Genomic DNA, 115,343 nt, shown 5'->3' with positions numbered 1-115,343 from the left:
ATAAAATACTTATCGTTTTCCTTTTTCATAAGGAGTTCCTAATGCTTTCGGAGCTTCAGAACGACCTACAAAACCAACAAGCGCTAATATTGTGAATACATATGGTAATATCGTTAATAAAACACTTGGAATTTGATCTAATACAGGAATTGTTCCGCCCGTTACACTAAGAGATTGCGCAAAACCAAAGAATAGAGCTGCACCTAGTGCGCCTAGTGGATTCCACTTTCCAAAAATCATAGCAGCTAAAGCTAAGAAACCTTGTCCTGTAATAGTTGCCCCTGAGAAGTTATTAGAAATTGACATTGCAAAAATCGCTCCACCAATTCCAGCAAACACTCCTGAAATACAGACTCCAATATAGCGCATTTTATATACGTTAATCCCCATCGTATCCGCTGCCATTGGGTGTTCACCAACAGCACGTAGACGAAGACCGAACGGTGTTTTATAAATAACATACCAAACAACAAATGCTAAAATAATGGCAATATACGACGTTATTGGTACGTTCGAGAAAAATATTTTCCCTAAAACCGGAATATCCGAAAGGCCTGGAATATCAATCTTTTCAATACGATACTGAATAAAGTCAGTCTGCCCTTTATCAAAAATCTTCTTAATTGCAAATACCGTTAAACCAAGAGATAAGAAGTTAATTGCTACACCACTTACAACTTGATCTGCTCGGAATGTAATAGAAGCTACCGCATGAAGTAATGCAAATAATCCACTACCAATTGCCGCAAATAATAACGCAATCCACGGGGTCATCGTTCCCCAAGTATCACCCATTAATAAGTTTGTAACAACTCCAATAAATGCACCAAATAGCATTAATCCTTCTAATCCGATATTTACAACACCCGATCGTTCACTAAATACTCCACCTAGTGCTGTGAAAATGATAGGTGCCGATGTATATAACGTACCCGTCACAAGAATGGCTAATATATCTAAAAAGCTCATTTATTTCCCCTCCTTGCTCATGCGTGTAAGCGCCCATCTTAACACATAACTACATGCAACAAAGAAGATGATACATGCAATAATTACATTAATAAGCTCTGATGGTACATCTGCCTCAAAGTTCATTTGAGGGGAAGCACTTTTCAAACCACCAAATAATAAAGCTGAAAGGATTATCCCAAACGGATTATTCCCTCCAAGTAATGCTACGGCAATCCCATCAAATCCTACTCCTGTAAACGAAGACATCGCTGTCATACTCTGGAATGTTCCTAATCCTTCCATCGCTCCACCAATCCCCGCAAATGCACCAGCAATTGTCATGGAGAATACTACATTACGAGAAACTTTCATACCTGCATATTGAGAAGCATGCTGATTAAATCCTACCGACTTTAATTCGTAACCTAAAGTTGTTCTATCTAATAAGAACCACATTAAAATAGCGATTAAAATTGCTACAATAATTCCCCAGTGAAGACGCGAACCATCAGTAATGCTAGCAAGCCAGTCTGAAGATAGTGACGCACTCTCTTTAATATCATACGTTTTGTCATTACCCGCATGTAAGAAACGCTTAATAATGTCATATGTTACATACAACGCGATATAGTTCATCATAATGGTTACAATAACTTCATTCACTTGAAACTTCCCTTTTAAATATCCCGGAATGAAGCCCCAAATTCCGCCCACCAATGCTGCAAATAAAATAGATAATGGAATATGAAGGAAAGCTGGTAGTGAAACTGCATAACCGAACCAAACCGCTGCAAGCCAACCAACTAGCAATTGACCCTCTACCCCGATATTAAATAAACCTGTACGAAATGCAAACGCCACTGATAAACCAGCAAGAATAAGCGGTATCATTGTACGAAGCGTTTCACCAATCGCACTTGCGCTGCCGAACATCCCTGTCCAAAGTGCACTATAACCTACAATTGGATCATAACCACTAACTAACATTACAATCGCTCCGACAAGTAAGCCAAAAATAACGGATAGTACTGGGACTAAAATATTTATCGTTCGTTCTGTTAAAAGTTTTTTAGCCATTTGTACCCACCTGCTCCTTCTTTGTTCCTCCAGCCATTAACAATCCAAGCTGTTGTTCATTCGTTTCTTTCGCATCAACTATTGCTACAATTTTCCCTTCATAAATAACAGCAATTCGATCGCTAACATTTAAGATTTCATCTAACTCTAGTGATAAAAGTAATACACCTTTCCCTTTATCCCTTTGCTCTATTAATCTCTTATGAATAAATTCAATTGCTCCTACATCTAAACCACGTGTTGGCTGTGCTGCGATTAATAAATCTGGATCACGGTCTACTTCACGTGCAATAATTGCTTTTTGTTGATTTCCCCCAGATAGAGCGCGTGCTAAAGTTTGCTCACTAGGTGTACGTACATCAAACTGTTCAATAAGAGCCTTTGCTTTTTCTGTAATTTTGCTGAAATTTAAAATCCCTTTCTTTGAAAACGGATTCTTATAGTACGTTTGCAGAACTATATTATCTCTAACAGAAAAATCAAGGACGAGTCCGTGTTTATGACGATCTTCTGGAATATGACCAATTCCTTCTTCTGTTATTCTTCTAACAGGCCAATTTGTTATTTCTTTCCCTTTAATTGCAATAGAACCTGACTCAACTTTTCGTAAACCAGTAATTGCTTCTATTAATTCACTTTGTCCATTTCCATCAATCCCTGCAATCCCAACAATTTCCCCCGCACGAACAGTTAAGTCAAGGCCTTTTACAGCAGGTAGTTGACGTGCATCGTGAACAACAAGATTTGCAATTGAAAGTACCTCTTCTTTTGGTTTCGCGTCTATTTTTTCTGTTTTAAAATTCACTTGACGTCCGACCATTAATTCTGCAAGTTTATTTTCATCCGTATTTGCAACGTCAACCGTTCCAATTCCTTTTCCTTTACGAATAATCGTACAACGATCGCAAACTTCCATAATTTCTTTCAACTTATGTGTAATAAGAACAATAGATTTTCCTTCTTGCACAAGCTTTTTCATAATTTGAATTAGCTCATGAATTTCTTGTGGTGTTAACACAGCTGTCGGTTCATCAAATATTAAAATTTCTGCACCGCGGTAAAGAGTTTTCAAAATCTCAACACGCTGTTGCATACCCACTGAAATATCCTGTATTTTCGCATATGGATCTACAGCTAAACCGTATTGTTCAGACAATTTTTGAATTTCTTTAGCAGCTTCCTCAACAGCAATTTTCCCTTTTTTCCTCGGTTCATTTCCGAGAATAATATTCTCTGTAACTGTAAAATTATGAACAAGCATAAAGTGCTGATGAACCATTCCAATACCAAGGTCATTTGCCACATTCGGATTGGTAATATTTACAGACTTCCCTTTAATTTTAATTTCACCTTGTTCTGGTTGGTACAAACCAAATAGTACATTCATCAATGTGGATTTCCCTGCACCATTTTCTCCAAGTAAAGCATGTATCTCACCCTGCTTTACTTGCAGCGTAATATCATCATTCGCTACAATGCCTGGGAATACTTTCGTAATATTATTCATCTCAATTACGTATTCCATTGTGTTCCTCCTTTTAACAGGGAACATTCCCTATTACACTATTAACTTATTAAGCATTTTGGAAGTTTTATACATACAAAGGTTAGTTCTATGAACTAACCTTTGCTATTTCTCTATTTATTTTTTTAGAGAAGCTTCGTATTCTTTATACTCTTTATCTGTAGCTGGCACTTTAATTTCACCGGCTGTAATTTTCTTTTCAAGCTCTTCTACTTTTGTTAAAATTTCAGGGTTAACTTTTTTCACGTTATCAGTTGTTTTTGAAATACCAATGCCGTCATCTTTTAAGCCAAACTCTTCTACTTTACCGCCTTTTAACTTACCGTCTTTCGCTTCTTGCGCTACTTTTTCAACAGCGATATCTACACGTTTTACCATTGAAGTTAATGTGACGTTTTCAGGCATACCTTCTTGGTTTTGATCACGGTCAACACCGATTACCCAAACATTTTCACCTTTTTTCTTACGGTTTTTCGCTTCAGTGAATACACCGTTACCTGTACCACCAGCAGCATGATAAATTACGTCTACGCCTTGACCATACATTGCTGATGCAAGAACTGTACCTTTTTCAGGTTTATCGAATGCTTCTGCATATTCAGATACGATTTCAATGTTTGGATTTACTGCTTTTGCACCCGCTTTAAATCCATTTTCGAATTTACTAATTAAATCACTCTTCATCCCACCAACAAATCCTACTTTATTCGATTTTGTTGACATAGCTGCTACCGCACCTACAAGGAATGATCCTTCATGATCTTTAAATGTAATGCTCGTTACGTTTGGTGCATCTACTACAGTATCAACGATTGCAAATTGTTGTTTTGGAGATTCTTTTGCTACTTCTTTAATTGCACCTTCTAATTTATAACCAATTCCAAAAGATAAATCATACTTATCTTTTGAAAATTTCTTTAAGTTTGGAATATAATCCGCTTCTTTTTCAGACTGTAGGTAACGATAATTTGTCTTTTCCTTTAATCCGTTATCTTTACCAAACTTTTTTAGTCCTTCCCAAGACGATTGGTTGAACGATTTGTCATCAACGCCCCCAACATCCGTTACCATACCGACCTTGAAGTCTTTCGTGTCTTTCTTGTCACTGCTTGCCTTATCCGAGTTACCACATGCACCTAAAACTGTACTTGCTGCTAATGTTAATGATAATAAAAGACCTGCTTTTTTCTTCATACTAGAAACCCCTCCAAAAATGATATATATTTTTTTATTCTTTCGCTGCTGTCCCTTACTTCTTGCTGTCACCTCCCTAAAAAGGAACTTACCTACATACGCTTTCTTAATACGTGGAAGCTAAACTTATCAGCTCTAAAGTAATTGATAGAATATAAGATTGGCTCATCATTTTGATCATAGTGCATTTGTTTTAATACAAGCAGTGCTGTTTCAGGCTCACATTCTAAAATCGGTGAGATTTTAGGGTGATAGCCAATTGGCTCAATGTGAGCAACCGCATATGTTATGCGCTTATGCGTGTTATTATGTATCACCGTTAATAATGACTCCTCATTGTAACCCGATAAATCTGGCAATATTTCTTTTGCAAGTTTATCGATACAATATACAACAGGTTCCCCATCTGCTGTACGCACGCGTTCAATCATTACTGCATTGAAACCATCTTCACTATTAAACTTCTCTTTTTCCTCTTCTGTTAAAGTTGTAGTAGATGATGATAAAAAGATCGTTCCTGGTGTTTTCCCCACACTAGAAATCATATCTGTAATACTAGAAAGTTGTTCTATTCCAGAAGAAAATAATGGCTTTGCATTTACAAATGTCCCTACACCATGTCTACGAATGACAACATTTTCTTCTTCTAAAATACGTAACGCTTCCCTTAAAGTCGCTCTACTTACGCCAAGTTCTTTCGCTAAATCAAACTCTGATGGTAACTTTTGTCGTTCTTTATAAGCCCCATCTTTAATTTTTTCTTTGATGTGATCAATCACCCGTAAATATAGGTGACGACTATCGGATTTTACTGACATAAGACTCCCCCGCATTTCAATTATTCGACCTCTGATGTAAGACTTCTTTTCTCTTTTTTCAACTTACAACATAGTACAAATGACTAACCACTAAAAATAAGCGCAATTGTCGAATAAATAATAATAATTTTTTAAAATGAAATTTTCACTCTTTACTGTATAAAAAAAACTTTGCACCATAAACATTCCTCATTTCGAGAAAAAGTTCGGCACAAAGATCCTTTACATCCTTTGTTACACACTTTTCCCCTCATAGTCTAGCAATTCATGGTTGCCAGGTAGAAACTTATGGACCTTATCTCCAAGATTATATGAGGCAGTGATTCTTTTCGAAGTAATCTTACCACTTGCTCTCATACGTGTCAACAAAATCCAACATTTTTCTGCATTAAATATCGAACATTTACATAAAACATACTCAAAGTATTCGTATTCTAAAGAGACCTTATAAATGTAAGCCCTTTCTTTATTGCTGAGTATAGTATATAACAAAAACACTATATAAAAAAGCCTAATTGTAAAAACAATTAGGCTTTTTTTAAGAACTTTTTTCTTGTACATCATTAATGAGTACTTCTCTCGGTTTACTACCTTCATATGGACCTACTACACCATTCATTTCCATTGCATCAATTAGACGAGCAGCTCGCGTATAACCTACTCTAAACCTACGTTGTAGCATAGAAACAGATGCTGTTTGCATTTCCACTACAAGTTGAACCGCTTCATCATATAATTCATCTTCTACTTCCTGCTTCGTATCAGGAACATCTTGCGGAATCATATCTTCTTGATATTGTGCTTTTTGCTGTCCAATAACATATTCTACAACTCTCTCAACTTCATCATCTGATAAAAATGCGCCTTGTACACGTACAGGTTTCGATGCACCAATTGGTATAAACAGCATGTCGCCACGACCTAGTAGCTTCTCTGCACCACCACCGTCAAGAATTGTACGAGAATCTGTTTGAGAAGATACAGCGAATGCAATACGTGATGGAATATTTGCTTTAATAACACCCGTAATAACGTCAACTGACGGACGTTGCGTTGCAATAATTAAATGAATACCAGCAGCACGAGCCATTTGCGCTAGACGCATAATCGCATCCTCTACATCAGACGAAGCAACCATCATTAAATCTGCTAACTCGTCCACAATTACTACAATATACGGTAATTCGGGTTGTTTCGCTTCTGATTCACTATTATGCTCTTTTATATAATCATTGTATCCTTCAATGTTACGTGTACCACTATGAGCAAACAATTCATAACGACGTTCCATCTCACTCACAACTTTTTTCAATGCTTGCGATGCTTTTTTCGGATCAGTTACAACTGGCGTTAACAAATGAGGCACACCGTTATATACATTTAACTCTACCATTTTCGGGTCAATCATCATTAATTTTACTTCATGTGGTTTTGCACGCATTAAAATACTAACAATAATACCGTTAATACATACACTTTTCCCGCTCCCTGTCGCACCAGCTACGAGTAAATGGGGCATTTTATTTAAACGGGCTAATACAGCTTCACCTGTAATATCTCGGCCAAGACCAATTAACAACTTCTCTTCCGGATGATTATTAGCCTTAGAATCAAGAACTTCCCTCAGCGTTACCATCGAAACTTCTGAGTTCGGAACTTCGATCCCTACAGCTGATTTCCCGGGAATTGGCGCCTCAATACGAATGTCCTTTGCAGCTAATGCAAGGGCTAAATCATCACTTAAACTGACAATTTTGCTTACCTTTACCCCCATATCAGGATACACTTCATATTTTGTAACTGCGGGACCTCTATGCACTTTTGTTACTTTCGCTTTCACTCCGAAACTTTGGAATGTACGTTCTAATTTACGAGCATTCTCATAAATTTCCGCATTTTCATTTGTAACTTGCTTATTCTTTGGAAATTTTAATATATCAAGTGAAGGAAGCTTGTAATCTTTATTTTCTACATTTGAAAATTGCATAGGAGGTGCTTGCGCTTCACTCTCTAACGATTCAACGATTTTTTCTCCACGCTTTTTCTTTGATTCTTCAATTGGTGGAGTCTCTTCAATAAACGGTGAAGTGATCAAATCTTCTTGCTCTACTTCAATTCGTTTATCCTCTTCTTCATTTACAGGATAATTCTCAGTGAAATTTGAAATAATTGGCGGATCAATTTGGATTTCTTCCATCGGCTCAATAACTTCTTCTTGTTCTGCAGCACGTTTGCTTCTTGTACTTCTTGTTGTTTTTTTCTTTTCTGTTTGTTCAGCCGTTCTTTTGGATCTCCAATCTTTATAATCCCCTTGCATCACTTGAAATTGACTTCTAAGAATTCTACCAACTGGAGCTAACACTTCTCCAATATGTTTATTTGTTATACAGAGTACCCCGAGAATAACTAAAATAATTCCAATGATATAGGCTCCTACTTCGTCGAATAGGAAGTAACATGTCGCGAACATAAGCGCACCAAACATACCACCGCCTAAATGAACGCTATCTGGCCCTTTTTTCATTTCAAGAAAGAAGTTATCTTTCGTACTCACAATAACAGAAGTATTTTGCACTGCTCCATCTTTTGTAAGAAGGTTAAATAATGTAATATGACTAAACATTAATATTGCCAATACAATTAAATAAAATCCAATTAATCGTTTATTTAAAAGGTTCGGCCATCCGCGTTTTATAACAAAGGAAACCGATAAAGCTATTACACCTAACACACCAATTATGTACCACTCACCAAAGAAGAAGCGAAAAAATAACACAAACGATTTCCCTACAACGCCTAGCTGTAAAATCGTAATGATTGAAAGTGCAAAAAGAGTTAAACCGACGATTTCATAATACAAAGTTGGCTTTATCGTACGTCTTGCCTTTGCCTTCGTCCCTCTTTGCTTTTGTTTTGCCATTTCTTCACCTCGTGTTCTACATATAAGTAAAGCTCCCCTAAAAATGCTCTATTTATATGTCTGTTTTCTCTATTTTTCAGGTCTTTATATCTTCTATTTTTACACTTCTTGTAAAATGCTAAATAAACAGAAGAAAGCAGCCTACTCATGGCTGCTCAACCGTCTTGTTTTTTATATTATACCATAGCTTCTAAACAAAATCCTTCTTTTTGCTAAAAGGTTATTTTCTGACCGGGCTCAAACTCTAAATAGTGAAGTGGGTCCGTACTTAGCACACGTACAATAGAATAACACCCATGTTCCTCTTCAGAAACCATTAATTCCACACCATTTATATTTACAACTTTTTGACTTTCACACTGTGAATAATCGGCCGGATACACAAGTTGCTCTGGCATAATTGTATATAAAATCATTGTAACATTGTCCCTTCTGCACTACCTTCCGCGCGAACATCTATTAATTCGTTTAATTTTCGAATCGCATTTCCAATACCACCAACATCATCTATAAGACCGTACTTTACTGCATCTCCACCAATTACATTCGTCCCAATATCTCGCGTTAAATTTCCTTTCGCAAACATAAGCTCTTTAAAACGATCTTCTGTTACTTTCGAGTGCTTCGTCACAAAACGAATGACTCTTTCTTGCATCTTATCCAAATACTCAAATGTTTGTGGCACACCTATGACAAGACCTGTTAAACGAATTGGATGAATTGTCATCGTCGCAGTTTCCGCAATAAACGAATAGTCAGTAGAAACAGCAATCGGTACACCGATGGAATGTCCCCCACCTAAAACTAGAGATACTGTTGGTTTTGAAAGTGAAGCTACCATTTCTGAAATTGCTAGTCCAGCTTCAACGTCACCTCCAACCGTATTTAATATTAAAAGCAAACCTTCAATTTTCGGATTTTGTTCAATCGCAACAATTTGCGGAATGATATGCTCGTATTTTGTTGTTTTATTTTGCGGCGGTAATTGAACATGACCTTCCACTTGTCCGATAATCGTTAAACAATGAATACGTGATTCATTCATCTGTGGTACATTTGTCTGTCCAAGCTGTTGAATTTTTTCTACTATTGAAGCCTCTTTTCCAGCTTCTTTTGGCTCAGTTTCTTTTTCTTCATTTGTATATCGATCACGTTCTGTCATTTCGCATCCCCTTTCACTCGTATATAACTATTATTTCTTAAGTTATAAATTTCATTCGATAGGGTTAAAAAGAAAAAAAGATCACCCATAAGGGTGATCTTTTTTATACTTCCATAATAATCGGTAAAATCATAGGTTTTCTCTTTGTCTCTTCGTACAAGAACTGTCCTAATAATTCACGAATATTTTGTTTTAACATTGACCATTCAATCGAATATTCTTTAATTGACTGCTCAACAATCATACGTACAATCTCTGTAGATCGTTCAATTAACGCTTCTGACTCACGAACATATACGAAACCACGTGAAATGATTTCTGGACCAGAGATAATTTTCTTTTCATCTTTACCAAGCGTTACAACAACTACTAATATTCCATCTTGAGATAACATCTTTCTATCTCGAAGAACAATATTACCAACGTCACCTACACCTAATCCATCAATTAAAACATTACCAGCTTGTACTTTACCGACTAAGTTCGCTTCATCGTCACCAAAAGCAATTACATCGCCTTTTTCTACGATAAAGATATTTTCTCTTGTAATACCTACATCTTCAGCTAAATACGCATGTGCTTTTTGCATACGGAACTCACCATGTACGGGTACAAAGTACTTCGGTTTCATTAAATTTAACATTAATTTTAATTCTTCTTGGCTACCGTGACCTGAAACATGAACTTTTCTTTCGCCGTAATAAATAACTTCAGCTCCAGCTCTAAATAACAAATCAATAATTTTTGATACAGATATTTCATTACCCGGAATTGGCGAAGCAGCAATGATAACAGTATCACCTTTACGAATTGAAATTTGTTTATGTGCTTGTTTTGCCATTCTAGATAGAGCAGCCATCGGTTCACCTTGACTACCTGTCGTTAAAATAGCTACCTTTTTCTCTGGGAAGTTGTCTACTTCTTGTAATGAAATAACCATACCTTCTGGAACATCTAAATAACCAAGACGTCTTGCAATGTCTACTACTTTCACCATACTACGTCCTACTACCGCTACTTTTCGCCCTGTTTCGGCAGCTGCATCAAATACTTGTTGAATACGATGTACATTCGATGCAAATGAAGCAACGATAATACGACCTTCTGCGCCGTAGAACACTTTAGAAATTTCTACACCAACTTCTTTTTCAGAACCTGTATAACCTGGGCGCTCTGCGTTTGTACTATCAGATAATAAGCAAAGTACGCCTTCATTTCCGATTTGAGCCATTTTCCCAAGGTCTGCTCCACTATTTCCAATTGGAGTTTGATCGAATTTAAAGTCTCCTGTATATACGATTGCACCTTTTGATGTATGGAAACAAACACCAACAGAATCTGGAATACTATGTGTCGTTCCGAAGAATGACACCGTTGTAGTATTAAACTCTACTGTTGAATTTGAATCGATTGTTTTTAAGTCTACACGACCTAACATACCCGCTTCGCCAAGTTTTTCTTGTATAAGTCCTACTGTTAATTTCGTTGCATACACTGGAATAGATAATTTACGAAGTACGTAAACAATACCACCAATATGATCTTCATGACCGTGAGTAATAAATAAACCCTTTACTCGCTCTTGGTTTTCCACTAAATATGTAATATCAGGAATAACGATATCAATTCCAAACATTTCATCTCCCGGGAACATTAACCCTGCATCCACAATAAAGATTTCAGAATCAATTTCAACACAGTACATGTTTTTCCCGATTTCACCTACTCCACCAAGAGCAAATACTTTAACAGACTCATTCTCTTTTCTCTTCATGTTGTTGCCTGGTTTAAAAATCTTGCAAACACTGATTTCACTAAAATTGCAGAGACACCAGGGGAAACTCTACAACCACCATATATTCACCGTCCAAGACGAATGTCCTTACCGTTATGCGATATCATGTCCTTGTTTATTTTTTAAACCAGGTTTCACCTCTCTTTCATTATATAAATCAAATATCTTATTCGATATGATATGAAAATTTAATTAAATTATAATTTTTCCCAATTTTGCTAAGCATACCCGTACTAAGCTACTTAGCCATATTATACCTGATAGAAGAAATAGAACACAAGTTAAATCGTGCGAAAGAAAAAGTAAAAGAAAGGAACAGCACTAAAAGTATATGGCTTATTTCCGCTGCTTTTATACTCCATGTTATTTGAGAAAAAATCCCCTAAACACTTTAAATTACTTTCATTTGATGGATTTCCTAGATTTTTTTCTTGAATTGCACAAAAACATTTATAAAATGAAGCTTTTTTATAGATTACGTCATATTTGAGGCAATTCCTCTAAAAACATAACCGAAAGTATTTCCTGTACTAGAAACTACTTCTCAACAAAATTAAAAGTGTAAGATCCTTTTCTTATAAACATTGTATTACATGACAAAAAGCTATGAATTACAAAATCTAATATAGATTTAATAAGGTTAAATTTTTAGGGGGATTTGACAGTCACTATCGAGAACAAGAGGTTGGAACCAAATTAATGAAAGAACAATATCATACTTTAACAAGTAGAGAACGCGTAGCGTAATATACTCGTTTTCAATATTATAGGGTCATATATAAATGAGAAAGGCAAGTCTAAAATCATTTTACAACAGATTTACTTTAAAACAGATTCAAACATTTTCATATCAATAAAAAATGACCTAGTTTCACACTAGGTCATTTTTTTAACGAGGAATAGATTGCATTACAGATTGTAACGTTACTCTTTCTTCTTCTGTTAATGGAAGAAGTGGTAAACGTACAGAACCTACATCTAATCCAACCATTTGTAACGCTGTTTTTACTGGAGTTGGACTTGGCGCCATAAATAATGAATCAGTTACTCTTACAAGTAATTGATGTAATTTTTGTGCCTTTTTAAACTCTCCTGTTTGAAATGCTGTAATCATTTCTTGCATTTCGTTTCCGATAACATGAGATGCTACCGAAACGATACCTTTCGCTCCAACTGCCATAGCCGGTAACGTTAAACCGTCATCACCGCTGTATACCGCAAAGTCGTCCGCTGTTTTTTCAATGATTTCTGTCATTGTCAACACATCGCCGCCGGCATCTTTAATAGCAACAATGTTTTCTATTTCTGATAAACGAACAACTGTATCAACGGAGATTTGTACAATAGATCGTCCTGGAACGTTATATAGCATAACCGGAAGCGGCGTGCTTTCAGCAATTGCTTTAAAATGCTGATACATTCCTTCTTGACTCGGTTTGTTATAATACGGTGCTACTAGCATTACTGCATCCACACCAACTTCTGTTGCCTTTTTAGTTAAGTCAATAGAAGCATGCGTATTATTGCTACCTGTTCCAGCGATTACGGGCACTCTTTTATCGACAACAGATACGACATGGCGATATAACGCTACTTTCTCTTCTGAAGTTAATGTAGGAGATTCTCCCGTCGTTCCTCCTACCACGATTGCTGTTGTACCGTTATCAATTAAATAATTTACCAATTTCGTTGTCTTTGCAAAATCGATATTCCCGTTTATATCAAACGGTGTTACCATCGCGGTTGCAATTGTCCCAAAATCTATCATGGTCTCACTCCTTATTGTTCCAGTTGCTTTTCTTTTGAAAGCTCAAACGCACTATGTAATGCATTTACAGCCTCCACTAAATCAGTTTCTTTTACAAGAACCCAAATTGTTGTATGACTATCTGCCGATTGCAGGATTTGAATACCTTTTTCCGCTAAAGCTGTAACGATTTTCGCAGTAACCCCTGGGTATCCTGCCATTCCAGCTCCAACGATAGATACTTTCGCACAATGCTCTGTCACAATTGGCTCATATCCAAGGTTCTTTAATAATTTAACTGCATGACTTGATACATTATCACTCACCGTATATGCTACACCAGTAGGTGAAATATTAATTAAATCAACACTTATTCCTTCGTTCGCCATCTCTTTAAACACATGTTGTTGCAAATCATATGCCGTTTCTTTTGCAAGCACTTTAATTTGCGTTACGTTTGATACGTGGGCGATACCTGTAACAGGACGTTCTTCTACATCACGACCTCTTGTAGCACCGTCATATGCTGAAATAAGCGTACCTTCACTATCAGAATACGTAGAACGTACACGAAGTGGAACTTTTGCATGCATCGCAATTTCAACTGCACGTGGATGAACGACTTTCGCACCTTGATAAGCCATGTTACAAATTTCGTTATACGTTACAGTTTGAAGATGACGTGCATCTTTTACAATACGAGGATCCGCAGTCATAACACCTTCTACATCAGTGAATATATCGATGTATTCAGCATGAAGTGCAACACCTAATGCTGAAGCTGAAGTATCACTACCTCCGCGTCCAAGTGTTGTCGTATCACCTTTTTTCGTTTGTCCTTGGAATCCTGTAACGACGATTACATCTAGATTTTCTAGCTCTTCATGTATACGATCGCAGTTCATTTCAATAATCTTAGCATTCGTAAAATCCTCATTTGTTACAAAACCAGCTTGTGCACCATTTAATGCCGCTGCTTTTATACCATTCTCATTTAACATGTTAGAGAAGACGATTGCTGAGATTAATTCTCCGCACGATAATAATAAATCTTGCTCACGTTTAGAAATAGTAGATTCCTCTTGATTTACAAGACTTAATAACGTATCCGTTGCATATGGTTCACCTTTACGGCCCATAGCAGATACGACAGTAACCACTTTATAACCAGCAGCTAATGATTTTTTTATATGATGAAGCGCATGCTTACGTCCATTGTCATCACGTACTGATGTGCCACCAAATTTTTGAACAATTATTTTCATATTTTGCACCTTCTCTTAGCCGTCTACACTAATTGTAATTTTACTAAGCGCTCTGCAATTTGAACAGAATTCCATGCAGCGCCTTTTAATAAGTTATCAGATACGACCCAAAGATGGAATCCTTTATCATTATTTAAATCTTTACGGATTCTTCCAACGAATACTTCGTTTTTACCTACTGCAGTAGCTGGCATTGGATATAACTGCTCTTCTGGATTATCTTGCAGAACAATACCTTCCGCATTTGCAAGTAAGCTCTTTAATTCTGCTACTGTTACGCCTTCTTTTTCTACTTCGATGTAAACAGACTCAGAGTGTCCTGATACAACTGGTAAACGTACACATGTTGCCGCTACTTCTAATTCAGGCATATGCATAATTTTTTTCGTTTCGTTAATCATTTTCATTTCTTCAAATGTAAATCCATTATCTTGGAACTTATCAATCTGTGGAATCGCATTAAAAGCAATTGGGAAATGCTTCTTATCACCTGATACAGGAAGAACATTTGCCTTAACTTCTTCGCCATTTAAGATTGCTTGTGATTGTTCATGAAGTTCTTCAATAGCTGCCGCACCAGCACCTGATACAGCTTGATATGTGGAAACGATTACTCGTTTTAAACCATATTGCTGACGAACTGGCTCAAGAGCTACTACCATTTGAATTGTAGAACAGTTTGGATTTGCAATAATACCATTATGTTCTTTTAAGTCGTTTTCATTTACTTCAGGTACAACAAGTGGCACGTTTTCTGTCATACGGAATGCACTTGTATTATCAACAACAATCGCACCGCGTTTTGCTGCTTCTGGCGCTAATTGTTTCGATACAGATCCACCAGCACTAAATAGTGCGATATCTACTCCTTCAAAGCTTTCAGGAGTTGCCTCTTGAACTGTAAATTCTTCGCCTTTAAATACAAGTTTCTTACCTGCAGATCGTTTAGATGAAAGTAACGTTAATTTCCCGATTGGAAATTCTCGTTTCTCTAAAGTGTTTAACATTTGTTCACCAACTGCGCCGGTTGCTCCAACTACAGCGACATGAAAAGTTTTTTGCTTTTCCATCACTATGCCCCTTTCTAGATACCAATCCTTCTATAACTTAGAATCAGAAGGAGTATACAATACCCCTTCTAATCTTAATAACGTTAATTTTATCATATTCTACAGTAAGAATGATGGTTTCATCAAAAATTGTCCGTTTTTTTTCGTTTTTTAATTCATATATCTGAATTTTTCTACGACCACCGGTTGCAATTGCTTTCCTTGCAGCGCTTCTAATACTGTATCTTCCAGTAACTCCATACGAGCTACCATTGAGTTCGGTTTTTTCTCTGGTGCATCTTGACCGAATGGAACGAAGTAGATGTTTTTTGTTGCCATTAGGCGCATGAGATTTACCCCATTTAATCCTAAAGCATCATTCGTCGAAACCGCCAATACGACAGGCTTGCCATTTCTTAACGTCGCTTTTGCTGCCATTAGTACTGGAGAGTCTGTCATTGCATTTGCAAATTTACTCATAGAATTTCCTGTTAAAGGAGCGATTACCATGCAGTCTAATGGAATTTTAGGTCCAAGTGGCTCTGCTCCAACAATTGAATTAATTGCTTTAAAACCTGTTATTTCTTCAATCTTCTTAATCCATTCTGCACCTTCTCCAAATCTAGTATTTGTTGATTGAACAGTGTATGAAACAACGGGACGTACTTCTGCCCCTTCAGCAATTAATTTTTCTAAGTGCGGCATAACTTCCTCATACGTACAATGTGAACCCGTAAATCCGAAACCAATTCGTTTCCCCTTCAAACTCATTTCTTTTCCTCCTCCTTTGCAATTGCATCTGCTGCTAATAACTGAGAAAGAACATTTGCTAAAATTTGCCCAGCCGTTTTTGGAGCAACAATACCTGGTAATCCAGGTGCTAGCAACGCTTTGACTCCTCTTTTTTCCGCATATCTAAAGTCAGTACCGCCTGGTTTAGAAGCTAAATCAATCACTAACGTATGAGCTGGCATTTTTGCAATAACATTCGCTGTTACAACGAGGTGCGGAATTGTATTGATTACAATATCGATATTTCCTACTTCTTTCTCTATGTCTTGCATATGAAAAGGAGAAAACATCATTTCTGTAATACGTGCAATATGTTCAGATCGTCTTGCTCCAACTTTGACATGGGCTCCTAATGATTGAAATGCTCTCGCAACACTCATTCCTGTTCTACCAAATCCTAGAACCATTACATTGGACCCATGAATTGTATAGTCGGTATGTTGAATTACCATCATTAAAGTACCTTCTACAGTTGGAATAGAATTGTATATTGCTACATCATCACGATCAAATAATTTAACAAGTTTTCGGTTCGTAGTAGATACGAGATTTTCCAAGTAAGGTGTACCAATACCTGAATATATAGTAAAGTGTTCTGGTGTATTTTCAATTTGTTCTTTCGTTATTGAAACTTTTTCATTTGAAAAAATAGTATCTACTTCTCCTTTGGCATTTGTACCTGCAACCGGCAAAATAATTGCGTCTACAGAAGTGAAATCTAAATTTTGTATACTTTCTTTTGCTGCCCCTGTGAAACCATGATCTAACTGATCAAACCCTATCAAAGAAAGTTTCGCATCCAATTCAACTAGCTTACGAATTACTTCTAGCTGCCTTGCATCTCCTCCTATGACAGCAATATGCATCTCAGTCAACATTCCCTAATTCACCTTCTTTTTCCGTCATTTATAAGAAAAGTGCCTACTTTTTCTTTTTCCTCCACATCATATGTAATGTACGAGTTTATGGTGATTGAAAATCCAAATGCACATATGATTTATCAGGTTTCTATGTAGATACAAAAAAAGATGACCAAAATGGCCATCCTTCACTCCGAATTTGAACGATCTATACTATCACAAAGAAGCATATCATGTCCGACTTTCTTTATTTGACTCCATGCCACCCTTACTTCTTGTGGTTCCTTTTTAAAACCTCCCCACTTCCCTACAGGTATTATAAGTGTTTGTATTTGTCCGTCTTTCTCATTAATCTCTAAATCCATATAACCTAAGACTCCCATTTTTTCCGCTTTTTCTATATCTACAACCTCTTTACCACTTAATTCACTTAATCGCATACATACTCCACTCCCTCTACTGAATTTTTCATTTGCATTGTCTATAATTAGTACCTATTCTATATGTATAAAAAAAATAACCTTCTCTCATTTAAAAAGAGAGAAGGTTATTATCAGATGCATTATAAAAATCGATTATAGTTTTATTCCTTTTGGAAGTTTTCCGTCTGGACTAATAAGTGCCGCAGAGAATTCATCAGTAAACATGTTGCGAATTAATCCGTCCACATTTTCTTTTGTTACAGTGTTTACACTTTCAATAATCTCATCAAGTGAACGATGCTTACGAAGAAGCAATTCATTTTTACCGTTACGGCTCATACGGCTATTTGTACTTTCTAAACTTAACATTAAGTTTCCTTTTAATTGCTCTTTACTATTCATAAGCTCTTTTTCTGTAATACCTGTATTTTTCAATGTCTCTAATGTTTCTTGCATTGTGTCATACAGTGTATCTAATTGTTGGCTACCAGTTCCGCCATACAGTGTTAACATGCCTGTATCTTCATAAGAAGAGTGGTAAGAAAATACTGAGTAAGCTAACCCTCGTTGCTCACGTACTTCTTGGAATAAACGGCTACTCATACTACCGCCTAAAACGTTATTTAATACAATTAAGTTATAAATATCTTCGTGTCCCATTTGTAAGCCTTTATATCCTAAACATAAATGAGCTTGTTCTGTTTCCTTTTTACGTGCTACCTTATTAAAATGGAAAATTGGGCTATGTACTTGTTCACGGTTTGTTGTTCCTTCATAACTACCGAAATATTGCTCTACCGTTTGTAAGAAGGCTTCATCAATATTTCCTGCAACTGAAACAACGACATTTTCAGGTGTGTAATGATCCTTAATATATTGACGTAGCGTATCACCTGTAAACGTATCAAGCGTTTCTTCTGTTCCTAAAATAGGATATCCAAGCGGATGCGTTTCATATGTTGCTTTCGTTAACATATCATGCACAATATCATCTGGAGCATCTTCGTACATTTTAATTTCTTCACATACGACATTCTTCTCTTTTTTCAGTTCTTCCTCATCAAATGTTGAATTAAAGAACATATCTGCTAATACATCTAAAGCATATTTAGCATGCTCATCTAGCACTTTTGCATAGTAACATGTATATTCTTTTGAAGTAAATGCATTCACTTGACCACCAATGCTATCAAATGATTCTGCAATCTCTCGTGCACTACGTGTCTCTGTCCCTTTAAAGAACATATGCTCTAAAAAGTGAGAAATCCCATTATTTTTTTCATTTTCATTTCTTGATCCCGCATGGATCCAAATACCAATTGCAACCGATCTTACAGTTGGTATATTCTCCATAACTATTCTTACACCATTTTTACAAGTATATTTTTTAATCAAAAACTTTCCTCCTACTGCCAGTTTCTCTAAATAAAACGCTATTATTTAATGATAACAAGTTTAAGGATGAATGTCATGCAAATGTATTTAATCCACACGTTTTTCATCCAGTAATTCAGTTATATTCCCCACTTTATATCCTTGTTCCTTCAATTTTGTAATCATTATATCTAAAGCCTCTGCTGTAGACGAAGTAGGATGCATTAATATGATAGCACCTGGATGTATTTTTCTCATTACTCTCTGCAATAGTACATCTGGCTCAGGTCGCTGCCAATCAATCGTATCTACAGTCCACATAATCGTTCCCATTTGAAAATCATCTGCAATCTTTACGACTTCATCTCGAAAGCTTCCACTCGGCGGGGCAAACCACCTTACTTTTTGATTCGTTGCTACTTCTATCATTCGATTTGTTTTTTGTAACTGATCTCGTATTTCATCTGAGGATAACGTTTTCATATTAGGGTGTGTGTATGAGTGATTTCCAACTTCTTGTTTTGCATCGACAATCATTTTTGCAAACCGCAAATTTTCTTTCACCCAACGTCCTTCTAAAAAGAAAGTGGCCTTCACATCATGCTTTTTCAATATCTCTAATATACGTGGCAAATACTCATTTCCCCATGCCACATTTATTGTTAATCCTACCATCTTTTTATTTGGATGCCCTCTATAAATTGGAGCTGGTGATAAATCTTCCAAATGAACACTCGGTGAGACTTCTTTGAATTCAAGATATTTTTGATCAAATTCCTTTAGCTTCTTCATATTATTATACGATGCTTCAATATCCACTTGTCTTCCATTATATCCAGGTGTTGCCTTCCATATTTTATCAATCATCGCATTTTGAGGTGCAATCTCATACTGTTTTGCATGCTTTTGAATTTCTTCATGCAAGTTATCTTGTGCAAAAACAGAATAAGAGCCTAAACTGACATATAAAGAAAATATACATATGTATGCCAATATACGAACTTTCATATAAACCCTCCCAAATTAACTATATAAAAACATTTTCTTCTTATCTTTGTTAATTTGAGCGTTATAATGAAAACTATACCTATACCGACATAAAAATATATGAACATCATGTTTTTTACATAACAAAAAAAGCCAGTTTAACTGGCTTTTACTTATTGCTGCTCTTGTTTGTCTTCTTCTTTAGCAGCTTCTTTTTCTTGCTCTTCTTTTAGCAATACTTTTCTAGATAGATTTACGCGACCTTGCTTGTCAATCTCGATAACTTTAACTGTAATTACATCACCGATTTTCACAACGTCTTCTACTTTACCTACACGTTCAAGTGCAAGTTCAGAAATATGAACTAATCCATCTTTACCGCTGAATAATTCAACGAAAGCACCGAATTTCTCAACACGTTTCACTTTTCCTTCGTAGATCTCACCTACTTGTACTTCGCGAACGATATCTTCGATAATCTTCTTAGCTTTGTCGTTCATTTCTTGATTTATTGATGAAATGAATACTGTACCATCTTGCTCGATGTCAATTTTAACGCCAGTTTCTTCAATAATTTTATTGATTTGTTTACCGCTTGGTCCAATAACGTCACGGATTTTATCTGGGTTAATTGTCATTGTAATAATCTTTGGAGCGTAAGCTGATAATTCAGTACGTGGCTCTGCAATAACAGATAGCATATGATTTAAAATGTGCACACGACCAATTTTCGCTTGTTGTAATGCCTCTTCTAAAATCTCACGTGATAAACCATCGATTTTAATGTCCATTTGCAGTGCAGTTACACCTTGTGCTGTACCCGCTACTTTAAAGTCCATGTCACCTAAATGATCTTCCATACCTTGAATATCAGATAAAATTGTGTAATGCTCACCAGATTTAACCAGACCCATTGCAATACCTGCAACTGGAGCTTTAAGTGGAACACCCGCATCCATCATTGCTAAAGTACTACCACAAATACTTGCTTGTGAAGTAGAACCATTTGATTCTAACACTTCAGATACAAGACGTACTGTGTATGGGAAATCTTTTTCAGATGGAATTACAGGCTCAAGAGCACGTTCTCCTAGTGCACCGTGACCAATTTCACGACGACCTGGTCCACGCATCGGTCTTGTTTCACCAACACTAAATGATGGGAAATTGTAATGGTGCATAAAGCGTTTTGATTCTTCTACACCAAGACCATCTAAAATTTGCACATCGCCTAATGCACCTAATGTACAAATGCTTAATGCTTGTGTTTGTCCACGTGTGAATAAACCAGAACCGTGTGTACGAGATAAAATACCAACCTCTGATGCTAAAGGACGGATTTCGTCACCTTTACGGCCATCTGGTCGAATTTTTTCAACTGTAATAAGACGACGTACTTCTTCTTTTACAATTTTATATAAAATCTCATTTACTTGTCCTAATGTGTCAGCATCAGCTTCCTCAGCTTCGTAATGCTCAATAACACGCTTTTTCACTTCGTTAATTGCATCTTCACGTGCATGTTTCTCATGTACTTGAATTGCTGAATGCATATCTTCTTCAGCCATTTCACGTACAGCTTGATTAAGATCAGCGTTAACTTCATAAAGTTTCACTTCTGATTTCTCTTTACCTACAGCTTGTACAATCTCTTCTTGGAATGCAATTAAACGTTTAATTTCGTCATGACCAAACATAATTGCTTCTAACATTGTTTCTTCAGGCACTTGATCTGCTCCTGCTTCAACCATGTTAATCGCATCTTTCGTACCAGCTACAACTAAGTGGATATCACTTTGTTCTTGCTGTTCTACTGTTGGATTAATAACGAATTCGCCATTAATACGACCAACTGTCGCACCAGCGATTGGACCTTCAAATGGAATATCTGAAATCGATAACGCTAATGAAGAACCAAGCATAGCTGCCATTTCAGAAGAACAATCTTGATCAACACTCATTACAATGCTGACAACTTGTACTTCGTTACGGAAACCATCTGCGAATAGCGGACGAATTGGACGGTCGATTAAACGACTTGCCAAAATTGCTTTTTCACTTGGACGACCTTCACGCTTAATAAAACCGCCAGGAATTTTTCCGACTGCATATAAACGCTCTTCATAGTTTACTGTAAGTGGGAAAAAATCTACATTTTTAGCTTCTTTTGATGCAGTTGCTGTAGATAGAACCGCTGTATCGCCATATCTTACTAATACTGCTCCGTTCGCTTGTTTTGCAAGCTGACCAGTTTCAACTGTTAGCTGGCGACCAGCTAAATCTATCGAGAAGACTTGCTTTTCTTGACTCATTTAAGTACCCCTCTCAATTTAAAGTATTCAATTCTTCTATGTAAATGGATAGTATATCACAATATTCTACCTCTAGTATTGCCTAAAATTAAGTAAGCTATAAAGCGTAGAAGATATATTTTTACCTAACAAAAAAGCGGGAATATTCCCGCTTCTTTGACTATCGACGTAAGCCAAGCTTTGTGATTAATTCACGGTAACGTGTGATATCGCTATTACGAAGGTAAGTTAGTAAGTTACGACGTTTACCAACCATCTTTAATAGACCACGACGTGAATGATGATCTTTCTTGTGAGTACGTAAGTGCTCGTTTAGAGTGTTAATTTGCTCCGTTAGGACAGCAATTTGAACCTCTGGAGAACCAGTATCAGTCTCATGAGTTCTAAATTGTGCAATGATTTCATTTTTACGCTCTTGTGTTAAAGCCATCCTATTTCACCTCCTATTAATTAAACCCCCAATTACCTAGCAAGCGTCGGTGAGTCGCAATGCCAAGCAATGGTTGTCATAAAGTACATAACATAGAATACTACTTTTCATTTGAAAAAGCAAGTATATTCTTTTCGCTCGCAAAATATTCTTGTGCTGTTTTCTTATCTTTTGCGATTTGTTCAACTAACTCATCAATGCCATTAAATTTTTTCTCTTCTCTTATACGCATATGCCACTCTACTGTAACATTTTGATCGTATATATCTTTGTTAAATTCAAATAAGTGCACTTCAATTGATAATTGACGCTCATCTTCTTTAAAAGTCGGTTTATATCCAATATTACATACACCATCGTACCATTCATCGTGAACTTTTAATCTCACTGCATAAACACCTACAGGTGGCAATAAATACTCATCACTTAAACCTACATTAGCTGTTGGAAAACCAACTTGACGCCCACGTTTGTCGCCGTGTATAACTGTTCCCGCTACAGTATAGGCTCTACCTAAAATAGATGGAATTTGCTCCATTTCGCCATTTCGTATTAACTTTCGTAATGCTGTAGAACTTACTTTCTCTTCTTGAAATTCAACTTTTTCAATCACAGTCTGTGTAAACTCCCCTCTTGCATGAAATGGTAAAGTCTCCATCTTTCCTTTTCCTAAACGTCCATATGAATAATCAAACCCTGCTACTACATGCTTTACATTTAAACCAATAATATAATCATCTACAAATTGTTGCGGTAATAACCCTGCAAATGATTCATCAAATTTAATCACATATAATATATCGATTCCCAAGCTTTCGACTATTTTTTCTTTATCGCGCATTGGTGTAATATACTCCACATGCGCATCCTTTTTCCCTAAAACAACAGATGGATGAGGATGAAATGTCATAACTGCACTTTTATATCCTCGGTCGTCCGCTATTTTTTTCGCAGTTCGAATTACACATTGATGCCCTAAATGAATGCCATCAAAAAATCCTAATGCCATTACAGTAGGTGGTAATTCTAATTTATTTTGTTCATGTGGATGAGTTAAATGAATAAGTTTCACGCTTGAATTCACCTTTTTCTGTAATAATCCTTCCAATAATTCATTATAGCTTTAGTTCTTGATTATTCACAAGTACTTTCATCGGCTTTAACATGCCAGGATGTTTCGGATGATGTTCATAAATTGCTAAGCAACGATCATTTTTATCAAACACTGTAATAAATGGTGCTGTTATTTCTAATTCATTCTTTAAGAACATACCATTTTTAATTTTCTCTGCTTGCTTTTCATCTACAACCATTTTTGGAAACTTACTTAATGCTTCATCAATTGAAATGAAGATAGACTCTACTGTTCCATTTTGCACGTTTTCTTCAATTTCTTCAAATGATATGCAATCTTCTAATAAAAATTCACCAGATGCCGTTCTTATAAGATGAGACATATGTGATGGGAAACCAAGTTTCTCCCCGATCATTACCGCTAACGTTCTTACATATGTTCCTTTACTACACGTTACACGGAAACGGAATGAAATATTTTCTCCTTCAAAAACTTCACGATCATCAAGTAATACGAACTCATGAATCGTAATTGTACGAACTGGACGTTCCACCTCTTGTCCTGCTCTTGCATATTCGTATAATTTTTTCCCGTTTACTTTTACAGCCGAGAACATTGGTGGCATTTGTTCAATCGTGCCTGTTAATTCAGCAAGAACTTTTTCTACTTCCTTACGAGTAATAGCACGATCTACATTTTTCGTTTCAACAACCTCACCAGAAGCATCTTCAGTTGTCGTTGAAAATCCTAATGTTACTTCACCTTCATATGTTTTCGTTTCACTTGTTAAAAATTGTGCAATTTTTGTTGCTCTTCCGACGCAAATTGGTAATACTCCTGTTACATCTGGGTCTAATGTTCCCGTATGGCCAATTCTCTTTTCTCGCAATACCTTTCTTAATTTAAATACACAATCATGTGATGTCATGCCTTTTGGCTTATGTAATAATACTACACCTTCCATATATGTTCACCTCATCATAATTCTTTCGTAGTAAATATCCAAAACTTATTTTGCATTGAAAAAATGGATAGACAAATGTCTATCCATTATTCTTCACGTTTACCGTCTTTATTAATTTCATGTAAAAGTGTATCAATTCGATGACCATATCCGATAGACTCATCAAACTCAAAGGTAATTTCCGGTGTTTTACGAAGACGAATACGTTGGCCAATTTCTGAACGAATAAAGCCTTTTGCCTTCGCTAAACCTTTTAACGTATTTTCTTTCTGTTCTTCGTCACCTAAAACAGAAATATATACTTTGGCAATTTGTAAATCACCACTCACTTGTACATCTGTTACTGTAACAAATCCAATACGTGGGTCTTTAATTTTACGACTAATGATGTCGCCTAATTCTTTTTTCATTTGCTCGCCTACACGGTTTGCACGTAATTTCATAACTCTTCACCTCATTCAATACCATTCCAATTGTGTTATCGTACGTTCAATTTCAGGAAATGAATCAATGTACTCCAGTACACGATTCATTTCTTTTTCACAGATAACACGATTTGAGGATACGGAAACAATCGCAATTTCTGTACGTTGCCATACATCTTGATGCCCAACTTCAGAAACAGCTACATTATAGCGCTGTTTCACACGAGTTAGCACTCGTTGCAAAATTGCCCGTTTCTCTTTTAAAGAATGTACATCGTAAATCATACACTCGAATGAGAGTGAAGCGACAATCATCGCTTCACTTCTTCCATAACATATGCTTCAATGATGTCCCCTTCTTTAAGGTCATTATATCTCTCAATTGTAATACCACACTCATAGTTTTGTGCAACTTCTTTTACGTCGTCTTTGAAACGTTTTAACGTATCAAGTTGTCCTTCAAAAATTACTATACCATCGCGGATAATACGAACGCCACTATCGCGTGTAATTTTACCGTCAATTACGTAACAACCTGCAATTGTTCCAACTTTTGTTACCTTGAATGTTTGACGAACTTCCGCTTGACCGATTACTTTTTCTTCGAATTCTGGATCAAGCATACCTTGCATTGCTAATTCAATTTCTTCGATTACTTTGTAGATAATGCGGTGTAAGCGAACATCAACGTTCTCTAATTCAGCTGTACGCTTCGCGTTCACATCCGGACGTACGTTAAATCCAATTACAATTGCATTAGATGCAGAAGCTAAAATAATATCAGATTCTGTAATCGCACCTACACCAGTGTGAATGATTTTAACTTTTACGCCTTCAACATCAATTTTACGAAGTGATGCTGCCATCGCTTCAACAGAACCTTGTACGTCTGCTTTTACGATTAAGTTGATTTCTTTTACATCGCTCTCTTGGATTTGTTGGAATAAATCTTCAAGGCTTAATTTAGATTTCTCACCACGTTGTGCAACTAACGCTTCTTGTGCACGTGATTCACCGATTTGACGAGCTTTCTTCTCATCAGCGAATGCCATGAAACGATCTCCAGCCTGTGGTACTTCATTTAAACCTGTAATTTCAACAGGAGTTGATGGACCAGCAACTTTTACACGACGACCAATATCACTTACCATTGCACGAACACGTCCGAATGAAGTTCCAACAACAATTGGATCTCCAACTCGAAGCGTACCGTTTTGAACTAATAATGTCGCGATAGTTCCTTTACCTTTATCAAGTTGTGCTTCAATTACAGTACCCGTTGCATAACGATTTGGGTTTGCTTTATATTCTTCTACTTCACTTACAAGAAGGATCATCTCTAGCAAGTTGTCAATGCCTTCGCCTTGAATTGCAGAAATTGGTACGAAAATTGTGTCTCCGCCCCAAGCTTCTGGAACTAATTCATATTCTGTTAATTCTTGCATTACACGATCAGGATTCGCCGCTGGTTTATCCATTTTATTCACAGCAACAATAATTGGTACTCCAGCTGCTTTTGCATGGCTAATCGCTTCAACTGTTTGTGGCATAACACCGTCATCAGCTGCAACAACAAGGATTGTAATATCAGTTACTTGCGCACCACGAGCACGCATCGTTGTAAATGCCGCGTGACCAGGCGTATCTAAGAATGTAATTTTCTTATCATTTACTTCAACTTGGTATGCACCAATATGCTGAGTAATTCCACCAGCTTCACCAGCAGTTACTTTTGAATTACGAATAGAGTCAAGTAATGTTGTTTTACCATGGTCAACGTGTCCCATAATCGTAACAACAGCTGGACGCTCTTTTAAGTTTTCTTCATCATCTTGCTCATCCATGAATGTTTCAAACTCAGTTTCACTTACCACTATTTCTTCTTCTACTTCAATACCGTAATCAGTAGCGATTAACTCAATTGTATCTTTATCTAAATCTTGGTTAATTGTCGCCATAATTCCTAGCATGAAGAGCTTTTTAATAATTTCAGATGGCTCTTTGCTTAACTTTTTAGCAAGTTCACCTACTGTAAGGCTTCCAGAGAAAGTAATTTTATCTGGTGTTTCTACTATTTGTGTTTGTTGTCTTCCAGCAAAGTTATCTTGACGTTTGTCTTCATTTCCTTTGCCTTTTTTCTTTTTCTTATTGCTGTTCTTTTTACTGCGAACAACTTTCTCTTCTACTTCAAACTCATCTGCAACAGAAGGTTTTTCCGCTCCAGTGTTATATTCATTATCTAATTTATTTACTACTTCGTCTTCTAACATTGTCATATGATTCGAAACCTCGATATTCATCTCTTTAAGTTTTGTCATAAGATCTTTACTTGAGATATTATTTTTTTTTGCATATTCATGTACTCGAATTTTACTCATACCTTCACCCCCGGTAATTTGTATCGAGCATGCTACGTAGCTTTTTCGCAAAGCCTTCATCTAACACAGCTACAACGACTCGCTCGTCTCTCCCAATCGCATGCCCTAATTGTTGTCGATTTTCGACTTTTTTCATTGGTACGTTGTAGTACGTCGTTTTATCAGTGATACGTTTAGTAGTGTTCGCTGACGCATCTTCAGAAAGCAATACGAGCTTTGCTTTACCACTTCGTACTTCTTTTAAAACGAGTTCTTCACCCGAAATGATTTTTCGAGCGCGATTTGCTAGTCCTAAAAACGATTTCCAATCGGACACTTATTTCGACTCCTTCTCAACAAGCTCAAGAAGCTCTTCGTACAGAGAACTGTCGATTTTCGCTTTTAGATGATGTTCCAAAATGTTTTTCTTTTGGGCTTGTATAATGCATTCTTTATCTTTTGACAAATATGCACCTCGTCCTGATTTTTTTCCAGATAAATCAATAGACACTTCGCCCTCTTTGGAACGAACAATGCGAACGAGCTCTCGTTTTGATTTCATCTCTTGCGTCGCAATACATTTTCGTAACGGAACTTTTCGATTGCTCATACTCATCACCTCTATTCGATTTCGTCTTCAACTGAATCGAATCCGAATGCGATTACGCTATCTTCTTCTGTCACAATTCCAAGTTGTTTCGCATCAGACTCACTTTTAATATCAATTTTCCAGCCTGTTAATTTAGCTGCAAGACGTGCATTTTGTCCACGCTTACCGATAGCTAACGATAGCTGGTGGTCTGGAACAACAACAGTTGTTGCTTTTTCATCTTCATCTACAAGTACTTTAACAACTTGTGATGGGCTTAAAGCATTTGCAACATATTCAACTGGGTCATTTGACCAGCGAACGATGTCAATCTTTTCACCTTTTAGTTCATCAACAACACGTTGTACACGTTGTCCTTTCGGTCCTACGCAAGAACCAACTGGATCAACATCAATGTTTTCTGCATGCACAGAGATTTTAGAACGATCTCCTGCTTCGCGCGCTACAGAGCGAATTTCTACAGTTCCATCATAAATTTCTGGAACTTCCATTTCGAATAAACGTTTTAAAAGACCAGGATGTGTACGTGATACGTAAATTTGTGGTCCTTTTGTTGTCTTTTCTACTTTTGTAATAAATACGCGAATACGATCATGTGGCTTATATTGCTCATTTGGCATTTGCTCACTTACGGGTAATAAAGCTTCTACTTTGCCTAAGCTTACGTAGATGAAACGAGCATCTTGACGTTGTACAATACCAACCATAATGTCTTCTTCACGATCACTAAATTCTGAGTAAATAACACCACGTTCTGCTTCACGAACTCGTTGTGTTACAACTTGTTTTGCAGTTTGCGCTGCAATACGACCAAAATCTTTTGGCGTTACTTCAATTTCTAGTACGTCGCCATCTTGGTAGTTTGGATTAATTTGTCTTGCCTCTTCTACAGAGATTTCAAGACGTGGATCAAACACATTATCAACAACGTCCTTACGTGCTAAAACTTGAATTGTTCCCACTTCTGGGTTAAAGCTCACACGAACGTTTTGTGCTTGGTTAAAATTGCGTTTATAAGCAGAGATTAACGCTGCTTCAATCGCATCAATAATAATATCTTTACTAATACCTTTTTCTGACTCTAATACGAGCAAAGCATCTAACAACTCAGTGCTCATGAAGATCCCCCTTCTTACTAAAACGTAACAGCAAGTCGCGCATTTGCAACTTTATCCATTGGAATTTGGATTTCTTTTTTACGTGTTTTAATTGTTAATAGTAGTGTAATTGTAGTACCGTCGTAGGAAAGTAACTTTCCTTCAAACATCTTTTCGCCATCAATCGGCTCATATGTTTTAATTGCCACTTGTTTTCCTACCGCTTGCTGGAAGTCTTTCTCTTTCTTTAATGGGCGTTCTGCTCCAGGAGATGATACATCCAAAAAATAAAGGTGAGGAATTGGATCCTCTTTATCTAAAGCTTCGCTTAAACGTTCACTTACCGCACCGCATTCTTCAATGTCGACTCCCTTTTCAGAATCGATGAATACGCGTAAGAACCAGTCTTGTCCTTCTTTCACATACTCTACATCTACAAGTTCAAGATTTAACTCTTCAACGATTGGCTGCGCAAATGCTTCTACAACTTCTGTGACTTTCTTATCCATAAACAGCCTCCTTCCTGCCGCCATGTACCATTTACAAGAAAAGATCCCGTTCACAAAGACGGTCTATCTTATTCTTTCTCGTTAGCTAACAAAAGCCCCTGCCGTTAAGCAGGGAATATCTGTCTTAGTATTACCAAATTTAAGAAGTAAAACTTGTAACAAAATATGTATATACGACAGAAATGTCTTTACTATCTACATGAATAAAATGTAGATAGTAACACGAAAGAGTGGGTTTCCCCACTCTCTTTTTCACAAAATATACATGACATGGTTATCTCGGTTTATAGTATACCATAGCAAATATTGATTTGCAAAGACTTTTCCTACCTATTAGAACAGTGATAATTGGTTTTGATCCGGCAAATCTCCTAAACAACCTTGGCTATCTAAATACTCAATAATTGTTTTCGAAACCTTACTTCGCTGCTGTAAGTCTTCTTTTGATAAGAAGTCTCCATTTTTGCGCGCTTCCACAATACTTAAGGCTGCGTTCGTACCAAGACCAGGCACTGCATTAAATGGAGGAATTAAAGTATCCCCATCAATAATAAACTCAGTAGCATGCGAGCGGTATAAATCGACCTTTTGGAATGAATATCCACGCTCACACATTTCCAGTGTCATTTCTAGTACTGTTAATAAACTCTTCTCTTTCGGCGCTGCATCCAATCCCTTTTGAGCAATTTCATCAATTTTTACACGTATGGATGCTGAACCTTTCGCCATCGCCTCTACATCAAAATCATCTGCACGGACTGTAAAATATGCCGCATAGAATAAAAGTGCAAAATGTACTTTAAAGTATGCGATACGCACAGCCATAAGTACGTAAGCAGCCGCATGGGCTTTAGGGAACATGTATTTAATCTTCTTACATGAATCAATATACCAACCTGGCACATTATTACCTTTCATGTCATCTTCCCATTCTTCCGGTACACCTTTACCTTTACGAACCGACTCCATGATTTTGAAGGCTAATGATGGATCTAAACCTTGATAGATTAAATATACCATGATGTCATCACGACAACCGATAACTTCACTCAGCGTACATGTACCGTTATAAATTAACTCATTTGCATTACCAAGCCATACGTCAGTACCATGTGACAGCCCAGAAATTTGGACCAATTCTGAGAATGTCGTTGGTTTTGTCTCTTCTAACATCTGTCTTACGAACTTCGTACCGAATTCTGGGATACCAAGTGTACCTGTTTTACAGTTAATTTGTTCTTCCGTTACCCCTAACGTTTCTGGACCAGAGAAAATTTTCATTACTTCTGGATCATCCGTTGGGATTGTTTTCGGATCAATACCACTTAGATCTTGTAACATACGAATAACGGTCGGATCATCGTGTCCTAGTATATCAAGTTTCAATAAATTATCATGAATCGAGTGGAAGTCAAAATGCGTTGTTCTCCACTCAGCACCAATTGAATCAGCAGGAAACTGTATTGGTGAAAAATCAAAGATATCCATGTAATCTGGCACAACGATAATACCACCTGGATGCTGTCCAGTTGTACGTTTTACCCCTGTACATCCCGCTACTAAGCGATCAATCTCTGCATTTCGAATTGTTAAATTGTGATCATTTGCATAACCTTTTACATATCCATAAGCTGTTTTTTCCGCAACTGTACCAATCGTTCCAGCACGGTATACATAGTCTTCACCGAACAGTACTTTCGTATAGTTATGGGCACGTGGTTGGTATTCCCCGGAGAAGTTCAAATCGATATCGGGTACCTTATCTCCTTTAAATCCAAGGAACGTTTCGAATGGAATATCATGTCCATCTTTCACATATGCCACATTACATGTCGGACAATCTTTATCTGGTAAGTCGAAACCAGAGCCTACGGAACCATCATTAAAGAATTCAGATTGCTTGCACTTTGGACAGACATAGTGTGGTGGTAATGGGTTTACTTCTGTAATTTCCATCATCGTTGCAACGAACGATGAACCTACTGAACCACGCGAACCTACTAGATATCCGTCGACTAACGATTTTTTCACAAGCTTATGTGAGATTAAATAGATAACGGCAAATCCATGTCCAATAATACTTTTCAATTCTTTTTCTAAGCGAGCCTCTACAATTTCTGGTAGTTCTTCACCATATATACTGCGTGCCATTTTATAACTCATATCACGTGTTTCATCATCGGCACCCTCAATTTTCGGTGTATATAGATCATCTTTTACTGGACGAACATCACCAATTAATGACGCAACCTTTTGTGTATTCGTCACAACAACTTCTTTCGCTTTGTCTTCACCTAAAAATGAAAAACACTCTAGCATTTCATCAGTTGTACGGAAATGTACTGGCGGTAATGAATGTCGATTTAACGGATTGGCTCCGCCCTGCGAACTGACTAAAATTTTACGATACATTGCATCTTCTGGATCTAAGTAATGCACGTTCCCTGTAGCAACAACTGGTTTATCTAACGTCTCGCCTAGTTTTACTAAGTTAGAGATAATTGTTTTTAATTGTCCCTCATCTCGAACGAGTTCACGCTCTACTAAATGACGCAACACCTCTGGAGGCATTACTTCAATGTAATCATAGAACTGTGCAATTTCTTCTACCTCTTCAGGAGCTTTTTGCATCATTGCCTCAAACACTTCACCTTTATCACAAGCCGTTCCTACTAAAATTCCTTCACGATATTTTTTTAATAGTGACCTCGGTACTCGTGGTACACGGTAAAAGTAATTAAGGTGAGAATATGAAACAAGTTTATATAAATTTTTCAATCCAACATCTGATGTGGCAAGTAACGTCAGATGGCTTGGACGGCCACGCTTATACGCATCCCCTTGCCCCATGCTATCATTTAATTGATCGTGATATTCAAATCCCTTTTCAATTACGTCTTTCAACATTTTCACAAGTAAATATCCCGTCGCTTCTGTATCATAAATCGCACGGTGATGTTGCGTTAATTCAATATCAAGTTTTTTACACATCGTATTTAATCGATGATTTTTCATTTCTGGGAATAAGAATCGTGCAAGTTCTAACGTATCAATAACGGGGTTATTCGTTTTTTCTAACCCAGCCTTTTTAAAACCTACGTTAATAAATCCCATATCGAAGCTTGCGTTATGGGCAACAAGTGTATGGTCACCCATCCATTCCTCAAACTTTTTAAACACTTCGTCCACTTCTGGTGCATCAGTTAACATATCATCTGTAATACCTGTTAATTCAATAATCGTCGCTGATAATGGTTGATGTGGGTTTGCGAAAGATTCAAAGCGATCAATGATTTCGCCACCCTTTACTTTTACGGCAGCCAACTCAATGACTGTATCGTATACAGCTGATAAACCTGTCGTCTCAACGTCGAAAACAACATACGTTTCCTCTGCAAGTAAACGATGCGCTTCGTTATACGCTATCGGTACACCATCATTAACTAAATTCGCTTCTACACCGTATATAACTTTAACTCCAGCCTTTTTCCCCGCAGAATATGCCTCCGGGAACGACTGAGCCACAGCATGGTCTGTAACCGCAATAGCTTCATGTCCCCATTTACCAGCTTGGGCAACAAGCCTAGAAACAGGAGTAACAGCATCCATTTGGCTCATGGGAGTGTGAAGATGAAGTTCTACACGCTTTTCGCCTTCTGGCGCTTTATCTTTACGAGACGGACCTGTTATTTCATTAATATCATTCGCAATCATTACTAAATCTCGAACAAATGTATCGTTTTGGACTGAACCACGGGCTTTCACCCACATTCCTTTTTTCAAGGATTGCAGCATTGGAATATCTTCTTTGTCACGCGAGAACATTTTGATCATAATAGAATCCGTATAATCCGTTATTTTTAAAGTTAATAACGTACGTCCACTACGAAGCTCTTTTGTCTCTACATGGAAGACATATCCTTGAACCGTTTTTCTTCTTTCTTCATCTTGAATTTCTCGCATCGGTGTAATCTCTTCATCTGGCTTAATAAGATACCCGAGTGTAATCGGTCCTTCATACACAACGCTACTTTCTTCAGCTTGCTTCTTCGCCATTTCTTCCATAGCTTGTATAACACGCTCGCGGTCTTCTTGCTGCGTTTGCTCACGAAACTTTTGCATTTCTTCTGCATTTTGCTGTATATGTGTGTCTAACTGGAAACGCGGGAATCCAAAAGCTTCGTATTGATCCCCTACTGGTTTCGCAACGTTTTTCTTTAAAGCAGTAGACTCCAGCTCATTATTCACATTTATTAGCAACTTCACTCCATTCACCTGCGGAAGCTGTTTCTTTAAGTAAGCAAACATAGGTGAAAATGTAATTCGTTCCGTACAAAGCGGCCAATACGCCCTCACTTCTTCTTCTGTAAATTGTTTATTCTCTGTTTCTAATGCAAATGTTGTTCTTGCAATATGAGAAAATGATTGCTTAAGCTTTGTTTCTAGCAATTCATATAATTCTGTAGGCAAAATACGTGGCACTTGTAAATCAAAATGCCAACTTTTATTCGCTTTATCAATAACGAGCCTTTCAATACCACCGCCTTGTAAATATTGATTTATAAGGTCGTCTGGTATTTGCAACTGCTGGAGCAAAATTTGAAATCGCTCTTGTTGTTCATTTGTTAAAGACATAAGCACTCTCCTTCCATTTGCTATTATAAATTGAAACGTACTACAAAGAAAGATTTCTCACTTCCTCTTTTACAAAATACGTTTACAAAGAAAGAGAAGGTACCCCATTACGAGGTACCTCTTCTTATTTTAAAATATTTGCAATATATGTTTGAAGTTCTTCTACTTTTACTTCTTCAGACTCACCTGTAGCACGTACTTTCACTTCTACAATACCTTCGTCTGCTTTTTTACCAACTGTAACGCGAACTGGAAGGCCGAATAAATCTGCATCTGCAAATTTAACACCTGCACGTTCTGCACGATCGTCTAATAACACTTCATAGCCTTTTTCTTGTAATGAGTTGTAGATATTTTCACCCATTTCACGTTGTGCATCAGATTTCATATTTACTGGAATTACATGCACATGGAACGGTGCTACAGCTTTCGGCCAAACTAAGCCGTTCTCATCATTAAACTGCTCTGCAATTGCTGCCACTGTACGAGATACACCGATACCGTAACAACCCATAATAAGTGGTTGTGTTTTCCCATTTTCATCTAGGAATGTTGCGTTCATTGCTTCACTATAACGAGTTCCTAATTTGAATACATGACCAACTTCAATTCCGCGTGCAAAAAGAATTGTTCCGTTTCCGTCTGGAGATTGGTCTCCTTCTTGAATAAAGCGTAAATCTGTATACTGACTTACTTTAAAGTCACGTTCTGGATTTACATTTACATAATGGAATCCTTCTTCGTTCGCTCCTGAACATCCGTTAACAATTGATGCTACAGCATGGTCAGCGATAATTTCGATATCACCTGTTACACCAATCGGTCCTAATGAACCAACTTCACAATTTAATAATTCTTTTACTTCCTCATGAGAAGCAAGCTCAACAACTGAAGCGCCGTATACATTTTTCACTTTTACATCGTTTACTTCGTGATCACCACGAACAAGTACAACTACTAATTTCTCATCTACTTTAAATACCATAGACTTAATACACTTGTCAGCTTCAATGTTTAAGAATGCAGATACTTCTTCAATCGCTTTTTGATCTGGCGTTGCAACCTTTTCAAGTGCCATTTCCGCTTCGTCACTCTTCGTATACGTAGCTACAACAGGAGCCATTTCAATGTTCGCTGCATAATCAGATGTATCAGAGTATGCAATTGTATCTTCACCAACATCAGATAATACCATGAATTCATGTGTATCTTTTCCGCCCATTGCTCCAGAATCAGCAATAACTGCACGGAAGTTCAAACCACAACGAGCAAAAATGTTAGAATATGCTTTGTATAAGCAATCGTATACTTCATCTAAGCTCTCTTGTGTAGCATGGAAAGAGTATGCATCTTTCATTAGAAACTCTCTTCCACGTAATAAACCGAAACGAGGTCTTTGTTCATCGCGGAATTTCGTTTGAATTTGATATAATGTTAACGGTAATTTTTTATATGATTTTATTTCATCACGTACAAGATCAGTAATTACTTCTTCATGCGTCGCTCCTAAAGCAAACTCACGAGCGTTACGATCTTTCATACGCATTAATTCAGATCCGTAAGAATACCAACGACCTGATTCTTGCCATAATTCTGCAGCTTGCATAGCTGGCATCAATAATTCCACAGCTCCTGCGCGCTCCATTTCTTCTCGAACGATACGTTCTACTTTGTGTAATACTTTTAACCCAAATGGTAGAAAACTATAAATACCAGAAGCATTTTGACGCATAAAACCTGCGCGAAGTAATAATTGATGACTCTTAATTTCAGCATCAGCTGGAACTTCACGTAATGTAGGACTGAATACCATACTTTGTTTCATTTATTTGCACCTCTTCATTTTACTCTTACACGCAGTAAAACCCCTCACCTCGAATTAGGTGAGGGATTTTATTCTACGGACTCTATTTCATTATAAGTTTCATTCTATTTTACAAGAAAAACTTACGAATGTCATTCCATGTTACAACTAACATTAATAACATTAATAATGCAAAACCAATAAAGTGAACCATTCCTTCTTTTTGACGGTCAATTGGTTTTCCTCGTAACGCTTCAATTAAGAAGAAGAATAAACGGCCACCGTCTAAAGCAGGAACTGGTAATAAATTGAATAAACCAAGGTTAATACTTAAAACTGCCGCTAAACTTAGTACACGCGTAAATCCATAATCTACAACTTGATCTGTTAGATTATAAATTCCTACTGGACCTGACAACTCATTAATAGAAAATTGACCAGTTACTAATTTCACAAGAGATTCAAAAATTAGTTTCGTCCATTGGTATGTTTGTTCAAATCCTGATTTAATAGAACCCATTACTGTTTTCTCTACAGGGGAATAAACACCAATCCTACCAACTTCGTCTTTTCCTTCTTTATCGAGTGTTGGCGTTACTTTCACATTAAACTGTTCATTATCACGCTTTACTTGTAACGTAATTTCTTTATTTGGATTTTCACGTACAATGTCAACAACATCTTTCCATGTACTTGTGTTTTTCCCATCAATCGCTTGAATTGTATCATTCTCTTTCAATCCAGCTTGCTGTGCTGCACTATTATCCATCACTTTTCCGACCATTGGTTTGTCAATAGGAACCCCTTGTACAAATCCAAGAATCACAAAAATAACAAATGCTAAAATGAAGTTCATTGCAGGACCCGCAAAGATTGTTAAAGCGCGTTGCCCTAGTTTTTTTGAACCAAATTGTCTATTATACGGAGCAATTTGAATTTCTTCCCCCGCAGTAATAATACGAGCTTTTTCATTCACTCGGAACGTTTGAAGCTCTTCCTCGTACTCCTCATAGCCCGAAATTGTTAGATTGTGCTCCAAATCAGCTTGTTCGACTTCAATGACACGAACATTTGGATACTTTTCATATCCATCAAAAACTAATTTCACAACTTCGTCTTTTTCATTTAATACAAGGCCAACCTTTTTCCCAGGCTTTAACTCAACTGTGTCCGCATCCTCGCCAGCCATTCTTACATAGCCACCAAGGGGCAGTAATCGAATCGTATACACCGTTTCATTCTTTTCAAATGAGAATATTTTCGGACCAAAACCAATCGCAAACTCGCGGCATAAAATACCTGCTCTTTTTGCGAAATATAGATGCCCTAGCTCATGGAAAAATACGAGTGCACCGAAAATTAATATAAAGGCAATCGCTGTATTCAATTCCATAACCACCTTTGCTAAATTTGTTCCATCACAAACCGTCTTGTGGCTGCATCAATTTCCAGAATTTCCTCTAAGCTCGGACGTGCAATGACATTGTGATGGTTCATTGCTTTTTCAATGAGGTCTTCTACTGTTAAGAAACCAATTCTCTTTTGTAAAAAGGCTTCAACAGCTACTTCATTCGCTGCGTTCATTACAGCTGGCATACTTCCACCTGCTTTTCCAGCTTCATACGCAAAACGTAGACAACGGAATCTTTCTTGGTCCATTTTCTCAAAATGCAACGTCCCTATTTCCCATAAGTTTAACTGTTTTGTGTCTGAAAGAGGCAATCTATCAGGATATGTAAGTGCGTATTGAATCGGTACTCGCATATCAGGTGAACCAAGCTGCGCCATTACACTACGATCTTCAAATTCAACCATAGAATGGATAATACTTTCTTTATGTAAAACAACATCGATTTGCTCGTAAGGGATACCAAAAAGCCAATGTGCTTCAATTACTTCTAGTCCCTTATTCATCATTGTAGCAGAATCAATTGTAATTTTCGAACCCATTGACCAGTTTGGATGTCGAAGCGCATCTTCTACGGTCACATGATGCAATTCATCCCTCGTTTTATCACGGAAACTTCCACCAGAAGCCGTTATAATAAGACGAGAAATTCTTTTCTCATTTTCACCATTCAAGCATTGAAAAATAGCTGAATGTTCACTATCTACTGGAAGTAACGAAACATTATGTTTTCGTGCTGCTTCCATTACAAGATGTCCTGCAGTTACTAACGTTTCTTTATTTGCAATTCCAATTGTTTTTTTCGCCTCAATTGCACGAAGTGTTGGTAACAACCCTACGCTACCTACAACAGCATTTACTACAATCTCCGCATCTGGATGTAATGCTACTTCTAAAAGCCCTTCACTACCATATACAATTTTTGTATTACCAGAAACAGCTTGTAATTTTAAAACATCTTCCTCTCTTTGCACAGAGACGATTTGCGGAGAAAATTCTTGAATTACCTTTACTGCGTAGTCAATATTTTTCCCTACAGAAAAAGCAACGAGACGGAATTGGTCTGGGTGCGAGCGTAATACATCTAAAGTTTGTGTACCAATTGATCCGCTTGCACCTAATAAACTAATGTTTTTCATGACTCCAACCCCTCGTTCATTTATTAATTGTATTGTAATAAGAAGTAGAGAATTGGTAAAACGAATAACCAACTATCTGTTCGATCTAATATACCACCATGTCCAGGTAAAATTGTACCTGAATCCTTTACGCCATAATGACGTTTAAAAGCAGATTGTACTAAATCACCAATTTGTCCAAAAATAGAAATGATAATTGTCAGCACAATTAAAATTACTACATTCGATTCCACTGGGAAGAACGCGTTGTAAACAAGTGCCACGATAATTCCGCAAACGATGCCGCCTAATGAACCTTCAATCGTTTTATTTGGACTAATTTCTGGCCACAATTTTCTCTTGCCTAATGCTTTTCCTACGAAATATGCGCCTGAATCAGTAGCCCATATAATAAATAATGCGCAAAACACATATTTAATTCCTAATATTCTCGTTTCATTTAAATATAAGAATCCCATTGCCACATATGTCGTTGCCATCAGTAAAAATGAAGCATTATCAAAAGTAAATGTATTCTTAGAAAGGACTGTATATGATAAAAGTAATAAAACAATCACAAATGTGATTTCCAATTTACCTAATCCAATCCATGTAAACAGTTCTGATGCACTACTTGGAATTAAAAGAATCCACAATAATACTGCAGCTAAAACTGTCGGTACTGAAATAAGCGTAAGCTTATTCATGCGAATTAATTCATATAAACCTATAGAAGCAAGTGCATACACTAAAACCGTAAAAGGCACGCCACCGTATATTACGATGGGAATGAATAGCGCGGCAGCAACCACTCCAGTAATAATTCTCTGTTTCACTACCAAACCCTCTCTTTCTACACGCCTCCGAATCTGCGCCCTCTATGTTGAAAGTCAGTAATTGCATTTAGCAAATGTTCTTCTTTGAAGTCTGGCCAATACACGTCTGTAAACCAAAACTCCGAATACGCAATTTGCCATAACATGAAATTACTAATACGTAGCTCTCCGCTTGTTCGGATTAACAACTCTGGATCAGGTAAAGAACTCGTCATTAAGTAGGAAGAAAGCATTTCTTCACTTACCTCTTCAGAACGAATTTTTCCTTCCTCGTTATCTTTCATCATATGTTGCACAGCAGAAACGATTTCATCTCGACTTCCATAGTTTAACGCGAAATTAAGAATTAATCCCGTATTCTCTTTCGTATCTTCCATGGCTTTCTCCATCGCTCTGCGTGTATGCGTAGGAAGACGATCTTTTTGCCCTATTACTCGGACTTGTACGTTTTCTTCAATCAATTCTGGTAAAAATGTACCTAGAAATTCTTCTGGAAGCTTCATTAAATAATCAACTTCCTTTTTCGGTCTTTTCCAGTTCTCAGTTGAAAAAGCATAGAGAGTTAACACTTTCACATTAAGTTTACTTGCAAATTTTGTAATTTTCTTTACAACTTGCATACCTTCATGATGTCCCGCAATACGAGGCATTGCTCTCCTCTTTGCCCATCTTCCATTCCCATCCATAATGATGGCAATATGTTCTGGGATATATCCTTTTTTCACTTCTTCAACGAGATGATCAAACGATGTGTCCTTTTTACCTTTAAAAAAAGGAAAGTTTTTAAACATCATTCATACCCTCCAACAAGCAGACGTATGCCTAAAAGTGTAAAAAGACCCCCTTAAGAAGAGGGTCATATTTGCGAAGTTATCGCTATTACACTTCCATGATTTCTTTTTCTTTGTTTTTTGCGATTTCGTCAACTTTTGCAATATATTTATCTGTTTCTTTTTGGATATCTTCAGTATATCCTCTTAAATCATCTTCTGTAATCTCGCCAGCTTTTTCAAGCTTCTTAAGATCATCATTTCCGTCACGACGTACGTTACGAACAGCTACTTTTGCTTCTTCAGCATATTTTTTCACAACTTTAACAAGATCACGACGACGCTCTTCTGTTAATGCAGGGAATGCAATACGAATTACAGTTCCATCATTAGAAGGGTTTAAGCCTAAATCTGCTTTTAAAATTGCTTTTTCGATATCACCGATAGAAGTTTTATCATAAGGTTGAATTACAAGTAAACGTGCTTCTGGAACTGTAATGTTCGCTAATTGCACAACTGGTGTTGGTGCACCATAGTAATCAACTTGTACCTTATCTAATACAGACGAGCTTGCACGACCAGCGCGAACTGTTGCTAATTCACGAGAATAAGCAGCAACTGCTTTTTCCATTTTTTCATTTGAAGACTTCAATACTTGTTGTCCCATATTTATTTCCCCCTTACAACTGTTCCAATATTTTCGCCTAAAACGGCACGTTTAATATTACCTTTTTCCATAACTGAGAATACAATTAATGGAATATCATTATCCATACATAGAGAAGAAGCTGTAGAATCCATTACACCTAAACCTTCTTTTAATACATCTAAGTAAGTAAGCGTTTCGTATTTCGTAGCCGTTGGGTCAATAGATGGATCTGCGCTATATACGCCATCCACATTATTTTTCGCCATTAAAATAACGTCTGCTTCGATTTCCGCTGCACGTAATGCTGCTGTTGTATCTGTAGAGAAGTATGGATTACCTGTACCTGCTGCAAAGATAACAACACGTTTTTTCTCTAAGTGACGAACTGCTTTACGGCGAATGTAAGGCTCTGCCACTTGACGCATCTCAATTGAAGTTTGTACACGAGTTTGGATTCCAATATTCTCCAAGCTATCTTGAAGAGCTAATGAATTCATAACTGTAGCTAACATGCCCATGTAATCTGCTCCTGCACGATCCATGCCCATTTCACTTCCAATTTTCCCACGCCAAATGTTACCGCCACCAACAACAACAGCAACCTCTACATCAAGTTCTGCAATTTCTTTTACTTGTTCTGCAACTGACTTAATAACAGTTGGATTAATTCCAAATCCTTGCTCTCCAGCTAAAGCTTCTCCACTTAGCTTTAAAACGACACGATTATATTTCGGTTTACTCATAATGAACCTCCAATTGCTTACATCTTTATTTTAAAAAAGGGAACACAATGTGTTCCCTAATCTGTATTAGTTACTACCTTTTACTTGGTTCATTACTTCTTCAGCAAAGTTGTCTTCGCGTTTTTCGATACCTTCACCAACAGCGTAGCGAACGAATCCTTTTAATGTTCCACCTTTAGACTCAACGAACTGACGAACTTTCATATCAGGGTTTTTAACGAATGCTTGGTCAAGTAAGCAAATCTCTTCGAAGAATTTGCCTAGACGGCCTTCAACCATTTTTGCAACGATTTTTTCAGGCTTGCCTTCGTTTAATGCTTGTTGTGTTAATACTTGACGCTCATGCTCAACTTCTTCAGCTGTTACAGCATCGCGGTCGATGTATTTAGGGTTAACTGCTGCAATGTGCATTGCCACATCTTTAGCAGCTGCTTCATCAGTAGAACCTTCAAGAACTGTTAATACACCAATACGTCCACCCATGTGTAGGTAAGCGCCGAATGCATCTGCATCAGTTTTTGATACAATTTCGAAACGACGAAGTGTAAGTTTTTCACCAATTTTAGCGATTGCTTCGTTGATGTGCTCTTCTACTGTTTTGCCGCCTTCAATTGTTTGAGCCATAGCTTCTTCAACGTTAGCAGGTTTGTTAGCTAATAAGTGAGCAGCTAGTTCTTTAATTAATGCTTGGAAACCTTCGTTTTTCGCAACGAAATCAGTTTCAGAGTTTAATTCTAAGATTAAAGCGTCGTTACCGTTTGTTTCGATGAAAGTTAAACCTTCAGCAGCAATGCGGTCTGCTTTTTTAGCAGCTTTCGCAATACCTTTTTCACGTAAGAAGTCAATTGCCTTCTCCATGTCGCCGTTAGTTTCTGTTAAAGCTTTTTTGCAGTCCATCATACCTGCGCCAGTTTTTTCACGTAATTCTTTTACCATTTGAGCAGTGATTGCCATACTTTTCATCCTCCTAAAATATGTATTTATACCTTTTATAAAGGTGTTTATACCTTAAAAAAGGTGATAAAAGGCCGAACCCCTTATCACCTTTCCAACTTTGTTACGCAGTAACAGTTTCTTCACCTTGTTTTGCTTCAAGGATCGCGTCTGCCATTTTAGATGTAAGAAGTTTTACAGCACGAATTGCATCATCGTTTGCTGGGATAACGTGATCGATTTCGTCTGGATCACAGTTTGTATCAACGATACCGATGATTGGAATGTGTAATTTGCGTGCTTCAGCAACTGCAATACGCTCTTTACGAGGGTCTACTACGAATAATGCACTTGGAAGACCTTTCATATCTTTAATACCGCCTAAGAATTTCTCAAGACGCTCTAACTCTTTTTTAAGTTGAACAACTTCTTTCTTAGGAAGTACTTCGAAAGTACCATCTTCTTGCATTCTTTCGATGTCTTTAAGACGCTTGATACGCTTTTGGATTGTTTGGAAGTTTGTTAAAGTTCCACCTAACCAACGTTGGTTAACGAAGTACATACCAGCACGAGTTGCTTCTTCTTTAATAGCTTCTTGTGCTTGTTTTTTAGTACCTACGAATAAAATGTCTCCACCTTCAGCAGCGATGTCGCGCATCGTTCTGTAAGCTTCCTCAACTTTTTTCACAGTTTTTTGTAAGTCGATGATGTAGATACCGTTACGCTCTGTGAAAATGTAACGCTTCATTTTTGGGTTCCAACGACGAGTTTGATGTCCGAAATGAACACCAGCTTCAAGCAATTGCTTCATAGAAATTACTGACATAATATAGTTCCTCCTAAATGGTTTTTGATATCCTCCGTTTACTTCATCTCTAAGCGAAACTACAAACGTAGCACCAACACTTAAATCAGTAAACGTGTGTACTTTGTACTGACACCACTGCTTACTATATCATACTGAAATATTACAATCAAGTCGAAAATGCGAACAATGTAAAACTTTCTTTGTTCATACTCGAATTCTAGTATTACCAACCTTCATTTCTTTTAAGCAAAAAAGCAAAATACAATTAATAGTTTTCCCAGAAAACACGCTTATGCCACTTTTCACAAGCACCATCAATCCATTGCACAAAAAAACTCTCCTCAATCGAGGAGAGTTTTTTATAAATTAGTTTGTTTTTAATTTAGCAAGTTCCTGTAGAAACTTGTCGTTTAGCACTTTAATGTATGTTCCTTTCATACCTAAAGAGCGAGACTCAATAACACCAGCACTTTCTAATTTACGTAGTGCATTTACGATTACAGAGCGAGTAATTCCTACGCGATCAGCAATTTTACTTGCAACAAGTAAACCTTCTGTTCCATTTAATTCTTCGAAGATGTGCTCAATTGCTTCTAACTCACTGTAAGATAATGAGCTGATCGCCATTTGAACAACAGCTTTACTACGTGCTTCCTCTTCGATTTCTTCTGCTTTTTCACGTAAGATTTCCATACCTACAACAGTTGAGCTGTACTCAGCAAGGATTAAATCGTCATCTAAGAACTCTTGACCTAGACGAGCTAATACTAATGTACCTAGACGCTCACCACCACCAACGATTGGTACGATTGTAGTTAAACCTTGACCAAATAATTCTCTGTTTTCTACTGGGAATGCTGTGTAAGCACTGTTCACATCTAAGTTTGAAGATGTTTCTGTAATGTTGAATAAGCTTTGTGTATATTCTTCTGGGAATTGACGTTCTGCAAGCATTTGCTTCATGCGTTCGTTTTCGATTTGTTGGTGAATTGCATAACCTAGTAATTTACCACGACGGCTAACTACGAATACGTTTGCTTCGATTACTTCACACATTGTGTCAGACATTTCTCTAAAGTTTACAGGCTTCCCTGCTGCGCTCTGTAATAACGCATTTAATTTTCTTGTTTTTGCTAATAATTCCATTTCAAAAGTTCCTCCTACATGTTACTCACATATTTTTTCATCACTTGGAAACTAGGGCGAGTCACCTGATGACACTATTACAAAATAAACTGGCTCACATCTTTATTTTTAGCAATTGTTGCTAATTTCTCCTCAACGTATTGAGGGGTTATCGTTATTTTCTCTAACGTAATTTCAGATGCTTCAAACGATAAATCTTCAAGGAGCTTCTCCATAATCGTATGAAGTCTTCTTGCTCCAATATTATCTGTATCCTGATTAACTTGATAAGCAATCTCAGCAATCTTACGAATAGCTTCGTCTGAAAATTCAATTTCTATACCTTCAGTCGCTAATAATGCCATATATTGTTTAATTAACGCATTGTCAGGCTCGATTAATATTTTAACAAAATCGTCTGTCGATAATTTTGTTAATTCTACTCGAATCGGAAATCTCCCTTGCAATTCCGGAATTAAATCCGACGGTTTAGACATATGGAACGCTCCAGCTGCAACGAATAAAATATAATCCGTTTTTACTGATCCGTATTTTGTCGCAACATTCGACCCTTCTACAATTGGCAAAATGTCACGTTGCACACCTTCACGTGATACATCTACGCTATTCGACTGCTTACCAGCAATTTTGTCAATTTCATCGATAAAAATAATCCCGAGCTGTTCAGCACGATAAACAGCCTCTTGTGTAACTTCATCCATATCAATTAAGCGCTGTGCCTCTTCATTTGTCAAGAGTTTTCTTGCTTCTTTTACAGAAAGTTTACGTTTTTTTGTTTTTTTCGGCATAAAACTCCCTAACGCATCTTGGAAATTCATTCCCATTTGTTCCATGCCAGTTCCTTGTAACATATCAAACATTGACGACTGTTGCTCAGTCACTTCAATCGATACAATTTCGTCTTCAAGAAGCCCTGCAGCAAGCTTTCTCTCCACATCTTGACGTTTCTTTTCGATTTCACCATCTTCTTGTGTATCAGACGTTTGACTCGAATTTTGAGCGCCCCCAAAAAGCATCTCTAATGGATTTTTAAATCCAGATTGCTTCTCCGGACTCGGTACTAAAATTTCAACAAGACGTTGATTCGCTTGCTCTTCTGCTTTATCTTGAACTTTCACTACCATTTCTTCTTTTACGATACGAACCGATGTTTCCACAAGGTCACGTACCATCGACTCTACATCTCTACCCACATATCCAACTTCTGTGAATTTTGTAGCCTCAACCTTAATAAAAGGTGCTCCAACGAGTTTCGCCATTCGTCGTGCTACCTCTGTTTTTCCAACACCTGTCGGTCCAATCATCAAAATGTTTTTAGGTGCTATTTCATCACGTAAATTTTCAGCTAATTTACTGCGACGGTATCGATTTCTCAACGCTACAGCAACCGCTTTCTTTGCGTCTTTTTGACCGATGATGTATTGATCTAATTTTTCCACAATTTGGCGCGGAGTAAAATGTAAATGCATATAAAATGCCTCCCTTACGATTCTACAATTCTTCAACAATTATGTTGTGATTCGTATAAACACAAATATCGCCAGCAATCTCTAAACTCGCTTTCGCAATTTGTTTCGCTGTTAAGTGTTCACTTGCATATTGCTTTAAAGCACGACCTGCAGAAAGTGCATAATTCCCACCAGATCCAATTGCTAAAATACCATCATCCGGTTCAATCACTTCTCCTGTACCTGAAACAAGGAGCATAGTTGTTTTATCCATGACAATGAGCATCGCTTCTAGTTGACGTAACATTTTATCGCCACGCCATTGTTTTGCCATTTCAACAGCAGCACGCTGCAAGTTGCCATTATACTCTTCTAATTTTCCTTCAAACATTTCAAAAAGAGTAAATGCATCAGCAACTGAACCTGCAAAACCAGCTAAAACTTTACCTTGGAAAAGTCTGCGAACTTTACGAGCTGTATGTTTCATTACAACAGCATTTCCCATTGTCACCTGACCATCTCCAGCCATTGCACATTCTCCATTATGATGAACTGCAAATATCGTTGTAGCGTGGAAATTCCCCATAGAAAAAACTCCTTTATTTGTTTTTATAGCTTTTAAAGCAATTTATGCCCGCGGGTGATGCTTCATGTAAACAGAACGCAATCTTTCTTTAGAGACATGCGTATAAATTTGTGTGGTCGACAAATTCTCATGACCTAATAGCTCCTGTACAGTACGTAAATCCGCCCCTTCATCTAACATATGTGTAGCAAATGTATGCCTTAACATATGGGGACTTATTCGCATTGTCAGTGAAGCCTTTTTAATGAGTTCATTTAAAACATAACGTACTCCACGACTTGTTAGCGGTGTACCTTTCGCATTTAAAAACACCATACGAGAGTCTTCGTCAGTCTTATTAACTAACTGTTTTCTCCCATTCTCTATATAAGTAATTAAAGAATCTTGCGCATAGCTTCCGAACGGAATATACCTTTGTTTTTTTCCTTTTCCCATTACTAAAATTGTTCCCACCGCAAAGTCAATATCAGTAAGTTGTAAATTGACACATTCACTCACACGGATTCCGGTCGCATACATCAACTCTAATAAAGCTTGATTCCTTTGACCTAATGGTGTTCCCGTGTCAGAAACTTCAAATAATTCCTCTAACTCTTCAGCATATAAAAACTTTGGGATTGACAATTCTTTTTTGGGGAGTGACGCAAGTGCAAACGGATTATCTTTCCGATAACCTTCACGCATCAAAAAACGATATAAACTTCGTAAGCTTGATACTTTTCTTGCGACAGATTTACGGGCTAACTTTTCATCGTGCAACGTCGTTAAGTACAAACGAACATCCGCGTATGTAACGTCTAAAAAAGAGGATATGCCTTCTCGCTCCATAAATTGCACAAAATGTTCTAAATCATTTTGATAACTTGCAATTGTATATTTTGAATAATTTCTTTCAATTTGTAAATATCCAACGAATAATTGTAACAATTTCTTCACATTCACACAACTCACCTCAATAAAGGCTACTAAATCGTATCACAACTTAGTAGCCTTTGCAAGAAATTTAACTAAATATTTACAAAATTTTGAATTGTTTCTAAAGCGCGTGTTGCGTATGCTTCATTTCGTTCCGCTTTCTTTTTGATCTTCTTCTCTAACGGTGCAAATAGACCGAAGTTCGCATTCATCGGTTGGAAGTTTTTAGCGTTCGTTGCCGTAATGTAATTTGCCATGCTGCCCATTGCAGTTACTGACGGTAATACAACTGGCTCTTCACCTTGCACAAGACGTGCAGCATTAATTCCTGCTAATAATCCTGATGCTGCTGATTCAACATATCCCTCTACTCCAGTCATTTGACCAGCGAAGAATAAATCATCACGTTGTTTATATTGATATGTTGGACGAAGCAAATTAGGTGAATTAATAAACGTATTACGATGCATTACACCATAACGTACAATCTCTGCATTTTCCAGTCCCGGAATTAACTGTAGCACTTCTTTTTGTGGTCCCCACTTTAAATGCGTTTGGAAACCTACGATATTGTATAAAGTTCCTGCTGCATCATCTTGACGTAACTGAACAACAGCATATGGCGTTTTCCCTGTTTTTGGATCTTCCAATCCAACAGGTTTCATAGGTCCAAATACTAGCGTCTGTCTCCCTCTACTTGCCATAACTTCTACTGGCATACAACCTTCAAAGAAAATTTCTTTTTCAAACTCTTTTAAAGGCACTGTCTCAGCAGCAATTAAAGCCTCATAAAAACGGTCAAACTCTTCTTCTGTCATTGGGCAATTTAAATATGCAGCTTCCCCTTTGTCATAACGCGATTTTAAATATACTTTATTCATGTCAATACTGTCTTTTTCTACGATTGGTGCTGCCGCATCGTAGAAATAGAAATAATCTTCACCTGTTAGTTCTTTTAATTGTGCAGCAAGATCAGGAGATGTAAGTGGACCTGTTGCAATAATTGTTGGTCCTTCTGGAATTTCAGTAAGCTCTTCGTTCACTACAGTTACATTCGGATGGTTTTTTACGTATTCTGTTACTTTAGCTGCGAACTCATGACGGTCTACAGCTAAAGCACCTCCAGCTGGTACAGAGCACTCATCTGCCGCACGAATAATTACAGAATCCATTAAACGCATTTCCTCTTTAATAACTCCAACTGCATTTGTTAAAGTGTTTGCACGAAGTGAGTTACTACATACTAATTCAGCAAATTTATCTGTGTGATGAGCTGGCGTTTGCCTTACCGGCCTCATTTCATATAATCTAACTTGGACACCACGTTTTGCAATTTGGTAAGCCGCTTCACTTCCTGCAAGACCTGCGCCAATGACGTTTACTACTTGTGTTGTCATATATATCACCTTTCCTTTTCTTCCCGAAAAAAATGTGAGCAGTTACGCTCACATTTGTTGTTCTTCTTCATAATCGCACGAAATACATTGTACTTGCACGCCTTTTTTCAACTTCTTCTCTACAAGCATGCCTTCACACTTCGGACATTTACGACCAATCGGCTTATCCCAAGATACAAAGTCACATTCTGGATACGTACCGCATCCATAGAAAAGGCGTTTCTTTTTGTTACTACGACGCTCAATAATTTGTCCTTCTTCACATTTCGGACAAGTTACACCGATTTCTTTCACAATCGGTTTTGTATTACGACAATCAGGGAAATTCGAACAAGCCATAAACTTCCCGTATTTACCCATTTTAAAGACCATTGGATGTCCGCATAATTCACAGTCTTCCCCAGCTGGCTCATCTTTAATTTCCACTTCACGCATTTCTTTTTCCGCTTTTTCTAAGCGCGGTTCAAATCCTACGTAGAAATCATCAACAATTTTCACCCAATTGGCATTTCCTTCTTCCACTTCATCAAGGCTTTGCTCCATATTGGCAGTAAATTCAATGTTAATAATTTCCGGGAAAAATTCTAAAATAAGTTCAATTACTATTTCACCAAGTTCAGTCGGAACGAAGCGTTTATTATCCAAGCCTACATATCCACGTTTTTGAATCGTTTCAAGTGTAGGTACATAAGTCGACGGTCTTCCAATTCCAAGTTCTTCAAGTGTTCTTACTAGACGAGCCTCTGTATAGCGCGGAGGAGGTTGTGTAAAATGTTGCTTCGGTTCTAAATCCTTTGAAAATACAGTTTCCCCTACTTCTAAAGGCGGCAACATCTTATCCTTTTCTTCAGCACCATCATCTTTCGACTCTACATACACTTTCATAAATCCTGGGAACTTTACAACCGATCCACTTGCACGGAACTGAACATTGTTATTAATGAGTCTCGCTGTCACAGTATCCATTATAGCAGACGCCATTTGACTTGCAACAAATCGCTCCCAAATCAATTTATATAATCGAAGTTGATCACGACTTAAGAAACTTTTTAGTTCCTCTGGCTTTCTCATTACCGAAGTAGGACGAATTGCCTCATGTGCATCTTGTGCATTTGACTTTTTCGTTTCTTTCTTCTTTTCTGTTCCTATGTATTCCGTACCATACGCTTCAGTGATGTAAGTACGAGCCTCTGTTTGAGCTGTTTCTGAGATACGTGTTGAATCAGTTCTCATATACGTAATAAGACCTACAGTTCCTTGTTTTCCAAGATCTATCCCTTCATACAATTGCTGTGCAAGCATCATCGTTTTCTTTGCTCGCATGTTTAACTTACGTGCTGCTTCTTGTTGCAAGGAAGATGTTGTAAACGGTAATGCAGGATTACGTTTTCGCTCTTTGCGCGTTACATTTTCAACTGAAAACGCATTGTCTTTCATCTGTTCAATTATTTCATTCACTTGCGTTTCATTCGTTAATTGAACCTTTTCCCCATCTACACCGTAAAAGCTTGCTTCAAATGTGTCTTTTCCTTTTACAAATTCTGTTTTAATTGTCCAGAATTCTTCAGGTTCAAAGCTTTGAATTTCCTTTTCACGTTCGATGATTAAACGAACTGCTACAGATTGTACACGCCCTGCACTTAATCCTTTTTTTACTTTCTTCCATAATAAAGGACTAATGTTGTAACCAACAAGACGATCAAGTATACGTCTTGCTTGTTGTGCATCTACTAAATCCATATTAATTGCACGAGGATGTTTAAATGATTCTTTGATTGCATCTTTCGTAATCTCATTAAACACAACCCGACAATCTGATTCAACGTCCACATTTAACGTATTCGCTAAATGCCAAGCGATTGCTTCCCCTTCGCGGTCTGGATCGGCCGCGAGATAGACTTTCTTTGCTTTTTTCGCCGCTGATTTTAAATCTTTTAAGACGGGACCTTTACCACGAATGGTAATATACTTCGGGGTGAAGTTGTTCTTTACTTCTATCCCCATTTGACTTTTTGGCAAATCGCGAACATGTCCCATAGACGCGACAACTTTGTATTTTTTCCCTAAATATTTCTCAATGGTCTTCGCCTTAGAAGGCGACTCCACGATCACGAGGTAATCTGACATGCTAGTGCCTCCTTAAGAGGTGGATTCAAGTCTTCATTAATCTTATTGATTTCTCTTGTTTTTGTCAATCAAGAATGAATATACCATACAGTGCCAATCTACCATTTGTCAATAATTGTTTAATAAAAATTTAAAAATATAAGGTTAATTTAAAATCTCTTCCAAGATATCTTCTGCATTTCTTACTAATTTTGCTCCTTGTTGAATAAGATGATTCGTTCCTGATGCCCCCTCTATAAATATAGGTCCAGGAAGTGCAAACACCTCTCTATTTTGCTCTAACGCAAGGTCTGCAGTAATAAGTGTTCCACTTCTCGATTTCGCTTCTACAACTAAAACACCTTTACTTATACCACTAATAATCCGGTTCCTTTTTGGAAAATACCATTTTTTCGGTGCATAGTGCGGAGGATACTCTGTCAATAACAATATATATTCCTTCCACATTTCATATAAATGTCTATTTTCTTTCGGATACATAAACGACAATCCGTGCCCTAATATCGCAATAGTGGGGCAATGATGCCTTACTGTAATCTCATGAGACATTGTATCTATCCCTTTTGCAAACCCACTGACAATAAGCCACTCTCTTTCTAATAAAGGGTGTAAAATAAATTTCAAGCTCTCATGACCATATAATGATGGTTCTCTCGTTCCAACAACTGCCAATTTAGTTACTTTATTTAGAAAATCTTTCTCTCCTTTTCCATATAAAACGAAGGGAGGGTCTTGTATTTCACGTAATAATTGCGGATAATTTTCATCCCATATCGTTATATAAAAGATACGATTTTTCTCTAAATAAGATATATATTGCGGAAGATTTGAACTTTGAAGAAATTTCACTAGTTCTGAAGATTTTTTCGAGGATATTCCAGTGTAGTGCTCCATTTGTTTTTCGTTAAAAGTATATATGTTCTTTAATTCTGGATCGACATATAGTAGCCTCTCCATCGCTTTCCAATAATCTGCTAGCAAGTAATGAAGATGTAATAACCGCTCTCTTTTCATCTTGATTCTCCTTACCCATAATTTTTATTATGTAAACAGAAAAAAGTGCAAAAAGACACCCTCAAGTAAGAAGGTGTCTTTCAACAGATTAATAGTTTTTGCAAGTCTCAAATAGACCTTTTTCTTTTAAAACAGAGATTAGCGTTTCTCCCATAACTGCTGGAGTTTCAGCTACTTTAATGCCACAAGCTTCCATTGTTTTAATCTTTTCAGCAGCAGTTCCTTTACCGCCAGAAATGATTGCACCAGCATGGCCCATACGTTTGCCAGCAGGCGCTGTTTGACCACCAATGAAGCCTACAACAGGTTTTGTCATATTAGCTTTTACCCATTCAGCTGCCTCTTCTTCTGCTGTACCGCCGATTTCACCAATCATAATTACAGCATGTGTTTCTTCATCTTCATTAAATGCTTTTAACGCATCAATAAAGTCTGTACCGTTAACAGGGTCTCCGCCGATACCTACAGCAGTAGATTGGCCAATACCTTCTTGTGTTAACTGATGTACAGCTTCATACGTTAATGTACCAGAGCGAGATACGATACCAACATGACCTTTTTTATGAATATATCCTGGCATAATACCAATCTTACATTCATCTGGTGTGATTACACCTGGGCAGTTTGGTCCAAGTAAACGTGTATGTTTACCAGCCATATATCTCTTTACGTTTACCATATCTAATACAGGAATTCCTTCAGTAATACATACTACTAAATCAATTTCTGCATCAACTGCTTCCATAATTGCATCTGCCGCAAAAGCGGGTGGAACGTATACAACTGAAGCGTTTGCGCCTGTTGCTTTCACTGCATCTTCTACTGTATCAAATACTGGTACACCTTCAATATCAGTGCCGCCTTTACCTGGTGTTACACCACCGACAATTTTCGTACCGTATTCAATCATTTGTTTTGTATGGAATAAACCTTGAGAACCTGTAATACCTTGAACAATAACTTTTGTATCTTTATTAACTAATACGCTCATTTTTCTCCCCCGCTTTCTATTAGCCCACTAGTGAAACAATTTTTTGTGCACCGTCTGCCATAGATTCTGCTGCAACAATATTTAAGCCAGACTCATTTAAAATTTTCTTACCTAGTTCTACGTTTGTACCTTCAAGACGTACAACTAAAGGTAACTCAAGACCTACTTGTTTCGTTGCTTCAATAACACCTTCTGCAATAACATCACACTTCATAATGCCACCAAAAATGTTAACGAAGATACCTTTTACATTTTTGTCAGAAAGGATAATTTTGAATGCTTCTGTAACTTTTTCAGCAGTTGCACCGCCACCAACATCTAAGAAGTTAGCTGGGTCACCGTGGTAATGTTTAATGATATCCATTGTAGCCATCGCTAAACCTGCACCATTAACCATACAACCGATATTTCCATCTAAAGGAATGTAGTTTAAGTCGTATTTTGAAGCTTCAATTTCTTTTGAATCCTCTTCATCAAGATCACGAAGCTCTAAAATGTCTTTATGGCGATATAACGCATTAGAATCAAAGTTTAATTTTGCATCTAATGCCATAACTTTACCTTCACCTGTTGTAACAAGTGGGTTAATCTCAGCGATAGAGCAATCTTTTTCGATAAACGCACGGTATAAGCCCATCATAAACTTCACAGCTTGTCCTACAAGCTCTTTTGGAATATTGATGTTAAATGCAATTCGGCGTGCTTGGAAACCTTGTAAGCCTACTGCTGGATCAATATATTCTTTAAAGATTTTTTCAGGTGTTTTTTCTGCTACTTCTTCAATTTCTGTTCCGCCTTCTTCAGACGCCATTAAAACAACTTGAGAAGTTGCACGATCTAAAACTAGACCTACATAATATTCTTTTTTAATATCGCAACCTTCTTCGATAAGTAAGCGTTTTACTTCCTTACCTTCAGGACCTGTTTGATGTGTCACAAGTGTAGTTCCTAAAATGCTTTCTGCATATGTACGAACTTCATCTAAATTTTTTGCAACTTTTACTCCGCCAGCTTTGCCGCGTCCACCAGCGTGAATTTGTGCTTTCACTACACATACATCTGTTCCTAGTTCTTTCGCTGCTTCTACAGCTTCTTCTACTGTAAATGCAACCTTCCCGTTCGGAACGCTAACCCCATAGCTTCTAAGGACTGCCTTACCTTGGTACTCATGGATATTCATGGTCCCATCCTCCCCTGTTTTCCTGTTTTACTCGAAAAGTTTTTTAATGTTTAAAAAACATTACATTGCCATTGTATAAGATGATTGGCACGCTGTCTACAATAAAGTGTCAGAAAACTGAAATCGCTTTATTCTTTTTCGAAAATAGTAATGTTTATATGCCAAAATAAAAAATAAGCTGTATATTTACAGCTTATTTTTGAATCATATCTTTAATTGGCGCGAATGACTTTCGGTGTTCATCTAATACTCCATGCACTTCAATTGCCTCTAAATGTTGCTTTGTGCCATATCCCATATGTTGCTCAAATCCGTATTCAGGATACTTTTCTCCCAGTTCTTTCATCATACGATCTCTCGTTACTTTCGCAATAATAGATGCAGCTGAAATAGAAATACTTTTCGCATCACCTTTAATAATTGAGGTTTGCGGAATTGGTGTAGGAAGCTTCATCGCATCAATTAATAAATGTTGGGGTGTACAAGATAAATTTGCAACTGCATCTAACATCGCTTGTTTCGTTGCTTGGTAAATATTAATGTCATCAATAACTTGCGGTGATACAATTCCTACGCCAATTGCAATTGCTTGTACTTTTATTTCATCATAAAAACGCTCACGTTTCGCTTCACTCAGCTTTTTTGAGTCATTTAACCCTGGAATATAAAAATCCTCTGGAAGGACGACAGCTGCCGTCACAACAGGCCCAGCCAACGGGCCACGCCCTACTTCATCAATACCCGCGATATATGTGACCCCTTTTTCACGCAAAGCATTTTCATACTTGGACATTTCAAAAAAATTCTCTTTTTCTTTCTGTTCTAACTCTTTTTGTTTATACCACTTCAAAACGAGCTTTTGAACGCCTTTTCGCTCATCTTTCATTAACAGTTGAAAGCGATCATCTTCTTCATTCATAATTTCTTTCAATACATTTTCCGCTTCTTTTATCGTCATTTTTTGCATTTATACAAACTCCTTTTTAAACGTATCCAAAAAGAAAAGACGCACAAACGCACGTCTTATACTTCTTCTATTTTTTCCACATCTTCTACTTGCTCTGCAAACTCTTCCGGTGTTTCAAACGTCATTTTTCCAAGTTTGCCACCACGAAGCTCACGAAGTACAAGCTCAGATGTCTTATCATAATCAATCATTCCGCCGCCCATTAAGCAGCCTCTATTTTTTCCAATTGCATCGAATAATTCCACAATATCTTCTGGAATCTCATTTAAATTATAGCGTTCTTTCAAGCGTTCTGGATAATGTTTCTCCATAAAACGTAATGCGTAAACAGCTACATCTTGTAAATTTAAAATTGAATCTTTAATTGCACCCGTCGTCGCTAAGCGAAGACCCACTAATTGATCTTCAAATTTAGGCCACAGAATACCTGGCGTATCTAACAATTCCATTTCCTTCCCAACTTTAATCCATTGTTGAGCTGTTGTCACACCTGGACGATCTCCTGTTTTAGCAATATTTTTCTTTGCCAATTTATTAATTAATGTAGATTTACCAACATTTGGTATACCTACAATTAATGCACGAATCGCTCTCGGTCTAATACCTTTTGCAACCATTTTATCAAATTTTTCTTTAACAAGCACTTTACAAGCTGCTGCAATTTCTTTCATACCTTGTCCAGCTTGCGCGTTAATCGAAATTGCCATATGGCCTTTTTCTTTAAAATATGCGATCCATTGTTTTGTTAAACGGTCATCTGCCATATCCGCTTTATTTAAAACAACAAGCCTCGGCTTATGTGTAATGATTTCATCAATCATTGGGTTTCGAGATGATAATGGTAATCGAGCATCTACAAGTTCAATTACAACATCAATTAATTTTAATTTCTCCGTTACTTGGCGTCTAGCCTTCGCCATATGCCCTGGAAACCATTGAATTACCATGTTGCCACCTTCTTTTTCATTTATTTCACAATACGTGCGTCTTCTAACGGCCAATATAACATATTAGCTTTACCAATTACTTGATCCATTGAAATCGTACCGATTGAACGGCTATCTTTACTAAAACGACGATTATCACCTAAAACAAATAATTGATCTTTTGGAACGGTTTTCTTGCCTGTCATTTCTTCAAGATTAAAATCATATGTAAGCGGTCCGTCAGCAATTTGCTTTTTCTGCTTGTCTAAATACGGCTCCTCATAAGCCTTTCCGTTAACATACAGCTTATCATTACGATACTCTATTTCATCGCCTGGTAGGCCTATAATGCGCTTAATGTAATCTTTATCTTCTGTTGCTCGAAATACGATAATATCAAAGCGTTTTGGATCTCCAATGTGATAACCAATTTTATTCACAATCATTCGATCACGATCATGTAAAGTAGGTGCCATCGATACCCCGTCTACGAGAATTGGCGCAAAGAAAAACTGTCTAATAACACCAGCTAATACAACAGCAATCAAAATTGCTTTAATCCATTCCCAAAGTGAACTCTTCTCTTTTTTCATGCATTTCCCCTCCACGGTTATGTAAGCTGTTCGTATTATACCAAAATTTCATATAGATTGGAAAAAGGGAGCTTGTGCATTTACAAGCTCCCATACATGTCTTATCGAATTTCTTTAATACGTGCTTTTTTACCGCGAAGGTTACGTAAGTAGTATAACTTAGCACGACGTACTTTACCACGGCGAAGTACTTCGATTTTCGCGATTCTTGGCGTGTGAACTGGGAATGTACGCTCAACACCTACACCGTAAGAAATCTTACGAACTGTGAATGTTTCACTAATTCCGCCACCACGACGTTTAATTACAACACCTTCGAAAAGCTGAATTCTTTCACGAGTTCCCTCAACAACTTTTACGTGTACACGTAAAGTGTCACCAGGACGGAATGAAGGAAGGTCAGTTTTTAATTGGCCTTTTGTAATTTCTGCGATTAATTGTTGCATATTAAATTCTCTCCTTTAAACAGATGCTCTTATAAAGTCTTAATAAATTACAGCGGAACATCGTTAATACGGCTACTGATTTCAGTAGCACAAATGTTATAATAGCATATTACTAGGCCTGTTGCAATAGCAAATATATGAAGTTATTACTGCTCTCGCTTTATTTCCTCAAGCCATTTTTTCTCTTGTTTAGATAGATCTCTATCATCTAACAAATCAGGTCTACGCGTATACGTACGGCGCAAAGATTCCTTATGTCGCCATTCATCAATATTTTTATGATTCCCTGACATTAATACATCCGGTACCTTCATACCACGAAAATCAGCCGGACGTGTATAATGAGGATGCTCTAATAAACCTGTACTAAACGAATCCTCTACTTGTGAAGCATGATTTCCTAGCACGCCTGGCAAGAGACGTACAACACTATCAGTAATAACCATAGAAGCTAATTCTCCGCCCGTTAATACATAGTCACCAATAGAAATCTCATCCGTTACGAGATGCTCACGAATTCGTTCGTCATACCCTTCATAATGCCCACATACAAAGATCAAATGTTCTTCCCCTGCAAGCTCTTCCGCTTTCTTCTGCGTAAATCTTTCGCCCTGCGGACACATTAAGACAACTCTCGACTTACGCTCTGTCTCTTTCGTCAAATCTTCTACAGCATCAAAAATAGGCTGAGGAGTAAGCACCATACCAGCTCCTCCGCCGTAAGGATAATCGTCTACGCTATTATGCTTACTTGTTGTATAATCACGAAAGTTAACAACACGAAGGTTTACCGCTTCTTTTTCTTGCGCCTTCTTTAATATAGAAGATCCAAATACACCGGTAAACATGTCTGGGAACAACGTTAAAATATCAATTTTCATTATAGCAACCCTTCCATTACATGAATGGTTACTAATTTATTTTCAATATTAACTTGAAGTACAACGTCATCAATATAAGGAATTAAGAGATCTTGACCCTTCGGACGTTTAATCACCCAAACATCATTTGCACCAGGAGAGAGAATCTCTTTGATTGTCCCTAGCGCTTCTCCTTCTTCCGTTACAACGCTGCAACCAATAATTTCGTGATAGTAGTATTCACCTTCAGAAAGTTCACCTAACTGCTCTTCCGGTACTTTTATTAAAGAACCTTTAAACTTCTCTACTTCATCTACATTGTTATATCCTTCAAATGTTAATAAATCGAATGTCTTATGTTGGCGATGAGAAGTTACCTTCACTGGAAGATAGTCTGTGTCTTTCTCATTCGATATGTATAGCGTGTTTCCTACTTTATATCGCTCTTCTGGAAAATCAGTACGAGAAATCACACGGATTTCTCCTCTTACTCCATGAGTATTTACAATTTTCCCTACGTTAAACCACTTTGTCATAAATAGTATGTCCCCCCTGGTTTCTATATAAATTAAGCATCTCCATTTCATAGATGGAACATGCAATCTCTATTTAAATGTTAAAAAAGGGAGAGGAATAACTCCTCGCCCTTTTTACGTTTATTGAATTTCCAGTGTTACTTTTTCATCATTATGATGTCCCACTGAATACAAGAGCATTCGAATCGCTTTCGCAACTCTCCCTTGCTTTCCAATGACTTTCCCAACATCCTCAGGATGTACAGTTAATCGATACTTTATCTCTCCGTTGCAAAGTTCCTGTGTAACTTTTACATCTTCAGGATGATCGACAAGAGGCTTGACAATCGTCTCGACTAACTTCTTCATAGTCATTGCCTCAATTACTTACCTTGTTTAGATAAGTGGAATTTCTCCATGATACCTTGGTTAGAGAATAAGTTACGAACTGTATCAGATGGTTTAGCACCATTTCCTAACCATTTTAATGCTGCTTCTTCGTCGATCTTAACTTCAGCTGGTTGAGCAACTGGATTGTAAGTTCCGATTTCCTCAATGAAACGTCCGTCACGAGGAGAACGAGAATCTGCAACAACTACACGATAGAAAGGAGTTTTTTTAGCTCCCATACGTTTTAAACGAATTTTAACTGCCATTTATAAAGCACCTCCGAATTTATTTCACACAGATAATTATATTAGCAAAAAGACTATTGCTTTGTAAAGTATTTTTTCTTAACAGAGCCATCTTTTTTTCCTTACATGAATGGAAACTTCAATCCACCTAGTCCTTTTTTCTTGCCTTTTTGCATTCCCGTCATCGTCTTCATCATTTTTTTCATGTCATCGAATTGCTTAATTAGACGATTGATTTCTTGTACAGTTGTACCGCTACCTTTGGCAATGCGCTTTTTGCGACTAGCATTGATTATTTCCGGTTGTTCTCGTTCTAATTTAGTCATAGAACGAATAATTGCCTCAATATGCCCAATTTGTTTTTCATCAACTTGCGCATTTTTCAGCCCTTTAATTTTATTTGCACCAGGAAGCATTCCTAACAATTCATCAAGCGGTCCAAGTTGACGCACTTGTCCAAGTTGTTCTAGGAAATCGTCAAGCGTAAACGAAAGCGTACGCATTTTTTGCTCAAGTTCTTTTGCTTTCTCTTCATCAACTGTAGCTTGCGCTTTTTCAATCAATGTTAAGACATCGCCCATCCCTAAAATACGGGATGCCATACGCTCTGGATGGAACGCTTCAATTGCATCTAGTTTTTCACCCATACCAGCAAATTTAATCGGTGTGTTTGTTACAGCCTTAATAGATAATGCAGCACCACCGCGCGTATCACCATCTAATTTCGTTAATACAACACCTGTTAAACCTAACTGTTCATGGAAACTTTGTGCAACATTTACCGCGTCTTGTCCCGTCATCGCATCGACAACAAGGAAAATTTCATCCGGTTTCGCAACTTCTTTCACTTTCGCTAATTCATCCATTAGTTCTTCATCAATATGCAGGCGACCCGCTGTATCGATTAAAACATAATCATGATGATCTTCTTTTGCTTTTGCAATCGCTTGTTTCGCAATTTCAACAGGACTTACTTGATCTCCTAAAGAAAATACAGGCATGTCCAATTGCTTCCCTAATGTTTCAAGCTGTTTAATCGCTGCTGGACGGTAAATATCCGCTGCAACAAGCATCGGTTTACGATTATGCTTTTTACGAAGCAAATTCGCAAGCTTACCTGTCGTCGTTGTTTTACCCGCACCTTGCAGACCAACCATCATAATAACAGTCGGTGGCTTATTAGCAACAGCAATTTTGCTCTGCTCTCCACCCATAAGTTCTGTAAGTTCTTCCTGTACAACTTTAATTACTTGTTGTCCAGGTGTCAAACTTTTCATTACATCTTGTCCGACAGCACGTTCAGACACACGCTTCACAAAATCTTTTACTACTTTAAAGTTAACATCTGCTTCTAAAAGAGCTAGACGAACTTCTCTCATCATTTCTTTCACATCGGCTTCAGAAACTTTTCCTTTGCCGCGGATTTTTTGCATTGTCTGTTGAAGTCGGTCGGCTAATCCTTCAAATGCCATATTGCCGCCCTCCTAATCTAATTTTTCGATAGCTTCAACAACTTGTTTCATTTCTTCATTCACATGCTCTTCTTCGCTGATTAGCTGTTTTAGCTTTGCAACAAGTCGCTGTCGCTCTTGAAACTTTTGAAGTAATACTAATTTTTCTTCATATTCTTCAAGCATCGCTTCAGTCCGTTTAATGTTATCATACACGGCTTGGCGACTTACATCAAATTCTTCCGCAATTTCACCAAGAGATAAATCATCTAGATAATAAAGCGACATATAACTTCTTTGTTTTTGCGTTAACAACGATTGATAAAAATCAAATAAATAGTTCATTCTCGTTGTTTTTTCGAGCATGTTGGATCATCCTTTGTTAAGTGATTTCCCTTTACATGAATTAGTTTACATGGAGTCCAAAAGAGTGTCAAGTTTTTTTCTTAACATCATATATTTTTATAGAAAAAGAAGCGGAAATACCGCTTCTTTCGCTTATGCTTCTTCTGTTTCTACTAAGTTCGCAAATAAACCATACACATATTGTTCTGGATCAAACTGCTGCAAGTCATCCATTTGCTCTCCTAATCCAACAAACTTCACCGGTACATCCATTTCGTTACGAATCGCTAATACAATACCACCTTTAGCAGTTCCATCTAACTTCGTTAAAACAATACCAGTTACATTCGTTGCTTCACGGAATGTTTTCGCTTGACTTAAACCGTTTTGTCCTGTTGTTGCATCAATAACAAGCAATACTTCATGAGGAGCACCTGGTACTTCACGCTCAATTACACGCTTCACCTTCTCTAACTCTTTCATTAAGTTTACTTTATTTTGCAAGCGTCCTGCTGTGTCACATAGTAATACATCTACCTTACGTGCTTTTGCAGCTTGTACAGCGTCATACATAACCGCCGCTGGATCAGATCCAGATCCTTGTTTAATCACTTCTACACCAACGCGATCGCCCCATACTTCTAATTGTTCAATCGCCCCAGCACGGAATGTGTCTCCTGCCGCCAATAGGACTGACTTACCTTCTGATTTAAACTTATGCGCCAGTTTACCAATTGTCGTCGTTTTTCCTACACCGTTAACACCAACAAATAAAACAACCGTTAATTGGTCTTCTTGCATATTAATTTCGTTACTAAAATCGCTGTCACCTTTGTAAATTCCTACTAGTTTTTCTGAAATAACAGCTTGTACTTCTTTTGGATCTTGAATGTTACGACGTTGTACTTCTTCTTTCAATTGATCAATTAATTCCATTACCGTTGCAACGCCAACGTCTGCACCGATTAAGATTTCTTCTAACTCTTCGAAGAAATCTTCGTCCACTTTACGGTAACGATACACTAAATCATTCACTTTATCCGCAAATGAATTTCTAGTTTTTTCTAATCCGTGTTTAAATTTCTCTGTAACTGTATCCGTTTGTTTTGAAATTTTTTCTTTTAGTTTTTTAAAAAAACTCATACTTTCCCATCCTTCCTATTCACTTGCAATAAGTTCTTCTCCGGCATCTAAACGCACCGAAACAAGTTTAGATACCCCTGATTCTTGCATTGTTACACCGTACAACACATCAGACTCTTCCATTGTACCTTTTCTATGTGTAATTACAATAAACTGCGTCTCATCACTGAATTTCTTTAAATACTGTGCAAAACGAGCTACATTGGCTTCATCAAGGGCCGCCTCTACCTCATCTAGTACACAGAACGGTACTGGGCGCACTTTTAAAATACCAAATAAAAGCGCAATTGCCGTTAAAGCACGCTCTCCGCCTGAAAGTAAACCTAAGTTCTGCAGTTTCTTCCCTGGCGGTTGTGCTACAATATCAATACCCGTATTTAGTAAATCCTCTGGATTAGTCATTACTAAATCCGCTCTTCCGCCTCCAAACAACTCAGAGAATACCGATTGAAACTCCATTCTAATGCCTTCAAACGTAGTAAAAAAGCGTTTTTTCATTTCTTCATCCATTTCGGTAATAAGCTGGTGCAATGTCGTTTTCGCTTCTTCTAGGTCGTCTCTCTGCTCTAGTAAGAATGTATGACGCTCCGCTACGCGTTCATATTCATCAATTGCCCCTAGGTTCACTGTACCTAACTCTTCTATGGATAATTTGATTAATTTTACTTTCTTACGCGCATCTTCTGCAGGCATTGTCATTGTATATTTTAGTTTTGCCGCTTCAAATGAAATCGTATATGTTTCACGTAAATGTTGTAATCTATTTTCCAACTCTACATCAAGTCGGTTTATTTTCACTTCTTGATCTTTCAACATTTCAATAATATATTTATGTTTACCTGTCGTTTCTTTCAAATTACGCTCTAAATGTTCTACTCTCTCTTGCAACGAGACACGTTGTTCGCGACGAGAGCGAATTAATTCTGAAGTTTGATTACGATCATACGCTTTCTTTTCAATCATATTCGTAATTTGCTCTTCACCACTTGAATTAGATGTCATTTCTTGTTTTAAGAAAGCTAAATCCTCTTTCGTTTTTACAAGTGTCGCATCCGTTTCTTCTTTTTCCTTCGTAAATCGTTCAACTTTTTCTTTTTGATTAGATAAGCGTTGTTGCTTTTCAGCTGCCAGCACTTTTAACTCAGTCATTTCTTGTTGAACTTTTTCTTTTGAAGAATGTTGCTCACTTTTTTGTTTTGTTAAAGCTACAATTTTACTATCTAACTCTGTGATATCAGCTTGAAGATTCGTTAAAGTCCCTTCTAACGCCTCTTTACGCCCTTGTATTTTTACTCGATCTTGTAAAAAACCTTCAATCTCTAAATCATAAATAGACAAGCGGTCATTAATACGATGTTCTTCTAATTCTAAACGATTAATCTCTTCTCTTAATTTCTGCTCATCTACACGCTCTGCTTCTACAGTTTGCCTTAGTTCGCGTATTTTCACTTCTTTTTCTTGAATCTCTTGTTTTACTGCTTTAACAAAGTTTTCTAACTTCGTTGTTTTTTCTTCCATATCAGTTAACTTGCGAGTCCACTCTTCCAGTTCACGTTGGCGTCCTAATAAAGAAGATTTCGCTTGTTTTACCGCTCCACCAGTCATAGAACCGCCAGGATTCACTACGTCACCTTCGATTGTTACAATGCGATAACGGTATTGCAGTTGTTTCGCCAACTCATTTGCTCCGCGTAAATCTTTCGCAACAATAACAGTACCTAATAAATTTGAAACTACATTTTCATATTTATTATTGTACTGCACAAGTTCTGCCGCCACACCTACAAACGATGGGTGTTGATTTACAATGCGTAATTGCTCAAATGATAACGACCTGCTTTTAATAACAGCTTGCGGTAAAAACGTTGCACGCCCATGTTTATTTTGCTTTAAAAATGCAATTGCATTACGAGCATGTTCCTCTGTTTGTACAACAATGTGCTGCATCGCTGCACCTAGAGCGATTTCCATTGCAACTTCGTATTCTTTAGGTACCTTTAACAGTTCCGCAACAGCACCCTCGATACCTTGCAACCTATTTTCTCTAGCTTTCAATACTTCACGTACACCTTGATAGAAACCAGAATAATCTTCTTGCATCTCTTCAAGCATTTCTTTTCGAGAACGTGCCTGTTGCACAAATTGATATGCTTGATACAGTTTTGTTTCATTTTCACTATACTGCGTCTTACATTTCCCGAGCGCCGCTTCTGTCTTCTGTATGTTTGAGAGGATGCCAGCTACTTTTTCTTTCACTTGTTCGTAATTTTCTACAAGTTTCGTCTTTTTCGCTGTAATTTCCATACGCATTTCTACATATTTCGCATTCTCTTCATCCAGCCGCTCGTTTTTAGACGTTTGCTGTTTAGATTGTTCTTCAATCATAGATAATTCATTACGATGACTGGCTTGTTGATTTAAAAGTTCAATATAGTCACCTTTTAAATTCTCAATTTGTTCCTCTAAATTGTCAGCAAAAGTAGCAAGCAGTTGCTCATTATCATGCAATTTTTGCTCTAACTCTTTTACTTCATTCACAAATTGCATTAAAGCTTCTGTACTTGACGCAATTTCACCATCGTAACTTTTAGCTTTCTCTGTTAATTCAACAATTAACTGCTCAAGTTGCGCACAATGCGTCGTAGCATTTTGCTTTCTCTCTTTTAACAACTCGCGCTGCCCTTCTAGTTTTTCTAGCTCTTTACTAGAAAGAAGAAGTACTTCTTGCAACGAATCTACAGACTCATCTACCGCTTGTAATTGTCCTCGTAATTCCTCAAGCTCTTCTTCACTTTTTTGTAAATCCGTTGACATTTTAGCTTCTTCGTCTTTATTATGCCCAAACTGATTTCGAAGCGCTTCCCATTTCTCATGCAATTCTTCAATTTCATGTACAATAAGCGCAGCTTCTACTTTCTCTAATTCTTCTTTATTCTCAAGATAATCTTTCGCAATAGAAGCTTGTCTTTCTAAAGGTTCTACTTGACTACTTAATTCATGAATTATATCTTGTACACGATTTAAGTTTTCTTGTGTTTCTGCTAATTTCCCTTCAGCTTTCTTTTTGCGAAGTTTGTATTTTAGTACGCCTGCCGCTTCTTCAAATACACCTCGACGCTCTTCTGACTTACTACTTAAAATCTCTTCCACTTTCCCCTGGCTAATAATTGAAAAAGCTTCTCTTCCCATACCAGAGTCCATAAATAAATCGATAATATCTTTCAATCTACATGATTGTTTATTAATATAAAAATCACTATCACCTGAACGAGATACACGACGTGTTACACACACCTCATTGTATTCAATTGGTAAACGTTGATCTTCATTATTTAAAGTTATTGTTACTTCAGCAACATTAACCGCTCTCCTCGTATCACTGCCTGCAAAAATAATATCCTCCATCTTTGCACCACGTAATGATTTTGCAGATTGTTCACCAAGTACCCAGCGAATCGCATCAGTAATATTACTTTTCCCGCTTCCATTAGGTCCTACTACAGAAGTTACACCTGGGACAAAATCAACAGATACACGCTCAGCAAAAGACTTAAATCCTGCTATTTCTAATCTTTTTAAAAACACGAAAGGCCTTCCTCCTATTCTCCGTTGCTATAACTGTTATCTATAAAAAAACGAGCTATCATACGGATTTCCCTTCCTTTTATTCACAAACAAAAAGAAAGTTTCATTTTATGCATAAGGAATCCCCCTCATTCAAAGGGGGATTCCTTATAGTTGTTCTTTTAATTTTTTCAATGCTTCTGCTGCAGCTTGTTGCTCTGCTTCTTTTTTCGACTTACCACTACCAAGACCTAAAGCTACGTTATTTAACGTAACACGTGACACAAATTCTCGATTGTGAGCTGGTCCTTTTTCTTGCAAAATTTGATACTCAACATTGCCACTACCATCACGCTGAATCAATTCTTGTAACTGACTCTTATAATCCATCACATGAGAAAAAGCACCCTCATTAATTTTCGGATATACAATTTCTTTTAAGAATTCCCAAACTGTTTCTAACCCTTGATCAAGATAAAGGGCACCAATAAACGCTTCAAAGACATCCGCTAATAAAGCTGGTCGTTCACGTCCACCTGTCATTTCTTCACCTTTTCCTAATAAAACAAGGCTACCAAATGACAATTCGTTCGCAAAACGAACAAGAGATGGCTCACATACAATAGCTGCACGTAGTTTTGTTAACTCTCCTTCGCTCATTGTCGGATATTTTTGAAACAGATACTGCGATACAGTAAGTTCCAATACTGCATCTCCAAGAAATTCAAGACGCTCATTATCTTCATGCGGTTTTTTTCGATGCTCATTCACATACGATGAATGCGTAAATGCTTGAATCAATAATTTTTCATCTGTAAACGTAATACCTATCTTTTCTTGAAACACTTTAAATGCTTCACGATATTTTGTTTCATATTTTTTTTCTCTATATTTTCGGTACGGCATAGGTCCCTCCAGATATAAGCCAGAAAGCCCCGCTAAAAAACGGGACTTCACTTAAGCATTATAGATGACTCTCTATGTAAGTCACAGCATCGCCAACAGTAGCAATCTTTTCAGCATCTTCATCAGAAATTTCCATTTCGAATTCATCTTCTAATTGCATTACAAGTTCTACTACATCTAGGGAGTCTGCTCCTAAATCTTCCTTGAAGCTTGCAGCTGGTACTACCTCAGTCTCTTCTACTCCTAAACGATCAACGATGATTTTTGTTACGCGCTCTAAAACATCTGCCATTCCATTCACCTCCCCTCAAATATTATATTAAATATTGACCAAAAAAACTAGGTGAAATCGATTCTTTTATTACATTACCATACCGCCATCAACATTTAACGTTTGACCTGTAACATATTTGCTTTGATCAGAAGCAAAAAACGTTACAGCATTCGCGATATCTTGCGCTTCACCAAATTGAGCAGCTGGAATAACTTTTAACATTTCGGCTTTAATATTCTCATCTAGTACATCCGTCATATCAGTCGCAATAAAGCCCGGCGCAATTGCATTCACTGTAATATTTCGACTTGCTAACTCTTTTGCAGATGTTTTTGTTAATCCAATAACACCCGCTTTAGCAGCAACATAATTAGCTTGCCCTGGGTTTCCTATAACACCAACAACCGAAGCGATATTTATAATTCTACCATGACGTTGACGCATCATATAGCGAGATACTGCTTTTGTACATAAGAATACACCTTTTAAGTTTGTATTAATAACTGTATCCCATTCTTCTTCTTTCATACGCATTAATAAATTATCTTTTGTTACACCAGCATTATTTACAAGAATATCAACTTGTCCAAATGTATCTACTGTTTGTTTCACCATATTTGTAACATCATCAGCATTTGCAACATCTGCTCTTACCGCAATTGCATCAGAACCTAATTTCTTAATTTCATCTACTACTTCATTTGCTTTTTGTTCATTACCTGCATAATTTACTACTACATTTGCCCCTTGTTTCGCTAAATCAATCGCAATCGCGCGACCAATTCCACGTGAAGCGCCAGTTACTAATGCTACCTTCCCTTTTAACATCAGTTTTCTCCTCTCAAATTTGAAATGGTATCTTTTAATGTCTCTTCATCATATATCGCATATGCTTTCACTGATGAATCAATTGACTTCATAAGTCCAGCAAGTACTTTTCCAGGTCCAATTTCAATAAATGTATCTACTCCCTGCTTCACCATACATTCAATAGACGGGTACCATAATACAGGCGAATAAAGCTGTTCGATTAACTTTTCTTGAATGTCTGCACCACGTGTAATAACATCCGCCGTAACATTTGCAATAACAGGAATATTCGTGTCATGAATTGTAATTTCATTTAAAACACTTTGGAACTTCTCAGCTGCCGGCTTCATAAGTGAAGAATGGAAAGGCCCACTTACTTTTAGTGGAATTGCTCTCTTTGCACCATTTTCTTTCGCTCTTTGAGAAGCAACCTCTACACCTTGCTTCGTTCCAGAAATTACAATTTGCTTCGTACTATTCATATTAGCGATTTGCACTGCATATCCTTCACTTGTTACTTCTTCTGTAACTTGTTTCAGCATATCTAGGTCAGCACCTAATATAGCTGCCATCGCACCTTCCCCGTCTGGAACAGCTTCTTCCATATATTCGCCACGTTTCCTTACAGCATATACAGCATCTTCAAAAGTTAATGCACCAGCTGCTACAAGAGCGCTATATTCACCTAAACTATGACCAGCGACAAAGTTAGGTGTAATGTCATACTCTTTCAAAGCTGTCAAAATAGCAAAACTCGTCGTTAATAATGCAGGCTGAGCATTTGTTGTTAATGTAAGCTTTTCCTGCGGCCCTTCAAAAATCACTTCTGAAAGTGAATCTTGCAACACCTCATCTGCTTTTGCAAACACTTTTGCAACCTCTTTATTATTCTCTGCTAATTTTTTACCCATTCCAACTGCCTGTGAACCTTGGCCCGGAAAAAGAAATGCTATTTTTCCCATTTCAAATCCTCCTCTTATTGGAGTGACTCTTTCTCCATTACGCTTGAAATCGTAGGAATTACTTCTTTCGCTACCATTTCTCTCGTTTGACGAATCGCACTAAATATCGACTGGTCATTAGAAGAACCGTGAGCCTTAATGACAGGTGCTTTCAATCCAAATAATGCAGCTCCCCCATACTCCGAATAATCCATTTTATCTTTTAATACCATAAGTTTTGGCTTTAATACCGCCGCTGCTAATTTGCTCGTAAACGAACTCATTAGTTGTTCTTTCAACATAGAGAATAGCGCAAGTGCTGTTCCCTCTAATGATTTCAACGCTACATTCCCTGTAAAACCATCACATACAACAACATCTGCTACACCTTGCAATAAATCTCTCGATTCAACGTTCCCAACGAAATTAATTGGCGCATCCTTAAGCATTGCAAATACTTGCTTTGAAAGCTCGTTTCCTTTTCCATCCTCTGTTCCAACGTTTAATAGTCCAACACGAGGATTTTCAATTCCTCTTACCTTCTCAGCATAAATAGATCCCATTACTGCATATTGATATAAATGAATTGGTTTTGCATCAACATTTGCTCCAACATCTAACATAACAAAACCTTTTCCATCTACAGTTGGCATTGTAGGCGATAAAGCTGGTCGCTCAATTCCTTCCATACGACCGACAACAAATAATCCAGCTGCCATTAAAGCTCCTGTACTACCTGCGGATATACAAGCATCTGCTTCTCCATCCTTTACTTGCTGTGCCGCAAGTACCATTGAAGCTTGTTTTTTTCGACGAACCGCTCTTACTGGTTCCTCTGTCGATTCTATTTTTTCGTCTGTATGAAGAATCGTAATTCGTTCATCACTCGTTAAGTATTGACGAATTTCCTCTTCTTTCCCTACTAACGTAATATGTAAATCAGAATATTCCTTAATAGCTTTCATTGCCCCTAATACTACAGCCTTTGGAGCGTGATCTCCGCCCATTGCATCTATTGCGATTTTCATAAGTTGTTACCTTCCTCACTATAATTACTAGATCGATACATTTCAAAAGTGCCTGTAAAAACAAGTTCTTCTCCAACGAAGCTACGCACTTTGACAACCGTCCGTCCCTTATCATTCTCTACGTCTTCAACGCGCGCTTTTGCAACAACACGCTCTCCTAATTTTACAGGGCGAATGTATCGAATGGTAGACTTTGCAGTTAAAGCTAATTCTTCATCAATAACCGCAACAGCTAGTGAGTTTGCTTGCGCAAACAGATGATGCCCACGGGCGATTTGATTTCTTTTAAATACATGTTCTACCTTTACTTCAAAGATAGAAATTGCATGTCTATCTAATTCAATATCAATAATTTCACCGACAACCTCTTCTAACGGTAAAGATTTCACATCTTCTTCATGTTGCTTTGTAGCTACATGTTTAATTCTCTCTCTTAATTCAGGAATAGACAATTCCATACGATCCAGTCGTACTGTTTGTATACTCACTTGAAATTTTTCCGCTAAATCTTCATCCGTAATAAAAGGATTTGATTCGATTGTTTGTTGTAATAATTCTTGTCTTTCTTTTTTACTTCTTCTTTTCTTCATACCGCACCATCCATTTTTATGACTAGGTACTAACAGTAGTATATAATCATTGAAAGTAGAATGCAACAATTTTTTTGTTGACTCCCTTTAATCGAGCTTCTCTCCTTGGAACACACCTGTCCCATCAAGATACGTACGCAAAGCAGCGTATTGATCATTGTGCCAAAATGCTTCTGACTCTACTAGTATCGCCGCATCTTGCCTTGCTGTTTCTAACGCTCGATAATCGTGTACCATGTCAGCAACCTTAAATTCTGGTAAGCCACTTTGCTTACTCCCAAAGAAATCTCCAGGACCTCGTAATTCTAAATCTTTTTCAGACAATACAAATCCATCATTTGTTTCAGTCATTATGCGCATTCTTTCTTTTCCTGTTTCTGATTTAGGGTCTGCTATTAATAAACAATATGATTGTTCACTACCACGCCCGACACGCCCTCTAAGCTGATGAAGCTGCGATAAACCGAAACGTTCTGCATCATAAATAACCATCACAGTCGCATTCGGTACGTTCACACCAACCTCAACAACTGTTGTCGATACAAGAATTTGCACTTTATTTTCACTAAACTGTCCCATTATCTCTTCTTTTTCCTGAGACGATAATCTCCCATGCATCAATCCAACTTGGCATTTCCCTTGGTAATGATGCGTCAGCATACTATGTAAGTCGATAGCATTTTGCACATCAAGTTTCTCAGATTCTTCAATTAGAGGACAAATAACGTATGCCTGTCTTCCTTTTTTTATCTCCTTCTCAACAAAACCGAGGACGCGATCTAACATATCATGTTTTGCCCAGTATGTTTCAATCACCTTTCTACCTGCTGGCATCTCATCGATTATTGAAACATCCATCTCTCCAAATGCAGTAATTGCAAGCGTACGCGGAATTGGTGTCGCTGTCATAAATAATACATCTGGCCTTTCACCTTTCTCCCGTAAAACTCGGCGCTGCGCTACACCAAATCGATGCTGTTCATCTGTAATAACGAGACCCAACCTATGAAATATAACTTCATCTTGAATTAAAGCGTGCGTTCCAACAAGAATATCTATTTCTCCTTGTTCTAACTTCGCTAAAATTTCTCGGCGTCTCGCACCTTTAACAGAACTTGTTAGCAGTTCCACCTTCATACCAAAATGCGAAAACGTTTCAGCAAGCGACTGATAATGTTGCTCGGCTAAAATTTCTGTAGGAACCATTAAAGCACCTTGATAATGAGCTAATTTCGATGCATAAAGACCAATCGCAGCAACAACTGTTTTCCCAGAACCAACGTCACCTTGCAATAGTCGGTTCATCCGATAAGGAGATGTCATATCTTTTAAAATTTCATTTACAACTCGGCGCTGCGCACCCGTTAACGGAAACGGCAGTGCATCGATAAATTCTTGTAATTCTACTGACGGAATCTCTTTCTTCGTCCCTTTTGAATTTTCCCTCTCCATTTTCCTCAGCGTTTGCATTTTCAGCTGAAATAAGAAAAATTCCTCATATACAAAACGGCGACGCGCTTGCTTTAAATCTTCCTGTCCTACCGGAAAATGCAAGGCCCTAAGTGCTTCATATCTTGGTAATAATTTATATCGGCCTAACAAACCATCCGGTAACACTTCGACTATAGAATCTCCATATTCCTTTAACGCTTGAGCAATAAAACGACGCATCTGTTTTACTGTAAGTTTCCCCTTTACTGAATAAACAGGCTCCACTTCTTGTTGACGTACAACCGGCCCAAAATGAAGCTCTGATACAGCAATTGTTTGACGATGTTGATCCCACTTACCAGTAATCGTTACCGTTTCATCTAACGTTAATTTTTGCTTATAGTAAGGCCTATTAAAACATACCGCCGTAATTAAATAACGACCGACGAGAACACGAACTGTTAGACGCGATTTCTTTTTACCATAATATTGCAGCAAAGGAGCACTATGAACCTTCCCCTCAACCGTTACACGTTCATCATGCTTTACTTCAGCAAGATCTTTCATCGCATAATCTTCATAACGGTACGGAAAATGTTCTAATAGATGAGAAACTGTATAAATCCCCATCTCATGTAGTAACTCAGATGTTTCTCCTCCGATCCCCTTTACATCCGTAACAGGAACTTGTACAACATCATTCAAGATTCTCACACCCCGTCACATTATTTTCTTTATTGCATTCTATTTGAGTATCAATTAGCATCTGTAATCGCTCTCTTTCACCTTCTATATTCTATCATAGGCATTCTAAGAGAAACTACTCAAATCCCTTATATAAAACAAGTAAAAAAGAGCCTCACTATTAGCAGCAAGGCTCTTTTCTCTCTTCAATATGCTAGCCTTTTGAATAAAAACTAGTAATAAACTTCATATTACTACTTCTTATCCATTAGCAAGTAAGTAATTCATTTATTTTCAAAACGAATCTTATCTTATTCTACAGAGAAGATGAAAGAATACACTGGTTGGTTTCCAGCATGCACTTCTACTTCTGCATCTTCAAATTTCTCTTCTACAAATTCAACTAGCTCAGCTACTTCTTCGTCAGTTGCATCTTCACCTTGTAGAATCGTTACGATTTCAGAATCTTCATCAATAAGCGTTTCTAGTAATTGCTTCGCAGCTCCTACTTTTTCAGCATTTGTAGATACAATTTTCCCATCTGCAATACACATGAAGTCGTCTTTTTGAATTGCTACACCATCAATTTCCGTATCACGTACAGCATACGTAATTTGACCTGTTTTCACATGAGATAAAGCTTCTTGCATGTTTTCTTCATTCTCTTCTAACGTTCCAACTGGATTAAATGCTAACATTGCCGCCATACCTTGAGGAACCGTTTTCGAACGAACAACAATAACTTCTTGATCTACAACTGATGCCGCTTGTTCTGCTGCCATTACAATATTTCCGTTATTCGGTAAAATAATGATTTTTTCAGCATTCGCTTCTTCAATTGCCTTCACGATATCCTCCGTACTTGGATTCATCGTTTGACCACCTTCGATAACTTTCGTTGCGCCGATGCTCTCAAATAAAGTTTTAATACCAGACCCCATAGCTACAGTTACGATACCATATGGTTGTTTTTCTTTCGATTGAGCTGGTTGTTCAGGAACCATAGTAGGTTCATCTAATAAAGCAGTATGCTGTTCACGCATATTTTCTACTTTTATCTTAATTAAACTACCGTATTTTTGCCCGTAGTTCATAGCGTCTCCAGGATGTTCTGCGTGGATATGAACTTTTACAATTTCATCATCAGACACAACTAGTAGAGAATCACCATATACACTAATATCTTCACGGAATTTTTGTTCAGAGAAATTATGCTCTTTCACCTTTTCAGCCTCTAATTTCACCATGAACTCCGTACAATATCCATACTTAATATCTTCTGTACTCAATTGGCTTTGTACACTACGGTGATGTTCTGCGCGTACCATCTCATTCATAGATGGTTGCGTCGGTGCATCAGAAGAAATCGTTTCTCCTTTTAAGTCAGCTAAAAATCCTTCGTATACCACTACAAGACCTTTACCACCGCTATCTACAACGCCAACTTGTTTTAATACAGGTAATAAATCTGGCGTACGATTTAACGATGCGTTTGCTTCTTTCACAACGTCTTCCATAAACAAAACAAAGTCGCGCTGTTTTTTCGCAACTGTTACTGCATATTTACCCGTCTCTCTTGCAACCGTTAAAATCGTTCCTTCAATCGGTTTCATAACCGCTTTATAAGCCGCCTCTACTCCAGCTTCTAGTGCTGCAGCAAAATCAACTGTTGTTAACTCTTCTTTTTGTTCAATGGATTTAGAAAAACCACGGAACAACTGAGATAGAATAACTCCAGAGTTACCACGAGCTCCCATTAATAATCCTTTGGCTAAACTTACACCGACTTTACCAGCATGCTGTGAAGGGTTTGCTTTCACTTCACGCGCACCTGAAGTCATAGATAAGTTCATGTTTGTACCGGTATCGCCATCTGGAACTGGAAATACGTTTAATGCATCAACAAGCTGAACATTGTTTGTTAAATTATTCGCTCCTTGCATGATCATTTGTGATAAACGTTTTCCATCAATTTTTTGAATTGACACAGATTTTCCTCCTTAATGCACATTACAAGTTTATTACTTTAACTCCTTGTACGTAGATGTTTACAGAATCTACTGCTAGTCCTACAGTTTGATCTAATGTATATTTCACTTTCGTTTGCACATTATGTGCCACTTCTGAAATTTTCGTACCATAGCTCACAATAATATACATATCAATATGTACTTCATTTTCATCTTTACGAACAATAACACCTCTAGTGAAGTTTTCTTTTCGTAAAATGTCTGTTAATCCATCTTTTAACTGATTTTTTGATGCCATACCTACGATACCGTAGCAATCTACCGCGGCACCTCCAGCAATTGTTGCAATTACATCTGTACTAATATCAATTTGACCGTACTTCGTTTTAATTTCAATTGACATCTCGTTTCCCCCTTCATAAATGGTGAAAGTGAGCTAGACTACTTTAGTTACTATCATATAATCTTTTTAAAGAAAATTCCATCGTTCTTTCTTTTCACTCTCATATTTTATGTTTTAAATTACACTTTTTTATGATGAGCAAAATAGTCCATTGTTATTATACAACATGTACCACTATAATATGTCAAGCAATTTTTGTGGATTTCAACTTTTCTTCATTGACATATAGTGTCAAGTAAATTTTCTTGATTTCTTTTTTCTACGGTGTTGCATTCTCTTTTTAGTTGTGTTAAATTATAGTAGTGTTTTTAGCATCGCATAAAAGACTAACATTGAAAAATTACGTATGGTAAGGTATCAAGGGAGGGAAATATAAATGGCTCGTGTTTGTGCTATTACTGGAAGAAAAGCTCGTTCTGGTAACTCTCGTTCTCACGCAATGAACGCTACAAAACGTAAGTGGGGCGCTAACCTTCAAAAAGTTCGCGTACGCATCGACGGAAAAGTTCAACGTGTTTACGTTTCTGCTAGAGCATTAAAATCTGGCAAAATCGAACGTGTTTAATAATAAAAAAAAGAGCCGATAGGCTCTTTTTTTACTATAACAATGGAAAAAGCACCGGTGATAGGTGCTTTTTTAATCTTTTTTGAAGGTATTTAACATTGCACGAACAATTCCACCAAGAAATTTAGGTAACTTAATTGTATAAAATCTCATGGTTTCCCTCCTAATCCCCATTACTCCACTTGGTTACTATATGATGTAAGGAGCAAAATTGTTTCTTCAATCAGTGCTTCTTATCAACATTAATATGCCAGAAGTAAATGAAAAAGTACCTTTTTCCTCAACGAGTTCGTTACTAATACAAAGTGTTGATCCCCACTCTATTGTTTTATTAGTAAGAGGATACTTAAAACCAAACAATGTAATCCCTTCCACTATTTCAGTAACTGGTACAAAAGATACATAAGGAAAATTTTTATTTTCTTCAATTATATGTGTACCCACTTTTTTAACTGTTATTTCATTTTTATTGTCCACAATACACATTTCTATCTCTACTTCTAACCCTTTTAAAAGCATCTGTATATTTGCCAAACCGTGATCAAGCCTTCCACCAGTAGCACCAAAAATACGAATTAGTGCCGGCTTCTGTTCTAATGCCCAGTTGATTGCAATTTCTAAATCCGTTTGATCTTTTTCCCGCGGAACAATATGTAATTCGTTCGTTTGCTGTCCCATCCATACTAATTCTTCTTCAGTAACTGAATCGTAATCTCCAAACGCAACAGCCGGGGTAATCCCTTTCTTTAATAGACGGTATACTCCCCTATCAACCGCTGCCCACACTACTTCCTCATTCTCATATCGAGCAAAATCTGCGCAATATTCCGAAGGTCCTCCTGCTAAAATATGAATAATCATTTTTTCTTCCCCTTCCATTGTAAAAAGGCAATCTGCCATTCGGTAGATTGCCTTTTTACATATTTTTACCCTACCCTATAAATACCTTACTAGGATAAAAGTTCATCACTACCCACGAATTACGCGAATTGCTTCACCGCGGTCTTTTTGATTGTATACTGCTGACCCAGCTACAAGTACATTTGCTCCAGCTTCCACACAAAGTCTTGCTGTTTCAGCATTTACACCACCATCAACTTCTATTTCTACCTCTAGATTGCGATCTTTTACCATGTCTGCAACTTGTTTAATTTTCGGTAATACAGAATGGATAAACTTCTGTCCACCAAATCCAGGGTTTACTGTCATAAGTAATACCATATCTATATCTTCTAGTACATGCTCAATCACTGAAACTGGCGTATGCGGATTTAATACAACGCCCGCTTTAATGCCATGAGATTTAATTAACTGAATTGTACGATGTAGATGCGGACACGCCTCTACATGAACAGTAATAATATCTGCTCCCGCTTGTGCGAAAGTCGGGATATAGTTATCAGGATTTTCAATCATTAAATGTACATCTAATGGTAATGATGTAATCGGACGGATAGCTTCTACAATTAACGGTCCAATCGTAATATTTGGTACGAAATGTCCATCCATTACATCAACGTGAATGTAATCCGCTCCGCCCTTTTCTACATCTTTAATCTCTTCCCCTAATTTTGAAAAATCTGCTGATAAAATCGATGGTGCAATTTTAATCATAACTAATACCTCGGCTTTCTCTCTCTAATTTCTTCTACGAATTGTTTATAGTTCTTATAACGATATTCTGTAATCTTCCCTTCTTCAACCGCAGCTTTCACAGCACATTTCGGTTCAGAAAGATGTGTACACCCTCTAAATTTACAGTATTGACTCGCTTCTTTCAACTCTGGAAAACAATATGTAAGATCTTCTACTTCTATATCTATGAAATCTAGCGAACTAAAGCCAGGTGTATCTGCAACTAGTCCACTCCCAATTGCAATTAATTCTACGTGCCTTGTCGTATGCTTCCCGCGCCCTAAATGTGAGGAAATATCATTTGTTTTCAGTTCTAATTCTGGACGTAACACATTAAGCATTGAAGATTTCCCAACACCAGATTGACCTGCAACGACAGAAACACAATTTTCTAAGTATGGTTTTAATATATCAATACTTTCTGACGTATTGATAGAAGTAAATAACACATCATAACCCATCTCACGATAATCTTCCGCATAAGCTTCAACAGTTGCTTTCATCTTTTCATCCACTAAATCCATCTTGCTAATACAAATAATCGGCTTAATGTTATGATATTCAATCAGCACTAAAAATCGATCTAACAGTCCAGGATTAAAATCTGGTTCTACTGCAGAGAACACGAGGATCGCTTGATCAACATTAGCAATAGGAGGTCTAACAAGTTCATTTTTTCGATCAAACACTTCAAGCACATAACCTTCAGTTGGATTATCTGCCTGAAAAACAACTTGGTCTCCTACAAGTGGTGTAATTTTATTTTTTCTAAATACACCTCGCCCACGGCACTGCGTAACCCCTTCTTCATGCTGCACGTAATAAAACCCACTTAAAGCTTTTATAATTTTTCCTTCTGGCATAGAATTCTCCTTTTTTGTATAAGGTGATGCTGAATTTAAAAATGAATGGATTTAAATTTTTCAAATAACGATTTCAAAACCTACCCTATATACTTTCGCTAATATACATTAAATCTTCCATTAAATGCAAAAAAAAATTTACAGCTGCATCACTTTACTAGCTTTTTGAATCATATATTTTTGCCTGCTATACCGTCCACTTTGTAGACAGCATAACAGGCAATAATAATAAGTAGATTTTCACTATTATTGAGTTGGATATGGTACTTCTTTGTCAATAATCGTGACTCCATCTCGTACAATTTTATAGTGTCCTTTTGAACCTTCTTGAATTACAAATTCTAAAGAAATAGTCGCTGATTCAGTAATTGTTCTCGTTTCAATTGGTCTATCCATTTTTTGCTGCATATCTTCTTTATAAATTTCTATTGTTTGCGGCTTTTTCTCACCTGTTACAGCAGGCTCATATGGGATAGAAATATTGTCCACTTTTACCGTTTTAGTCACTTTAGGCTTTGGACCATCAGAGATAATAATAGTTACTTTATCTCCCTCTTTTAATGGTGTACCTGGCTTTGGAAATTGAGAAATTACAAGTCCTTTTTCAACTGTATCTGAATGCTCTCGTTTTATATCCGAAGTTAGTTTTCTCTCATTCAAATAACCAGTTACACTATTTTCGGTCCACCCCGAAAAATCACCTGGTCTAATTTGATAAGGACCTTTACTTACCCAGATTTTCAGTTCTTGCTCCGCTTCTATAACCATTTGATCAGGCGTCGGGATTTGCTCTACGATTTCACCTTTCGGCTTATCATTTTCAATATAATTTACTGTAACTTGTTTATATTTTTCTTCTAACTCAGCCTTTACACTCTCAAAGTTTTGCCCTGTGAAATTCGCCATCTTACTTTTCTTTTTTCCACCTGATTGATAGATAGTAATTTTAGCGTTTTCTTTTACGACTCTTCCTGCTACAGGATCCGTTTTTATTACATCCCCAACCTCAACATCATCTGTATATACAATATTAGGCTCCGTCACCTCAAAGCCCTTTTCTACTAATGTATTTACAGCTGTCGTATATTTCATACCAGCCACGTCAGGAACTTTCACATCTTTCGGAATAAATAATCCTGGAATAACCGTAAGCGCTAATGTTATTCCTATTGCTAAAAATAAAAATGTTGAAATTAAAACTTTAAGCCACTTGTTACCCCGTTTTTTCTTCTTATCTAACTCAGGTGCTTCTGCTCTTATCGGTTCCTCCACCTTACTCCCTTTTAAAACAATCGTTTCATCACTTACATTTGCGAATAATTGTTCTTGTTGAATAATCGGAATCGCTTTCGTCGCTTCCATATCTTCCGGTATGTAAAATGGTTGCTCATTTATCCTCTCTGGATATAACGCAGTTTCAATATCTCGCTTCATCGCATTGGCAGACTGATATCGATGGAACGGATCTTTTGCAGTTGCCTTTAATATAATATTTTCAACACTTTGCGGAATATTTTCATTCCATCTTTTTGGTGATGGGATTTCACTTTGTAAATGTTTTAAAGCTATAGCAACAGCAGATTCGCCAGAAAACGGTTGTCTTCCTGTTAACAATTCAAACATAACTATTCCAAGAGAATAAATATCCGATTGTTTATTTGCTATCCCGCCACGTGCCTGTTCTGGTGATAAATAATGGACTGAACCGAGTACTGAATTTGTATGTGTAATTGTTGTTGCACTTGTAGCTGTCGCAATTCCAAAATCTGTTACTTTTATTATTCCATCAGCTCGAATTAAAATATTGTGCGGCTTTATATCACGATGCACAATTTCAAAATGATGGGCGTGTGCCATGGCGGATGTTAACTGCTCCATAATATCAAGAGCTTCTCCTATAGGTAACATACCTCGCTCAATTATGTATTGCTTCAATGTTTGCCCAGGTACATATTCCATGACAAGATAATATATACCATCTTCTTCTCCGACATCATACATATTCACAATATTTGGATGCGACAACGTTGTAACAGACTGCGCTTCTCGATGGAAACGTTTAATAAACTCTTCGTTATTTGAGTAGTCGAGTCTTAATATTTTTACCGCTACATCTCGGCCAAGTATATCATCATGAGCTAAATATACATTGGCCATTCCGCCACCACCAATCATTTTCAGCAGCTTATAACGGTCATTTAAGCGTTTTCCAATCAGCACGTTGCACTTCACCTACTTTCGTTTGTCGAACCCGCATAATCAATAAGAACAAGTGTGATATTATCTTCTCCACCGCGATCATTCGCCAATTGAATGAGACGCTGCCCTTTACCTTCAAGCTGTTCATTTAACTGTAAAATTTGTTGCATATCACCTATAGAAACTTTGTTTGATAACCCATCAGAGCAAAGAAGCAACTGATCATCTTCCTCAAGCACCAACGTTTTTACATCTAATCCAACTTTTTCTTCTGTTCCTAATGCTCTTAATAACACATTCTTTTTCGGATGATACTCTGCATCTTCCTTTGAAATTTCACCATGTCTCACAAGCTCATTTACAAGCGAATGATCTTCCGTTACAAGCGTCATTTCTCCTTCTGATACCATATAGCAACGACTATCTCCTATATGCCCTATTGTCACAAAACTTGGTGTACAAACAGCTATTATAAGCGTTGTTCCCATACCATTACATTCTACATTTTGCTGAGCGTATTCATATATACGCTCATTAATAATCCCAACACTAGTATGTAACCATTGTTCTACTTTTTTCGGTTCATTCATATTATGCGTTTGCTTCCAATAATCATGGAATAATTGGATGGTCATCGAGCTAGCTACATCACCAGCTCGATGACCTCCCATTCCATCTGCGACTACCGCTAAAACATTTCCATCTAAATTGTGAAAAACTCCTGCACTATCTTCATTATGTTGACGAACTTTTCCTTTATCCGATAGAAATACGGCTTTCATCTCGTCACCTCGTCTCTTCTTTGCGCTCCTTCGCACGCAACTGACCGCAGGCTGCATCAATATCATGACCTTGTTCACGGCGAATCGTTACATTCACTCCACGATCTTTTAACGTTTTCTCGAACAAGAAAATTTGCTCACGTGGTGTACGTACATAATCACGTTCAGGTACGTAGTTTACCGGGATTAAGTTTACATGACATTTTACACCTTTTAAGAGCGCAGCAAGCTCTTCAGCGTGCTCAACTTGGTCATTTTCTCCTCCAAATAATCCATATTCAAAAGTAATACGGCGCCCTGTTCTATTTACATAGTATTTAATAGCTTCCATTAAATCCGGTAATTTATAAGCACGGTTAATCGGCATTAATTTTGAACGTAATTCTGAGTTCGGAGCATGCAATGAAATCGCAAAATTAATTTGTAGATCTTCTTCAGCAAACTTATAAATTTTCGGGATAATTCCACTCGTCGAAACAGTCATATGTCTAGCACCAATATGAAGTCCTTTTTCATGGTTAGTGATACGTAAGAATCCCATTAAATTATCGTAATTATCAAATGGTTCTCCAATTCCCATAACAACAAGAGAACTTACACGTTCTTCCGTTTCATCAAGCGCACGCTGAACTTCTACTACTTGCGCTACGATTTCTCCAGCTTCTAGGTTTCGTTTTAGTCCACCAAGCGTCGAAGCACAGAACGTACATCCAATACGACAACCAACTTGCGTTGTTACACAAATGGAATTTCCATATTCATGTCGCATTAATACCGTTTCAATAGAATACCCGTCATATAATTGGAATAAGAATTTAATCGTTCCATCCGAAGACGTTTGTTTTACTAACGTGTTTAAAGTAGTAATATCAAAGGAATTCGACAATTTATCACGCAATCCTTTAGAAAGGTTTGACATATCCTCATAATTTTTTACACGTTTTTTATATAGCCAGTCAAAAATTTGTCCAGCGCGGAACTTCGGTTCTCCTTGTTCCTTTAACCAATCTTGCATTTCATGAATTTGTAAAGAGTAAATTGATGGTTTCTTCGCTTCTACATTTTTCTTTTGTTTTCTTACAGTCGTTTCCATGATGCTACACCTTCTTCCTTAAACAAGCAATATAAAAGCCATCCGTTGCAAAATAATGTGGTAAAATTTGTACTTGACCTTCATTAATATACGGACTTAATTTTTCTGGCATACGTTCTTTTATCGTGGTATCCCATTCAAATTCAGGATGTTCTTTTAAAAATTTATCTATTACTTGTTCATTTTCTATTTTCTCAATTGTGCACGTACTATAAACAAGACGACCGCCTTGTTTTAATAATGGTGCTATTTTTTCTAGTATCGCAAGTTGAATCGTCGATAATCTTTCACTATCGCCCTTATCTTTTCCTAACTTAATATCAGGCTTACGTCTAATTACACCAAATCCAGAACACGGTGCATCTACCAATATTTTATCAAACGTTTCATTTGAAAAGTGCTCTTGCACTTTTCTAGCATCTAGCGCTTTTGTTTCGACATTTTCTAGCCCAAGTCGCTCTGCTTGCTGTTTAATTAAACGTACTTTGTGTGCATGTAAATCAAGGGACATTACTTTACCAGTTCCCTTTAAACGCTCAGCTATATGCGTAGTTTTACCACCAGGAGCCGCACAACTATCAAGAACTGCCTCTCCCTCATTTGGTTCTAAAGCGCGTGCTACAAGCATAGAACTTTCATCTTGAATAGAAAGAAATCCTTTTTTAAACGCTTCTGTATGCGCTACATTTCCTCTTTCAATCTGAATTGCATCATCTGACAAGTCACCACGTTTTGCTTCTATACCTTCACTTGCCAACAACTCAATCGCTTCTTCTACCGTTACCTTATCAACATTCACACGTGCTGTAGGTACAGGAGGTAACATGTTTACTTCACACATTTTCTCTGCAGTTTCTAAGCCATATGCAGAAGTCCACTCTTGTACAAGCCAAACTGGATGACTCGTCGCAATTGCAAGACGTTCTACTGGATCCTTGATTTCATCTACAGAAGGTACACCTTCTCTCTGAATCGAACGTAATACACCGTTCACCATACCAGCAATTCCTTTATGCCCGCGACGCTTTGCAATCTCAACTGCTTCATGAATAGCCGCTCTTTCTGGCACTCGGTCTAAATAAATCATTTGATATAAAGATAAGCGAAGCAATACTCTTACCCACGCCTCAACTTTCTTTTTTAAAAAAGGCTGTAAATAATAATCCAATGTGTCACGACGTTGAATCGTTCCATATACAATTTCAGTTAATAAACCAATATCTTTTCTATCAATTGCACTTTTTTCAATTAGATTATTTAAAAGTAAGTTGCTATATGCACCACTTTTTTCCACTTGAATTAAACCATCAAGAGCTAATTCACGAACATTTTGTCTCATGCATTTTCTCCTAACTTCGTTCCAATTTCAGGTTTTGTTCCACGTAAAAATTGTGAACAACTCATACGCTTTTTACCAGAAGGTTGCAATTCAGTAATTTTAACACCTGTTTCATTACTAGTCGCTACAACAAAACCATCTTCTTCGATTGCAACAATCGTACCTGCTTCAGCCGGTTCAGTTACAGGTACTTTTTCTCCCCACCATACTTTAACAACTTGTCCTGCTAAAGTTGTATAAGCAACTGGCCATGGACTCAATCCGCGAATGTGATTGTATACTTCTTCACCTGTTTTTGTCCAATCAATTTTCTCTTGCTCACGTTTTATATTGTACGCAAACGTTACTTCTTCTTCGTTTTGCTTAATCGGTTCTAGCTTACCTTGAATTAATAAAGGTACTGTTTTAGATAGAAGGTGTGCTCCTGCTTCACTTAATTTATCAAATAATAAGCCTGTCGTTTCACGCTCTTCAATTTCCACTTCCACTTGTGTTAAGATATCACCAGCATCCAATTTTTCTACCATATACATAATTGTAATACCTGTTTTTTCTTTACCTTCCATAATTGCATAATGAATTGGTGCACCACCACGAAGTTCAGGAAGTAAAGAAGCGTGGACATTAATACATCCATACTTTGGTGCTTCTAAAATTTCATTTGGTACAATCTGACCAAATGCAGCTGTTACAATTAAATCTGGCTCTAATGCCAATACTTTTTCATATTCATCTTTTTCACGAATTTTCAACGGCTGTAAAACAGGAATACCATGTTTTTCCGCTTCAACTTTAACAGGTGTAGGTGTTAATACTTTTTTTCTACCTACTGGACGATCAGGTTGCGTCACAACACCTACTACCTCATAGCCATCTTCAATAAGACGACGAAGCACCGGCACTGAAAAGTCCGGTGTTCCCATAAACACTACTTTTATCATTTAAAAACCGCTCCTTTTAACACCTATTCTAGTTCGTTTTCTTCATAATATCTTGTCACTTTCGATGTAAATAAAACACCGTGTAAATGATCGATTTCATGTTGAATTGCACGCGCTAAAAATCCTTCCGCTTCTAATAAAAATACTTTCCCACGGCGATTTTGCGCTCTTACTTTAATATAATCGGCACGTTCTACTTCACCATAAAGTCCCGGGAAACTTAAACATCCTTCGGGACCTACTTGTTCACCACGTTTTTCTAATATTGATGGATTGATTAACTCGATTTTCCCAGTATCATCATCGACATCAACAACCGCTACTTGCAAGCTTACACCTACTTGAGGCGCAGCTAAACCGACTCCGTCCGCAATTAACATTGTTTCATGCATATCTTTCAACAATTTCACTAACTTTTTATCAAAGTTAATTACTCTTTCGCATGGTGTTTCTAACACTTCATTTGGATGCTTTACTATTTCTAAAACTGCCATATTTCCCTCCGCTACATTAACATTGTTGGATTAAAATCAATTGAGATTTGTAGCTCTTTTTGCATTTCTGCTTGATAATGTTCATTTACCATTTTGAGCACGTTCTTTAAGTTTGGTTCCCGTTTGTATTTTATCATGCATTGATAACGATATCTATCTTTTATCCTTGGAATTGCTGAAGCAACTGGTCCTAACACCATTGTTTGCTGCGAGCAATGCGTTCGTAAATACGAGGCAATTTTTTCCGTCACTTGTACCGCTTTTAATAATTCAGGATGAGATACGGTTACGAGTACAACATAGTAATATGGAGGATATTGTCTTGTTCGTCTCATTTGCATTTCTTGGTCAAAAAACACATCATATTGTTGGTTCTTCGCTAACTCTATACTGTAATGTTCTGGCGTATACGTTTGAATCACAACTTCCCCTGGCAATTCATGTCTACCCGCTCGTCCACTTACTTGCGTCAATAACTGATATGTCTTTTCACTTGCCCGAAAATCAGGTAAGTGAAGCATCGTATCTGCAGTTAAAACCCCAACAAGCGTTACTTTCGGAAAATCTAATCCTTTAGCAATCATTTGTGTTCCAAGTAATATATCTGCTTTTTCTTCCCCAAACGCCTTTAATAATTTTTCATGCATTCCTTTTCGACTTGTCGTATCTACATCCATTCGAATGACTCGCGCCTCTGGAAATAGTTTTGTAATTTCTTCTTCTACCTTTTGTGTACCTGTACCAAAGAAACGAATGTATGTACTTTGACAAGCTGGACACTCAGTTGGCATATTTTCTTCGTAACTACAATAATGACATTTTAAACGATGATTCATTTTATGATATGTCAATGAAATATCACAATGCGGACATTGTACAACATACCCACAATCACGGCACATAACAAATGTAGAATGACCTCTTCTATTTAAAAAGAGTACCATCTGTTCTTTCTTTTCTAATCGATCTGCTATTTTTTCATGCAGCGCCTTAGAAAACATTGATCGATTCCCGTCACGAAGTTCTTCTCGCATATCAACAATCTCTACCGTTGGTAAAGCTTGTTCATTCATACGTTTTTCCATTGTTAGTAGTTCATAAACACCTTTTTTCGCCCTTGCAAACGATTCAAGTGTTGGTGTCGCACTACCAAGAACGATAGGACATTTATGATATTGCCCTCTCCAGACAGCCACATCTCTTGCATGATACCTTGGATTATCTTCTTGTTTGTAACTTGATTCATGCTCTTCATCAATAATAATAATCCCTAAATTCTCAAAAGGCGCAAAAACGGCTGAACGCGCACCAACTACAACTTTCACTTCTTTTCTTAAAATCTTACGCCACTCGTCATACTTTTCTCCAACAGACAACGCACTATGAAGAACTGCAACTTGCGAGCCAAACCTACCTTTAAAACGATCCACCATTTGGGGTGTTAGTGCAATTTCAGGAACAAGAACGATAGCTTCTTTTCCTTTCTCGAGCACTGCTGCTATAGATTGTAAATATACTTCTGTCTTTCCACTTCCTGTAACACCATATAGTAAAAATGGATTATAAGTTTCATTTGTAATTGATGATAAAATCGGTGTAATAACTTGTTTTTGTTCCTCCGTAAGTGGAAATGGTTTCGTTTGTTCAAAATCATCATCGTCATACGGATTTCGGTATACTTCCACATACTTTTCTGAAATGAATCCCTTTTTAACAAGTGCTTTTATTGGAGCATCTGTTATTTGTAACTCTTCTGTAATTACTTTCAACGGTACACTTTTATGATTTTCCACAAAATAATAGAGTACATCTTGTTGTTTTTTACTTTTCAGTTCAAATGCCGCTAATTCTAATTTATCTTCTGGCAACTCCAGCTGAACAACTCTTTGCTTCTTCTTTTGTACTTTATCTTTCACTTGATAAACGACTTCAACCGTACCATTTTTAATTTCTTGTTGAATAGTCCGGTATAAATGTGGCTGTTGCTCGATTATTTCAAAATCAATTGCTTCTTTATCCTGAAATAAATATAGTATTTCAGGTGCTATTTCTTCCTGTTTACAAAGTTGTAGACGTTTTTTATACGTTGCTTTTATCGCAGTTGGAAGCATCACTTGAAAAGCTGAAATCATGTAGCATAACGTTTCACTTGTAAGCCAATATCCAAGTTTTAATAATTCATCATTTAAAACCGATGTTACATCTAATATTTCATGGATTGTCTTTAACTTCTTACTTTCTACATCCACCGAATCTTTAATCCCAATAATAAAACCTTGCAATTTTCTTGGCCCAAACGGAACTACTACCCGCATTCCTGTCTGTACAATATCTTCCCATTTTTTAGGGATAATGTAATCAAATGGTCGATCTGTCTGACGGGCAGGTACATCAACAATTACACTTGCAAATTTCATAAACGATCATCTTCTAACATCATTTCAATTTGCTTTAATATTTCACGAGCTACCTCTTTTTTCATTAAAAGTGGCAACTCAATAACTTTTCCATCTTTTCTATACATCGTTACAATATTCGTATCCGTGCCAAAGCCAGCTCCTTGCGCTTTTACATCATTAGCGACAATCATATCTGCATTTTTCTCACGTAGTTTTTTCGTTGCATATTCCTCTACATTTGTCGTTTCAGCAGCAAAACCGATAAGTAACTGTTTATCCTTTTTCTGACCTAACGTTTTTAAAATATCCACCGTTCTTTCGAGCTCAATGACAGCATCACCATTTTGCTTTTTCATTTTATTATCATGAACATATTTCGGACGATAATCTGCAACTGCTGCTGTTTTAATGACAACGTCTACGTTTTGATAATGTTGAAGAACTGCTTCTAACATATCTTGTGCAGATTCCACTTGCACTGTCGTTACATGTAACGGTGGATTTAATGCTGTCGGTCCTGAAACGAGTATAACATCAGCGCCTAGATTCGCCGCCACTTCTGCAATCGCATACCCCATTTTTCCAGAAGAAAAATTCGTCATAAAACGAACTGGATCAACCTTTTCACGTGTTGGGCCAGCAGTTATTAATATTCTTTTTCCCTGCAATGGTTTGTGTTCTGAGAAAGCTTCCTCTAACCGTGCAATAATCGCTTCAGGTTCTTCTAGTCGTCCCTTCGCTACATATCCACATGCTAAAAAGCCTTCACCAGGCTCAATAAATGTATATCCTAGCGTTTTCAATGTCATCATATTTTTTTGAACAATTTTATTTTCATACATATGCACATTCATAGCAGGCGCAATCCATACCGGAGCTGTAGTAGCTAACAAAGTAGTTGTAATCATATCATCTGCAATACCACCAGCTAACTTTCCAATACAATTGGCAGTAGCAGGTGCGACAAGTACAATATCCGCCCAATCTGCTAAATCAATATGAGCAATAACAGCCGAGTCTTTCTCATCAAATGTATCCGTATATACATCATGGCGAGAAAGTGCTTGGAATGTAAGAGGCGTAACAAACTTCATTGCCGACTCACTCATCATTACTTTTACAATCGCGCCAGATTGTGTCAATTTACTCGTTAACGCAGCTGCTTTAAAAACCGCAATGCCTCCTGTTACACATAGAAGTATCTTTTTCCCTTTTAGCATATGACTCGTCCTCTTTCTTTTTCAAACTTATAATACTGAAATAGAATTCCCAGCTCGTCAGTACCAATATTTCATTCCTTTCGTAAAAAAATAACAACCTACTTGTAAATAGGTTGTTACCGTTACATAGAAAATTATAAAGTCTATGTTTTATTTTGTCGAAGGCAAAGGCTTATTCAGCTACTTTATCTTCACTTGGTACGTAGCTTAATACTTCCGCATCGATTTCTTCTAATGCTTTACCTACACACTTATGAGAAACCGGTTGCTCTACAACACAGTTATTAGCAAGTTGCATTTCACGTGCACGCTTTGCAGCCACTGTTACTAGTGTGTATTTAGAATCGATTTTTTGTAGTAATGAGTCAATTGATGGATTTAACATAATTATAGACCCTCCGTCATTTCTTTATAATATTTTGCTACCCTTTCGCGGCGGCAATGTTCGCCAACCACAATCGCTTTAATTCTATCACAAGCTAATTCAACTTGATCGTTTTCTACTACATAGTCGTAAGCGTCCATCATCTCGATTTCTTCTTTCGCTACAGTTAAACGATTTTCAATAACATCTTCAGTCTCTGTACCACGGCCAACAATACGGCTCTTTAGTTCAGATAAACTCGGAGGTGCTAAGAAAATAAATACACCTTCTGGGAAAGCTTTCTTAACTTGAATTGCTCCTTGCACTTCAATTTCTAAGAATACATCTTTTCCTTCTTGTAATGTTTTTTCAACATAGTCAATCGGTGTTCCGTAATAATTACCTACGAACTCAGCCCACTCAAGTAATCTTTCATTACGAATCATTTCCTCGAATTCTTCTCTTTCTTTAAAGAAATAATCCACACCATCTACTTCACCTTCACGCGGCTTACGTGTCGTTACTGAAATAGAGTACTGAAAACGTGTATCCTCATGGCTAAACAGCTCTTTACGAACCGTTCCTTTTCCAACCCCAGAAGGCCCTGAAAGAACGATGAGCAATCCTCTTCTACTTCTCATAAATATGTAAAACCTACCCTTCCTCACTTAAATCTTCTTTATTATTCAAACGATGTGCAATCGTCTCTGGTTGAATTGGACTTAATACAACATGCCCATCATCCATAACAATAACCGCCCTTGTTTTTCTCCCATACGTAGCATCAAGCAAAGCATTATGTTCGCGTGCTTCCTGTACTGTTCGTTTAATAGGAGCTGACTCCGGACTTACAATAGCAATAATTCGATGAGCAGATACAATATTTCCGTATCCAATATTTAAAAACCGCATGGCCATAGTTTGCGCCTCCTAGTAAGTCTATCCGATTTCTCCACCACGTATAACTTTATATATTTTTTGAAAGCTACTCAATATTTTGTACTTGTTCACGAATTTTTTCAAGGTTATTTTTCATTTCTACAACATATTTTGAAATTGTTAAGTCATTTGCCTTAGAACCAATCGTATTAATTTCTCTATGCATCTCTTGCACGATGAAATCCATTTTCCTTCCAACAGGCTCTTCAATCTGCAATGTTTCATGAAATTGCTCTAAATGACTTTGCAAACGAACTAACTCTTCATGAATATCACAACGCTCTGCAAAGATTGCGACTTCTGTTAGCAATCTTTGTTCATCTAACTCTTGATTATGTAATTCTTTTAAGCGATTTTCTAATCGTTCACGATATTTTTGTGTAACAATTGGTGCATGTGGAATAATTGCATTTACACAATTGCTAATCTCTTGTAAACGATACGCTATATCTTTATGTAATCGTTCTCCTTCGCCATCTCTCATCGTTTTCAACATATGAGCAGCTTGACGAACAGCCTCATATAAACTGTTCTCAAAATGTTCATTTATATTTTCTATTTCTTCAATTGCTGTTACTTCTGGCATTGCCATTAATTGCTCGAGTGTAATAGAATCTTGTAATTGAAATTTCCCTTTTATATCTTCCATCATCGATTGGTACTGCTCAAGAAGTGACCAATTCACACTTAATTTTCTTTCAACAAGTCCTTCACCTGCTATACTAATAGACACTTCAATGCGTCCACGTCGAACTTGTTTTGCAATTATTTTACGAATTTTGTCCTCAAATACCATCATTTGCTTAGGAAGTCGAATACTCATCTCTAAAAAACGGTGGTTCACCGATTTCATTTCTACTGTAATTTGAAAAGTATCACTTTCTACTTTCGATCTTCCAAACCCTGTCATACTAGAAATCATTTTTATCACATCCAAGCCATAAAATAACTCAATGAAAAAGGTAATAGAGACAAGGCTCTACTACCTTCTGTAAATTATATCACATTTTCATAACATTGACTATTTCAAGTTTAATCCCTTCTTATATAATATTGGCTTTTTCTTTTTCGCCTTTTTCCCTGTTAATAAAGAACCTACTAGTAAGAAAGTCGGAATTGATGACAAACCTCCAATTAATAACCAATCTCTTGCTTGTATCGGCATTGTGCTAAAGATCGGTTGTAACGGTGGATAATATATAACCACTAGCATGAGTAGTAACGAAATGATAACCGCCCCTACTAAATACACGTTCCCAAATGGATTACGGTGAAAGACAGAATGCTCACTACGACAATCAAATACATGAATAAGCTGAGCAAGTACCAACGTCGCGAACGCTACAGTTTGTGCATATTTCAGTTCATTTGGATGTTGGTTATACGCAATAATAAATGCTACTAACGTCACTGCCCCAATTAAAAACCCTCGACTTATTATTTTCCACGCAAGCCCTCTAGCGAATACCCCTTCTTTCGGGTGGCGCGGCGTTCTCTTCATCACATCTCCTTCTGCCTTATCCAAACCTAATGCCATCGCTGGTAAACCATCAGTAACTAAGTTCACCCATAAAATTTGAATGGGAACCATCGGCAGTGGTAATGCAAGTAACATCGCAAATAACATGACTAAAATTTCTCCAACGTTTGACGCCAATAAGTAGCGAATAAACTTACGTATGTTCTCGTATATATTTCTTCCTTCTTTAATTGCTGATTTAATTGTAGCAAAATTATCGTCTAGTAAAACAAGTGAAGAGGCCTCTTTCGCAACATCTGTCCCTGTAATTCCCATCGCTATCCCAATATCCGCTGTTTTTATAGCTGGAGCATCGTTCACTCCATCACCTGTCATGGCTACTATATGTCCTTGATTTTGCAGTGCCTTAACAATTTTTAATTTATGCTCAGGTGATACACGAGCGAATACATACGTATCTTCTACAACATTTTCTAATTCCTCCACATCCATATTTGCGAGTTCTACGCCTTCAACAACGCGCCCATCTGGTGGCAAAACTCCTAATTGTTCAGCAATCGCCATTGCTGTCACTTTATGATCACCTGTAATCATTACTGTTCGAATACCAGCTTCTTTACACTCTTTTACCGCCTGCGCCACTTCTGGCCTTGGCGGGTCAATCATACCTTGTATCCCAACCAACATAAAATCTTTTTCAACGTCTCTTTCATGTTCAATAGAATCCGTGACTTTTAAAGGTTTAAACGCAACTGCAATTGTTCGAAGCGCTTGACTACCTAAGCTATGAATAGCCGCCTGTACTTCTTTTCTATATAACTCACTTAACGGCTGCTGCTTATCCCCCCATAAAATCGTTTGACTCATTTGCAAAAGAACGTCCGGTGCTCCCTTCGTAACAATAAACTTTTTCCCCTCTCGATCTCGTACAATAACACTCATCATTTTTCGAGTTGAATCAAATGGAAATTCACGAATAATTTCAAATTTCCCTTTCAATGCCTCACGTGTAATCCCAGCTTTCATTGCTGCAGCTACAAGCGCTCCCTCTGTTGGATCTCCATCTAATACGTACGTCTTTTTCTTTTGAATAATATTTGCATTGTTACATAGTGAACCAAATGTAAGTAGCTGATAAAGTGCTTTTGTCTTAGCTGGATTCACTTCTATTTCACCTTTCATAAAAGAGCCATTAGGTTCATATCCTTGCCCTGTCACTTTCCACAATTCTCCGCCTGACCACATATGTGTTACCATCATTTTGTTTTGCGTCATTGTCCCCGTTTTATCAGAACATATAACGGAAGCACAACCTAACGTTTCTACGGCTGGTAACTTTCGTACAATTGCTCTCTTTTTTATCATACGCTGTACACCAAGTGATAAAGCTACTGTAACAATTGCTGGCAACCCTTCTGGAATAGCCGCAACAGCCAGAGACACACCAGCTAAAAACATATGATATACTTCATTCCCTTGATACACCCCAGCTAATACAACGAGCGCTGTCAAAATAAGAGCCACAATAATTAATATTTTTCCGAGCTGCTCTAACCTTCTTTGCAGTGGTGTTTCCATTTGCTCTGCATTTTGTAACATATTTGCAATTTGACCCATCGCTGTATTCATACCAGTTGCTACAACGACACCTGTTCCAGATCCTCGCGTAATCATTGTCCCCATAAAAGCCATATTTTTTTGATCACCAATTGCAACCTCTTGCTCTTGCCCTTGCAATGCTTCTACCTTCTTTTGCACAGGTACGGACTCCCCTGTCAAAGCAGACTCTTCAATATATAAACTTGATGCCTCAACAAGACGCACATCAGCCCCAATACGATCACCACTGGAAAACTTAATAATATCACCTAAAACAAGTGCTTTAGATGGTGCTTTTACCCACTTTCCATTCCGCATTACAGTAACTTGTGGAGCAGCTAGTTCCTTTAAAGCTTCCAATGATTTTTCAGCTTTTCTTTCTTGAAAAAAGCCGAGAATACCATTGATAATAACAATGGCAACAATAGCAATAGAATCAATGTATTCACCTAAAAACGCAGAAACAATTGTTGCTCCAAACAAAACGAGTACCATGAAATCTTTAAATTGCGCTAAAAATACCATTAGTGCAGAAGGCCTTTTTGCTTCTTCTAATTCATTTGTACCAAATTTCTTAATTCGCCCTTCTGCTTCTTTCTCTGTAAGTCCAACCTTTACATTCGTATTCGTTCTTTCTTCCACTTCATGTGCTCGCATTCCATACCAGTTCATCCTGCCATCGACCTCCTGATTCCAGACATACTCTATTGAAAGCTTATTCAGCCTCGTCCAAAAAAATGCTATAATTAACATTTAGTTAGAAAGGAGTGTTCATTAATGGCATTCGATGGACTATTTACAAGAGCGATTACACATGAAATTGAAAATTCTCTTTACACGGGAAGGATTTCTAAAATATACCAACCTTCAAAATACGAGATTTTATTACATATTCGAGCGAATGGAAAGAACAAAAAACTAATTCTTTCATCTCATCCTACATATGCTCGTATGCACTTAACGAATCAAAACTACGATTCGCCAGCAATACCGCCGATGTTTTGTATGCTTCTTCGCAAACATTTAGAAGGTGGATTTATTGAAAAAATTGAACAAATCGACTTAGAACGGATTATCCAAATTACAGTTCGCAGTCGTAATGAAATCGGAGACGAATCATTAAAAACATTAGTAATTGAAATAATGGGACGACATAGCAACATTATCTTATTAGATACGAAAACAAACGTGATTTTAGATAGCTTAAAACACGTTTCATTAGCCGTAAACCGTCACCGAACTGTATATGCTGGTGCTGAGTACGTCGCGCCACCAGCCCAACATAAAATCAATCCTCTGCAAATTGAAACCGCAGATGATTTTATTAGACCGCTAGACTTTCTATCTGGAAATATGGATAAACAACTCGTCGGGGCTTTCATGGGAATATCCCCATTATTTGCAAAAGAAGTAGTAAAGAAAGCCGGTATGGTAAACGAGAAAGCATTATCAGAAGCATTTTTCTCTATACAAACACCATTACTATCTCATGCATATACACCAGCAATGATTACTGCAAATGGAAAAGAATTCTTTTATCTTTTCCCTCTTACACACTTGCAAGGAGAAGAAAAAACATTCTCATCAGTGAGCGAATTGTTAGATCGTTTCTTCTTTGGCAAAGCAGAACGTGATCGTGTAAAACAACAAGCTCATGATTTAGAACGCTTTATGCAAAACGAAAAAAATAAAAACGAGAAAAAACTCATTAAACTCGAAAAAACACTGCAAGATGCCGGAAAAGCAGATAAATATCAACTATTTGGAGAACTACTTACAGCCAATATGTACGCTTTGAAAAAAGGGGATAAAGATATTGAAGTCGTTAACTATTACGACGAAAATGGCGGAACTGTAAAAATCACATTAGATCCTTTAAAAACACCATCTGACAATGCGCAACGCTATTTCCAAAAGTACCAAAAAGCGAAAAATTCAGTTGTTGTTGTAGAAGAACAAATCGAAAAAACAAATGAAGAAATTCTTTATTTTGATAGCTTACTTCAACAAATGGAAGCTGCTTCTTCAAAAGATATTGAAGAAATTCGTGAGGAATTAGCTGAAGAAGGTTATGTGCGCAATCGCAAAACGAAAAACGCAAAGAAAAAACCTACTAAACCAGTATTAGATAAATATTTAGCAAGTGATGGCACAGAGATTTTCGTTGGTAAAAACAATAAACAAAATGATTATTTAACAACGAAGTTTGCCCGCCGTGATGAAATTTGGTTACATACGAAAGACATACCTGGCTCTCACGTTGTCATTCGCTCTTTAGAGCCTGCTGAAGAAACTTTACTAGAAGCTGCCAAAATTGCTGCCTATTACAGTAAAGCGAAAGAGTCTAGCTCTGTACCTGTTGATTTCACCAAAATACGCCATGTCAAAAAACCGAGTGGTGCAAAACTTGGTTTTGTTACGTACGACAATCAGCAAACCGTATATGTAACACCAGATGCTGATATTGTAATGAAATTAAAAGCGTAAATACAAAAATGCGTTGCTTATAAGCAACGCATTTTTTATATTCGTTCACACTAGTTCATATACCCATTTACTAATTCATAACATCTTGCTTTTGTCATCTTGTATTTCTCTTCTGAAGCTTCTATACGTCTCATCGTTCCGTTATTTGTATCAGTACCAATTACTTTAACTTTACTTTCTTTTTCTTTAACCCACGCAATTTGTTTCGTTTTTAACGACTGGAACGCATCAACTGACATCGTACTTCTTAATGTACTGTAAATTTCATTTAGTTTATTATCCCACAGTTGATAATTTCCTTCTATTTCATTTACTATATCGCTTGCGGACATGGTATTTGTATGTTTTTCTTGATTTTCTAGAGTAGATAATTCATTTAGAGCCTTAGTTTTACCTGAAGCTGTTGAAGATTCTTTTGTAGTTTCCTTCTCTTCTTTAGAAATAACTTGTGAACTTACACTATCTTCCTTAACCGTTTCTTGACCTGAACTACTATTTTCTTTCGCTACCTTTTCCTGTTTTTGCTCATCTAAATCATATGTAATAACCGATGTTTTTGCATCTACAGCAATTAATCTAGCATTTTCTTTAAAAATATATTTTTTGTCACCGCTGTCTTCTTCTTTAACAAAATCAACATTCTTAAAGCCTTGAATTTTCAGAAATTCACTAGCTTCTTCCTTCGTAAGTTTTAAATCGCTCGGTGTATGAGATGACCATTTATCCATTAACCATTTTCCATCTTTATAAACGAAAATAAATTCCCATATCTCTGCTTCATTTCCCATATCATTTGAAGGTGTGATAGTCTCAATCGTTAAAATATCTTTTTTCTGTGAATATGTTAATCTCATGTTCGGTTCAATATTAATAGGGAATGGTAGCATATCCGTCTCTCTTGATCGATTAAATGTTGCAAGCGACTTAGGAAGCTGATTTTCTACAAACTTTTCTGAAACCAATCCTTTAACTCCTTTTTTAGCTGTCTCTAAATCCCCAGGATTATTTCGGCTCCATCCATTTTCTTTTTCCATCTCACTAAACGCATTTGCTATTCCATCTACACTCTTTCTTACAATCTTTTTCGCTTCTTTTTCTGTCACTTCTGGCGCTTCATCAAGCTGTTCAATCGTTTCATTTACTTGAACTTTGTGTTCACTTGTTTCACACCCCGTTATAACAAGCATACTAGCGGCCAAACAAAATGACATTACTTTACTTAATTTCTTCATATACTCACATTCTTTAACCCAATTTTTTCGTTACATCCCTTTACCTACAAACAAACCGTAACAACCCCTTATTATACCAATTGTTTTAATTTATTTATACAAAAAATATAATATTTAAATTAAGAGGATTTCTGTTTGCAAGTTTACATTATTGTTCAGTCACATAAACACTTACTGTAAAAAATTTTATATATATTTATTTTACATTCGTCTAGTTTTTTTGACACACAGCTATCCTCTTTTCTTTTATTCTAAATAAATATACTGGCACAATTCTTGCTTTATTAATGTAAAAAGGAGGAATTAAAATGAATGTAAGAATAACTAACATCCAAAAACAACTACATAATTACGGAATCGACGGGTTACTTATTACAAAAAAAGAAAACCGTCAATACGCAACAAACTTTACAGGTAGCGCAGGCGTTGTCTTAATTACTGTGCATAAAGCTATTTTCATTACCGATTTCCGTTACGTAGATCAAGCAAAAACGGAAATAAAAGCAGCAGAAATTATTATGCATAAAGGAAATTTAGAGGAAGAAGTTGCAAATCAAGTATCAAAATTAAACATTCAAAAACTTGGTATAGAAGACAATAATATAACTTTGCAACAATTTAAGAAACTACAAAAATATATACATACAGAAATGGTTCCAGTGTGTGAGATCATTGAAAACATTCGACTTATTAAAGACACATCTGAAATAGAAACAATGAAAATAGCAGCTACGATCGCTGACGAAGCATTTCACCATATTGTTACATTTCTAAAGCCTGGAATAAGCGAGACTGACGTTCGAGATGAATTAGAATTTTTCATGCGAAAAAAAGGAGCTACATCTTCTTCATTCCAAATCATTGTAGCCTCAGGCGTTCGTTCTTCACTTCCCCATGGAGTTGCATCAAATAAAATAATCGAACGAGGCGATATCGTTACATTAGATTTCGGTGCACTTTACGACGGATATTGTTCCGATATAACACGTACCGTAGCAATTGGGGAACCCTCGGAAGAATTCAAAAAAATATACAATGTTGTACGAGAAGCGTTAAAACGTGGGACTGAAGCGATTAAGCCTGGAGAAACTGCGAAAAGTATCGATGATATAACGAGGGATTACATTACAGAACATGGATACGGTCAATACTTTGGCCACTCTACCGGGCACGGTCTTGGGTTAGAAATACATGAACCACTTCGCCTATCCCAAGAAAGTAAGGCAACTTTACAAGAAGGTATGGTTGTTACAGTTGAGCCGGGCATTTACATACCGAACTGGGGCGGTTGTAGAATCGAAGATGATATTGTCATCACCAAAGATGGTTATGACATTATTACAAAATCAAATAGAGAACTAATTGTAATCCCTTGTTAATATTATGAAGGTTTAAACAAAACTTTTTCTTTGCACATAGAATTCATTCTCTGGAGTATTCATTTAAAGAGGGGGAATTTAAATTGAATTTTGTAATTGATAAATTAGAGGGTTTACATGTAGAATTTTCAAAGCTTGTTTGCATGATGAATTACGCTCGCTATACAACAATGCAAGCAGTGGAAGGTTTAACAATTGAAGAACTTGATTATTTATATGATAAGGAAGCAAATTCAATTGGCATGTTATTGTATCATATGGCTGCTGTTGAATTTTACTACCAGATTCATACTTTTGAAGACCGTGAACCAACGGAGACTGAATTAGAACATTGGTTACCTGCTATTGAGTTAGGGAGCCTTGGACGCGAGAAAATAAAAGGAAACTCTATAGAATTTTACATCCATACATTACAAGAAGTACGCTCTAAAACAATTGAAAGTTTTCAATCATTACCTGATGAATGGCTGTTTAAAAAGACAAACTTTTGGCATGACAAACCAGCAAATAACCACTTTAAATGGTTTCACGTATTTGAAGATGAAATCAATCATCGCGGACAAATTCGCTTAATTAAGAAGATGCAAAAAGCTCATTCAGTAAAATAAGAAAGTGCCACCGAATAAAGTGGCACTTCCTTCTATTCATTAACGAATAACTTTTCGTTTACTTTTTTAGCGAGTACCGCTACCGACATTAAAATACATATCAAATATAGCAATTTCGCAATAAACAACCACCCTTGAAACATTACAATTCCATCTATTATCTTATTTCCTTTCCATAACAAAAACGGAATCGTACTAATTATAATGACAAACTCAATGCTGAAAACAATTTTCTTTTTTCGGCTATATGCTTTCCATTCATCCCAGCGATACATAGGAGCAAAAATCAATACTCCTATACATAATATAACTGGTACCCATTCACTTTTAAGAAATTGCCCTGAAATAACTGATAATAGTAAACAAACGAGCACACCATAATATCCTATTTTCTCCCTCATTCTCCTTCTCCTGAAATTCCATTTTTAGGATTAATTGTATTTTATCATCCATCCCCCCCTTACCATTACAGTACATGAAATTTCATTTTTTCTTTTCCTATACTCACATACTTTCACTGTTTTCATACAATAAACTACACGAATGCCTAAGGATGTGAATGTTATGGGAGTTGAATTAACGCTATTACACGCTCTCTATATTCTTTGTTTACTCACTATTATTACCTTTTTTATTCTCCGGAAAGATACGACGATTATTTGTATCGTTTTTATCTTTTTATTAGCATTAACCGCTACAAGCTCTATCCCTCTTGCCGTTAGCGGTATTTTTCAAAGTTTCATTTACGCTATTACTGAGCTATTACCAACTATATTAATCATCTCTATTATCGTATCAATGAGCAATCTACTCGTTCATACTGGCATAAATGATACGATGATTTCACCATTTACAAAGATGATTCGTACCCCTGCACTTGCCTACTGGATCATCGGCCTTTTAATGATGACAATTTCTTTCTTTTTTTGGCCTTCTCCAGCTGTCGCCTTAATGGGAGCTATTTTATTCCCCGTCGCTGTACGCGTCGGTCTTCCTCCAATTGGGGTTGCCATTGCTATGAACTTATTCGGACACGGCATCGCCTTATCTGGCGACTTCGTTATTCAAGGTGCACCGAAATTAACTGCAGATGCGGCTGGACTCCCCATTTCCAGCGTTGTTTCTGCCAGTGTTCCTCTTGTAATTGTTATGGGTATTGTGACAACTTCCGTCGCATTTTTCTTCTTACGTAAAGAATTTCATACAGGCTTATCTATACAAGAGTCTATTCCATCAACTGGGTCTTCTAAAGCGCTCACTTCCTTATCTCCTCGGACAAAAAAATGGCTCGCTATTTGTATTCCAATCGTATATGTCATCGATATTCTTTGCATGATTCAATTTAAACTACAAGGAAGTGATGCAACTGCACTGATCGGCGGAACGACTGTTATTATGATTATCATCATTTCTCTCATCGCCTACAAAGGTAATGGACTAAATAAAACGACCGATTATTTTATAGAAGGGCTCCAATTTGGATTTAAAATCTTTGGTCCAGTTATTCCAATTGCTGCACTCTTTTATTTAGGAGATAGCGGCTTTGTGAAAATTATTGGAGACTATTTACCGAAAGGTTCACATGGAATCATTAACGACTTAGGGATTGCCTTATCTCAAACGGTCCCTTTAAACCAATACGTATCGGCGGGAACATTAGCTATCGTAGGTGTTATAACAGGCTTAGATGGATCTGGTTTTTCCGGTATATCACTTGCTGGTTCGGTTGCAAACCTTTTCGGAACAGCTTTAGGTCATGGAACAGCTACATTAACAGCACTCGGACAAATTGCGGCTATATGGACCGGGGGCGGAACGTTAATTCCTTGGGCGCTTATTCCTGCTGCTGCGATTTGCAAGGTAGATCCATTTGAACTTGCACGCCGAAACTTTTTACCGGTTGTTATCGGTTTAATTGTCACCACTATCTTTGCGATATTTATTTTATAACGTAAGCAAGTGTTCTCTTGCTTACATTTTTTCTTGTAAAATTCATCATGAATTACTGGTTTTCAAGAGGGATTCGTTATCACTTAGCGAAATTATATTAGGAGAGTAATTTTTTCAAAACGTTTACGAGAAACAGATTACTTCAATTAGAAAAGGGGACATACCTATGAATGAATTGATTTTCGTCTTATTAATTTGTCCGTTACTTATCTTTATCGTTTCTGTTATTGGAACACGCAAGACGAAAACATATTACGTAATGCCGCTTGTAACGTTTGCTAGTTTTTTAATAATAGGTGTTATCGCCTTTACTCCAAAATTTTTCTTTTGGGTTGGTATGTACAGCATCTTTTCATTTATCGTTTCTTATATGACGCTATTATTTGTAAGAGGATATGAAGTTGCGGAAAACGCTAAATAGTTATTAGCGAGGAGATTTTAATATGATTTTCTTTGATATTGATGGAACTTTACTTGATTACGATACTGCTGAGAAAAATGGTATCTCACATTTCTTCCAAAAGTATAATGATATTTTTTCAGGAAACGAATTAGAGGCTATGAAGCTATGGCATGAATTATCCGAGAAATATTTCAACAAATTTTTATCCAAGGAATTATCTTTTGAAGAACAACAAGGGATGCGAATGTATCATTTATTTAAAGCATACGGAGTAAACTTATCACCTTGGGAATCTCAGCACAGATTCAAGCAATATATAGAACTATATAAGAACAACTGGACCGCGTTTGAAGATGTACACTATACATTACAGACCTTGCAGCAAGGGGGTCACTCATTAGGTATCATTAGTAATGGTGACTATGAACAACAAGTCAAAAAATTAACTGCCCTAAACATTCTACAATATTTCAAATATATATTTACTTCTAGTGAACTTGGTATATCTAAACCAGACCCTGAAATTTTTCATAGAACTGCATTACAATTGAATCTTGAAATGAAAGATTACTATTATATTGGCGATCAATTAGAGACTGATGCGATTAGTAGTACAGCAGCTGGGATGCAAGGGATATGGTTAAATCGGGATAACTCACAACTCAAGTACGATATTCCTACTATCTGTTCTTTACATGAAGTTTTAACAATAATATAAAAGACGACCGCGTTCCCCCGCGGTCGTTTTTTTTCATGTTACGCTGTGATCCAAGCTTCGTTAGCTGGATTTTTACGCCACTCTTGTAATTTTTTCGTTTCAGCTTGTCCGATCATACCTTTTTCTGCTGCTACTTCAGTTAATGCACTGTAGTCGCTTAAAGAGTATGATGCTACATTAGCTGCTTCTAGTTTTGTTTTTCCTGCTTCAAGCTCATATGTGAAGATTGATACGATCCCCAATACTTCACAACCAGCTTCGCGAAGTGCTTCTACACACGTAATTGCACTACCACCAGTTGAAATTAAGTCTTCTACTACTACTACTTTTTGACCTTTTTCAGCTTTTCCTTCAATTTGGTTTCCTTTACCGTGGCCTTTTGCTTTACTACGTACGTAGCACATTGGTAAATCCATACGATCGCTTACCCATGCAGCGTGCGCAATACCAGCAGTTGCTGTTCCTGCAATAACTTCTACAGTTGGGAAGTGCTCTTTAATTAACTCTTCTAATCCAGCTGCAATCGCTTGACGCACTTTTGGATAAGATAAGGTTAAACGGTTATCACAATAAATTGGTGATTTCATACCTGAAGACCAAGTGAATGGATCATTCGGTTGTAAAAATACTGCTCCAATTTCTAATAAATGCGATGCGATTTCTTTTTTCATACTGTTACACCTTCCCACTGTTGTTTTACTGTTTTATACGCTTCAAGCGGATTTTCTGCTTTCGTAATACTGCGTCCAACTACGATGTAGCTTGAGCCAAGTTCCCTCGCACGTTTCGGTGTTGCTACGCGCACTTGGTCATTAACATCATCACTTGCAAGACGAATGCCCGGTGTTACTGTTACAAATTCATTTCCGCATACTTCACGTAATTTTGGAACTTCAAGTGTTGAACAAACAACGCCATCAAGTCCACTGTCTTTCGTTAATTTTGCATAATGAGCAACCGCTTCTTCTAACGTTTTCTCAATGCCAATCTCTTTTTTCATCATAGCTTCCGAAGTGCTTGTTAGTTGTGTAACTGCAATACAAATCGGTCTCTCTTTTCCTTCTTGCTTACCTTCCTCTAATCCCTCAATCGCAGCTTTCATCATGCTACTTCCCCCAGCAGCATGAACATTTACCATATCAACATCTAGACTAGCTAGGCTACGCATAGCGCTTTTTACTGTATTCGGAATATCATGAAGTTTTAAATCTAGGAAAATCTTATGTCCTTTTTCTTTTAAGTACGTAATAATTGCAGGGCCTTCTTTGTAAAATAACTCCATACCTACTTTGACAAATAACTCTTCCCCTTCAAAGTGGTGTAAGAATTGTTCTACTTCTTGTTTCCCTGGAAAATCTAGTGCAACGATTAACGACTGTGACATGTTTGCTTCCAGCTCCTTCCTTGACATTCCGAAATATGATCAAATCCTAATTCATCTAGTAATGCTGGTAACTCTTCAATAATTGTCGGACATACGAACGGATCGATAAAGTTCGCTGTACCTACTGCAACTGCGCTTGCGCCAGCGTAGAAGAATTCAATTACATCTTCCGCTGTTTCAATACCGCCCATTCCGATAATTGGAATGTTAACCGCTTGACTTACTTCATGTACCATACGAATTGCTACTGGCTTAATCGCAGGACCTGATAATCCGCCTGTACGGTTTGCTAAAATTGGTTTAGCTGTTTTTAAATCTAGACGCATACCAAGCAATGTATTAATCATCGTTAAACCATCTGCACCTGCATTTTCAATCGCTTTTGCAATTTCCACAATGTTTGCCACGTTAGGTGACAATTTCACGTATACAGGTACTTCAGAAACCTCTTTTACTCGCTTCGTTAAATCAGCAGCAATTTCAGGATTTGTACCAAAGGCGATACCACCTGTTTTTACGTTTGGACAAGAAATATTTAATTCTAGTGCATGGACATTAGGCGCTTTAGAAATTTCCTTCGCAACCGCTACGTAATCCTCAGCCTGTGAGCCTGCAACGTTCGCAATAATTGGAAGGTCAAATTGTTCTAACCATGGTAATTCCGAATTCATTACTTTGTCTAATCCCGGGTTTTGAAGTCCGATTGCATTTAACATGCCGCCTGGTGTTTCAGCAACACGCGGCGTTGGATTCCCATAACGTGGTTGTTCTGTCGTCGCTTTAATCATGATTGATCCTAGTACACTTAAATCGTAAAACTGTGCATATTCACGACCAAACCCAAAGCATCCAGATGCCGGTATAATCGGATTTTTTAATGATAATCCTGGTAATTCAACTTGCAATCTGTTCATAGTACAACCTCCCCGATTGGAAATACTGGTCCGTCGCTACACACCTTCTTGTAAGAATGTCCACTTGGATCTTCTTGTAAGTGGCATACACATGCGAAACAAGCTCCAATACCACAACCCATACGCTCTTCTAATGAAATATAGGCTTTTTTCTTTTTGTAACGTCCTTCTAATGCACGAAGCATCGCTAACGGGCCACATGAATAAAGAATGTCAAAGTCGATTCCGTAATTATCAATTACATCTGTGACAAATCCTTTTGTACCGTGTGTACCGTCTACTGTCGCAACGTACGTATCACCAAGTTCTGCAAATTTTTCTTCATAGAAAACAACATCTTTCGTTTGAAAACCTAAGATGTGAATCACACGTACACCCTTTGCAACGAGGCGCTGTGATAATTCATAAAGTGGTGGTACACCAATTCCCCCGCCTACTAGTAAAGCTGTTTGACCAGCTTCTGCTTCTTCTACAGGAAAACCGTGTCCTAATGGTCCTAGTACATCTACCATTTCACCTTGTTTTCTAGTTGCTAATGTTTTTGTCCCTTGTCCTTCGGCACGATATAGCATTGTAAATTCGTTCTTCTCTTGATCTACATTACAAATACTAATTGGGCGGCGCAGAAGGGGCGCAATGCCCTCTGCTACCTTAATGTGTACAAACTGCCCTGGTTCGTTCATTTGCTGTACTAACGTTCCTTGAAGCACTAATTCGTAAATGTTTTTTGCGATTTCTTTTTGGTTAACGACGATCATATTTTGCTTTTGCATCATGCATGTACCACCTCGTGACGCTTTGTTTGCGTAATTTCTTTCATTGAATGAGCTGAGAATGTCATAGATTCTAATACTCGTAAGATTGCTCTCGTTGTATCAAGTGATGTTAAGCAAGCCACACCATTTTCTACTGATTCACGGCGAATGCGGAAACCATCACGCGCTGGTTGTTTGCCTTTTGTTAATGTATTGATTACAAACTGTGCTTTTCCTTGACGGATAATATCAAGTAAGTTATAGTCTTCAGAATCAATTTTGTTTACCACTTGGACTGGAATATTTTGCTCTGCTAACGATTGTGCTGTTCCAGCTGTTGCTAATAAGTTATAACCGATTTCGTGGAAACGTTTTGCAATTTCCATTGCCTCTTCTTTATCTTTATCGGCTACTGTGATGATTACTGATCCGTGCGTTGGGATGTTAATTCCAGAAGCAACTAATCCTTTGTATAATGCTTTTTCAAGCGTTAAGTCTTTACCCATTACTTCCCCTGTTGACTTCATTTCAGGTCCTAATGTTGTATCAACTGAGCGTAGTTTCGCAAACGAGAATACCGGTGCTTTTACATATACTTCTTTCTCTTCTGGGTGATAACCAGTTCCGTATCCTTGCTCTACTAAGTCTTGACCTAAAATAACTTTCGTTGCAACATTCGCCATCGGTACGCCCGTAATTTTACTTAAGAACGGTACTGTACGACTCGCACGTGGGTTTACTTCAATTACGTACACTTGATCTTTGAATACTACAAACTGGATATTTAGTAATCCAACAATGTTTAAACCTTTTCCAAGTGCAATTGTATGTTCAATGATTTGTTCTTTTAGTTTTTCAGATAAGCTTTGTGGTGGGTATACTCCAATTGAGTCACCAGAGTGAACTCCAGCGCGTTCAATATGTTCCATAATACCTGGAATGAATACATTCTCACCGTCTGAAATTGCATCTACTTCAATTTCTTTACCAACCATGTAACGGTCAATTAATACCGGATGCTCTGCATGAACTTTAACTGCATTTTTCATGTAGTGCAGTAATTCTTCTTGACGATATACGATTTCCATCGCACGTCCACCTAGTACGTAAGACGGTCTTACTAATACTGGATAACCAATTTCTTCAGCGATTGCTACTGCTTGTTCTACAGTTGTTGCTGTTTTACCAACTGGTTGCGGGATACCAAGCTGGGTTAGAGCTGCTTCAAACTTATCACGATCTTCTGCGCGGTCTAAATCTTCAAGTGATGTTCCTAAAATTTTCACACCGTGTTCTTCTAATTTCGCCGCTAAGTTAATTGCCGTTTGTCCACCGAACTGAACGATAACACCTTCTGGCTTTTCTAAATCGATAATGTGCATTACATCTTCAATTGTTAATGGTTCAAAGTATAATTTGTCAGAAATACTGAAGTCTGTTGAAACTGTTTCTGGATTGTTATTAACAATGATTGCCTCATATCCAGCTTCTTTAATTGCCCATACAGAGTGAACTGTTGCGTAGTCAAACTCAACACCTTGACCGATACGGATTGGACCAGATCCTAGTACAACCACACTCTTACGATCTGTTCTAACCGATTCATTCTCGTCACCATATGTGCTGTAGTAGTATGGTGTTGCAGATTCAAACTCTGCCGCACAAGTATCTACCATTTTATAAACAGGAGTTATATTGCTTTCTTTACGTATATCGTAAATTTCACGCTCTGTTTTATTCCAAGCTGCTGCAACGTAGTGATCGCTGAAGCCCATTTCTTTCGCAGTTTGTAGTACTTCCATATTTCCTACATTCGCTTTTACTTCACGTTCCATATTTACGATGTTTTCAACTTTTTGTAAGAAGAAGAAGTCCATTTCACACCATTCGTTGATTTCTTCTTTCGTTACACCTTGACGAATTGCTTCTGCTACAATAAACAGTCGCTCATCATCAGCTTTTATAATGCGTTTTTTCATTGTTTCTTTATCAATTTCTTTTAAATGCTCTAACTCTAAGTGATAAACGCCAAGTTCTAAAGAACGAACCGCTTTTAATAATGATTGCTCTAAGTTACGTCCGATTGACATAACTTCACCAGTTGCCTTCATTTGTGTACCCAGTGTTCTGTTTGCTGATTCAAACTTATCAAATGGCCAGCGCGGAATTTTTGAAACAACATAGTCTAATGCTGGTTCGAAACAAGCGTATGTTTTTTGTGTTACTGGATTTATAATTTCATCTAATGTTAGACCGACTGCAATTTTTGCCGCTAGCTTCGCAATTGGATATCCAGTTGCTTTAGATGCTAGTGCAGATGAACGACTTACACGCGGGTTTACTTCGATTACATAGTATTGGAAGCTATGTGGATCAAGTGCAAGCTGAACGTTACATCCACCTTCAATTCCTAATGCACGAATAATTCGTAATGAAGTGTTTCGTAACATTTGATATTCACGGTCACTTAATGTTTGGCTCGGTGCTACTACGATAGAATCACCTGTGTGAACTCCAACTGGATCGATATTTTCCATATTACATACTACAATCGCGTTATCATTTGAATCACGCATTACTTCATATTCAATTTCCTTACAACCAGCAATGCTCTTTTCTAATAAACATTGTGTTACTGGACTATGTTTTAATCCACCTGATACGATTTCAATTAGTTCTTCTTCATTACTACAGATTCCGCCACCTGTTCCCCCCATTGTAAATGCTGGGCGAACAATAACTGGATATCCAATTTCTTTTACAAATTCATGTGCTTCTTCTAGCGTATGAATGATGGTACTAGATGGAATTGGTTCATTTAATTCCTGCATTAATGTACGGAATAAATCACGATCCTCCGCTTGCTCAATTGCTGATAATTTCGTTCCTAAAATTTCAACTCCACACTCTTCAAGTATGCCTGATTTCGCAAGTTCAACAGCCATGTTTAAACCTGTTTGACCACCTAATGTTGGTAAGATCGCATCTGGACGTTCTTTACGAATGATACGGCTTACGAATTCTAGTGTTAATGGTTCTATATATACTTTATCTGCTGTTGCAGTATCTGTCATAATTGTTGCTGGGTTAGAGTTAACAAGGATTACTTTGTAACCTTCTTCTCTAAGAGATTGACAAGCTTGTGTACCAGAGTAGTCAAACTCTGCTGCTTGCCCAATTACAATTGGTCCTGATCCGATTACTAAAATTGTGTTAATGTCTAGGCGTTTTGGCATAACTCTTCCCCTTCTTTCTTGAAGTTTTCAATCATCGCTAAGAAATCTTCGAATAAATCATTTGCATCTTCTGGTCCTGCTGAAGCTTCTGGATGATATTGTACTGTAAATGCTGGGAACTTCGTATGACGAAGACCTTCTACTGTTCCATCATTTAAAGCGACATGTGTAATTTCAAGTTCTGTATTTTTAACTGATTCTTCTTCTACTGCGTATCCATGGTTTTGAGATGTAATTGCTACTTTTCCAGTTGCAAGATGTTTTACTGGATGATTTAAACCACGGTGACCGAATTTTAACTTACTTGTATTCGCACCAGATGCTAGAGCGAGCAATTGATGTCCTAGGCAAATTCCGAATAAAGGAACTTTACCGATAATGTCTTTTAACATTTCAATTGCTTCTGGTACATCTTTCGGGTCTCCAGGTCCATTACTTAACATAATTCCATCTGGGCTAAGGCGTAAAATCTCTTCTGCTGTTGTATTGTAAGGTACTACAATTACATCACAATCACGTTTATTTAATTCTCTTAAAATACCATGTTTCATCCCGAAGTCTACAAGTACAACTCGGTGTCCACGGCCTGGGCTTGGGTATGGATCTTTCGTTGATACGCGTTTCACGTGATCTGTAAATACTGTCGCTTTTAATTGGCTCACGATGTATTCTACATCTGCATCCATGTTACATAGACGTCCACGTAATGTACCGTATTGACGAATTTTTCTCGTTAATTTTCTCGTATCAACTCCTGCTAAGCCTGGGATGTTTCTTTCTTTTAAGTAATCATTTAACGAAATTTCATTACGGAAGTTTGATGGGTGATCACAAATTTCGTTTACGATTAAGCCATTTACAGATGGGTGAATCGATTCAAAATCGTCACGGTTAATGCCGTAGTTTCCGATTAATGGGTACGTGAATGTTACGATTTGACCGCAATATGATGGATCAGATAATGTTTCTTGATATCCAGTCATTCCTGTTGTAAATACAACCTCACCTGACTTTTCAATTTCGCCTCCGAAACCTTTTCCAATTAATACCGTTCCATCTTCTAAGATAAGTTGTCTTTTCATACTAATGCACTCTCCTTTTGCCATGCGATCTTACCACCAACGATTGTCATTACCGGCCATCCTTGGCATTTCCAACCTGCAAATGGTGTATTTTTTCCTTTTGATAAGAATGTTGTTGGGTCAATCTCTTCTTCTTGTTCTAAATCAATGATTGTAATATCAGCTGTTCTACCTTCTTTTAGGCGACCAGCTTCTAAGCCGAATGTATCAGCTGGCTTTTCTGTTAAGAATTGAATTAACTGTTCTAGCGTAATAACTCCCTTTTTCACAAGGTTTGTGTATAGAAGCGGGAATGCTGTTTCAAAACCAGTAATTCCGAACGGTGCTCTTTCAATTCCTTGTGCTTTCTCTTCCGCTGTATGCGGTGCATGGTCAGTTGCAATCATATCGATCGTTCCATCTAATAAACCTTCAATTAATGCTGCATGGTCTTCTTTTCCACGAAGCGGTGGGTTCATTTTAAAGTTAGGATCAACTGATGGGATATCATCTTCACATAACACTAGGTGATGTGGTGTTACTTCTGCTGTTACTTTAATTCCAGCGCGTTTCGCATCACGGATTACACGTACAGAACCTTTTGTACTTACGTGACATACGTGATAGTGACAATCTGCTGCTTCAGCAAGCAGTATATCCCTTGCAATATGTACAGATTCACATACTGATGGGATACCGTTTAATCCGTGTTTCTCAGAAAACTTCCCTTCATGTACACAACCTTTATTAATAAGCGTATTCTCTTCACAGTGCGCAACTACTGCCATATTTAATTTCGCTGCACGTTTCATAGCCGCTAACATCATGCTAGCATCTTGTACGCCTACGCCGTCATCTGTGAAAGCAAATGCTCCAAGTTCTTTTAATGTTTCGAAATCTGTCATTTCAGAACCAGCTTGACGTACTGTAATTGCTCCGTATGGTAGTACGTTAACATGCGCTTTTTCTTTAATACGTTTTTGCAGGTCTTCCATATGTTCTCTGCAATCTGGTACTGGGCGTGTATTTGGCATTGAGCAAATTGTAGTGAATCCACCTTTTGCCGCTGCTAGTGTACCTGTTTCAATTGTTTCTTTATGTTCACCACCTGGTTCACGAAGATGTACGTGTACATCTACTAATCCAGGTGCGATTAAATTTCCGTTCACTTCGATTACTTCAGCATTATCTGCCGTAATATTTTCTGCTACCTTAGCGATTTTACCGTCTTGTACGAGAAGATCTGTTGCTACGATTTTTCCTTCTTCATTCATATAACGACCATTTTTAAACAAATAATTCATGTCTCATTCCTCCTAATACATTTGGTAAGGCGCGTTTTAGTACAGCCATTCTTACGTAAACCCCATTTTCCATTTGTTTAAATATGCGTGAACGCTCACACTCAACAAGTTCACTTGCAATTTCAACATCACGGTTTACAGGAGCTGGATGCATAATAATGCTTCCTTCTTTCATACGCTTTTCTCTTTCTACTGTTAATCCGTGTTTCTCATGATATTCTTTCATAATGTCTGTTTCATAATGATCATGACGCTCATGTTGTACACGGAGTAACATCATTACATCCACTTCTGGAACAAGTTCATCTAATGGTTTGTATGTTCCAAATGTGTTGTCTTCATCTTTCCACTCTTCTGGACTGGCAAAGTAAATTGTTGCACCCAACTTCGTTAATGCTTCTGCATTAGAACGTGCTACTCGGCTATGACGAACATCTCCTACTATTGCAATCTTCAAACCTTCAAATCTTCCAAACTCTTGTTTAATTGTAAGAAGGTCGAGTAGGCACTGCGTTGGGTGGTTTCCACATCCATCTCCAGCGTTTAAGATCGGGATATTCACCTGATCTTTTAGTTCATCGAAGTAGCGATCTTGCTCATGGCGGATGACCACTGCTTTTGTTCCGATTGATTCTAGTGTTCTTATCGTATCGTATAAAGTTTCTCCTTTTTGTACGCTAGATGCATCAGCTGAAAAGTTTAAAACATCTAGTCCTAATCTCTTCTCAGCAACTTCAAAGCTAAATCTCGTTCTCGTACTATTCTCAAAGAACAAGTTTGCAACAAAAGTTTGCTCTGTCGTTTTGCTCTCTTTTCCATTCGCAAAATCTTCTGCATCTTTTAGGATTTCTGAAATTTCTACTTCCGATAATTCACTCATCGTTAACAAATGGCTCATCGTCATCCCTCATCTTTCTGATTTTTATGTTACCACTTTTGTATTTTTATAACAACGTTTGTATAAAAATACCCTAATCATGTAAGACTAGGGTGCAAGGAAGAAGCCACCCTTTTCTGTCTCACAGGACTGAATTAAAAGGTTATTATTATGAAGCAATCTGCTTAGGTTGTTTTATTTGTTTCGTTTCCGGTAGTAGTAGATTTAACAGTACACCTACAATTGCTGCTAGTGCCATTCCTTCTACTTGGAACGATTCTCCTACGTGAAGTACCGCTCCACCAATACCGATTACTAGTATTACTGATGCAATCATTAAGTTTCGTTTGTCACTTAAATCTGTTTTATCATCTACCATCATGCGTAATCCGCTTGATGCAATTACACCGAATAGTAAGATTGATACCCCACCCATAACTGGTGTTGGGATCGAATGAATCAGCGCAGAAATCTTACCGATAAATCCGAACATGATTGCGAATACTGCTGAACCGATGAATAAGTATACACTGTATGCTCTCGTAATTGCTAGCACACCGATGTTTTCACCATACGTTGTATTCGGTGGTCCACCTATTAGTGATGCAATCAATGTTGCTATTCCATCACCGAAGATTGAGCGATGTAAACCTGGTTTTTCAATTAAATCTCTTTTAATAACATTTCCAAGTACAATTTGATGTCCGATATGCTCTGAAATTGTTACTAGTGCAACTGGTACCATCAAGAGTACTATCTTCCATGAAAACTCCGGAGTATATGTTACAAATGGTACTGTGAAGTCTGGTACAACAAACCATTTCGCCTCAGCTACTGGTTTTAAATCGACTAATCCTTGGAAGTATGCGAAGATGTACCCCCCGATAATACCGAGTAAAACTGGTATTATACTGAAGAACCCTCTTCCGAATATCGAGCATATAATTGTAATTGCTAATGTTACTAATGCTACTGAAAAGTGTATAAAGCTATATTTGCCATCCGCACCGTTCATCGCCATGTTAACTGCTGTATGTGCTAACGCTAAACCGATTACCATTACTACCGGCCCAACTACGATTGGCGGAAGTAATTTCATAATCCACTCTGATCCTGATTTCTTAATTCCGAGTGAGATTAAGATGTACACAAGCCCTGCTAGCAAACCACCAAGCATTGCTGCTCCCGGTCCACCTGCCGTTTTCGCTGTTATAATCGGTGCGATAAAGGCGAATGATGATCCTAGATAGGCAGGTACTTGACCTTTCGTTATAAGAAGAAACGCTAACGTTCCTAATCCACTTGATATTAATGCTACTGATGGATTCAATCCTGTTAAAAACGGAACAAGCACTGTTGATCCAAACATCGCGAACAAATGTTGTATACTCAAAAATAACCATTTTCCCGGTTTCGGTACTTCATTAACGTCTAACACTGGCTTTTGTTCCATTGTTACATCCTCCTTCAGTTTAAATCTTTGCAATAAAAAAACTCTTTGTGCCTGTGCACAAAGAGTCCTACACTTTCGTATGCCAAATTTGACATATGAAAGCCAAGACCCTTTGGCAGCCTCACAGGACTACATTTAAAAGGGCTTTACTTATCGTATATGCTTACTCGATCTTGTTGATCTGTCTCTTGCAAATCAACTTCGATACGCTCTTCACTTGATGTTGGAATGTTCTTTCCTACATAATCAGCGCGAATTGGTAGTTCACGATGACCTCTATCAACAAGAACCGCCAGTTGGATTTGAGATGGTCTACCTAAATCCATAAGAGCATCCATTGCTGCTCGAACTGTTCTTCCTGTATATAACACGTCATCCACAAGGATAACTTTTTTCTTCGTAATATCTACAGGGATATCAGAACCTTTTACAAGTGGTTCTTTATTTTTGGATTGCAGTGTTAAATCATCACGATATAACGTAATGTCTAACTCTCCAACTTCCATTTCTTTTCCTTCAATTTGACCAATTCGTTCTGCCAAACGTTGTGCAATAAAAATTCCACGAGTTTTAATTCCGACAAGAACACAATTATCGACACCTTTATTTCGTTCCACGATTTCATGACTAATTCGTGTTAAAGCGCGGCGAATCATTTGGTCATCTAAAACGACAGCTTTCTCTTGCATGCTCTACACCTCCAAGCTTTTTTTCTTGCGTGAGAGTAATGGTATAAAAAAAGTCCTCTCAGCGTGTGCGAGAGGACTTTTGAAAAAAGGGTACAGCATACCCTAAGTATTTCAAACCGTTACCTTCTCAACCTCACGGGGCTGTGTTAAAGGATCATTATTTAACTGTTGTCAGTATCTCAGTTTTCTTATGATTTGTCAATACTATTTCCGTAAAATATTTAATGCTTCTTCAAATACTTCTGGAATCGGTGCCTCAAACTGAATATATTCACCAGTACGAGGATGATCAAAGCCTAAAATACCTGCATGAAGTGCTTGTCCATTCATATCTAACGTTTTCTTCGGACCATACTTCGGATCTCCCGCAAGTGGATAGCCAATATATTTCATATGAACACGAATTTGGTGCGTACGTCCCGTTTCTAAGCGACATTCTACAAGTGTAAAGTCTTTAAAGCGTTCTAACACTTGGAAGTGAGTAACAGCGTTTTTACCATTTTCATCAACTGTCATACTTTGACGCTCTTTCTTATCACGACCAATTGGTGCATCGATAGTCCCCTTATCATGCGGAATAACACCGTGCACAATTGCTTTGTAACGTCTTGTTACTGTTTTTGCTACAAGTTGATTTACAAGTGATTCATGCGCCATATCATTCTTAGCAACCATTAATAATCCAGATGTATCTTTATCAATACGATGCACGATACCTGGACGCATTACACCGTTGATACCTGATAAATCTGTACAATGGTGCATAAGGCCGTTTACAAGCGTACCACTTGTATGCCCTGGCGCTGGATGTACAACCATACCACGTGGTTTATTTACAACAAGCACATCTGCATCTTCATAATAAATTTCTAAATTCATATCTTCTGGTTGAATATCTAACGCTTCCGGCTCAGGAATCGTTACTGTAATTTCATCTTCTTCTTTTACTTTATAATTCACTTTTACTGCTTTCCCGTTTACTGTCACAACATCATCTTTAATCCATTGCTGTACTTGTGAACGTGACCATTCGTTATTTATTCCTGCAACGAATTTATCAATTCGCTCATTTTTTTGCTCTTCTACAACTGTTACTTGTACTACTTCACTCATTCAATTACTCCTTCGCTTTCTTGCCTTCTAATAATGTTTGAATAATAATTAATACAACACCAATACATAATGCTGAATCAGCTATATTGAATACTGGATAGTTGTACGAGAAAATATACACGTGAATGAAATCCACTACTTCTTGTCTAAATACACGATCAATAAAGTTACCAATTGCCCCGCCTAAAATTAGGCCTAACGAAATACCTAGAAGCTTGTCTGTTTTCGCATACTTTTTCATATAAAATACGATAAACACTACAAAAACAACTGTAATAATGTAGAAGAACCACATTTTATTTTCTAAAATACCCCAGGCAGCGCCTCTATTTCGATGTGATGTTATGTATAATACATTGTCGATAATCGGAATACTCGTACCCAATTCCATGTTCTTTACAATTAACCACTTCGATATTTGATCGATAGCAATGACAAATAACGCTATTACATAATATATCATTTTCATTTCCCCCACAAAGACAGTGTACCTCAAAATTTTAGCATAGCTGCTACCTTTTCACAATGAACCTTTATAGAAGAATAAAATAAATTAAAAAAAGGTAATATAATATCGTTGTGCGTATTCATACATTTACCTTTTCATAGAAAAATTCATGAATTGTTCGGGCAGTCGGCATTGTTTTCATTTGCTTTGTCGAAATTAATCTCCCCGTCTCTTCACAAATACCGTACATGTCTATTTCCATTTTAAATAATGCGCGTTCTACATCCTTTAAATCCTCTTTTATATCATGTAATAGCAATTTTTTCTTTATCTCTTCCTTAATTTCATATCCAAGCTCTTGGCTGAACTCGACATCATATTTGTGCATTACTTCTTTAGCTAGTCTCTCTTGCAACTCTTTTCTCATCAATTGCAATTCTTCTTTTATTTCCATGTAGATTTCATTCACGTGTACATTCCTCCTAGCTGTAATGTACAGTTAGTGTGTCCGAAATTTATTTGCTTACCTCACACACATTTTTCCTTCACAGGAAAGAGCCTGAAAGTTATTTTGATATATCATCAAAATAAAAAAACTGACTGCATAAATAGCAGTCAGTTTTTTTATTATTTTACATAGTTTTCTTTCACAACTGTTGCACAACGCTCACATAATGTTTCATGTTCAGCATCTTTACCAATTGTTTCTGAAA

The 115,343-nt window shown here is 37.3% G+C and carries 108 protein-coding genes and 1 riboswitch (1 of these 109 only partly in view); of the genes, 7 read left to right on the top strand and 101 right to left on the bottom strand.

The window, feature by feature from the left end:
• Positions 1-9: 9 nt before the first annotated feature.
• The 68 genes from C4S65_RS13695 to C4S65_RS13350 form a co-directional block, all read right to left on the bottom strand.
• Positions 10-969 (bottom strand): ABC transporter permease, encoded by a 960-nt coding sequence (locus C4S65_RS13695; RefSeq protein WP_000008857.1) that lies wholly within the window; start codon positions 967-969, stop codon positions 10-12.
• Entirely contained in the window at positions 970-2,028 is a 1,059-nt protein-coding gene (locus C4S65_RS13690) for an ABC transporter permease (RefSeq protein WP_001085254.1), read from the bottom strand. It lies immediately after the preceding gene.
• Positions 2,021-3,553, bottom strand: a complete 1,533-nt coding sequence (locus C4S65_RS13685; protein WP_000456928.1) for an ABC transporter ATP-binding protein — start codon at positions 3,551-3,553, stop codon at positions 2,021-2,023. Before C4S65_RS13685 ends, C4S65_RS13690 begins: the two co-directional genes overlap by 8 nt.
• 117 nt (positions 3,554-3,670) lie before the next feature.
• Positions 3,671-4,747 (bottom strand): BMP family protein, encoded by a 1,077-nt coding sequence (locus C4S65_RS13680; RefSeq protein ID WP_000725768.1) that lies wholly within the window; start codon positions 4,745-4,747, stop codon positions 3,671-3,673.
• Positions 4,748-4,839: 92 nt separating this feature from the next.
• Positions 4,840-5,565 (bottom strand): GntR family transcriptional regulator, encoded by a 726-nt coding sequence (locus C4S65_RS13675; RefSeq protein ID WP_000114182.1) that lies wholly within the window; start codon positions 5,563-5,565, stop codon positions 4,840-4,842.
• A 233-nt stretch (positions 5,566-5,798) separates the two neighbouring features.
• A riboswitch (purine riboswitch) is annotated at positions 5,799-5,900 on the bottom strand.
• A gap of 203 nt (positions 5,901-6,103) precedes the next feature.
• Positions 6,104-8,485: a DNA translocase FtsK gene (locus C4S65_RS13665; RefSeq protein WP_086407585.1), complete on the bottom strand. Its 2,382-nt coding sequence runs from the start codon at positions 8,483-8,485 to the stop codon at positions 6,104-6,106.
• A 212-nt stretch (positions 8,486-8,697) separates the two neighbouring features.
• Entirely contained in the window at positions 8,698-8,901 is a 204-nt protein-coding gene (locus tag C4S65_RS13660; RefSeq protein ID WP_000605020.1) for a YlzJ-like family protein, read from the bottom strand.
• Complete coding sequence (gene tepA / locus C4S65_RS13655; protein WP_000139825.1) at positions 8,898-9,647, bottom strand: translocation-enhancing protein TepA; 750 nt, start codon at positions 9,645-9,647, stop codon at positions 8,898-8,900. The genes C4S65_RS13660 and tepA overlap by 4 nt, the downstream gene beginning before the upstream one ends.
• A 103-nt stretch (positions 9,648-9,750) precedes the next feature.
• A complete protein-coding gene (locus tag C4S65_RS13650; RefSeq protein WP_000823083.1) occupies positions 9,751-11,421 on the bottom strand; it encodes a ribonuclease J in 1,671 nt (556 codons plus the stop codon).
• 910 nt (positions 11,422-12,331) lie between these two features.
• Positions 12,332-13,210, bottom strand: coding sequence for a 4-hydroxy-tetrahydrodipicolinate synthase (gene dapA, locus C4S65_RS13645; RefSeq protein ID WP_000564765.1), 879 nt, complete (start codon positions 13,208-13,210; stop codon positions 12,332-12,334).
• Positions 13,211-13,221: 11 nt separating this feature from the next.
• Positions 13,222-14,454, bottom strand: coding sequence for an aspartate kinase (dapG, locus tag C4S65_RS13640; protein ID WP_061666405.1), 1,233 nt, complete (start codon positions 14,452-14,454; stop codon positions 13,222-13,224).
• Positions 14,455-14,477: 23 nt separating this feature from the next.
• The gene (asd, locus tag C4S65_RS13635) at positions 14,478-15,524 is read right to left on the bottom strand and encodes an aspartate-semialdehyde dehydrogenase (RefSeq protein ID WP_000414846.1); all 1,047 of its coding nucleotides are present in this window, start codon (positions 15,522-15,524) and stop codon (positions 14,478-14,480) included.
• Positions 15,525-15,674: 150 nt separating this feature from the next.
• Positions 15,675-16,274 (bottom strand): dipicolinate synthase subunit B, encoded by a 600-nt coding sequence (dpaB, locus tag C4S65_RS13630; RefSeq protein ID WP_000053596.1) that lies wholly within the window; start codon positions 16,272-16,274, stop codon positions 15,675-15,677.
• Complete coding sequence (dpaA, locus tag C4S65_RS13625) at positions 16,271-17,173, bottom strand: dipicolinic acid synthetase subunit A (RefSeq protein ID WP_000954735.1); 903 nt, start codon at positions 17,171-17,173, stop codon at positions 16,271-16,273. The genes dpaB and dpaA overlap by 4 nt, the downstream gene beginning before the upstream one ends.
• A gap of 170 nt (positions 17,174-17,343) precedes the next feature.
• A complete protein-coding gene (locus C4S65_RS13620) occupies positions 17,344-17,595 on the bottom strand; it encodes a YlmC/YmxH family sporulation protein (protein WP_001239759.1) in 252 nt (83 codons plus the stop codon).
• 135 nt (positions 17,596-17,730) lie between these two features.
• On the bottom strand, positions 17,731-18,972 hold the full coding sequence (locus tag C4S65_RS13615; RefSeq protein ID WP_000592988.1) for a pitrilysin family protein: 1,242 nt from the start codon (positions 18,970-18,972) through the stop codon (positions 17,731-17,733).
• A gap of 87 nt (positions 18,973-19,059) precedes the next feature.
• Entirely contained in the window at positions 19,060-19,959 is a 900-nt protein-coding gene (locus C4S65_RS13610; protein ID WP_000868223.1) for a polysaccharide deacetylase family protein, read from the bottom strand.
• Positions 19,960-20,111: 152 nt separating this feature from the next.
• Positions 20,112-22,250, bottom strand: a complete 2,139-nt coding sequence (gene pnp / locus C4S65_RS13605) for a polyribonucleotide nucleotidyltransferase (RefSeq protein WP_000076753.1) — start codon at positions 22,248-22,250, stop codon at positions 20,112-20,114.
• A 160-nt stretch (positions 22,251-22,410) separates the two neighbouring features.
• Entirely contained in the window at positions 22,411-22,680 is a 270-nt protein-coding gene (gene rpsO / locus C4S65_RS13600; protein ID WP_001229392.1) for a 30S ribosomal protein S15, read from the bottom strand.
• 100 nt (positions 22,681-22,780) lie between these two features.
• Complete coding sequence (gene ribF / locus C4S65_RS13595; protein ID WP_086407615.1) at positions 22,781-23,752, bottom strand: bifunctional riboflavin kinase/FAD synthetase; 972 nt, start codon at positions 23,750-23,752, stop codon at positions 22,781-22,783.
• Positions 23,753-23,795: 43 nt separating this feature from the next.
• Positions 23,796-24,719, bottom strand: a complete 924-nt coding sequence (gene truB, locus C4S65_RS13590) for a tRNA pseudouridine(55) synthase TruB (protein ID WP_000399366.1) — start codon at positions 24,717-24,719, stop codon at positions 23,796-23,798.
• 86 nt (positions 24,720-24,805) lie between these two features.
• Positions 24,806-25,162 carry a 30S ribosome-binding factor RbfA gene (rbfA, locus tag C4S65_RS13585; protein WP_000776437.1) on the bottom strand — a complete coding sequence of 119 codons (357 nt, stop codon included), beginning with the start codon at positions 25,160-25,162 and terminating at the stop codon, positions 24,806-24,808.
• 15 nt (positions 25,163-25,177) lie between these two features.
• Positions 25,178-25,459 carry a DUF503 family protein gene (locus C4S65_RS13580; protein ID WP_000634349.1) on the bottom strand — a complete coding sequence of 94 codons (282 nt, stop codon included), beginning with the start codon at positions 25,457-25,459 and terminating at the stop codon, positions 25,178-25,180.
• On the bottom strand, positions 25,456-27,522 hold the full coding sequence (infB, locus tag C4S65_RS13575; protein ID WP_000036346.1) for a translation initiation factor IF-2: 2,067 nt from the start codon (positions 27,520-27,522) through the stop codon (positions 25,456-25,458). The genes C4S65_RS13580 and infB overlap by 4 nt, the downstream gene beginning before the upstream one ends.
• A 4-nt stretch (positions 27,523-27,526) precedes the next feature.
• The gene (locus tag C4S65_RS13570; protein ID WP_001286522.1) at positions 27,527-27,838 is read right to left on the bottom strand and encodes a YlxQ family RNA-binding protein; all 312 of its coding nucleotides are present in this window, start codon (positions 27,836-27,838) and stop codon (positions 27,527-27,529) included.
• A complete protein-coding gene (locus C4S65_RS13565; RefSeq protein WP_000071123.1) occupies positions 27,839-28,111 on the bottom strand; it encodes a YlxR family protein in 273 nt (90 codons plus the stop codon). It lies immediately after the preceding gene.
• 11 nt (positions 28,112-28,122) lie between these two features.
• Positions 28,123-29,229, bottom strand: a complete 1,107-nt coding sequence (gene nusA, locus C4S65_RS13560; RefSeq protein ID WP_000102598.1) for a transcription termination factor NusA — start codon at positions 29,227-29,229, stop codon at positions 28,123-28,125.
• Between the two features lie 17 nt (positions 29,230-29,246).
• Positions 29,247-29,717 (bottom strand): ribosome maturation factor RimP, encoded by a 471-nt coding sequence (gene rimP / locus C4S65_RS13555; protein ID WP_000359095.1) that lies wholly within the window; start codon positions 29,715-29,717, stop codon positions 29,247-29,249.
• Between the two features lie 333 nt (positions 29,718-30,050).
• On the bottom strand, positions 30,051-34,352 hold the full coding sequence (locus C4S65_RS13550; RefSeq protein WP_000059996.1) for a PolC-type DNA polymerase III: 4,302 nt from the start codon (positions 34,350-34,352) through the stop codon (positions 30,051-30,053).
• Between the two features lie 124 nt (positions 34,353-34,476).
• A complete protein-coding gene (locus C4S65_RS13540) occupies positions 34,477-36,177 on the bottom strand; it encodes a proline--tRNA ligase (RefSeq protein ID WP_086407616.1) in 1,701 nt (566 codons plus the stop codon).
• A 109-nt stretch (positions 36,178-36,286) separates the two neighbouring features.
• Positions 36,287-37,543, bottom strand: coding sequence for an RIP metalloprotease RseP (gene rseP, locus C4S65_RS13535; RefSeq protein WP_001090242.1), 1,257 nt, complete (start codon positions 37,541-37,543; stop codon positions 36,287-36,289).
• A 17-nt stretch (positions 37,544-37,560) separates the two neighbouring features.
• Positions 37,561-38,703, bottom strand: coding sequence for a 1-deoxy-D-xylulose-5-phosphate reductoisomerase (dxr, locus tag C4S65_RS13530; RefSeq protein WP_000790358.1), 1,143 nt, complete (start codon positions 38,701-38,703; stop codon positions 37,561-37,563).
• A gap of 23 nt (positions 38,704-38,726) precedes the next feature.
• The gene (cdsA, locus tag C4S65_RS13525) at positions 38,727-39,518 is read right to left on the bottom strand and encodes a phosphatidate cytidylyltransferase (RefSeq protein ID WP_000813589.1); all 792 of its coding nucleotides are present in this window, start codon (positions 39,516-39,518) and stop codon (positions 38,727-38,729) included.
• A 17-nt stretch (positions 39,519-39,535) separates the two neighbouring features.
• Positions 39,536-40,312, bottom strand: a complete 777-nt coding sequence (gene uppS, locus C4S65_RS13520) for an isoprenyl transferase (RefSeq protein WP_000971296.1) — start codon at positions 40,310-40,312, stop codon at positions 39,536-39,538.
• An 85-nt stretch (positions 40,313-40,397) separates the two neighbouring features.
• Complete coding sequence (frr, locus tag C4S65_RS13515; RefSeq protein ID WP_000531505.1) at positions 40,398-40,955, bottom strand: ribosome recycling factor; 558 nt, start codon at positions 40,953-40,955, stop codon at positions 40,398-40,400.
• 2 nt (positions 40,956-40,957) lie between these two features.
• Positions 40,958-41,680: a UMP kinase gene (gene pyrH / locus C4S65_RS13510; RefSeq protein ID WP_000042669.1), complete on the bottom strand. Its 723-nt coding sequence runs from the start codon at positions 41,678-41,680 to the stop codon at positions 40,958-40,960.
• Positions 41,681-41,746: 66 nt separating this feature from the next.
• Positions 41,747-42,634, bottom strand: a complete 888-nt coding sequence (tsf, locus tag C4S65_RS13505; protein WP_001018575.1) for a translation elongation factor Ts — start codon at positions 42,632-42,634, stop codon at positions 41,747-41,749.
• A gap of 103 nt (positions 42,635-42,737) precedes the next feature.
• Positions 42,738-43,439, bottom strand: coding sequence for a 30S ribosomal protein S2 (rpsB, locus tag C4S65_RS13500; RefSeq protein WP_000111485.1), 702 nt, complete (start codon positions 43,437-43,439; stop codon positions 42,738-42,740).
• Positions 43,440-43,787: 348 nt separating this feature from the next.
• Positions 43,788-44,567, bottom strand: a complete 780-nt coding sequence (gene codY, locus C4S65_RS13495) for a GTP-sensing pleiotropic transcriptional regulator CodY (RefSeq protein WP_000421290.1) — start codon at positions 44,565-44,567, stop codon at positions 43,788-43,790.
• 77 nt (positions 44,568-44,644) lie between these two features.
• A complete protein-coding gene (gene hslU, locus C4S65_RS13490) occupies positions 44,645-46,036 on the bottom strand; it encodes an ATP-dependent protease ATPase subunit HslU (RefSeq protein ID WP_000550084.1) in 1,392 nt (463 codons plus the stop codon).
• Positions 46,037-46,058: 22 nt separating this feature from the next.
• Positions 46,059-46,601, bottom strand: coding sequence for an ATP-dependent protease proteolytic subunit HslV (gene hslV / locus C4S65_RS13485; protein ID WP_000526274.1), 543 nt, complete (start codon positions 46,599-46,601; stop codon positions 46,059-46,061).
• A gap of 42 nt (positions 46,602-46,643) precedes the next feature.
• Entirely contained in the window at positions 46,644-47,543 is a 900-nt protein-coding gene (xerC, locus tag C4S65_RS13480) for a tyrosine recombinase XerC (protein ID WP_001101245.1), read from the bottom strand.
• Positions 47,544-47,608: 65 nt separating this feature from the next.
• Complete coding sequence (trmFO, locus tag C4S65_RS13475) at positions 47,609-48,913, bottom strand: FADH(2)-oxidizing methylenetetrahydrofolate--tRNA-(uracil(54)-C(5))-methyltransferase TrmFO (protein WP_000213006.1); 1,305 nt, start codon at positions 48,911-48,913, stop codon at positions 47,609-47,611.
• Between the two features lie 48 nt (positions 48,914-48,961).
• The gene (gene topA, locus C4S65_RS13470) at positions 48,962-51,040 is read right to left on the bottom strand and encodes a type I DNA topoisomerase (RefSeq protein WP_001286957.1); all 2,079 of its coding nucleotides are present in this window, start codon (positions 51,038-51,040) and stop codon (positions 48,962-48,964) included.
• A gap of 144 nt (positions 51,041-51,184) precedes the next feature.
• Positions 51,185-52,054 carry a DNA-processing protein DprA gene (dprA, locus tag C4S65_RS13465; RefSeq protein WP_000818045.1) on the bottom strand — a complete coding sequence of 290 codons (870 nt, stop codon included), beginning with the start codon at positions 52,052-52,054 and terminating at the stop codon, positions 51,185-51,187.
• Positions 52,055-52,142: 88 nt separating this feature from the next.
• Positions 52,143-53,045 (bottom strand): succinate--CoA ligase subunit alpha, encoded by a 903-nt coding sequence (gene sucD / locus C4S65_RS13460; protein ID WP_000115178.1) that lies wholly within the window; start codon positions 53,043-53,045, stop codon positions 52,143-52,145.
• A 19-nt stretch (positions 53,046-53,064) separates the two neighbouring features.
• Positions 53,065-54,225, bottom strand: a complete 1,161-nt coding sequence (gene sucC / locus C4S65_RS13455; RefSeq protein ID WP_001020791.1) for an ADP-forming succinate--CoA ligase subunit beta — start codon at positions 54,223-54,225, stop codon at positions 53,065-53,067.
• Between the two features lie 193 nt (positions 54,226-54,418).
• The gene (locus C4S65_RS13450) at positions 54,419-55,192 is read right to left on the bottom strand and encodes a ribonuclease HII (protein ID WP_001171121.1); all 774 of its coding nucleotides are present in this window, start codon (positions 55,190-55,192) and stop codon (positions 54,419-54,421) included.
• A 56-nt stretch (positions 55,193-55,248) separates the two neighbouring features.
• A complete protein-coding gene (gene ylqF, locus C4S65_RS13445; RefSeq protein ID WP_000236702.1) occupies positions 55,249-56,139 on the bottom strand; it encodes a ribosome biogenesis GTPase YlqF in 891 nt (296 codons plus the stop codon).
• 20 nt (positions 56,140-56,159) lie between these two features.
• The gene (gene lepB, locus C4S65_RS13440) at positions 56,160-56,711 is read right to left on the bottom strand and encodes a signal peptidase I (protein ID WP_000711853.1); all 552 of its coding nucleotides are present in this window, start codon (positions 56,709-56,711) and stop codon (positions 56,160-56,162) included.
• A gap of 101 nt (positions 56,712-56,812) precedes the next feature.
• Entirely contained in the window at positions 56,813-57,157 is a 345-nt protein-coding gene (rplS, locus tag C4S65_RS13435) for a 50S ribosomal protein L19 (protein WP_001186516.1), read from the bottom strand.
• A 146-nt stretch (positions 57,158-57,303) separates the two neighbouring features.
• On the bottom strand, positions 57,304-58,038 hold the full coding sequence (gene trmD, locus C4S65_RS13430; protein ID WP_086407617.1) for a tRNA (guanosine(37)-N1)-methyltransferase TrmD: 735 nt from the start codon (positions 58,036-58,038) through the stop codon (positions 57,304-57,306).
• Complete coding sequence (gene rimM / locus C4S65_RS13425) at positions 58,038-58,553, bottom strand: ribosome maturation factor RimM (protein ID WP_000170273.1); 516 nt, start codon at positions 58,551-58,553, stop codon at positions 58,038-58,040. Before rimM ends, trmD begins: the two co-directional genes overlap by 1 nt.
• A gap of 120 nt (positions 58,554-58,673) precedes the next feature.
• The gene (locus C4S65_RS13420) at positions 58,674-58,901 is read right to left on the bottom strand and encodes a KH domain-containing protein (protein WP_000737393.1); all 228 of its coding nucleotides are present in this window, start codon (positions 58,899-58,901) and stop codon (positions 58,674-58,676) included.
• A 14-nt stretch (positions 58,902-58,915) separates the two neighbouring features.
• Positions 58,916-59,188: a 30S ribosomal protein S16 gene (gene rpsP, locus C4S65_RS13415; protein WP_000268748.1), complete on the bottom strand. Its 273-nt coding sequence runs from the start codon at positions 59,186-59,188 to the stop codon at positions 58,916-58,918.
• A gap of 101 nt (positions 59,189-59,289) precedes the next feature.
• Positions 59,290-60,639 carry a signal recognition particle protein gene (gene ffh, locus C4S65_RS13410; RefSeq protein WP_000863460.1) on the bottom strand — a complete coding sequence of 450 codons (1,350 nt, stop codon included), beginning with the start codon at positions 60,637-60,639 and terminating at the stop codon, positions 59,290-59,292.
• Between the two features lie 12 nt (positions 60,640-60,651).
• On the bottom strand, positions 60,652-60,984 hold the full coding sequence (locus tag C4S65_RS13405; protein WP_000891062.1) for a putative DNA-binding protein: 333 nt from the start codon (positions 60,982-60,984) through the stop codon (positions 60,652-60,654).
• 132 nt (positions 60,985-61,116) lie between these two features.
• Complete coding sequence (ftsY, locus tag C4S65_RS13400) at positions 61,117-62,106, bottom strand: signal recognition particle-docking protein FtsY (RefSeq protein WP_000007641.1); 990 nt, start codon at positions 62,104-62,106, stop codon at positions 61,117-61,119.
• Between the two features lie 15 nt (positions 62,107-62,121).
• Positions 62,122-65,691 (bottom strand): chromosome segregation protein SMC, encoded by a 3,570-nt coding sequence (gene smc / locus C4S65_RS13395; RefSeq protein ID WP_086407618.1) that lies wholly within the window; start codon positions 65,689-65,691, stop codon positions 62,122-62,124.
• Positions 65,692-65,838: 147 nt separating this feature from the next.
• On the bottom strand, positions 65,839-66,576 hold the full coding sequence (gene rncS, locus C4S65_RS13390) for a ribonuclease III (protein ID WP_001146875.1): 738 nt from the start codon (positions 66,574-66,576) through the stop codon (positions 65,839-65,841).
• Between the two features lie 58 nt (positions 66,577-66,634).
• On the bottom strand, positions 66,635-66,868 hold the full coding sequence (gene acpP, locus C4S65_RS13385; protein WP_000786062.1) for an acyl carrier protein: 234 nt from the start codon (positions 66,866-66,868) through the stop codon (positions 66,635-66,637).
• A 69-nt stretch (positions 66,869-66,937) separates the two neighbouring features.
• Positions 66,938-67,678 carry a 3-oxoacyl-[acyl-carrier-protein] reductase gene (fabG, locus tag C4S65_RS13380; protein ID WP_000911774.1) on the bottom strand — a complete coding sequence of 247 codons (741 nt, stop codon included), beginning with the start codon at positions 67,676-67,678 and terminating at the stop codon, positions 66,938-66,940.
• Entirely contained in the window at positions 67,678-68,622 is a 945-nt protein-coding gene (gene fabD / locus C4S65_RS13375) for an ACP S-malonyltransferase (protein WP_000515897.1), read from the bottom strand. Before fabD ends, fabG begins: the two co-directional genes overlap by 1 nt.
• 14 nt (positions 68,623-68,636) lie before the next feature.
• Entirely contained in the window at positions 68,637-69,629 is a 993-nt protein-coding gene (gene plsX / locus C4S65_RS13370; protein ID WP_000684095.1) for a phosphate acyltransferase PlsX, read from the bottom strand.
• Positions 69,626-70,219 carry a transcription factor FapR gene (gene fapR, locus C4S65_RS13365; RefSeq protein ID WP_000747349.1) on the bottom strand — a complete coding sequence of 198 codons (594 nt, stop codon included), beginning with the start codon at positions 70,217-70,219 and terminating at the stop codon, positions 69,626-69,628. The genes plsX and fapR overlap by 4 nt, the downstream gene beginning before the upstream one ends.
• Positions 70,220-70,306: 87 nt before the next feature.
• The gene (gene recG, locus C4S65_RS13360; protein ID WP_103945259.1) at positions 70,307-72,355 is read right to left on the bottom strand and encodes an ATP-dependent DNA helicase RecG; all 2,049 of its coding nucleotides are present in this window, start codon (positions 72,353-72,355) and stop codon (positions 70,307-70,309) included.
• A gap of 290 nt (positions 72,356-72,645) precedes the next feature.
• Positions 72,646-74,322 carry a DAK2 domain-containing protein gene (locus C4S65_RS13355; protein WP_086407619.1) on the bottom strand — a complete coding sequence of 559 codons (1,677 nt, stop codon included), beginning with the start codon at positions 74,320-74,322 and terminating at the stop codon, positions 72,646-72,648.
• A 22-nt stretch (positions 74,323-74,344) separates the two neighbouring features.
• Positions 74,345-74,707, bottom strand: a complete 363-nt coding sequence (locus C4S65_RS13350; RefSeq protein ID WP_000021110.1) for an Asp23/Gls24 family envelope stress response protein — start codon at positions 74,705-74,707, stop codon at positions 74,345-74,347.
• 376 nt (positions 74,708-75,083) lie between these two features.
• Here C4S65_RS13350 and rpmB point away from each other — a divergent pair, with 376 nt between their 5' ends.
• Entirely contained in the window at positions 75,084-75,272 is a 189-nt protein-coding gene (gene rpmB, locus C4S65_RS13345; RefSeq protein WP_000124776.1) for a 50S ribosomal protein L28, read from the top strand.
• A gap of 72 nt (positions 75,273-75,344) precedes the next feature.
• On the opposite strand, the gene spoVM is transcribed toward rpmB, so the two are convergent.
• The 17 genes from spoVM to C4S65_RS13260 form a co-directional block, all read right to left on the bottom strand.
• Complete coding sequence (gene spoVM, locus C4S65_RS13340; RefSeq protein ID WP_001213599.1) at positions 75,345-75,425, bottom strand: stage V sporulation protein SpoVM; 81 nt, start codon at positions 75,423-75,425, stop codon at positions 75,345-75,347.
• Positions 75,426-75,491: 66 nt separating this feature from the next.
• The gene (locus C4S65_RS13335) at positions 75,492-76,172 is read right to left on the bottom strand and encodes a thiamine diphosphokinase (RefSeq protein ID WP_000752664.1); all 681 of its coding nucleotides are present in this window, start codon (positions 76,170-76,172) and stop codon (positions 75,492-75,494) included.
• Between the two features lie 69 nt (positions 76,173-76,241).
• The gene (gene rpe, locus C4S65_RS13330; RefSeq protein WP_103945258.1) at positions 76,242-76,886 is read right to left on the bottom strand and encodes a ribulose-phosphate 3-epimerase; all 645 of its coding nucleotides are present in this window, start codon (positions 76,884-76,886) and stop codon (positions 76,242-76,244) included.
• A 2-nt stretch (positions 76,887-76,888) separates the two neighbouring features.
• Positions 76,889-77,770, bottom strand: coding sequence for a ribosome small subunit-dependent GTPase A (gene rsgA, locus C4S65_RS13325; RefSeq protein WP_001113931.1), 882 nt, complete (start codon positions 77,768-77,770; stop codon positions 76,889-76,891).
• Between the two features lie 246 nt (positions 77,771-78,016).
• Complete coding sequence (gene pknB, locus C4S65_RS13320; RefSeq protein WP_086407621.1) at positions 78,017-79,990, bottom strand: Stk1 family PASTA domain-containing Ser/Thr kinase; 1,974 nt, start codon at positions 79,988-79,990, stop codon at positions 78,017-78,019.
• Positions 79,991-79,998: 8 nt separating this feature from the next.
• Positions 79,999-80,751, bottom strand: coding sequence for a Stp1/IreP family PP2C-type Ser/Thr phosphatase (locus tag C4S65_RS13315; protein ID WP_000648711.1), 753 nt, complete (start codon positions 80,749-80,751; stop codon positions 79,999-80,001).
• A 4-nt stretch (positions 80,752-80,755) separates the two neighbouring features.
• Entirely contained in the window at positions 80,756-81,844 is a 1,089-nt protein-coding gene (gene rlmN, locus C4S65_RS13310) for a 23S rRNA (adenine(2503)-C(2))-methyltransferase RlmN (protein ID WP_086407622.1), read from the bottom strand.
• Positions 81,845-81,848: 4 nt separating this feature from the next.
• Positions 81,849-83,183: a 16S rRNA (cytosine(967)-C(5))-methyltransferase RsmB gene (rsmB, locus tag C4S65_RS13305; RefSeq protein ID WP_001249663.1), complete on the bottom strand. Its 1,335-nt coding sequence runs from the start codon at positions 83,181-83,183 to the stop codon at positions 81,849-81,851.
• Positions 83,180-84,124: a methionyl-tRNA formyltransferase gene (gene fmt, locus C4S65_RS13300; protein WP_000598802.1), complete on the bottom strand. Its 945-nt coding sequence runs from the start codon at positions 84,122-84,124 to the stop codon at positions 83,180-83,182. Before fmt ends, rsmB begins: the two co-directional genes overlap by 4 nt.
• Before the next feature lie 23 nt (positions 84,125-84,147).
• Complete coding sequence (def, locus tag C4S65_RS13295; protein ID WP_000279470.1) at positions 84,148-84,618, bottom strand: peptide deformylase; 471 nt, start codon at positions 84,616-84,618, stop codon at positions 84,148-84,150.
• An 11-nt stretch (positions 84,619-84,629) separates the two neighbouring features.
• Positions 84,630-87,035, bottom strand: coding sequence for a primosomal protein N' (priA, locus tag C4S65_RS13290; protein ID WP_103945257.1), 2,406 nt, complete (start codon positions 87,033-87,035; stop codon positions 84,630-84,632).
• Positions 87,032-88,237 carry a bifunctional phosphopantothenoylcysteine decarboxylase/phosphopantothenate--cysteine ligase CoaBC gene (gene coaBC / locus C4S65_RS13285; RefSeq protein WP_000911743.1) on the bottom strand — a complete coding sequence of 402 codons (1,206 nt, stop codon included), beginning with the start codon at positions 88,235-88,237 and terminating at the stop codon, positions 87,032-87,034. The genes priA and coaBC overlap by 4 nt, the downstream gene beginning before the upstream one ends.
• A gap of 172 nt (positions 88,238-88,409) precedes the next feature.
• Positions 88,410-88,622 carry a DNA-directed RNA polymerase subunit omega gene (rpoZ, locus tag C4S65_RS13280; protein WP_000933962.1) on the bottom strand — a complete coding sequence of 71 codons (213 nt, stop codon included), beginning with the start codon at positions 88,620-88,622 and terminating at the stop codon, positions 88,410-88,412.
• Between the two features lie 2 nt (positions 88,623-88,624).
• A complete protein-coding gene (gene gmk, locus C4S65_RS13275; protein WP_001257742.1) occupies positions 88,625-89,242 on the bottom strand; it encodes a guanylate kinase in 618 nt (205 codons plus the stop codon).
• Positions 89,243-89,255: 13 nt separating this feature from the next.
• A complete protein-coding gene (locus C4S65_RS13270; RefSeq protein WP_001251456.1) occupies positions 89,256-89,519 on the bottom strand; it encodes a DUF370 domain-containing protein in 264 nt (87 codons plus the stop codon).
• A 67-nt stretch (positions 89,520-89,586) separates the two neighbouring features.
• On the bottom strand, positions 89,587-90,462 hold the full coding sequence (locus C4S65_RS13265) for a YicC/YloC family endoribonuclease (protein WP_000625863.1): 876 nt from the start codon (positions 90,460-90,462) through the stop codon (positions 89,587-89,589).
• A gap of 99 nt (positions 90,463-90,561) precedes the next feature.
• Positions 90,562-93,291, bottom strand: a complete 2,730-nt coding sequence (locus tag C4S65_RS13260; protein WP_001104762.1) for a calcium-translocating P-type ATPase, SERCA-type — start codon at positions 93,289-93,291, stop codon at positions 90,562-90,564.
• A 105-nt stretch (positions 93,292-93,396) separates the two neighbouring features.
• On the opposite strand from C4S65_RS13260, the gene C4S65_RS13255 reads away from it, so the two are divergent.
• Complete coding sequence (locus C4S65_RS13255) at positions 93,397-95,106, top strand: NFACT RNA binding domain-containing protein (protein WP_061666368.1); 1,710 nt, start codon at positions 93,397-93,399, stop codon at positions 95,104-95,106.
• Between the two features lie 50 nt (positions 95,107-95,156).
• Here C4S65_RS13255 and C4S65_RS13250 read toward each other — a convergent pair whose 3' ends face one another.
• Positions 95,157-96,338, bottom strand: a complete 1,182-nt coding sequence (locus tag C4S65_RS13250; RefSeq protein WP_000736522.1) for a lysozyme inhibitor LprI family protein — start codon at positions 96,336-96,338, stop codon at positions 95,157-95,159.
• Positions 96,339-96,646: 308 nt separating this feature from the next.
• On the opposite strand from C4S65_RS13250, the gene C4S65_RS13245 reads away from it, so the two are divergent.
• Together C4S65_RS13245 and C4S65_RS13240 are read left to right on the top strand one after the other, a co-directional pair.
• Positions 96,647-97,717 (top strand): Xaa-Pro peptidase family protein, encoded by a 1,071-nt coding sequence (locus C4S65_RS13245; RefSeq protein ID WP_001102866.1) that lies wholly within the window; start codon positions 96,647-96,649, stop codon positions 97,715-97,717.
• Positions 97,718-97,800: 83 nt separating this feature from the next.
• Positions 97,801-98,325 carry a DUF664 domain-containing protein gene (locus C4S65_RS13240; protein ID WP_086407623.1) on the top strand — a complete coding sequence of 175 codons (525 nt, stop codon included), beginning with the start codon at positions 97,801-97,803 and terminating at the stop codon, positions 98,323-98,325.
• 32 nt (positions 98,326-98,357) lie between these two features.
• On the opposite strand, the gene C4S65_RS13235 is transcribed toward C4S65_RS13240, so the two are convergent.
• A complete protein-coding gene (locus tag C4S65_RS13235; protein WP_061666366.1) occupies positions 98,358-98,726 on the bottom strand; it encodes a YoqO family protein in 369 nt (122 codons plus the stop codon).
• Positions 98,727-98,889: 163 nt separating this feature from the next.
• Between C4S65_RS13235 and C4S65_RS13230 the strand changes: the two genes are divergently transcribed.
• The 3 genes from C4S65_RS13230 to C4S65_RS13220 all read left to right on the top strand — a co-directional run bounded on the left by C4S65_RS13230 (position 98,890) and on the right by C4S65_RS13220 (position 101,396).
• Positions 98,890-100,275: a hypothetical protein gene (locus C4S65_RS13230; protein WP_000537888.1), complete on the top strand. Its 1,386-nt coding sequence runs from the start codon at positions 98,890-98,892 to the stop codon at positions 100,273-100,275.
• A 166-nt stretch (positions 100,276-100,441) separates the two neighbouring features.
• Positions 100,442-100,696: a YbeF family protein gene (locus tag C4S65_RS13225; RefSeq protein ID WP_001003940.1), complete on the top strand. Its 255-nt coding sequence runs from the start codon at positions 100,442-100,444 to the stop codon at positions 100,694-100,696.
• 22 nt (positions 100,697-100,718) lie between these two features.
• A complete protein-coding gene (locus tag C4S65_RS13220) occupies positions 100,719-101,396 on the top strand; it encodes an HAD family hydrolase (protein WP_098838802.1) in 678 nt (225 codons plus the stop codon).
• Positions 101,397-101,434: 38 nt separating this feature from the next.
• On the opposite strand, the gene pyrE is transcribed toward C4S65_RS13220, so the two are convergent.
• The 14 genes from pyrE to ileS2 form a co-directional block, all read right to left on the bottom strand.
• Positions 101,435-102,067, bottom strand: coding sequence for an orotate phosphoribosyltransferase (pyrE, locus tag C4S65_RS13215; protein ID WP_000711453.1), 633 nt, complete (start codon positions 102,065-102,067; stop codon positions 101,435-101,437).
• Positions 102,064-102,780 carry an orotidine-5'-phosphate decarboxylase gene (pyrF, locus tag C4S65_RS13210; RefSeq protein WP_000083509.1) on the bottom strand — a complete coding sequence of 239 codons (717 nt, stop codon included), beginning with the start codon at positions 102,778-102,780 and terminating at the stop codon, positions 102,064-102,066. Before pyrF ends, pyrE begins: the two co-directional genes overlap by 4 nt.
• Positions 102,765-103,694, bottom strand: coding sequence for a dihydroorotate oxidase B catalytic subunit (pyrD, locus tag C4S65_RS13205; RefSeq protein WP_001081049.1), 930 nt, complete (start codon positions 103,692-103,694; stop codon positions 102,765-102,767). The genes pyrF and pyrD overlap by 16 nt, the downstream gene beginning before the upstream one ends.
• Complete coding sequence (pyrK, locus tag C4S65_RS13200; RefSeq protein ID WP_000983360.1) at positions 103,691-104,470, bottom strand: dihydroorotate oxidase B electron transfer subunit; 780 nt, start codon at positions 104,468-104,470, stop codon at positions 103,691-103,693. Before pyrK ends, pyrD begins: the two co-directional genes overlap by 4 nt.
• The gene (carB, locus tag C4S65_RS13195) at positions 104,467-107,685 is read right to left on the bottom strand and encodes a carbamoyl-phosphate synthase large subunit (protein WP_061666364.1); all 3,219 of its coding nucleotides are present in this window, start codon (positions 107,683-107,685) and stop codon (positions 104,467-104,469) included. Before carB ends, pyrK begins: the two co-directional genes overlap by 4 nt.
• On the bottom strand, positions 107,670-108,767 hold the full coding sequence (locus tag C4S65_RS13190; RefSeq protein ID WP_103945256.1) for a carbamoyl phosphate synthase small subunit: 1,098 nt from the start codon (positions 108,765-108,767) through the stop codon (positions 107,670-107,672). The genes carB and C4S65_RS13190 overlap by 16 nt, the downstream gene beginning before the upstream one ends.
• The gene (pyrC, locus tag C4S65_RS13185; RefSeq protein WP_001108388.1) at positions 108,764-110,050 is read right to left on the bottom strand and encodes a dihydroorotase; all 1,287 of its coding nucleotides are present in this window, start codon (positions 110,048-110,050) and stop codon (positions 108,764-108,766) included. Before pyrC ends, C4S65_RS13190 begins: the two co-directional genes overlap by 4 nt.
• Entirely contained in the window at positions 110,034-110,948 is a 915-nt protein-coding gene (gene pyrB / locus C4S65_RS13180) for an aspartate carbamoyltransferase (RefSeq protein WP_061666363.1), read from the bottom strand. Before pyrB ends, pyrC begins: the two co-directional genes overlap by 17 nt.
• Positions 110,949-111,096: 148 nt before the next feature.
• Complete coding sequence (gene uraA / locus C4S65_RS13175) at positions 111,097-112,380, bottom strand: uracil permease (RefSeq protein WP_000435924.1); 1,284 nt, start codon at positions 112,378-112,380, stop codon at positions 111,097-111,099.
• Positions 112,381-112,526: 146 nt separating this feature from the next.
• Positions 112,527-113,069 carry a bifunctional pyrimidine operon transcriptional regulator/uracil phosphoribosyltransferase gene (gene pyrR / locus C4S65_RS13170; protein ID WP_001156491.1) on the bottom strand — a complete coding sequence of 181 codons (543 nt, stop codon included), beginning with the start codon at positions 113,067-113,069 and terminating at the stop codon, positions 112,527-112,529.
• A 204-nt stretch (positions 113,070-113,273) separates the two neighbouring features.
• Positions 113,274-114,182: an RluA family pseudouridine synthase gene (locus tag C4S65_RS13165; protein ID WP_061666362.1), complete on the bottom strand. Its 909-nt coding sequence runs from the start codon at positions 114,180-114,182 to the stop codon at positions 113,274-113,276.
• 4 nt (positions 114,183-114,186) lie between these two features.
• Positions 114,187-114,645 carry a lipoprotein signal peptidase LspA gene (gene lspA, locus C4S65_RS13160; protein ID WP_000642180.1) on the bottom strand — a complete coding sequence of 153 codons (459 nt, stop codon included), beginning with the start codon at positions 114,643-114,645 and terminating at the stop codon, positions 114,187-114,189.
• 124 nt (positions 114,646-114,769) lie between these two features.
• On the bottom strand, positions 114,770-115,099 hold the full coding sequence (locus tag C4S65_RS13155) for a molecular chaperone DnaK (RefSeq protein ID WP_001002956.1): 330 nt from the start codon (positions 115,097-115,099) through the stop codon (positions 114,770-114,772).
• A 158-nt stretch (positions 115,100-115,257) separates the two neighbouring features.
• Positions 115,258-115,343, bottom strand: partial view of an isoleucine--tRNA ligase gene (ileS2, locus tag C4S65_RS13150; protein WP_086407624.1) — the final stretch only. The gene runs 2,680 nt beyond the window's last position; only the last 86 of its 2,766 coding nucleotides appear in the window; its start codon lies beyond the right edge, outside the window; it ends in the stop codon at positions 115,258-115,260.

The organism is Bacillus sp. ok061, from assembly GCF_900108285.1.
Taxonomy (GTDB): domain Bacteria; phylum Bacillota; class Bacilli; order Bacillales; family Bacillaceae_G; genus Bacillus_A; species Bacillus_A thuringiensis_S.
The sequence above is the reverse complement of the archived record's forward strand: the minus strand, read 5'-3'. Positions and strand labels throughout refer to the sequence as shown.

Excerpts from the sequence above, each read along its gene's own strand:
- C4S65_RS13695 (WP_000008857.1), bottom strand. The coding sequence starts at position 969 with ATGAGCTTTTTAGATATATTAGCCATTCTTGTGACGGGTACGTTATAT.
- C4S65_RS13690 (WP_001085254.1), bottom strand. The coding sequence starts at position 2,028 with ATGGCTAAAAAACTTTTAACAGAACGAACGATAAATATTTTAGTCCCA.
- C4S65_RS13685 (WP_000456928.1), bottom strand. The coding sequence starts at position 3,553 with ATGGAATACGTAATTGAGATGAATAATATTACGAAAGTATTCCCAGGC.
- C4S65_RS13680 (WP_000725768.1), bottom strand. The coding sequence starts at position 4,747 with ATGAAGAAAAAAGCAGGTCTTTTATTATCATTAACATTAGCAGCAAGT.
- C4S65_RS13675 (WP_000114182.1), bottom strand. The coding sequence starts at position 5,565 with ATGTCAGTAAAATCCGATAGTCGTCACCTATATTTACGGGTGATTGAT.
- C4S65_RS13665 (WP_086407585.1), bottom strand. The coding sequence starts at position 8,485 with ATGGCAAAACAAAAGCAAAGAGGGACGAAGGCAAAGGCAAGACGTACG.
- C4S65_RS13660 (WP_000605020.1), bottom strand. The coding sequence starts at position 8,901 with ATGATTTTATATACAATTATGCCAGAGCAACTTGTGTATCCGGCCGAT.
- tepA (WP_000139825.1), bottom strand. The coding sequence starts at position 9,647 with ATGACAGAACGTGATCGATATACAAATGAAGAAAAAGAAACTGAGCCA.
- C4S65_RS13650 (WP_000823083.1), bottom strand. The coding sequence starts at position 11,421 with ATGAAGAGAAAAGAGAATGAGTCTGTTAAAGTATTTGCTCTTGGTGGA.
- dapA (WP_000564765.1), bottom strand. The coding sequence starts at position 13,210 with ATGATAGATTTTGGGACAATTGCAACCGCGATGGTAACACCGTTTGAT.
- dapG (WP_061666405.1), bottom strand. The coding sequence starts at position 14,454 with ATGAAAATAATTGTTCAAAAATTTGGTGGCACATCAGTACGTGATGAC.
- asd (WP_000414846.1), bottom strand. The coding sequence starts at position 15,524 with ATGGAAAAGCAAAAAACTTTTCATGTCGCTGTAGTTGGAGCAACCGGC.
- dpaB (WP_000053596.1), bottom strand. The coding sequence starts at position 16,274 with ATGAGTTTGAAGGGGAAACGAATTGGTTTCGGATTTACGGGTTCACAT.
- dpaA (WP_000954735.1), bottom strand. The coding sequence starts at position 17,173 with ATGTTGACTGAGATGCATATTGCTGTCATAGGAGGAGATGCAAGGCAG.
- C4S65_RS13620 (WP_001239759.1), bottom strand. The coding sequence starts at position 17,595 with ATGCGATTAAGTGAATTAAGTGGTAAAGAGGTTGTAGATATAGAAAAA.
- C4S65_RS13610 (WP_000868223.1), bottom strand. The coding sequence starts at position 19,959 with ATGAAAGTTCGTATATTGGCATACATATGTATATTTTCTTTATATGTC.
- pnp (WP_000076753.1), bottom strand. The coding sequence starts at position 22,250 with ATGAGTCAAGAAAAGCAAGTCTTCTCGATAGATTTAGCTGGTCGCCAG.
- rpsO (WP_001229392.1), bottom strand. The coding sequence starts at position 22,680 with ATGGCTTTAACACAAGAGCGTAAAAATGAAATCATTGCACAATTTAGA.
- truB (WP_000399366.1), bottom strand. The coding sequence starts at position 24,719 with ATGGAAGGTGTAGTATTATTACATAAGCCAAAAGGCATGACATCACAT.
- rbfA (WP_000776437.1), bottom strand. The coding sequence starts at position 25,162 with ATGAAATTACGTGCAAACCGTGTAGGCGAGCAAATGAAAAAAGAATTA.
- C4S65_RS13580 (WP_000634349.1), bottom strand. The coding sequence starts at position 25,459 with ATGATTGTCGCTTCACTCTCATTCGAGTGTATGATTTACGATGTACAT.
- infB (WP_000036346.1), bottom strand. The coding sequence starts at position 27,522 with ATGAGTAAAATTCGAGTACATGAATATGCAAAAAAAAATAATATCTCA.
- C4S65_RS13565 (WP_000071123.1), bottom strand. The coding sequence starts at position 28,111 with ATGAGCAATCGAAAAGTTCCGTTACGAAAATGTATTGCGACGCAAGAG.
- nusA (WP_000102598.1), bottom strand. The coding sequence starts at position 29,229 with ATGAGCACTGAGTTGTTAGATGCTTTGCTCGTATTAGAGTCAGAAAAA.
- rimP (WP_000359095.1), bottom strand. The coding sequence starts at position 29,717 with ATGGATAAGAAAGTCACAGAAGTTGTAGAAGCATTTGCGCAGCCAATC.
- C4S65_RS13550 (WP_000059996.1), bottom strand. The coding sequence starts at position 34,352 with ATGTCTTTAACAAATGAACAACAAGAGCGATTTCAAATTTTGCTCCAG.
- C4S65_RS13540 (WP_086407616.1), bottom strand. The coding sequence starts at position 36,177 with ATGAAACAAAGTATGGTATTCAGTCCTACATTACGTGAAGTTCCAGCT.
- dxr (WP_000790358.1), bottom strand. The coding sequence starts at position 38,703 with ATGAAAAACATTAGTTTATTAGGTGCAAGCGGATCAATTGGTACACAA.
- uppS (WP_000971296.1), bottom strand. The coding sequence starts at position 40,312 with ATGATGTTTAAAAACTTTCCTTTTTTTAAAGGTAAAAAGGACACATCG.
- frr (WP_000531505.1), bottom strand. The coding sequence starts at position 40,955 with ATGGGACAACAAGTATTGAAGTCTTCAAATGAAAAAATGGAAAAAGCA.
- pyrH (WP_000042669.1), bottom strand. The coding sequence starts at position 41,680 with ATGAGTAAACCGAAATATAATCGTGTCGTTTTAAAGCTAAGTGGAGAA.
- tsf (WP_001018575.1), bottom strand. The coding sequence starts at position 42,634 with ATGGCAATCACTGCTCAAATGGTAAAAGAATTACGTGAAAAAACTGGC.
- rpsB (WP_000111485.1), bottom strand. The coding sequence starts at position 43,439 with ATGTCAGTAATTTCTATGAAGCAATTGCTTGAAGCTGGTGTTCATTTC.
- codY (WP_000421290.1), bottom strand. The coding sequence starts at position 44,567 with ATGGAATTATTAGCAAAAACAAGAAAATTAAATGCGTTATTACAGAGC.
- hslU (WP_000550084.1), bottom strand. The coding sequence starts at position 46,036 with ATGCATTTACATTTTACTCCGCGCCAAATTGTGGAAAAATTAGATCAA.
- hslV (WP_000526274.1), bottom strand. The coding sequence starts at position 46,601 with ATGGGGAATTTCCACGCTACAACGATATTTGCAGTTCATCATAATGGA.
- trmFO (WP_000213006.1), bottom strand. The coding sequence starts at position 48,913 with ATGACAACACAAGTAGTAAACGTCATTGGCGCAGGTCTTGCAGGAAGT.
- topA (WP_001286957.1), bottom strand. The coding sequence starts at position 51,040 with ATGTCAGATTACCTCGTGATCGTGGAGTCGCCTTCTAAGGCGAAGACC.
- dprA (WP_000818045.1), bottom strand. The coding sequence starts at position 52,054 with ATGAAAAGAGAGCGGTTATTACATCTTCATTACTTGCTAGCAGATTAT.
- sucD (WP_000115178.1), bottom strand. The coding sequence starts at position 53,045 with ATGAGCGTATTAGTTAATAAAGATACAAAAGTTATTGTTCAAGGTATT.
- sucC (WP_001020791.1), bottom strand. The coding sequence starts at position 54,225 with ATGAATATCCATGAGTACCAAGGTAAGGCAGTCCTTAGAAGCTATGGG.
- C4S65_RS13450 (WP_001171121.1), bottom strand. The coding sequence starts at position 55,192 with ATGCAAAAAATGACGATAAAAGAAGCGGAAAATGTATTGAAAGAAATT.
- ylqF (WP_000236702.1), bottom strand. The coding sequence starts at position 56,139 with ATGGTAATTCAATGGTTTCCAGGGCATATGGCGAAGGCTAGACGCCAA.
- lepB (WP_000711853.1), bottom strand. The coding sequence starts at position 56,711 with ATGAAAAAAGAGAAGAGTTCACTTTGGGAATGGATTAAAGCAATTTTG.
- rplS (WP_001186516.1), bottom strand. The coding sequence starts at position 57,157 with ATGCAACAATTAATCGCAGAAATTACAAAAGGCCAATTAAAAACTGAC.
- trmD (WP_086407617.1), bottom strand. The coding sequence starts at position 58,038 with ATGAAAATTGATATTTTAACGTTGTTCCCAGACATGTTTACCGGTGTA.
- rimM (WP_000170273.1), bottom strand. The coding sequence starts at position 58,553 with ATGACAAAGTGGTTTAACGTAGGGAAAATTGTAAATACTCATGGAGTA.
- C4S65_RS13420 (WP_000737393.1), bottom strand. The coding sequence starts at position 58,901 with ATGAAGAAGTTAGTCGAGACGATTGTCAAGCCTCTTGTCGATCATCCT.
- rpsP (WP_000268748.1), bottom strand. The coding sequence starts at position 59,188 with ATGGCAGTTAAAATTCGTTTAAAACGTATGGGAGCTAAAAAAACTCCT.
- ffh (WP_000863460.1), bottom strand. The coding sequence starts at position 60,639 with ATGGCATTTGAAGGATTAGCCGACCGACTTCAACAGACAATGCAAAAA.
- C4S65_RS13405 (WP_000891062.1), bottom strand. The coding sequence starts at position 60,984 with ATGCTCGAAAAAACAACGAGAATGAACTATTTATTTGATTTTTATCAA.
- ftsY (WP_000007641.1), bottom strand. The coding sequence starts at position 62,106 with ATGAGTTTTTTTAAAAAACTAAAAGAAAAAATTTCAAAACAAACGGAT.
- rncS (WP_001146875.1), bottom strand. The coding sequence starts at position 66,576 with ATGCCGTACCGAAAATATAGAGAAAAAAAATATGAAACAAAATATCGT.
- acpP (WP_000786062.1), bottom strand. The coding sequence starts at position 66,868 with ATGGCAGATGTTTTAGAGCGCGTAACAAAAATCATCGTTGATCGTTTA.
- fabG (WP_000911774.1), bottom strand. The coding sequence starts at position 67,678 with ATGTTAAAAGGGAAGGTAGCATTAGTAACTGGCGCTTCACGTGGAATT.
- fabD (WP_000515897.1), bottom strand. The coding sequence starts at position 68,622 with ATGGGAAAAATAGCATTTCTTTTTCCGGGCCAAGGTTCACAGGCAGTT.
- plsX (WP_000684095.1), bottom strand. The coding sequence starts at position 69,629 with ATGAAAATCGCAATAGATGCAATGGGCGGAGATCACGCTCCAAAGGCT.
- fapR (WP_000747349.1), bottom strand. The coding sequence starts at position 70,219 with ATGAAGAAAAGAAGAAGTAAAAAAGAAAGACAAGAATTATTACAACAA.
- C4S65_RS13350 (WP_000021110.1), bottom strand. The coding sequence starts at position 74,707 with ATGTCAATTGAAATTAAAACGAAGTACGGTCAAATTGATATTAGTACA.
- rpmB (WP_000124776.1), top strand. The coding sequence starts at position 75,084 with ATGGCTCGTGTTTGTGCTATTACTGGAAGAAAAGCTCGTTCTGGTAAC.
- spoVM (WP_001213599.1), bottom strand. The coding sequence starts at position 75,425 with ATGAGATTTTATACAATTAAGTTACCTAAATTTCTTGGTGGAATTGTT.
- C4S65_RS13335 (WP_000752664.1), bottom strand. The coding sequence starts at position 76,172 with ATGGCAGATTGCCTTTTTACAATGGAAGGGGAAGAAAAAATGATTATT.
- rpe (WP_103945258.1), bottom strand. The coding sequence starts at position 76,886 with ATGATTAAAATTGCACCATCGATTTTATCAGCAGATTTTTCAAAATTA.
- rsgA (WP_001113931.1), bottom strand. The coding sequence starts at position 77,770 with ATGCCAGAAGGAAAAATTATAAAAGCTTTAAGTGGGTTTTATTACGTG.
- C4S65_RS13315 (WP_000648711.1), bottom strand. The coding sequence starts at position 80,751 with ATGAAAGCCGTATTTCTATCGGATAAAGGAAAAGTTCGTCAACATAAT.
- rlmN (WP_086407622.1), bottom strand. The coding sequence starts at position 81,844 with ATGGAAACGACTGTAAGAAAACAAAAGAAAAATGTAGAAGCGAAGAAA.
- rsmB (WP_001249663.1), bottom strand. The coding sequence starts at position 83,183 with ATGAGACAAAATGTTCGTGAATTAGCTCTTGATGGTTTAATTCAAGTG.
- fmt (WP_000598802.1), bottom strand. The coding sequence starts at position 84,124 with ATGATAAAAGTAGTGTTTATGGGAACACCGGACTTTTCAGTGCCGGTG.
- def (WP_000279470.1), bottom strand. The coding sequence starts at position 84,618 with ATGGCAGTTTTAGAAATAGTAAAGCATCCAAATGAAGTGTTAGAAACA.
- priA (WP_103945257.1), bottom strand. The coding sequence starts at position 87,035 with ATGAAATTTGCAAGTGTAATTGTTGATGTACCTGCCCGTCAGACAGAT.
- coaBC (WP_000911743.1), bottom strand. The coding sequence starts at position 88,237 with ATGCTAAAAGGGAAAAAGATACTTCTATGTGTAACAGGAGGCATTGCG.
- rpoZ (WP_000933962.1), bottom strand. The coding sequence starts at position 88,622 with ATGTTAAATCCATCAATTGACTCATTACTACAAAAAATCGATTCTAAA.
- gmk (WP_001257742.1), bottom strand. The coding sequence starts at position 89,242 with ATGAGAAGTAGAAGAGGATTGCTCATCGTTCTTTCAGGGCCTTCTGGG.
- C4S65_RS13270 (WP_001251456.1), bottom strand. The coding sequence starts at position 89,519 with ATGGCCATGCGGTTTTTAAATATTGGATACGGAAATATTGTATCTGCT.
- C4S65_RS13265 (WP_000625863.1), bottom strand. The coding sequence starts at position 90,462 with ATGATTTCTAGTATGACAGGGTTTGGAAGATCGAAAGTAGAAAGTGAT.
- C4S65_RS13260 (WP_001104762.1), bottom strand. The coding sequence starts at position 93,291 with ATGAACTGGTATGGAATGCGAGCACATGAAGTGGAAGAAAGAACGAAT.
- C4S65_RS13255 (WP_061666368.1), top strand. The coding sequence starts at position 93,397 with ATGGCATTCGATGGACTATTTACAAGAGCGATTACACATGAAATTGAA.
- C4S65_RS13250 (WP_000736522.1), bottom strand. The coding sequence starts at position 96,338 with ATGAAGAAATTAAGTAAAGTAATGTCATTTTGTTTGGCCGCTAGTATG.
- C4S65_RS13245 (WP_001102866.1), top strand. The coding sequence starts at position 96,647 with ATGAATGTAAGAATAACTAACATCCAAAAACAACTACATAATTACGGA.
- C4S65_RS13235 (WP_061666366.1), bottom strand. The coding sequence starts at position 98,726 with ATGAGGGAGAAAATAGGATATTATGGTGTGCTCGTTTGTTTACTATTA.
- C4S65_RS13230 (WP_000537888.1), top strand. The coding sequence starts at position 98,890 with ATGGGAGTTGAATTAACGCTATTACACGCTCTCTATATTCTTTGTTTA.
- C4S65_RS13225 (WP_001003940.1), top strand. The coding sequence starts at position 100,442 with ATGAATGAATTGATTTTCGTCTTATTAATTTGTCCGTTACTTATCTTT.
- C4S65_RS13220 (WP_098838802.1), top strand. The coding sequence starts at position 100,719 with ATGATTTTCTTTGATATTGATGGAACTTTACTTGATTACGATACTGCT.
- pyrE (WP_000711453.1), bottom strand. The coding sequence starts at position 102,067 with ATGAAAAAAGAAATCGCATCGCATTTATTAGAAATTGGAGCAGTATTT.
- pyrF (WP_000083509.1), bottom strand. The coding sequence starts at position 102,780 with ATGTCACAGTCGTTAATCGTTGCACTAGATTTTCCAGGGAAACAAGAA.
- pyrD (WP_001081049.1), bottom strand. The coding sequence starts at position 103,694 with ATGAACAGATTGCAAGTTGAATTACCAGGATTATCATTAAAAAATCCG.
- pyrK (WP_000983360.1), bottom strand. The coding sequence starts at position 104,470 with ATGATGCAAAAGCAAAATATGATCGTCGTTAACCAAAAAGAAATCGCA.
- carB (WP_061666364.1), bottom strand. The coding sequence starts at position 107,685 with ATGCCAAAACGCCTAGACATTAACACAATTTTAGTAATCGGATCAGGA.
- C4S65_RS13190 (WP_103945256.1), bottom strand. The coding sequence starts at position 108,767 with ATGAAAAGACAACTTATCTTAGAAGATGGAACGGTATTAATTGGAAAA.
- pyrC (WP_001108388.1), bottom strand. The coding sequence starts at position 110,050 with ATGAATTATTTGTTTAAAAATGGTCGTTATATGAATGAAGAAGGAAAA.
- pyrB (WP_061666363.1), bottom strand. The coding sequence starts at position 110,948 with ATGAGCCATTTGTTAACGATGAGTGAATTATCGGAAGTAGAAATTTCA.
- uraA (WP_000435924.1), bottom strand. The coding sequence starts at position 112,380 with ATGGAACAAAAGCCAGTGTTAGACGTTAATGAAGTACCGAAACCGGGA.
- pyrR (WP_001156491.1), bottom strand. The coding sequence starts at position 113,069 with ATGCAAGAGAAAGCTGTCGTTTTAGATGACCAAATGATTCGCCGCGCT.
- C4S65_RS13165 (WP_061666362.1), bottom strand. The coding sequence starts at position 114,182 with ATGAGTGAAGTAGTACAAGTAACAGTTGTAGAAGAGCAAAAAAATGAG.
- lspA (WP_000642180.1), bottom strand. The coding sequence starts at position 114,645 with ATGATATATTATGTAATAGCGTTATTTGTCATTGCTATCGATCAAATA.